Source organism: Roseateles sp. NT4, from assembly GCF_051857475.1.
GTDB lineage: Bacteria > Pseudomonadota > Gammaproteobacteria > Burkholderiales > Burkholderiaceae_C > Pelomonas.
Window position 1 is genome coordinate 448,287 of record NZ_JBPZGZ010000001.1, and the last position, 115,343, is coordinate 563,629.

Below are 115,343 nucleotides of genomic sequence, written 5' to 3' on the forward strand. Positions count from 1 at the left end.
AGACAGCGACATCGGGAACCCGTACCGGCAGGAAGTGGAGCATGTCGAGCCTCTCGCACGAGGAACGCTGACGCCGTTCAGGCCATTATTTGCGTCGCACGGGCACGCTCATCGGGGTGAGCCCTGGCGAGCCATCGCATTCGTCCTCAATTGCACTGACGAAATTGCCGTGCTGGACCGGACAGCGTGTGCAAGCCAGCGGCCAGAGGTGCCGAAGTGGATTCCGAAGGTCGCTGCTAAGCTCGCCCGCCAAAAGAGGGAGGCGGGTTTGGAAGACAGCTCAATGCCGGGCGCGCGCAAGGCCTGGTCGCAGCATTTGCTGGCATGGATGTGGCCCCTGGTGGCCCTGGCATCGGTGGGGTTCTCGCTGGTGCTGCTGGAAGGAAAACTGCGGGCGGAGGCGTCGGCCGACCCCATCGTCAGGGCCATGCTGGACGACGGCCCGTTTGCCAGCGACGTGCAGGTCATCACCCAGGTCATCTGCGAAAAGCTGGCCCTGATCGCCTGGCAGGACTATCTGCTGGCCGCGTTGTCTGCACTGGGCGCCTATGCGGCCCTGGGCTGGTATGACCGTATCGCGCTGCGGCATCTGGGCAAGCAGTCCAAGGTGTCGGTGCCGTTCAGCTTCCTGTGCTCCTTCGTGTCCTATGCGCTGGGGCACAACATCGGCGCCTCGGTGGTGTCAGGCGGCGCCGTGCGGCTGCGGGCCTATGCCTCGCAGGGTCTCAGTAAGCTTGAGGTGGCGGCGCTGATCTCGTTCTGCTCCTTCACCTTCGGCCTGGGGGCTTTGCTGCTGCTGGGCGGCGCTCTGGCCTGGGATCCCCAGCTGGCCGCACCGCTGCTGGCGCGGCTGCCGCAGCAGTGGCTGACGGACGCGGGCGTGCGCGGCATCGGCTTCGTGATGCTGGTTCTATGCGCGGCCTACGTGGGTGCAGCCTTCCTGGGCCTGAAGCCGCTGCAGATCGGCCGCTTCCAGTTGCGCTATCCCAAACCCGGCGTCGTGCTGCAGCAGATCGTCGCTGGGCCGCTCGAGCTGGTGGCGGCCGCCGGCATCATCTACTTCGTGCTGCCCAGCGAGGGCAACCCCGGCTACACCACGGTGCTGGGCGCCTTCCTGATCGCCTTCTGCGTGAGCCTGCTGTCCCAGGTGCCCGGCGGCATGGGCGTCATGGAGGCGGTCTTCATCGCGCTGATGCCCGATGTGCCTGCCGTGGCCGTGATGGCGGCCTTGCTGGTGTGGCGTCTGTTCTATCTGCTGGTGCCGCTGCTGGCCTCGGGCCCCATCATCCTGGCCTTCGAGCTGAAGCAATGGCTGCGGCCCGGCGGGGCCACCGGCTAGCAGCTGAACTGGATCAGGCCCGTGAGCAGGGCGACGAAGAGCCCGACGATGGCGCCGACGAACAGCCCTGCGCTGACGATGAAGAGGCGGACGATCCACGTCCCCAGGGTCTGCCACAGGGTGCGTGCGACAGCCCGGGTGGGTGTCGACGGGGTGGGCTCGATAGCGTCGATCATGAGGCGCTGACGCTGCTGGCGCGGCGGGCCAGATTGGCTTCGAGGCGTTCGCGCAGGTCCGTGGCGTCCTGGCCTGCGGCCTTCACCGCCTCCAGGATCTGCGGCACGGACAGGCCACCGGGCCTGCCGGACTCCACGAGGGCCCAGGTGCGGGCGGCGCGTCGGCCGCTGCGGCAATACAGCAGCACCTGTTCGCCCTCGGTTTGCGCCAAGGCCTGGCGCAGCTGGTCGACGGCGGCTTCGGGGATGTCGCCATGAGGCACCGGCACGTAGTGGAACTTGATCCCCGATGCCTTGGCGCGCGCGGCCATGTCCGTCGACGCGGGTTCCTCGGCGTCTTCGCCGTCCGGGCGCAAGTCGATGACGGTCGTATAGCCGCGACCCCGCATGCCGCCGATGGACTTCAACGGCAGCTGGGGCGCCAGGTCGATGCGCGCCGCCAGATGCTGGACCTCCACCGACGCAACGCTCTGGCGAACCTCCCGCTGCCGGCTTTGGTGGCTGCTGTAGGCGCTGGCGCCCAGAACCAGGCCAAAGCCGGCCAACACGGCATAGCCCAGCAGCGCCCAGTGGGATGTCCAGCGTGATGACTTGCTCATGCGGTCATTGTGCAAGGTTGGCAGCGTCCAGTGCGGCGCGGTAGACCGCCAGATCCCGCTCGGAAAAACAGCAGAAGCTCACCTCCGACGGAAGCTCGTTGTCGCGCAGCCATTGCTGGACGCATTGCACGGCGACCTGGGCGGCGCTTTGAATGGGATAACCGTAGGCGCCCGTGCTGATGCTGGGGAAGGCCACCGACTTCAGGCCTTGATCCCTCGCGATGCTCAGACAGGCGGTGTAGCAACTGCGCAGCAGGGCCTCCTCACCTCGGCCGCCACCATGCCAGACGGGCCCCACGGTATGGATGATGTGCGCGGCGGGCAGGCGAAAGCCCGGCGTGATCCTGGCCTGCCCGGTCTTGCAGCCGTTCAGCTTGCGGCAGGCATCGAGCAGCTCGGGGCCGGCAGCGCGGTGGATGGCGCCGTCGACACCGCCGCCGCCCAGCAGCGATGAGTTGGCGGCGTTGACGATGGCGTCGACGGCCAGCGTCGTGATGTCGGCGTGGAGGGCGCGGATCTGCTTCATGGCGGTCAGCCTTTCTGGCGCGGGCTGAAGGTGCGCGGGAAGAGCACGGGGCTCGTGCGGTCCTTCAGGCGGTAGCCCATGGGCGGCCGGTTGGAGTCGCTCTCGACGAAGCCCACCTCTTCCAGGAAATCGGCCGCCATCATGCGCGTGCGAAAGCCGCTCTTGTCGACGGGCCGGCCGAGCACGACTTCATAGGTGCGCTGCAGCTGGGGCAGGGTGAAGCGTTCGGGCAGCAGGAACGCCGGCAGCGAGGTGTATTCGACCTTGCTGCGCAGGCGCTCGACGGCCGTCTGCAGGATGTCCGAGTGGTCGAAGGCCAGGCCGGGCGCGGGCAGCAGTTCGTCGACGTCGAACCAGGCCACGTCGGCCGCATTGGCACCCTTGGCCAGTTCGAGGTCGCGCGCGGGAATGAGGGCGAAATAGGCATGCGTAGCCGACCAGCCTCGCGGGTCGCGCCTGGCGCTGCCCCAGCTGCCCAGCTGCTCCAGATAGGGTGAGTCGACGCCGGTCTTCTGCAGCAGCTTGCGCCGTGCGCAGGCCAGCAGGTCCTCGTCCAGGTCGACGTTGACGAAGCCGCCGGGCAGGGCCCACAGGCCGGGATGGGGCTCGGCCGTGTCGGAGGGGCGCTGCACCAGCAGCACCTTCAGCGCGTCCTTCAGCACCGTGAAGATGACGACGTCCACCGTCGTGTAGGGGCGGGGAAAGTCGTTGCCGGGCACCGCGGCCTTGCTGCTTGCCTTGCTCGCCATGGATCGCTGGCCTCTTGACGTTCTCGGATGTTGGTTGTACTGTACACCTTATAAAGATGTATTGAACAACTTATCAACGAGAGGAAAGGCCATGTTCGGCATTCGCTTCATCAAGTCCCAGCCCACCACGCATCTGATGCAGTTCCGGGGCGGCAAGCTCGCGCGCCAGGGCGCGGGGCTGTCCTTCTACTACTACGCGCCGACGACAACCCTGGTCGCCGTGCCCGTGGCCAGCCACGACCGGCCCTTCATGCTGGACCTGGTGACCTCGGACTTCCAGAGCGTCACCGTGCAGGGCCAGGTGACCTATCGCATCAGCGAGCCGCAGCGCACGGCAGCCCTGATGGACTTCTCGCTGCGCGCCGACGGCAAGACCTATGCGTCCGAGGATCCGGCCCGCCTGGCCGACCGCGTTGCCCAGCAGGCCGAGGTCATCGTGCAGCAGGCCGTGCAGGCCCTGGACCTCAAGCAGGCGCTGCGCTCCTCGGCCCTCATCGCACGCACGGCCCAGCGCGAACTGGGCGTGCAGCCGGAGATCCAGGCGCTGGGCCTGGAGATCCTCGGCGTGTCCATCCTCAGCGTGAAGCCGACGCCGGATATCGCCCGGGCGCTGGAGGCCGAGGCGCGCGAGTCCAATCTGCGCGCAGCCGACGACGCGGTCTACTCGCGCCGCATGTCGGCCGTGGAGAAGGAACGCGCCATCCGCCAGAATGAGTTGGACACCGAGATCGCCGTCGAGCACAAGCGCCGCGAGATCAGCGAGACCAAGCTGGAGGCCAAGGCGGCCTTGATGCGCAAGGACAACGGCCTGCGCGCCGAGCAGATGGACGCCGACATCGAGCTGGAGGAAAGCCGCAAGGCCTTCGTTACCGGCCAGGCGGCCAACAGCCGCACCCTGGCCGAGGCCGAGGCTCACCGCGTCGCCAGCGTCATGACGGCGCTCAGCCAGGCGGACACGCGCGTGGTGCAGGCGCTGGCGGCGGTGGGCATGCAGCCGGCCCAGCTGATCGCCCAGGCCTTTGGCGGCATCGCCGAGAACGCCGAGCGCATCGGCCAGTTCAATATGGCGCCGGAGCTGCTGCAGGCGCTGCTGGGGGCGGAGGGAGGCGCGCGTGGCCGCAGCCAATGAACGCAAGGTCGTGCTGGTGACGCGCAAGACCCGGCTGGAAGAGCTGGTCGCGAAGTACCACACCCTGGGCCAGGCGCGCTTCTACATCGAGCACCTGGGTGCCGACTTCACGGACTATGTGCAGGAGAACCTGGCCTATGGCGAGAGCCTGCATCAGCTCTGCGCCACGTTGCGGGACTGGGGGCGGCACCAGGTGCTGGACCGGGCCCTGCTGCCGAACTTCGTGTTCGCGCCGGACGACATCGTGATAGCTCTGGGCCAGGATGGCCTGGTGGCCAACACGATGAAGTACCTGGAAGGCCAACCGCTGATCGGCGTGAATCCCGAGCCCCGGCGCTGGGACGGCTCGCTGCTGCCCTTCGAGCCCTCGCATCTCGACGCCTTGCTCAGGGATGTGGCGCGAGGGCGGCGGCCCACCAGGGCGGTGACCATGGCCCAGGCGCGCCTGTCCGACGGCCAGACCCTGCGCGCGGTCAATGACCTCTTCATCGGGCCTCGCAGCCACACCTCGGCGCTGTACGACATCGCCCTGGGCGACCGGCAGGAGCAGCAGTCGTCGTCGGGCGTCATCGTCTCGACCGGCCTCGGTTCCACGGCCTGGTTGAAGAGCGTGATGACGGGATCGATGGCGCTGGCAGGTGCGTGCGGCGCCAGCAATGCCGGCGAGTACCGGCCCATGGACTGGGACACCGACCACCTGACCTTCGCCGTGCGCGAGCCTTTCCTGACCCAGCGTACCCAGGCCGGCCTGGTCCATGGCCAGGTGACGAAGGCGGCTGCGCTGCGGCTGCGCTCCAGAATGCCCGAGAACGGCGTCATCTTCTCGGACGGCATGGAGTCCGATTTCCTGCGCTTCACGGCCGGCATCGAGGTGACGGTGAGCGTGGCTCAGACGCAAGGGGTGCTGGTGCACTGACCTCGAAGACCTACCGTCAGTCCAATCGCGACTGGCCGATGGGTGAAAACGAAAAGATCAACGAAATGAATTCCAAGTCCCAGCTGACCAGCGTCAGCAAATTCCTCAGCCTGGTGCTGAGACACGAACCGCATCGCATCGGCATCACCCTCGACGAGGCCGGTTGGACCTTGGTCGACGAACTGCTGCTGAAAGCCGCGGCTGTCGGTCGGCCGATCTCGCGCGACCTGCTGGATGAAATCGTCGCGGGCAGCGACAAGCAGCGCTTTGCCTTCAGCGAGGACGGCCTGTGCATTCGCTCCAACCAGGGGCACTCCATCGAGATCGACCTGGACCTGCCCACGGTCGAGCCACCAGACGTCCTGTTCCATGGCACCGCGTTGCGCTTCATCGAGTCCATCCTCAAGAGTGGACTGGAGCGACGCGAGCGACACCATGTGCATCTGACGCAGGATCGTCAGACGGCGGCGGCCGTCGGCCAGCGCTATGGCCAGCCGGTGATCCTGCGCATCGACGCTCGGGCGATGTCCGCCCGAGGACATCAGTTCCGCTGCTCCGCGAACAGCGTTTGGTTGACGGACGCCGTTCCGGTCGAGTTCATTCAGGTGGATCCATGAGCGACACCGTCACGCTGTACCGGCCCACCGGGCCGCAGGAGTTGGCGCTGGTGGCCAGCAGCGGCTATCGCCGTTGGCCGCCCCGCCTGCCCGACCAGCCCATCTTCTATCCCGTGACCAACGAGGCCTACGCCGTCGAGATCGCTCGCGACTGGAACATGCCCAGCAGCGGCGTCGGCCATGTGACCCGCTTCCAGGTGCGCAAGAGCTTCATGGATCGCTACCCGATCCATGTCGTCGGCGCTGCCCGTCATTCGGAGTGGTGGGTGCCCGCCGAGGACCTGGAGGCATTGAACGACGAGATCGTGGGTCTGATCGAGGTCATCCAATCGTTCGAGCCATCAAGACCCGAGTGAGGCCAGGCGCCGATCGGTGAATCTGCACCCCGGCGCTTGTCGCCCGCTGGTGCCCCTAGACTGCCGCCTCATTCCTACAGCACCAGGGAGAGCGGCCGATGAGCCAGCAGATTCCGACCGATTTCGAAGCGGCCAAGCCGCATCTGCGTCCACTGCTGCGCGGCCGATGGCATGTGGAGGTGCCGCGGCTGCGGGCCCAGATCGAAGGTGCGTCCTACGACGGCCATCTGGCCTCCATGCCCTTCAGCCAGGACGCCGTGGTCCTGCTGGGCTATGACCTGCCGGAGCGCACCGAGCACATTGCTCCCGAGCACCTGGCCGCCTGGGGCATTTCCTTCCAGCAGGGCTTGAAGGTCGCCATCGCCAACCTGCGAGCCCTCAGCGAACCCAAGTTCCACACCCTCAAGAGCGGTGCGCGGGTGAGCGATTGGCCCGACGGCTACGACGCCTCCCGAATCCTGCTGCCCGAGGTCATGCGCCAGTGCGGCATCGATGGCGATCTCATCATGATGGTGCCGTCGCGGCGCGCCGGCATCCTGGTTGCATCCGCCAGCTCGTTGGAGGCGCAGCTGTGGATGCTGGGCTGCTCACGTCAGTTGATCGAGGAGCAGGGCGGCCTGATTTCCGCGGCCATGTTCCGCTACCAGGACCGGCGTGTGACCAGCTACCAGCCGTCGGACCCGCATCTGGCGAGCAAGCTGGGGGAGCTGCAGAAGGTCGCCGCCCACGCCCTTTATGGCGAGCAGAAGGAAGCGCTGCAGGCCCTGCATGCCAAGCAGGGCAAGGACATCTTTGTCGCGAGCTACAAGGTCGTCGAGCGCCCCGGATCCTGGCTGTCGGCCTGTTCCTGGACCAAGGGCATCACTTCGCTGCTGCCCAAGACCGATCTGGTCAACATGGTGGTCGTCGACCCCACCGGCGGCGACCGGCACCAGGTCAAGATCCTCGAGTGGGAGACCGCGCGCCAACTGGCGGGCGAGCGCCTGCGCGAGGTCGATGCCTTTCCGCCGCGCTATCTGGTGTCCGAGTTCCCGCCGGACGAGGCCCTGGCCAGCGTGCCGGCAGCCAAACTGTGAGCGCGGCGGCCTAGAACCACTCCACCGGCAAGGCCAGGCCCACGCTGGTGAGCAGGCCGGCCCGGGCGGTCTTCAGCTCGGTCGTCGGAGCCGGCCAGCGGCGGTAGACATGCAGGAAGTCCAGCACCACCGTGGTGTTGTTGGACGCCTCCTGCTGGCCGCGGCGGGCACCGGGGTTCACATAGTCCTTGTGCATGACGGCGCCGCCGCCGGCGACATGGCGGGGCAGGGCGCGCGAGCAGACGCCGAGCAGCCAGTCCCAGTCCTCCTGCGAGGCCAGGTGGGCGTCGAAGGTGAGCCCCTGCAGCAGGCTGCGCCGGTACGCCAGGCAGTGCAGGGGAATGAAGTTCTTGACCCACAGCGTGTTGACGTCGGCCGCCGCCAGGGGCGTGGTCTGGCGGCCCAGTTCAGGGATGCCGGGCTGCTGGCGGTCCTCGGTGACGACCGTGATGTCGGTGAAGAGCAGTTGCGCGTCGGCGCGCTCGCAATGCGGCTTCAGCGTCGCGAGGTGATGGGGTTCGAAGGTGTCGTCATCGTCCAGGAAGATGACCCATTCGCCGCGCGCCATCGCCAGGCCGCGGTTGCGGCTCTCGGCCGGGCCTGATGCGCCGGTGCGCTTCAGGAAACTGTCGGTCGGGCCCAGGTCGCGGGCGACGACGGTGGCGGTCTCGGCGTCCAGCGCGTCGGCCACCAGCAGGATCTCGAAGTCCGCGCAGGTCTGGGCCCGCAGCGAGGCAATGGCCCGCGCCAGCGTGGCCGGCCGGTTGTGCGTGGCCATGACGATGGAGAAGAAGGGGGCGGTGGACGCGCTCATGACGGGCGATGCTAGCCCGGTGCTCGGGCTCGACGCAGCAATGTTGCGCTACAGATGCGGGTCAGTTCGACACATTGAGCCGGCGGCCGCGCTCGTAACATCCCGCCAACTTCCTGGAGAGAGGCTGTGGCTTCCATTGCCGTCATCATCCCCACGACCGGAGATGCCCTTGTGCGCGAGGCCATCGCCTCGGTGCTTGCGCAGACGGCGCCCGAGGTGGTGCCCTATATCGTCATCGACGGTCCCGGCTTCCTGCCCGCCTTCCAGGCCGCGACGGCCGGCATGGATCTGTCGCGCTGCCACGTCATCACCCTGCCGGTCAATGTGGGCGGTGGTGGCTTCTACGGCCACCGCGTCTATGCGGCCTTCTCACATCTGGTCAACACCGAGCTGATTGCCTATCTCGACCAGGACAACCGCTTCCACCCTGACCACCTGGCCCACCTGACCGCGGCGCTGACCGATGGCCGCTGGGACTGGGGCTTCGCGCTGCGCCGCGTTGTCGCGCCCACGGGCGAGCCGCTGATGGACGACGAGTCCCAGAGCGTCGGCCCCTGGGGTTCGGCCAAGCCCTATCCGCTGGTCGACACCAACTGCTATCTGCTCAAGACTGAGGTGGCCCACAAGGTCGCGAGTTATTTCCATGGCGGCTGGGGCCAGGACCGGGTCTTCTATGCGGCCCTGTCCCAGCTCTTTCCCAACTACGGCTGCTCGGGCGCCTTCACGGTGGACTACCGCACCCGCGAGGACCTGCAGCCCAAGGTCGTCGAGCTGCTGACGCGCGAGAACGCCGCCATCCGCCAGAAGTTCGGCGGGCGCCTGCCCTTTGTCGGCCAACCGACGAAGGCTGCCGCATGAGCGCCGCGCCGGGCCGCCCCAAGCAAGCTCGCGCCCGCTTGGCGGGACAGGCCGAAGGCCGAAGGGTGCACCCATGAGCAAGGTCGAGTTCAGCACCCTGTACTGGGACAACACGCCGCCCGATCAGATGCGCGTCCACCGCGCGGTGATGAGCAAGTTCGACATCGACGTCCGCTACTACGAAGAGAACACCGCCCACGGCAGCTGGCTGGACCGCGTCACCGCCGCCAGCACGGCCGACGTCATCGGCTTCTTCGATTCCGACTGCGTGCCCCTGTCCAAGGAAAGGGTGCAGGCCTGCATCGACTATGTGGTCAAGAACGACAGCTTCTGCGGCATCGCCCAGGTGGCCAACCACCTGCTGCCGCGCACCCATGTCTACGCGGCGCCGGCCTTCTTCCTGATCACGCGCAATTGCTGGGAACGCCTGGGCCGGCCCAGCTTTGTGCACAACCCGCGCTCGGACGTCGGCGAGGAGATCACCCGCGCCGCGGAGATCCTCGGCCAGCGCTTTCGCTGCCTCTACCCCGACAGCTTTGAGCGCGAGCCGCGCGAGGGCCTCTGGCCGCTGGGCAACTACGGCTACTACGGCATAGGTACGGTCTTCGACCAGACCGTCTACCACCTCTACCAGGGCCGCTTCGCCGGCAATCTGCAGCTCTTCATCCAGCGCTGCGAAGAGATCGTGGCCGGCACTTTCAGCAGCGCCGGCCACACTTCAGCCCGCCTCTTCGACTACGCCGGGCGCATTGCCGGTGTCTGACATGCGCGAATACCGCCACCGCCTTGTGACCGCGGGCCAGTCCTCGCCGCTCTACCTGTCCGACGTGCCCATCCTGTGGCTGCGCAAGCTGGCCGAGGCCAATGGACGGCCGCTGTCGGTGCTGGACGTGGGCTGCGGCCTGGGCGACCAGATGCGCCGCATCCGCCAGCAACTGCCGCAAGCGCTGGCACGCGTCGGCGGCGTGGATTGGTCGCCGGCCACCGTGCGCTTCCATGCGACTTCGGGCATCTATGACGAGATGCTGCCGGCCGACTCCGCGGCACTGCCCGCGGCCGACCAGTCCTGGGACGTGGCGCTGTCGATGGAGAACCTAGAACACCTCTACGGCGAGCAGTCGGTGGCGGCCATCGGCGAGCTGGCCCGCGTGGGGCGCTTCGTCATCATCACGACGCCGGTGCCCCGCGACGTCGTCAACCGCGCCTGGCTGCACGGCGAGATCGCCGAGGCCGAGGGTGATCCGCTGCCGCTGCCGGCGCAGGAATACACCTGCCTGGAGAGTGCGGTGCACAAGTCCGCCCTCGATCCGCAGTCCATGGCTGCCGCTGGTTTCACCCTGGTGCAGACGTCGCCCGAGCATGGCCATTACTTCGCCCCGGCGCAGCAGGTGCGCGTCGAGCAGATCCGCTGCCTGGGCATCGCTGAAGTGCCGGCGCCCGAAGGCGACGACCACCGTGCTCGCTATGTGGCGCTGCTGCGCGCCTCGCTGGCGCTGGGCGATCGCCTGGCCCAGGCCTGGCCGGGGCGCTGAACATGCGGCGCTTCGCCGTCATCGGCAGCTCCCACCTCTTCGGGCTGATCCAGCACTACGTCGGCCCGGTCGACTCGGGCGCCTACCAGTTCGTCTGGGACACCGGCCGCCCCGCGGTGGCCGAACTGCCGCTGGGTGTCGAGGGCTGGCGGGGCGACTTCGTCCTCTACAACACGCCGGCGGGCGGCCCGCCGCCGCTGCTGAAGGACAACGTCCTCTACATCCCGCCCCAGCTGACCGAGATCCTCGGCGCCATACCCGCCGAGGCCGAGGTCGTCTTCTCGCTGATGCGCGGCCAGGAGTTCGCCATCTCCCAGCTTGTCGACGACCCTTCGCATGCCGACTTCCTCGACGAGGATGGTGGCTTCGAGCCGGGCCGGCGCTGGATGTCGCGCGCCGATGCGCTGGCCTGGGCCGCTGACGTGGCCCGGCCACTGCTGACGACGCATCTGGCGCTGCGCCAGCAGTTCCCGCGCGCCCGCCTCGTGCATCTGCCGGCACCGCCGCCCATCGAAGACGAAGCCCACATCCGCGTCAATGCCGAGGGCTTCGGGCCGCTGTTTGCCCAGCATGGCGTCAAGCCCTTCGCGATGCGGCTGCGCTTCTACGGGTTGATGTATCAGGAACTGAACCGGCAGCTCGCGGCCCACGGCATCCTGAGCCTGCTTCCTCCGCCTGCTTCGCTGACGCCGGCCGGTGGTTTGAAGGCCGAGCACGCACGCGGCTGCCTGCATGGCAACGAGTGGTATGCCCAGGGCCTGGCCGAACAGATCCGCGAGGTGCTTGCGCATGCCCCATCCGTATGAACACCTGCCACCGCAGGCCTTCTGGCGCAAGACCGTCAGCGCCCAGGCCTGGGGCCAGCTCGACTTCAAGCCGAGCACCAAGTTCAAGCTGACGCCGTCGTTGAAGATCGCCACGGCCGGCTCCTGCTTCGCCCAGCACATGGCCAAGCGGCTGGAGAGCTTCGGCCTCAGCCATTGGGTGGTGGAGCAGGCACCCGCGGGGATGACACCAGAACGGGCGCGTGAGCTGCAGTACGGCGTGTTCTCGGCCCGCTATGCCAATGTCTACACGGTGCGCCAGCTGCGCCAGCTCGTCGAGTTCGCCTTCGGCTTGCGTGAGGGCGACCCGCCGGTGCTGACCGAGAAGGGCCGCTTCTTCGACGGCCTGCGCCCGCGTGTGCAGGCGGGTGGCTACGATTCGCTGGCCGACCTGCGCGCCGACCGCGCCTGGCATCTGACCCAGGTGCGCCGCCTCTTCACCGAGTGCGATGTCTTCGTCTTCACCCTGGGCCTCACCGAGGCCTGGGTGCAGCAGGGCAGCGGTGTCGTCTTCCCAGTCTGCCCTGGCACGGCGGCCGGCGAGTTCGATGCCGACCAGCACGGCTTTGTCAACTTCGAGTACCCGGAGATCCTGGCCGACCTGGAATGGGTGCGCGAGTTCGTGGCCGGCGTGAACCCGGGCCTGCGCTGGATCGTCACCGTGTCGCCGGTGCCGCTGGTGGCCACGGCCACCCACCATCCGGTCATCGTCGCATCCAGCTATTCCAAGGCCGTGCTGCGCGCGGTGGCCGGGCGGTTTGCCGACACGCATGCCGACGTCGAGTACTTTCCCTCCTTCGAGATCATCTCGTCGGCCCAGAGCTTCGGGCAGTACCTCGAGGGTGACCTGCGCGAGGTCTCGCCGCGCGGTGTGGACCATGTGATGCGCCAATTCTCCGCCGCCTTTGTCGAGGCGGGTGAGCGCGTGGCCGCGGCGGCGTCGAGCATCTCTGCCCAGGCCGCCGCGGCGGCCCAGGTCGAGTGCGAAGAGCTGCTGAACGACCGGCCCTAGACCAGCCTCGGCAGCCACATTCCCATCGTCGCGCCGAAGATGCCGCCGGCCGTCGCCAGGCTGAGCAGCACCAGCGTCAGCGCCAGCACCATGGCCCGGCCGCGGGCGCGCAGATAGAGCTCCAGCACCAGCAGGGGCAGCAGGAACTGCGCAAAGCTCAGCGCATAGACAAAGGGGCCGGTGAAGGTCTTGGGATCGAAGCCCACGGGCGCGCGCCAGACCATCAACCACAGCATCAGGCCGACGCGGAAGAACCAGACGCCGTTGACGGCCATGAAAAGGCGCAGCGCCCAGCGCCGGTGTTCTGTGAACCGCCGCGCCCGCGCCTCGCGCCAGGCCAGCCAGGCAAACGCCAGGATGAAGAGGCCATTCAGGCTGATGGCGGCATGCATGACAAAGCCGCCGACCGTGCCCTTGACCCAGACGAGGTAGAAGCCGCTGAGGGTGCCCAGCACGGCGCCCACCATGAAGACGCGGCCCAGGTTGCGGTGCAGGGCCGGCAGGCGGCGGCGCAGCGGCGGGATGAGCTGCAGCACGCCGATGGCTGTCATCAACAGCGCGAAAACGAGATGCACGCTGAGCAGGGCATTGCCCAGCAGGTCGCCGGCCACCCAGCGCGATTCGCCCGGCGGCCCACCGAGGGCGGCGCGACCATAGCTGATGCCGATATAGCTGGCGAAGATGGCCAGGCCGGTGGCGGCGACAAGAAACCAGAGGCCGGCCGCGGTGGTGACCGGGCGGCCGGCTGAGCTGACGCTGTTCATGAACGCTCCCTGAGGCTGGAACGGCGCGCATTCTTCTCAGCGCCTCAGGCGGGGTCGTGCTGCGGCCGACAGGCTGCACGGCGGCTTTGACGAAATGCCGCCATTCGCGACAGGCCGCAATGAGAGCGGGCCCTGGAGATCGCTCCCCAGGGCCCGCGGGGCCGGCTTCCCAAGCCGGCGTCAGGAGATCAGTGCGGTCAGATCCAGTTGCCGCCGTTGTTGCGACGGTGCTCGTCTTCCTCGGCCAGCTTGCGGTCGATGGCCGCCAGGTGGGAGTCGGCCGACGGATGCGGCACGGCGGCCTTGGCCAGGTCGACATGCTCGGCGCCGAGCAGCGGAGCGGTCGGCGCCGCCAGCACGTCGTGCAGGCTGAGCGTGGCGTCCTTGCCGTCGTCGGCCTTCTGCGGCTGCACGTCCTTGCTGAACCAGACGTCGGCCACTTCGTGCTTGCCGCCGTCGGTGCTGGTGTAGCTGGACACCAGGCCGATGAGGTTGCCGTGGTCGCTGCCCGAACCCTTGGCGGCGTTCAGGTCGATGGAGGCCACACCCGCTTCGTCCAGCGTCTTCAGCTCGCCGGCGTCGGTCTTGCCGTCGTGGTTGGCGTCGACCCAGACCTTGAGTTCCTTCCAGTTGGCATCGAGCTTGTCCAGCTTGCCGTCGTGGTTGCTGTCCTGCTCGGCCATGGCGGCATAGCCGTCCTTGGCGTGCTTGCCATTGGCCAGGATGGTGCCCATGCCGAACAGCTCGCTGCCGTTGTTGATGATGCCGTCATGGTTGCGGTCCATGACGAGCAGGCCGTCGCCACCGGCCACCCAGCCCACCTTGTCGGTGTGGCCGGTGCCGATCAGGTCGAAGTTGACGCCCTGGGCGGCAGCCAGCGTGTTGATGCCATGGCCGTCCAGGTCCAGCACGATCGGGGTCTTGGAGAAGTAGGCGTCGAGCTGGGCGCCGTTCATCTCGCCGACGGCCGCATTGGTCAGCGCGTCGAGCTGGCTCATGCTCATCGCGGCGATGTCGCGGGTCTCCAGGCCATGGACCTGGTCGGTCGTGAGGGCATGGACCTGGTCGGTCGTCAGCGCGGCGGCCTGGTCGGTCGTCAGCGCGGTGATCTGGGTCACCTTCAGGGTCGCAAACGCAGCCGTCGTGATGGCGTCGATCTGCGCATTGCTCAAGGCCGCGAAGTTGGCCGTGGTCAGGGCGCGCAGGTCGTCGGTCTCCAGACCCTTCATCTGGTCGGTGCTGAAGGCCTGGACCTGGCTCGAGTTCATCACCGAGAACTGCGAGGCGGTGAAGGAGTTCAGGTCGTCGGTGGCCAGGTGGTTGATCTGGCTGGTCGTCAGCACGTTGACGCGGCCGCCCAGGCCGGTCAGCTGGTCGGTCGTCAGCGCGGCCAGCTGGGTGTCGGTGATGGCACGCAGCGAGGCCGTGGACAGTTTGGCCAGGTCGGTGGCGTCGATGGCGACGATCTGGTCGGTGGACAGCGAAGCCACATGGGCCGTCGACAGCATGGAGATCTGCGCCGAGTCCATGGCCTTCATGTCGGCGGCCGAGAAGCCGTCGAGCTGGCTGGTGGACAGCGAGAACACCTGGGCCGTCGTCAGGGCCGCGATGTGGTCGGTCGACATGGCCGCGAACTGGTCGGAGTCCAGGCCGGCCAGGGCCGACGTCGTGATGGCGCGCAGGTCGGCCGTCTCGAGCTTGCCGACCTGGGCGGTGGTCAGCGAGCCGATCTGGTCGGAGTTCAGCGCGGCGAACTGGCCGGTGCCCAGGGCGTTCAGGCTGTCGGTGGCGAGGTGGCTGAGCTGGCTGGTGTTCAGCGCCTGCGCCTGGGTGGTCGACAGATTGGCGAACTGGCTGGTGCTCAGGCTGTTCAGGTCGGCCGTGCCCAGGGTGTGGATCTGGTCCGTCGTCAGGTTGTTGATCTGCGTGCTGCTCAGGGCGCGCAGCTGGTCGCTGGTGAAGGCGTCGAGCTGGTCGGAACTGAGGGTGCGCAGGGCCGCCGTGGACAGCGACTTGATGTCGGCGGTCTCGATGGCGGCGATCTGGGCCGTGGACAGCACATCCGCCTGGACCGAGTTGATGGCCGCGATCTGGGTCGAGGTCAAGGCGATCATGTCGCCCGTGCTCAGGCCCTGGATCTGCGTCGTGCCCAGAGCGCCGATCTGCGTCGCCGTCATGGAACCGACGGCGTCGCTGGCCAGGGCCGCGACCTGGTCGGAACTCAGCGCGTTCAGCGCGGCGGTGGACACCGCGCGCAGGTCAGCCGTTTCGAGCTTGCCGAGCTGGGCGGTGGTCAGTGCACCGAACTGGCTGGAGTTCAGCGCCGCGAACTGCGCCGTGCCCAGGGCATTCAGGTTGTCGGTTGCCAGGTTGGCGAGCTGGCTGTTGGTCAGCGCCTGGACCTGGGTGGACGACAGATTGCCGAACTGGCCGCTGGTGAGGCTGTTCAGGTCGGCCGTGCCCAGGGTGTTGATCTGGCTCGTCGTCAGGCCGTTGATCTGGTTGCTGGACAGGGCGCGCAGCTGGTCGCTGGTGAAGGCGTCGAGCTGGTCGGACGACAGGTTGCGCAGGGCCGCCGTGGACAGCGACTTGATGTCGGCCGTTTCGATGGCGGCGATCTGGGCCGTGGACAGCGTGCCGGCCTGGGCCGAGTTCAGCGCGGCGACCTGCGAGGAGGTCAGGGCCACCATGTCGCCGGTGCTGAGGCCCTTGATCTGGGCGGTGCCCAGGGACCCGATCTGTGCCGTCGTCAGTGTGCCGACGGCATCGCTGGCCAGGGCGCCGATCTGGTCGGAGCTCAGCGCATTCAGGGCCGCCGTCGTCACGCCGCGCAGGTCGGCGGTCTCGAGGTGGCTGAGCTGGCCGGTGGTCAGTGCGCCGAACTGGCTCGACTGCAAGGCGCCGAACTGCGTCGAGTTCATCGCGTTGAGGCTGTCGGTCGTCAGGTTGCTGATCTGCGTGCTGGTCAGCGCCTGGACCTGGGCCGTGGACAGGTTGGCGACCTGGCTGGTCGTCAGCGAGTTCAGGCTGGTCGTCGACAGGTTGACCACCTGCGGCGCCGTGGTCAGCGCATTGAGCTGGGCCGACGACAGCGCGCGCAGCTGGTCGCTGGTCAGCGCGGCGAGCTGGTCGGTGGACAGGTTGCGCAGCGCCGCCGTGGACAGCGATTTCATGTCGGCCGTCTCGATGGCCGCCAGCTGGGCGGTGGACAGGCTGGCCGCCTGCGTCGAGTTGATGGCGGCGATCTGGCCCGAGGTCAGGGCCACCATGTCGCCCGTGGTCAGGCCCTGGATCTGGGCCGTGCCGAGACCGGCGATCTGGGCCGTGGTCATGGCGCCGACGGCGTCGCTGGCCAGGGCATGGATCTGGTCGGATGACAGGCCGTTCAGGGCGGCCGTGGTCACGGCACGCAGGTCCGCGGTCTCGAGCTTGCCGAGCTGGGCGGTGGTCAGCGCACCGAACTGGCTGGAGTTCAGCGCAGCAAACTGGCTGCTGCCCAGGGCGTTCAGGTTGTCGGACGCCAGGTTGGCGAGCTGGGTGTTGTTCAGCGCCTGGACCTGGGCCGTCGACAGGTTGGCGAACTGGCCGCTGCTCAGGCTGTTGAGGTCGGCCGTGCCCAGGGTGTTGACCTGAGCCGTCGTCAGCGAGTTGATCTGGCCGCTGGACAGGGCGCGCAGCTGGTCGCTGGTGAAGGCGTCGAGCTGGTCGGACGACAGGTTGCGCAGGGCACCGGTCGTCAGCGACTTGATGTCACCGGTCTCGATGGCCGCGAGCTGGGCCGTCGACAGGCTGCCGGCTTGGGCTGAGTTGATGGCGGCGACCTGGGCCGAGGTCAGGGCCACCATGTCGCCCGTCGTCAGGCCCTTGATGGCATTGGCACCCAGGGAGGCGATCTGGGCCGTCGACATCGAGCCGACGGCATCGCTGGCCAGCGCACCGACCTGGTCGGAGTTCAGGCCGTTCAGCGCGGCAGTGGTGACGGCGCGCAGGTCGGCCGTCTCCATCTTGGCGAGCTGGTTGGTCGTCAGCGCACCGAACTGGCTGGAGTTCAGCGTCGCGAACTGCGCCGAGCCCATCGCGTTCAGGTTGTCCGTCGTCAGGCTGCTGAGCTGGGTGTTGGTCAGGGCCTGGACCTGGGCGGTGGACAGGCCGGCGATCTGGCCGGTCGTCAGCACGTTGAGGTCGGCGGTGCCCAGGTTGACCACCTGCGGCGCCGTCGTCAGCGCATTCAGCTGGGCGGAAGACAGGGCGCGCAGCTGGTCACTGGTCAGGGCGTCGAGCTGGTCGGTCGAGAAGTTGCGCAGGGCAGCGGTCGACAGGGCCTTGATGTCGGCCGTCTCGATGGCCGCGATCTGGGCCGTCGACAGGCTGGCCACCTGGCTGGAGTTCAGCGCGGCAACCTGGCCCGAGGTCAGGGCCACCATGTCGCCGGTCGTCAGGCCCTTGATGGCGTTGGCGCTCAGCGAGGCGATCTGGGCGGTCGTCATGGAGCCGACGGCGTCGCTGGCCAGGGCACCGATCTGGTCGGACGACAGGCCGCTGAGGGCCGCGGTCGTGACGGCGCGCAGGTCGGCGGTCTCGAGCTTGGCCAGCTGGGCCGTGCTGAGGCCGCTGAACTGGCCGGAGTTCAGCGTCGCGAACTGCGAGGTGCCCAGGGCATTGAGGTTGTCGGTCGCCAGATTGGCGAGCTGGGTGCTGGTCAGCGCCTGGACCTGGGCCGTGGACAGGTTGGCGAACTGGCTGCTGGTCAGGCTGTTGAGGTCGGCCGTGCCCAGGGTGTTGACCTGGCTGGTCGTCAGCGAATTGATCTGGCCGCTGGACAGCGAGCGCAGCTGGTCGCTGGTGAAGGCGTCGAGCTGGTCGGAGGACAGATTGCGCAGGGCGCCCGTCGCGATCGACTTGATGTCGGCCGTCTCGATGGCAGCGATCTGGGCGGTGGACAGGGCGGCGGCCTGGGTCGAGTTGATGGCGGCGACCTGCGAAGAGGTCAGGGCCACCATGTCGCCCGTGGTCAGGCCCTTGATCTGGGCCGTGCCCAGCGCAGCCACCTGGGCGGTAGCGAGCGAGCCGACGGCATCGCTGGCCAGGGCGCCGACCTGGTCGGAGCTCAGGCCGTTCAGCGCCGCGGTGTTCACCGCACGCAGGTCGGCCGTCTCCAGCTTGCTCAGCTGGGCCGTGGTCAGCGCACCGAACTGGCTGGACGACAGGGTCGCGAACTGGGCCGAGCCCATGGCGTTCAGGTTGTCGGTCGTCAGGCCATGCAGCTGGTCGGTCGTCAGGGCGCGGATCTGTGCAGTCGACAGATTGGCGATCTGGCCGGTCGTCAGCACGTTCAGGTCGGACGTCGACAGGTTGTTGACCTGCGGGCTGGTCGTCAGCGCATTGAGCTGGGTCGAGCTCAGGGCGCGCAGCTGGTCGCTGGTCAGCGCGTCGAGCTGGTCGGTGGAGAGGTTGCGCAGGGCGCCGGTGGAGATGGCCTTGACGTCGGCGGTCTCGATGGCGGCGATCTGGGCGGTGGACAGCACACCGGCCTGGTTGGAGTTGATGGCGGCGATCTGGCCCGAGGTCAGGGCGACCATGTCACCGGTGGTCAGACCCTTGACCTGGTCGGTACCGAGCGAGGCGACCTGGTTGGTCGTCAGCGAGCCGACGGCGTCGCTGGCGAGGGCGCCGATCTGGGTGGAGTTCAGGCCATTCAGGGCGGCGGTTGTGACGGCACGCAGGTCGGCCGTCTCGAGCTTGCCCAACTGGCCGGTGGTCAGCGAACCGAACTGGCTGGAGTTCAGGGCCGCGAACTGGGCGGTGCCCAGGGCATTCAGGTTGTCCGTCGTCAGGTTGCTGAGCTGGGCGGTGTTCAGCGCCTGGACCTGGCCCGAGGACAGGTTGGAGAACTGGCTGCTGGTGAGGCTGTTCAGATCCGCCGTGCCCAGGGTGTTGACTTGGGCTGTCGTCAGCGAATTGATCTGGCCGCTGCTCAGCGAGCGCAGTTGGTCGCTGGTGAAGGCATCCAGCTGATCGGACGACAGATTGCGCAGGGCACCGGTCGCGATCGACTTGATGTCGGCCGTCTCGATGGCGGCGACCTGGGCCGTCGACAGGGCGGCGGCCTGGGTCGAGTTGATGGCGGCGACCTGCGAGGAGGTCAGCGCAATCATGTCGCCGGTCGTCAGGCCCTTGATCTGGGCCGTGCCCAGGGAGCCGATCTGGGCCGTCGTCATGGAGCCGACGGCGTCGCTGGCGAGGGCGCCGATCTGGTCGGAGGACAGGCCGTTCAGCGCTGCCGTGGTCACGGCGCGCAGATCGGCAGTTTCCATGTGGCTGAGCTGGGCCGTGGTCAGGGCTCCGAACTGGCTGGACGACAGCACGGCGAACTGGGCCGAGCCCATGGCGTTCAGGTTGTCGGTCGACAGGTTGCCGAGCTGGTCGGTCGTCAGCGCGCGGATCTGCGCCGTCGACAGATTGGCGATCTGGCCGGTCGTCAGCACGTTCAGATCGGCCGTGCCCAGGCTGGTCACCTGCGGGCTGGTCGTCAGCGCGTTGAGCTGAGTGGACGTCAGCGAACGCAGTTGGTCGCTGGTCAGCGCGTCGAGCTGGTCGGTGGAGAGGTTGCGCAGGGCGCCGGTGGAGATGGCCTTGACGTCGGCGGTCTCGATGGCGGCGATCTGGGCGGTGGACAGCACACCGGCCTGGGCGGAGTTGATGGCGGCGATCTGGCCCGAGGTCAGGGCGACCATGTCGCCGGTCGTCAGACCCTTGACCTGGTCCGTGCCCAGGGACGCGACTTGCGTCGTCGTCAGCGAGCCAACAGCGTCGCTGGCGAGGGCGCCGATCTGGGTCGAGTTCAGGCCGTTCAGGGCGGTGGTCGTGACGGCGCGCAGGTCGGCCGTTTCCAGGTGGCCGAGCTGGCCGGTCGTCAGCGAACCGAACTGGCTGGAGTTCAGGGCTGCGAACTGGGCGGTGCCCAGGGCGTTGAGGTTGTCCGTCGTCAGGTTGCTGAGCTGGGCGGTGTTCAGCGCCTGGACCTGGCCCGAGGACAGGTTGGAGAACTGGCTGCTGGTGAGGCTGTTCAGGTCGGCCGTGCCCAGGGTGTTGATCTGGGCGGTGGTCAGCGAGTTGATCTGGCTGCTGGACAGCGAGCGCAGCTGGTCGCTGGTGAAGGCGTCGAGCTGGTCGGACGACAGATTGCGCAGGGCCGCGGTGGACAGCGACTTGATGTCGGCCGTCTCGATGGCCGCGATCTGGCCGGTGGAGAGGGCAGCAGCCTGGGTCGAGTTGATGGCGGCGACCTGCGAGGAGGTCAGGGCGACCATGTCACCCGTGGTCAGGCCCTTGATCTGGGCCGAGCCGAGGGCCGCGACCTGTGCCGTCGTCATCGAGCCGACCGCGTCGCTGGCCAGCGAGCCGATCTGGTCGGAAGACAGGCCGTTCAGAGCCGTCGTCGTGACGGCGCGCAGGTCGGCGGTCTCGAGGTGGCCGAGCTGGCCAGTGGTCAGCGCGCCGAACTGGCTGGAGTTCAGTGCGGCGAACTGGGCTGTGCCCAGCGCGTTCAGGTTGTCGGTCGCCAGATTGGCCAACTGGGTGTTGGTCAGGGCCTGGACCTGGCCGGAAGACAAGTTGGCGAACTGGCTGCTGGTCAGGCTGTTGAGGTCGGCCGTGCCCAGGGTGTTGATCTGGGCGGTCGTCAGCGAGTTGATCTGGCTGCTGCTCAGGGCGCGCAGCTGGTCGCTGGTGAAGGCATCGAGCTGGTCTGACGACAGATTGCGCAGGGCCGCGGTCGAGATGGACTTGATGTCGGCCGTCTCGATGGCGGCGATCTGGGCCGTGGACAGCGTGCCGGCCTGGGTCGAGTTGATGGCGGCCACCTGGGCCGAGGTCATGGCGACCATGTCACCCGTCGTCAGGCCCTTGATCTGGGCCGAGCCCAGCGAGGCCACTTGAGAGGTCGTCAGCGAGCCGACGGCGTCACTGGCGAGAGCGCCGATCTGGTCGGAGTTCAGGCCGTTCAGGGCCGCTGTGGTCACGGCGCGCAGGTCGGCCGTCTCCAGATGGCCGAGCTGGCCGGTCGTCAGCGCGCCGAACTGGCTGGAGTTCAGCGCCGCGAATTGCGACGTGCCGAGGGCGTTCAGGTTGTCGGTCGCCAGATTGGCCAACTGGGTGTTGGTCAGGGCCTGCACCTGGCCCGAGGACAGGTTGGCAAACTGGCTGCTGGTCAGGCTGTTGAGGTCGGCCGTGCCCAGGGTGTTGACCTGGGCCGTCGTCAGCGAATTGATCTGGCCGCTGGACAAGGAGCGCAACTGGTCGCTGGTGAAGGCGTCGAGCTGGTCGGAGGACAGATTGCGCAGGGCACCGGTCGTGATGGACTTGATGTCGGCCGTTTCGATGGCGGCGATCTGGGCCGTCGACAGCGTGCCAGCTTGCACGGAGTTCAGCGCGGCGATCTGGCCGGAAGTCAGGGCGATCATGTCGCCGGTCGTCAGGCCCTTGACCTGGTCGGTGCCCAGCGAAGCCACCTGGGCCGTCGTCAGCGAGCCGACGGCATCGCTGGCCAGGGCGCCGATCTGGGTCGAGGTCAGGCCGTTCAGGGCGGCCGTGGTGACGGCGCGCAGGTCGGCCGTCTCGAGCTTGCCGAGCTGGCTGGTGGTCAGCGAACCGAACTGGCCGGAGCCCAGCGCCGCGAACTGGGCGGTGCCCATGGCGTTGAGGTTGTCCGTCGTCAGGTTGCTGAGCTGATCGGTGGTCAGCGCACGGACCTGTCCCGTCGACAGATTGGCGATCTGGCCGGTGGTCAGTGCATTCAGGTCGGCCGTGCCCAGGTTGACGAGCTGCGGGCTGGTAGTCAGCGCATTCAGCTGGGTCGATGTCAGGGCGCGCAGCTGGTCGCTGGTCAGGGCGTCGATCTGGTCGGTGGACAGGTTGCGCAGGGCGGCCGTCGACAGGGCCTTGATGTCGGCCGTCTCGATGGCGGCGATCTGGGCCGTCGACAGGGCCGCGGCCTGGGTCGACGTGATGGCGGCGACCTGGGCCGAGGTCAGAGCGACCATGTCGCCCGTCGTCAGGCCCTTGATTTGGGCCGTGCCCAGGGCCGCGACTTGCGCCGTCGTCATGGAGCCGACGGCGTCGCTGGCGAGGGCGCCGATCTGGTCGGAGTTCAGGCCGTTCAGCGCCGCGGTGGTGACGGCACGCAGATCGGCCGTCTCGAGCTTGCCGAGCTGGCCGGTCGTCAGCGCACCGAACTGGCTGGAGTTCAGCGTGGCGAACTGGGCGGTGCCCAGGGCATTCAGGTTGTCGCTCGCCAGGTTGGCGAGCTGGGTGTTGTTCAGGGCCTGGACCTGGCCGGTGGACAGGTTGGCGAACTGGCCGGTCGTCAGGCTGTTCAGGTCAGCCGTGCCCAGGGTGTTGACCTGGCTGCTCGTCAGCGAGTTGATCTGGCTGCTGGAGAGCGAGCGCAGCTGGTCGCTGGTGAAGGCGTCGAGCTGATCGGAAGACAGATTGCGCAGGGCGCCGGTCGTGACGGACTTGATGTCGCCGGTTTCGATGGCGGCGATCTGGGCGGTGGACAGGGTGCCGGCTTGTGCCGAGTTGATGGCCGCGACCTGCGAGGAGGTCAGGGCGATCATGTCACCCGTGGTCAGGCCCTTGATCTGGGCCGTGCCCAGCGAGCCGACCTGTGCGGTCGTCATCGAGCCGACGGCGTCGCTGGCGAGGGCGCCGATCTGGTCGGAGTTCAGGCCGTTCAGCGCCGCCGTCGTGACGGCGCGCAGATCAGCGGTTTCGAGATGGCCAAGCTGGCCCGTCGTCAGGGCGCCGAGCTGGCTGGAATTCAGGGCCGCGAACTGGGCCGTGCCCAAGGCGTTCAGGTTGTCGGTCGCCAGGTTGGCCAACTGCGTGTTGGTCAGGGCCTGGACCTGACCGGAGGACAGGTTGGAGAACTGGCTGCTGGTCAGGCTGTTGAGGTCAGCCGTACCCAGGGTGTTGACCTGGCCTGTGGTCAGCGAATTGATCTGGCTGCTGGAGAGCGAGCGCAGCTGGTCGCTGGTGAAGGCGTCCAGTTGGTCGGACGACAGATTGCGCAGGGCGCCGGTTGTCAGCGACTTGATGTCGCCGGTCTCGATGGCGGCGATCTGGGCGGTGGACAGCGTGCCCGCCTGGGCCGAGTTGATGGCGGCGACCTGGGCCGAGGTCAGGGCGACCATGTCACCCGTGGTCAGGCCCTTGATCTGGGCCGTGCCCAGGGAGCCGATCTGCGCGGTGGACATCGAGCCCACGGCATCGCTGGCGAGGGCGCCGACCTGGTCGGAATTCAGTCCGTTCAGCGCCGCCGTCGTGACGGCACGCAGGTCGGCCGTCTCGAGCTTGCCGAGCTGGCCGGTCGTCAGGGCGCCGAACTGCGAAGACGACAGGGACGCGAACTGGGCCGAGCCCATGGCGTTCAGGTTGTCCGTCGTCAGGTTGGCGAGCTGGGTGTTGGTCAGGGCCTGGACCTGTGCGGTCGACAGGTTGGCGATCTGGCCCGTCGTCAGCACGTTGAGGTCGGCGGTGCCGAGATTGACGAACTGCGGGCTGGTGCTCAGCGCATTGAGCTGGGCCGAGGACAGGGCGCGCAGCTGGTCGCTGGTCAGGGCATCGAGCTGGTCGGTCGAGAAGTTGCGCAGGGCGGCTGTCGACAGGGCCTTGATGTCGGCCGTCTCGATGGCAGCGATCTGGGCGGTGGACAGGCTGCCGACCTGGGCCGAGGTCAGCGCGGCGACCTGGGCCGAGGTCAGGGCGATCATGTCGCCCGTGGTCAGGCCCTTGATCTGCGCCGAGCCGAGAGAGGCGATCTGCGCGGTCGTCATCGAGCCCACGGCATCGCTGGCGAGAGCACCGATCTGGTCGGAGTTCAGGCCATTCAGCGCGGCGGTCGTGACAGAGCGGAGGTCGGCGGTTTCCAGATGGCCCAGCTGGCCGGTGGTCAGCGCGCCGAACTGGCTGGAGTTCAGCGCCGCAAACTGGGCCGTGCCCAGCGCATTGAGGTTGTCCGTCGCCAGATTGGCAAGCTGGGTGTTGGTCAGGGCCTGAACCTGGCCCGAGGACAGGTTGGCGAACTGGCCGCTGCTGAGGCTGTTCAGGTCGGCCGTACCGAGGGTGTTGACCTGGGCGGTCGTCAGCGAGTTGATCTGGCTGCTGGAGAGCGAGCGCAACTGGTCGCTGGTGAAGGCGTCGAGCTGGTCGGACGACAGATTGCGCAGGGCACCGGTCGTGATGGACTTGATGTCGGCCGTTTCGATGGCGGCGATCTGAGCAGTGGACAGCGTGCCGGCCTGTGCCGAGTTGATGGCCGCGACCTGCGAGGAGGTCAGGGCGACCATGTCACCCGTGGTCAGGCCCTTGATCTGGGCCGTGCCCAGAGCCGCCACTTGGGCGGTCATCAGCGAGCCGACGGCGTCGCTGGCGAGGGCGCCGATCTGATCGGAAGACAGGCCGTTCAGGGCCGTCGTCGTAACGGCGCGCAGGTCGGCCGTCTCGAGATGGCCGAGCTGGCCGGTCGTCAGCGCGCCGAACTGGCTGGAATTCAGGGCCGCGAACTGGGCCGTGCCCAGCGCGTTCAGGTTGTCCGTCGCCAGGTTGGCGAGCTGGGTGTTGGTCAGGGCCTGGACCTGGCCGGAAGACAGGTTGGCGAACTGGCTGCTGGTCAGGCTGTTCAGGTCGGCCGTGCCCAGGGTGTTGATCTGGGCAGTCGTCAGCGAGTTGACCTGGCTGCTGGACAGGGCGCGCAGCTGGTCGCTGGTGAAGGCGTCCAGTTGGTCAGACGACAGGTTGCGCAGGGCGCCCGTCGTGATCGACTTGATGTCGCCGGTCTCGATGGCGGCGATCTGGGCGGTGGACAGGGTGCCCGCCTGGGCCGAGTTGATGGCCGCGACCTGGGCCGAAGTCAGGGCGACCATGTCACCCGTCGTCAGGCCCTTGATCTGGGCCGAGCCCAGCGAAGCGACCTGGGCCGTGGTCATCGAACCGACGGCGTCGCTGGCGAGAGCGCCGATCTGGTCCGAGGACAGGCCATTGATGGCCGCGGTCGTCACCGCACGCAGGTCGGCGGTTTCCAGTTGGCCGAGCTGACCGGTGGTCAGGGCGCCGAACTGGCCGGAGTTCAGGGCGGCGAACTGGGCCGTGCCCAGGGCGTTGAGGTTGTCCGTCGCCAGGTTGGCGAGCTGGCTGTTGGTCAGGGCCTGAACCTGGCCCGAGGACAGGTTGGCGAACTGGCCGCTGCTGAGGCTGTTCAGGTCGGCCGTGCCGAGCGTGTTGATCTGGCTGGTGGTCAGCGAATTGATCTGGCTGCTGCTCAGGGCGCGCAGCTGGTCGCTGGTGAAGGCATCCAGTTGGCCGGACGACAGATTGCGCAGGGCGCCGGTCGTCAGCGACTTGATGTCAGCGGTCTCGATGGCGGCGACCTGGGCGGTCGACAGGGTGCCGGCCTGGGTCGAGTTGATCGCGGCCACCTGGGCCGAGGTCAGGGCGGTCATGTCGCCCGCGGTCAGGCCCTTGATCTGGGCCGTACCGAGCGAAGCGATCTGGGCCGTCGTCATCGAACCGACGGTGTCGCTGGCGAGAGCGCCGATCTGGTCGGAAGACAGGCCGTTCAGAGCCGCCGTCGTGACGGCGCGCAGGTCGGCGGTTTCCAGATGGCCGAGCTGGCCGGTCGTCAGGGCGCCGAACTGGCCGGAGTTCAGGGCCGCGAACTGGGCCGTGCCCAGGGCGTTGAGGTTGTCGGTCGCCAGATTGGCGAGCTGGCTGTTGGTCAGGGCCTGGACCTGGCCCGAGGACAGGTTGGCGAACTGGCCGCTGCTCAGGCTGTTGAGGTCGGCCGTGCCCAGGGTGTTGATCTGGGCCGTGGTCAGGCTGTTGACCTGGCCGCTGGACAGGGCGCGCAGCTGGTCGCTGGTGAAGGCGTCGAGCTGGTCGGACGACAGATTGCGCAGGGCGCCGGTCGTCAACGACTTGATGTCACCGGTCTCGATGGCCGCGAGTTGCGCGGTCGACAGATTGCCGGCCTGGGTCGAGGTCAGCGAGGCGACCTGGGCCGAGGTCAGGGCGACCATGTCGCCCGTCGTCAGGCCCTTGATCTGGGTCGCGCCCAGCGACGCCACCTGGGCCGTGGTCATCGAACCGACGGCGTCGCTCGCAAGTGCACCGATCTGGTCGGAGGACAGGCCATTCAACGCCGCCGTCGTGACGGCACGCAGATCGGCAGTCTCGAGCTTGCCGAGCTGGCCGGTCGTCAGCGCGCCGAACTGGCCGGAGTTCAGGGCCGCGAACTGGGCCGTGCCCAGCGCGTTCAGGTTGTCCGTCGCCAGGTTGGCGAGCTGGGTGTTGGTCAGGGCCTGGGCCTGGGCCGTGGACAGATTGGCGAACTGGCTGCTGGTCAGGCTGTTGAGGTCGGCCGTGCCCAGGGTGTTGACCTGGGCTGTCGTCAGCGAATTGATCTGGCCGCTGGACAGCGAGCGCAGTTGGTCGCTGGTGAAGGCGTCGAGCTGGTCGGACGACAGATTGCGCAGCGCGCCAGTCGTCAGCGACTTGATGTCGCCGGTCTCGATGGCGGCGATCTGGGCCGTGGAGAGGGCGCCGGCCTGGGCCGAGTTGATCGAAGCGATCTGGGCCGAGGTGAGGGCGACCATGTCGCCCGTCGTCAGGCCCTTGATCTGGGCCGTGCCGAGCGCGGCGATCTGGGCCGTGCCCATCGAGCCGACGGCGTCGCTGGCCAGGGCGCCGACCTGGTCGGAGGACAGGCCGTTCAGCGCCGCGGTGGTGACCGCGCGCAGGTCGGCGGTCTCCAGCTTCGCGAGCTGACCCGTGGTCAGGGCGCCGAACTGGCTGGACGACAGCACCGAGAACTGGGCCGTGCCCAGGGCGTTGAGGTTGTCGGTCGACAGATTGCCCAGCTGGGTGGCCGTCAGGGCCTGGGCCTGGGCCGTCGACAGGTTGGCGAACTGGCTGGTGGTCAGGCTGTTCAGGTCAGCCGTGCCCAGGGTGTTGACCTGGGCCGTGGTCAGCGAGTTGATCTGGCTGCTGGACAGCGAGCGCAGTTGGTCGCTGGTGAAGGCGTCCAGCTGGGTGGACGTCAGATTGCGCAGCGCGGCGGTGGTGATGGACTTGATGTCCCCCGTCTCGATGGCCGCAACCTGGGCCGTGGACAGGTTGCCGAGCTGGTTGGACGTCAGGGCGGCGATCTGGGTGGACGTCAGCGCCACCATGTCTGCACTGGTCAGGCCCTGGATCTGGACGGTGGACAGCGTGGCGATCTGCGCGGTGCTGAGGGCCTGGACCTGGTCGGTCTTGAGGGCCTGGATCTGGTCTGAGCTGAAGCCGACGATGGCGCTGGTGGCCAGGGCGCGCAGGTCTTCGGTCTGGAAGGCGCGGATCTGGTCGCTCTTCAGCACCGCCAGGCTGCTGGAGAGGATGACCGACGCTTGCAGTGTGGTGAGCGCAATCAGCTGGTCGCTGCTGAGAGCGGCGTAGTCCTCAGTCGTCCAGCCTCGGATCGTCGTCGTGGACAACGACGGGATGACTGAGGGCGAAATGCCAGGGATGACGGTTGACATGTTTTCTCACCTGTACTGATGGCCGCCATGTCTTGCGACAGGGCGGCCCTGGGCCATTGCTGACCCGCCTCCGGAACTGAAGGCGTTGTTCTGATCCGAGCCTGCGCCCGGGCGCGTCGAGCGACTCACCCGACGTGTCCGGGACACGAAAAATCCGAAATCCGGGGCCGCTCCGACCCGGCTGAGCTCGGGAAAACCCGAGTTCAATGCCGTGGCGGAGGACTCCCGTGCAGTCATGCTAGGGACGAGTCCATGAACTCAAGCGGCAAAAAGGCCGGCTTTCCCGACCCAGGGCCGACCGTTCGGCGGGAGCGCCGAACGGAGTGGAACGATTTCACGAACCTCATAGCCAGCTGCCGCCGTTGTTGCGCCGGTGTTCGTCTTCCTCGGCCAGCTTGCGGTCGATGGCTGCGACGTGGGCGTCGGCCGACGGCTGCTGTGCGGCCGCCTTGGCCAGGTCGACATGCTCCGAGCCGAGCAGCGGGGCCGTCGGCGGTGCCAGCACGTCGTGCAGGCTGACCGTGGCGTCCTTGCCGTCGTCGGCCTTCTGCGGCTGCACGTCCTTGGCGAACCAGACGTCGGCCACCTCATGCTTGCCGCCGTCGGTCGTCGTGTAGCTGGAGACCAGGCCGATGAGGTTGCCGTTGTCGCTGCCCGAACCCTTGGTGGCGTTCAGGTCGAGCGAGGTGATGCCCAGCTCGTCCAGGGTCTTCAGCTCGCCCGCGTCGGTCTTGCCGTCGTGGTTGGCGTCGACCCAGACCTTGAGTTCCTTCCAGTTGGCGTCGTGGCTGTCCAGCTTGCCGTCGTGGTTGCTGTCCTGCTCGGCCATGGCGGCATAGCCGTCCTTGGCGTGCTTGCCATTGGCCAGGACGGTGCCCATGCCGAACAGCTCGTTGCCGTTGTTGATGACGCCGTCGTGGTTGCGATCCATGACCAGCAGGCCATCGTTGCCGGCCACCCAGCCGACCTTGTGGCTCTGGCCGGTACCCAGCAGGTCGAAGTTGACGCCCTGGGCGGCGGCCAGCGTGTTGACGCCGTGGCCGTCCAGGTCGAGCACGATGGGCGTCACGTTGAAGTAGGCGTTCATCTGCGCCGCGCTCATCTCGCTGAAGGTCGTGCCTTGCAGCGCGTCGAGCTGGGCCATGCTCATGGCGGCAATGTCGCGGGTCTCCAGGCCGCCGATCTGGTCGGTCGTCAGGCTGTGGACCTGGTCGGTCGTCAGGGCCGCCGCGTGGGCCGTGGTCAGCGCGGTGATCTGCGTCGCCTTCAGCACGCTGAACTCGTCGGTCGTCAGCGCCTGGATCTGCGCGTTGCTCATCGCCGCGATATGCGAGGTGCTGAGGGCGCGCACATCGTCGGTCTCCAGCGCCGCGACCTGGGCGTTGGTGAAGGACTTGACCTGGTTGGTCGTCAGGGCCGCGAACTGCGCGGTCGTGAAGGTGTTCAGGTCGTCCGTTGCCAGGTTGCTGATCTGGCTGGTCGTCAGCACCGAGACCCGCGTGCCCAGGCCGGTCAGCTGATCGGTGGTCAGCGCGCCCAGCTGGTTGTTCGTGATCGCCTGCAGCGAGGCCGAGCTCAGCTTGGCCAGGTCGTCGGAGTCGATGGCGACGATCTGGTCGGTGGACAGCGAGTTCACCTGGGCCGTCGTCAGCACCGCGACCTGGGCCGAGCTCATGGCCGTCATGTCGGCGGCATTCAGGCCGTGGATCTGGGCCGTGGACAGCGACATGATCTGGGCCGTGCTCAGGGCCGCGATGTGCTCGGTCTGGAACGAGGCCATCTGGTCGGAACTGAGGCTGGACAGGGCCACCGTCGTCACGGCGCGCAGGTCGGCCGTCTGCAGGTTGGACAGCTGGTCGGTCGTCAGCGCACCGAACTGGCTGGAACTCATGACCGCGAAGTGCTGGGTGCCGAAGGCATTCAGGTCGTCCGTCGTCATGTGCGAGACCTGGCCAGCCGTCAGCGACTGCACCTGGCCCGTCGTCATGCGGGCGAACTGGTCGGTCGTGAAGGCGTTCAGGTCGTCGCTGTTCATCGTCGACAGCTGGACCGTCGTCAGCGAATTTACCTGGGCCGTCGTCAGCGACTGCAGCTGGTCGGAGGTCAGGCCGTCGATCTGGCTGCTGGACAGGGCACGCAGGGCCGCCGTCGTCAGGAAGCGCATGTCGCCGGTCTCGATGGCGGACAGCTGGTCGGTGCTCAGCGTCTGCAGCTGGGCCGAGGTCAGCACCGCCACCTGGCCGGTGCCCATGGCGGTCATGTCGCCAGCGGTCAGGCCCTGGACCTGGGTCGTCGTCAGCGTGGTGATCTGGGCCGTCGACATCGAGCCGACTTCATCCGAGGTCAGCGCATGGATCTGATCGGAGCTCAGGCCGCGCAGGGCGTTGGTGGTGACGGCACGCAGGTCGGCCGTCTCCATCCTGGACAGCTGGTCGGTCGTCAGCGCGCCGAACTGGCTGGACGAGAGTGTGGCGAACTGGGCCGAGCCCATGGCGTTCAGGCTGTCGGTGGCCAGGTTGCTCAGCTGCGTCGTCGTCAGCGCCTGCACCTGGCCCGTCGACAGGCGGGCGACCTGGTCGGTCGTCAGCACATTGAGGGCGTCGGTGTTCAGGCTGACGATCTGCGGGCTGGTGGTCAGCGCATTCAGCTGGGTGCTGGTCAGGGCGCGCAGCTGGTCGGTGGTCAGGCCGTCGATCTGGGCGCTGCTCAGGGCGCGCAGGGTCGCCGTCGTCAGCGCCTTCATGTCGGCGGCATCGATGGCCGACAGCTGGTCGGTCGACAGGTTCTGGGCCTGGGCCGAGCTCAGGGCGGCGACCTGGGCAGTGCCCAGGGCCGTCATGTCGCCGGCCGTCAGGCCCTTGACCTGGGCGGTTGTCAGCGCGGCGATCTGGCCGGTGGACAGGCTCGCCACCTCGTCGGTGGTCAGCGAGTTGATCTGGTCGGAGCTGAGGCCACGCAGGGCGTTGGTGGTGACGGCACGCAGGTCGGCCGTCTCCATCTTCGAGAGCTGGTCGGTCATCAGCGCGGCGAACTGGCTGGACGACAGCGTGGCGAACTGGGCCGAGCCCATGGCGTTCAGGCTGTCGGTCGCCAGGTTGCCGAGCTGGGTCGTCGTCAGCGCCTGGATCTGCGAGGTCGACAGGCGGGCGATCTGGTCCGTCGTCAGGACATTCAGGTCGTCGGTGTTGAGGCTGATGACCTGCGGGTTGGTCGTCAGCGCATTCAGCTGGGCGCTGGTGAGGCCACGCAGCTGGTCAGACGTCAGGCCGTCGAGCTGGGTGCTGGACAGGGCGCGCAGAGCGACCGTCGTCATGGCCCGCATGTCGGAGGCGTCGATGGCCGCCAGCTGGTCGGTCGACAGGGCCTGGACCTGGGCCGAGTTCAACACTGCGACCTGCGCCGTGGACAGGGCGGTCATGTCGGCCGCCGTCAGGCCTTGGACCTGGCCAGCCGTCAGTGCGGCGATCTGGCCGGTGCTGAGGCTGGACACCTCGTCCGAGGTCAGCGAGTTGATCTGGTCGGAGGACAGGCCACGCAGGGCGGTGCTCGTCACCGAGCGCAGGTCGGCCGTCTCCATCTTCGAGAGCTGGTCGGTCGTCAGCGCGGCGAACTGGCTGGACGACAGCGTCGCGAACTGGGCCGAGCCCATGGCGTTCAGGCTGTCGGTGCCCAGATGGCTGAGCTGGCTGGTCGTCAGCGCCTGGACCTGAACCGTCGACAGCTTGTTGAACTGGTCGGTCGTCAGGACGTTGAGGTCGTCGGTGTTCAGCGTGCGGATCTGGTCCGTCGTCAGCGAGTTGATCTGGCCGGAGCTCAGGGCGCGCAGCTGGTCGCTGGTCAGGCCGTCGAGCTGGGTGCTGGACAGTGCGCGCAGGGCGGCTGTCGTCAGCGAGCGCATGTCGCCGGCATCGATGGCGGACAGCTGGTCGGTGCTCAGCGACTGGGCCTGGGTCGAGCTCAGCACGGCGACCTGGGCTGTGCTCAGGGCCGTCATGTCGGCGGCCGTTAGGCCTTGCACCTGGCTGGTGGTCAGCGAGCCGATCTGGCCGGTGCTGAGGCTGGACACCTCATCGGACGTCAACGAGTTGACCTGGTCGGACGACAGGCCACGCAGGGCGGAGGTCGTGACGGCGCGCAGGTCGCCCGTCTCCATCTTGGACAGCTGGTCGGTCGTCAGCGCGCCGAACTGGCTGGACGACAGCGTGGCGAACTGGGCCGTGCCCAGGGCGTTCAGGCTGTCGGTGGTCAGGTGGCTGAGCTGGCTGGTGGTCAGTGACTGGACCTGGGCCGTTGTCAGCTTGTTGAACTGGTCGGAGGCCAGGCTGTTCAGGTCGTCGGTGTTCAGCGTGCTGACCTGGGCCGTCGTCAGCGACGCGATCTGGCCGGAGGACAGGCCGCGCAGCTGGTCGGAGGTCAGGCCGTCCAACTGGGTGCTGGACAGGGCGCGCAGGGCGGCCGTCGTCAGCGAGCGCATGTCGGAGGCGTCGATGGCCGACAGCTGGTCGGTGCTCAGCGACTGGGCCTGGGCCGAGGTCAGGGCGGCGACCTGGGCGGTGCCCAGGGCCGTCATGTCGCCGGCGGTGAGGCCCTGGACCTGGGTCGTCGTCAGCGTCGTGATCTGGGCCGTCGACATCGAGCCGACTTCATCCGAGGTCAGCGAGTTGATCTGGTCGGAGCTCAGGCCGCGCAGGGCATTGGTCGTGACGGCACGCAGGTCGGCCGTTTCCATCTTCGAGAGCTGGTCGGTCGTCAGGGCGCCGAACTGGCCGGACGACAGCGTGGCGAACTGCGCCGAGCCCATGGCGTTCAGGCTGTCGGTGGCCAGGTTGCTCAGCTGGGTCGTCGTCAGGGCTTGGATCTGGCCGGTGGACAGGCGGGCGACCTGGTCGGTCGTCAGCACATTCAGGTCGTCGGTGTTGAGGCCGATGACCTGCGGGTTGGTCGTCAGCGCATTCAGCTGGGTGCTGGTCAGGGCGCGCAGCTGGTCGCTGGTGAGGCCGTCGATCTGGGTGCTGGACAGGGCGCGCAGGGCGGCCGTCGTCAGTGCCTTCATGTCGGAGGCATCGATGGCCGACAGCTGGTCGGTCGACAGGTTCTGGGCCTGGGCCGAGCTCAGGGCGGCGACCTGGGCCGTGCCCAGGGCCGTCATGTCGCCAGCCGTCAGGCCCTTGACCTGGGCCGTCGTCAGCGCGGCGATCTGGCCAGTCGACAGGCTCGCCACTTCATCGGTGGTCAGCGAGTTGATCTGGTCGGAGCTGAGGCCGCGCAGCGCATTGGTGGTGACCGAGCGCAGGTCGGCCGTTTCCATCTTGGACAGCTGATCCGTCGTCAGCGAGCCGAACTGGCTGGAGTTCAGCGTGGCGAACTGGGCCGAGCCCATGGCATTCAGGCTATCGGTGGCCAGGTTGCTGAGCTGCGTCGTCGTCAGCGCCTGGACCTGCGAGGTCGACAGGCGGGCGATCTGGTCCGTCGTCAGGACATTCAGGTCGTCGGTGTTCAGCGTGATGACCTGAGGATTGGTCGTCAGCGCATTCAGCTGGGTGCTGGTGAGGGCGCGCAGCTGATCTGAGGTCAAGCCGTCCAGCTGGGTGCTGGACAGGGCGCGCAGGGCGGCCGTGGTCAGCGCCTTCATGTCGGCGGCGTCGATGGCCGACAGCTGGTCGGTGCTCAGCGCCTGGGCCTGGGCCGAGTTCAGCACGCCGACCTGGGCGCTCGACAGGGCCGTCATGTCACCGGCCGTCAGGCCCTTGACCTGGGTGGCCGACAGGGCGGCGATCTGGCCGGTGGACAGGCCGGCCACCTCGTCGGTGGTCAGCGTCAGGATCTGGTCGGAGGACAGGCCGGCCAGGGCCGTCGTCGTGACGGCGCGCAGGTCGGCCGTCTCCATCTTGGGCAGTTGGTCGGAGGTCAGCGAGCCGATCTGGCTGGACGACAGCGTGGCGAACTGGGCCGAGCCCAGAGCGTTGAGGCTGTCGGTGCCCAGATGGCTGAGCTGGTTGGTCGTCAGCGACTGGATCTGGCCGGTCGTCAGCTTGTTGAACTGGTCGGAGGCCAGCGTGTTCAGGTCATCCGTGTTCAGCGTGCTGACCTGGGCCGTGGTCAGGGACACGATCTGGCTGGACGACAGGGCGCGCAGCTGGTCGGAGGTCAGGCTGTCCAGCTGGGTGCTGGACAAGGCGCGCAGGGCGGCCGTCGTCAGGAAGCGGACGTCGGCGGCTTCGATGGCGGACAGCTGGTCGGTGGACAAGGCCTGGGCCTGGGCCGAGTTCAGCACGCCGACCTGGGCCGAGGTCAGGGCCACCATGTCGCCGGCCGTCAGGCCCTTGACCTGGGTGGCCGACAGCGCGGCGATCTGGCCGGTGGACAGGCTGCCCACCTCGTCGGAGGTCAGCGTCAGGATCTGGTCGGAGGACAGGCCGGCCAGGGCCGTCGTCGTGACGGCGCGCAGGTCGGCCGTCTCCATCTTGGGCAACTGGTCGCTGGTCAGCGAGCCGAGCTGGCTGGACGACAGCGTCGCGAACTGGGCCGAGCCCATTGCGTTGAGGTTGTCCGTCGTCAGGTTGCTGAGCTGGGTCGTCGTCAGCACCTGCACCTGGGCCGTGGACAGCTTGTTGAACTGGTCGGTCGTCAGGACGTTGAGGTCGTCGGTGTTCAGCGTGCGGACCTGGTCGGTCGTCAGCGAATTGATCTGGCTGGACGACAGGGCGCGCAGCTGGTCGGAGGTGAGGCCGTCGAGCTGGGTGCTGGACAAGGCGCGCAGGGCCGAGGTGGTGAGCGCGCGCATGTCGGAAGCGTCGATGGCCGACAGCTGGTCGGTCGACAGGTTCTGGGCCTGGGCCGAGCTCAGGGCCGCGACCTGGGCGGTGCCCAGGGCCGTCATGTCGCCGGCGGTCAGGCCCTTGACCTGGGCCGTCGTCAGCGCGGCGATCTGGCCGGTCGACAGCGAGCCGACTTCATCGGAGGTCAGCGACTGCACCTGGTCGGAGCTGAGGCCGCGCAGGGCATTGGTGGTGACCGAGCGCAGGTCGGCCGTCTCCATCTTGGAGAGCTGGTCGGTGGTCAGCGCGCGGAACTGGTCGGAGGACAGCGTGGCGAACTGGGCCGAGCCCATGGCGTTCAGGCTGTCGGTGAGCAGGTTGCTCAGCTGGGTGGTCGTCAGCGCCTGGACCTGGGCCGTGGACAGGCGGGCGATCTGGTCCGTCGTCAGCACGTTGAGGTCGTCGGTATTCAGGCCGACGATCTGCGGGCTGGTGGTCAGCGCATTGAGCTGGGCGCTGGTCAGGGCGCGCAGCTGGTCGCTGGTCAGGCCGTCGATCTGGGTGCTCGACAGGGCGCGCAGGGCCGCCGTCGTCATCGACTTCATGTCGGCGGCATCGATGGCGGCCAACTGGTCGGTGGACAGGGCCTGGGCCTGGGCCGAGCTGAGCACGGCGACCTGACTGCTGGACAGGGCCGTCATGTCGGCCGCCGTCAGGCCCTTGACCTGGGTGGCCGACAGCGCAGCGATCTGGGCCGTGGACAGGCCGGCGACCTCATCGGAGGTCAGCGTCAGGATCTGGTCGGAGGTGAGGCCGGCCAGGGCTGCCGTCGTGACGGCGCGCAGGTCGGCCGTCTCCAGCTTGGGCAGCTGGTCGGAGGTCAGCGAGCCGAGCTGGCTGGAGGTCAGCGTCGCGAACTGCGACGAGCCCATGGCGTTGAGGCTGTCGGTGGCCAGGTGGCTGAGCTGGTTGTTCGTCAGCGCCTGGACCTGGGCCGTGGACAGCTTGTTGAACTGGTCGGACGTCAGGCTGTTGAGGTCGTCCGTGTTCAGGGTGCTGACCTGGGCCGTCGTCAGCGAATTGATCTGGCCGGACGACAGCGCGCGCAGCTGGTCGGACGTCAGGCCGTCGAGCTGGGTGCTGGTCAGGGCGCGCAGGGCGGCCGTGGACAGGAAGCGGACGTCGCCGGTCTCGATGGCGGCGAGCTGGTCGGTGTTCAGCGCCTGGGCCTGGGCGGAGCTCAGCACGCCGATCTGGGCCGTGGACAGGGCCGTCATGTCGCCGGCCGTCAGGCCCAGGACCTGGCCGGTCGTCAGCGCGCCGATCTGGGCGGTGGACAGGCTGGACACCTCGTCGGAGGTCAGCGTGTTGATCTGGTCGGAGCTGAGGCCGCGCAGCGCATTGGTGGTGACGGCGCGCAGGTCGGCCGTCTCCATCTTGGGCAGCTGGTCGCTCGTCAGCGCGCCAAACTGGGTCGAGCTCAGCGTGGCGAACTGGGCCGAGCCCATGGCGTTCAGGCTGTCCGTCGTCAGATTGGCCAGCTGGGCCGTCGTCAGTGCCTGGACCTGGGCCGTGGAAAGCTTGTTGAACTGGTCAGACGTCAGGACGTTGAGGTCGTCGGTGTTCAGCGTGCGGATCTGATCCGTCGTCAGCGCATTGATCTGGCTGGACGACAGGGCGCGCAGCTGGTCCGAGGTCAGGCCGTCGAGCTGGGTGCTGGTCAGGCCGCGCAGGGCCGCCGTGCTCAGCGAGCGCATGTCGGCGGCGTCGATGGCCGACAGCTGGTCGGTGCTCAGCGAGGTGATCTGGGCCGATCCCATGGCCGCGATCTGGGCGGTGCCCAGGGCCGTCATGTCGGCGGCGCTCAGGCCCTTGACCTGGGCCGTCGTCAGCGCGGCCACCTGGGCCGTCGTCAGGCTGGACACCTCGTCGGTGCTCAGGGTCAGGATCTGGTCGGAGGACAGGCCGGCCAGGGCCGCCGTCGTGATGGCGCGCAGGTCGGCGGTCTCCAACTTGGGCAGCTGGTCGGTCGTCAGCGCGCCGACCTGGGCTGAGGTCAGCGTGGCGAACTGCGACGAGCCCATGGCGTTGAGGCTGTCGGTGGCCAGATGGCTCAGCTGGGCCGTCGTCAGCGCCTGCACCTGGGCGGTGGAGAGCTTGTTGAACTGGTCGGACGACAGGCTGTTCAGGTCGTCGGTGTTCAGGGTGCGGATCTGGTCCGTCGTCAGCGCATTGATCTGGCCCGAGGTCAGGGCGCGCAGCTGGTCGGAGGTCAGGCCGTCGAGCTGGGTGCTGGTCAGGCCGCGCAGGGCGGCCGTGCTCAGCGACTTCATGTCGGCCGCATCGATGGCCGACAGCTGGTCGGTATCCAGGGCGGACACCTGGGCCGAGTTCAGCGAGGCGATCTGGGCCGTGCCCAGGGCCGTCAGGTCGCCGGCGGTCAGGCCCTTGATCTGGGTCGTCGTCAGTGCGGCGATCTGGCCGGTCGTCAGCGAGCCGACCTCGTCGGAGGTCAGGACCTTGATCTGGTCGGAGGACAGGCCGCGCAGCGCGTTGGTGGTGACGGCGCGCAGGTCGGCCGTCTCCATGGTCGGCAGCTGGTCGGTCGTCAGCGCGCTGAACTGGGCGGAGCTCAACGCGGCGAACTGGGCCGAGCCCATGCCGTTCAGGCCGTCCGTCGTCAGATGGCTGAGCTGGGCCGCCGTCAGCACGGCGACCTGGGCCGTCGAGAGCTTGCTGAACTGGTCGGACGTCAGGCTGTTCAGGTCGTCCGTGTTCAGGGTACGGACCTGGTCGGTCGTCAGCGAAATGATCTGGCTGGACGACAGGGCGCGCAGCTGGTCGCTGGTCAGGCCGTCGAGCTGGGTGCTGGTCAGGGCACGCAGGGCACCCGTCGTCAGCGACTTCATGTCGGCCGCATCGATGGCCGACAGCTGGTCGGTGCTCAGCTGGGACACCTGGGCCGAGCTCAGCACGGCGACCTGGGCGGTGTCCAGGGCCGTCATGTCGGCGGCCGTCAGGCCCTTGACCTGGGCCGAGTTCAGCGCGGCGATCTGGCCGGTGGACAGCGAGGCGACCTCATCGCTGGTCAGCGTCAGGATCTGGTCGGAGGACAGGCCGGCCAGCGCCGTCGTGGTGATGGCGCGCAGGTCGGCCGTCTCCATCTTGGGCAACTGGTCGGAGGTCAGCGAGCCGACCTGGTTGGCCGACAGGGCCGCGAACTGGGACGAGCCCATCGCGTTGAGGCTGTCCGTCGTCAGGTGGCTGAGCTGACCCGTCGTCAGCGACTGCACCTGGCCGGTGGTGAACTTGTTGAACTGATCCGACGCCAGCACATTGAGGTCGTCGGTGTTCAGGGTGCTGACCTGGGCTGTGGTCAGGGCGGTGATCTGGCTGGACGACAGGGCGCGCAGCTGGTCGCTGGTGAAGCCGTCCAGCTGGGTGCTGCTGAGGGCGCGCAGGGCGCTGGTGGTCAGGAAGCGGATGTCCGTCGCTTCCAGGGCGGACAGCTGGTCGGTCGACAGGCCCTTGACCTGGCTGGAGGTCAGGGCACCGACTTGGGCCGTCGTCAGGGCCACCATGTCGGCGGCGTTGAAGCCGCGCATCTGGGTGGTGGTGAGTTGCAGGATCTGGCCGGTGCTCAGGGCCTGCAGCTGCTCGGTGGCCAGGTAGCCGATCTGGTCGGAATTGAAGCCGCCGATGGACGCCGTCGAGATGGCGCGCAGGTCTTCGGTCTGGAAGGAGCGCAGCTGGTCGCTGCTCAAGACAGAAAGGCCGCTGGAGGTGATCACAGCGGCCTGTACGGTGGTCAGCGCAATCAGCTGGTCGGTGCTGAAGGCAGCCCAGTCCTCGGTCGTGAAATCCCGGATCGTGGTCGTGGTCAGACCAGGGATCTTGGAGACCGGAATGAAGGGGACGATGCTTGCCATGTTTTTTACCTGCTGTGCTGACGGGCGTCGCCTCGGGAAGGTGACGGCCTGCGACCCAGGGCAACCCGGCCGTTGCCCGCGGCCAAGTCGTATCCCTAGATTTCAAGTGCTTCGATCGGTTATCGGGCCGCCCTGGCATGACTTGAGGAACAAAGTCTCAAATCGGCCGGAATGGCCCGAAAACGGGCCTGCCGCCGCCGCTCCGGACACCCGGACCGGGGGTGGTTTACCCAGTAATTGCCATGCTAGTAAGGACTTAGCGAAGTCACGCGCCGATAAGCGCAGGCTTTCGGTGGCAGTTCACGCACCACCCATCTGCCTTCACGGAGCTGTCTGCGTCGCGCTCAGTCCGTTACAAAAATGGGCTGAAACCAGCCCCCGGCAGGCCGTCGCATCCCGCGACAGCAGCGCCTTGACGATGGCGCGGTGTTCGTCCAGCGATTCCGCCAGCCGTCCCTCCCGGAACAGCGAATGGTGGCGGTTGAGCTTCATCAGCCGGCGCAGGTCGCCGACGATCTGCAGCCGCCAGCGGTTGCCGTCGATTTCCAGCACGCGCAGGTGGAAGCGCTCGTTGGCGGCAAAGAAGGCGTCCCGGTCGGGCAGGGCGGCTTCGAGCGCCTCGTGCAGTTCGCCCAGCTCGTCCAGCTCGGCGTCGGTCGCCCGGACGGCCACTTCGGCGGCGGCGTCACTTTCGAGAAGGGAGAGCAGTTGATAGGCTTCCCGAACGTCCCGCTCGCTCATCTCCGTCACATAGGCGCCGCGACGCAGCTTCATCGTCACCAGGCCTTCAGAGGCCAGCACCTTCAGCGCCTCGCGCATGGGTGTGCGGCTGATGCCCAGCTCGGCGCAGAGCTTGAGTTCGTCGATCCAGGAGCCCGGCTCCAGCTCCCGCGTCAGGATGCGCTGGCGCAGCCGGTCGGCGACCTGCTCATACAGAGCGAGGCTGGCGAGGGGGGCAGCGGAGGTGTCGGACATGGGCCGAGTGTAGCGATTTTGAATTCATAATTATGAATAATCGTTCGGCTAAGATGCCGCCCCAGTTACAGGAGAGTTTCGATGTCGGACGCCAGCCAGACCACCGGGGGCCAGGGGGACGCCCCGGAGTTCAAGACCGCCACGCTGGAGCAGTGGAACAAGGCCGCCGCCAAGTCGGCTCCGGGCGGCGACGTGAGCGCGCTGAACTGGGTCACGCCTGAAGGCCTCACGGTCAAGCCGCTCTACACCGCCGCCGACGTGGCCGACCTGCCGCATGCCGACACGCTGCCCGGCTTCGAGCCCTTCCTGCGCGGCCCGCAGGCCACCATGTATGCCGCAAGGCCCTGGACCATCCGCCAGTACGCCGGCTTCTCCACCGCCGAGGAGAGCAATGCCTTCTACCGCAAGGCGCTGGCCGCAGGTGGCCAGGGCGTGTCGGTGGCCTTCGACCTGGCCACCCACCGCGGCTATGACAGTGACCACCCGCGCGTGACCGGCGACGTCGGCAAGGCCGGTGTGGCCATCGACTCGGTGGAGGACATGAAGATCCTGTTCGACGGCATCCCGCTGGACAAGGTATCGGTCTCCATGACCATGAACGGCGCCGTGCTGCCGGTGCTGGCCGGCTATGTGGTGGCGGCGGAAGAGCAGGGCGTGAGCCAGGACAAGCTGGCCGGGACCATCCAGAACGACATCCTCAAGGAGTTCATGGTCCGCAACACCTATATCTACCCGCCGGAGCCGTCGATGCGCATCGTCGGCGACATCATCGAATACACGGCGCGGGAGATGCCCAAGTTCAACTCCATCTCCATCTCCGGCTATCACATGCAGGAGGCGGGCGCCAACCAGGCGCTGGAGCTGGCCTTCACGCTGGCCGACGGCCAGGAGTATGTGAAGACGGCCATGGCCAAGGGCTTGAGCGTGGACGACTTCGCCCCGCGCCTGAGCTTCTTCTGGGCCATCGGGATGAACTTCTATCTCGAGATCGCCAAGATGCGCGCGGCCCGCCTCTTGTGGACGCGCATCATGAAGGGCTTCGGCGCGACCAGTCCCAAGAGCCTGATGCTGCGCACCCACTGCCAGACCTCGGGATGGAGCCTGACCGCCCAGGACCCGTACAACAACGTGGTGCGCACCACCATCGAAGCCATGGCCGCCGTCTTCGGCGGCACGCAGAGCCTGCACACCAACTCGCTGGACGAGGCCATCGCCCTGCCCACCGAGTTCAGCAGCCGCATCGCGCGCAACACCCAGCTCATCATCCAGGAAGAGACCCACATCACCAGCGTCGTCGACCCCTGGGCCGGCAGCTACATGATGGAAAAGCTCACCCAGGACATGGCCGACAAGGCCTGGGAAATCATCGAGGAAGTGAATGCCCAGGGCGGCATGATCAAGTCGGTGGACTCGGGCTGGGCCAAGCTGAAGATCGAGGCGAGTGCCGCCGAAAAGCAGGCGCGCATCGACTCGGGCCAGGACGTCATCGTCGGCGTCAACAAATACAAGCTGGCCAAGGAAGACCCCATCGACATCCTTGACGTAGACAACGTCAAGGTTCGCGACGGCCAGATCGAGCGCCTCAAGCGCATCAAGGCCACGCGTGACACCGCTGCTGTAAAGGCTGCGCTGGCCGCGCTGACGCAAGCCGCCGAGACCGGCGAAGGCAATCTGCTGGACCTGGCCATCAAGGCCGTGCGCCTGCGCGCGACGGTGGGCGAGGTGTCCGATGCACTGGAAGCCGTCTTCGGCCGCCACCGCGCCGACACTCACAAGGTCAGCGGCGTCTACGCGGCCGCCTATGACTCGGCCGAGGGCTGGGCCAAGTTGCAGGGCGAGATTGCCGCCTTTGGCGACGAACAGGGCCGCCGCCCGCGCGTGATGATCGCCAAGCTCGGTCAGGACGGCCACGACCGCGGCGCCAAGGTGGTGGCCACCGCGTTTGCCGACCTCGGCTTCGACGTCGACATCGGCCCGCTGTTCCAGACCCCCGAGGAATGCGCTCGCCAGGCCATCGAGAACGATGTGCACGCGGTCGGCGTGTCGACGCTCGCCGCCGGTCACAAGACCCTGGTGCCGGCCATCATCGAGGAGCTGAAGAAGCAGGGCGCCGACGACATCATCGTCTTCGTCGGTGGTGTCATCCCGGCCCAGGACTACGACTTCCTCTACCAGGCCGGCGTCAAGGGCGTCTATGGCCCGGGCACACCGATTCCGGCCAGCGCCAAGGACGTGCTGGAGCAGATCCGCATCAAGGTGGCGGCCTGATGACGCCAACGCTGGCGCCCGTCGCCGACGCCGACTTCGAGGCCATGCTCAGCATCCGCATCGAGGCGCTGCGCGAGAGCCTGGAGCGGCTGGGCCGCTTCAGCCCCGAAGTCGCGCGGGAGCGGCTGAAGAGCCAGTTCCGGCCGGAGTGGATGCAGCATCTAGTCGTGGACGGCGAACGCTTCGGCTACTTCACCGTCGAGCCGCGTGAGGCTGAGCTGCGCCTGCACCACCTGTATCTGCGTCCTGAAGCGCAAGGGCAGGGCGTCGGCGCGTGGGTGATCGACCAGATCAAGTCGCGCGGCCTGCCCATCACGCTGGCCGCGCTGCGCGAAAGCCGCGCCAACGACTTCTACCTTCGCCATGGCTTCAAAGTGGTGGAGGAGCAGGACTTCGACATCGAATACCGCTGGGAGGCCGCTTGAGCCTGGCCGCGCCGCTGCAAGCCGGTGACCGCCGCGCGCTGGCCAAGGCCATCACGCTGATCGAGTCGACGCGGGCCGACCACCGCGAGCAGGCCGATGCGCTGCTGACCGAGCTGATGCCGGCCACCGGCGGCGCGCTGCGTCTGGGCATCTCCGGCGTGCCGGGCGTGGGCAAGAGCACCTTCATCGAGGCCTTCGGCATGTTCCTGCTGGAGCGGGGCCACCGCGTGGCGGTGCTGACGGTGGACCCCTCCAGCACCCTGTCCGGCGGCGCCATCCTGGGCGACAAGACGCGCATGGAAAAGCTGTCCATGGACCTGCGCGCCTTCATCCGTCCCAGCCCCAGCAGCGGCACGCTGGGCGGCGTGGCCGAGAAGACGCGCGAAGCCATGCTGCTGTGCGAGGCGGCGGGCTATGACGTCGTCATCGTCGAGACCGTCGGCGTCGGCCAGAGCGAGACGGCCGTGGCCGGCATGACCGACCTCTATCTGCTGCTGCAGCTGCCCAATGCCGGCGACGACCTGCAGGCCATCAAGAAAGGCGTCATGGAGCTGGCCGATCTGGTCGTCATCAACAAGGCCGACCTGGACGACGTGGCTGCCACGCGCGCCCAGGCCCAGATCACATCGGCGCTGCGGCTGCTGCCCACGCATGCCCATGCGTCGCAGCGCGTCATGAAGGTCAGCGCGCTCAAGGCCGATGGCATCGCGCCCGTGTGGGACGCGCTGACGGCACTGCGCACGGCGAGTGAAGCGAGCGGCGCCTGGGCTGCCAAGCGCCGCGAGCAGTCGCTGGCGTGGATGTGGTCCCGCATCCAGTCCGGCCTGAAGCAGGCCTTTGTCGCCCATCCCGGCGTACAAGCCCAACTCGAAGCCGCCACCGTGGCCGTGCGCGAAGGCCGCACGCCGGCATCCGCCGCGGCCCGCCAGTTGCTGGCCATTTTCAGGAACGCTTCTTCATGATCACCGGCCTGCATCACATCAATTTGCGCGCCCCGGCCGAGCTGCTGGCCACGCTGCGCGACTTCTACCGCGACGTGCTCGGCCTGGAGCAGGGCGAGCGGCCGAACTTCGGCAGCCCGGGCTACTGGCTCTATGCCGGCGGCCACCCCATCGTCCACCTGTCCACGCAGCGCGCCGACGAGCCTTTGCGCGGCCCGGTCGACCCGGCGGCGCCGACGACCTACGACCACACGGCCTTCCACGGCACCGATCCCGTGGCGACGGCGGCGCATCTGCGCGCCCGCGGTGTGGCCTTCCACGAGTCCCGCTCGCCGGTGACCGGCCAGCACCAGTTCTTCTTCCAAGACCCCGCCGGCAACGGCGTGGAGATCAATTTCCCGTTTTGAAAGCCATCCACCATGCATGACATCCTGCAAGCCCTCGAAGCCAAGCGCGCCCGCGCGCGGCTCGGCGGTGGCGAGAAGCGCATCGCCGCCCAGCACGCCAAGGGCAAGCTGACGGCCCGCGAGCGGCTGGAGCTGCTGTTCGACGAAGGCAGCTTCGAGGAATGGGACATGTTCGTCGAGCACCGCTGCGTCGACTTCGGCATGGCCGACAACAAGATCCCTGGCGACGGTGTCGTGACCGGCTACGGCATGATCAACGGCCGCCTGGCCTTCGCCTTCAGCCAGGACTTCACCGTCTTCGGCGGCGCCCTCTCCGAGTCCCATGCCGAGAAGATCTGCAAGGTGATGGACCAGGCCATGAAGGTCGGCGCCCCGGTCATCGGCCTCAACGACTCGGGCGGCGCGCGCATCCAGGAAGGTGTCGCCAGCTTGGGCGGTTATGCCGACGTCTTCCAGAAGAACGTGCTGGCCTCGGGCGTCATCCCGCAGATCAGCATGATCATGGGCCCCTGCGCTGGTGGCGCGGTCTACTCGCCGGCGATGACGGACTTCATCTTCATGGTGAAGGACAGCTCGTACATGTTCGTCACCGGCCCCGAGGTCGTGAAGACCGTGACCCACGAGGAAGTGACGGCCGAGGAGTTGGGCGGCGCGACCACTCACAACAGCCGCAGCGGCGTGGCCGACCTGGCCTTCGAGAACGACGTCGAGGCGCTGTTGATGCTGCGCCGCTTCTTCAACTACCTGCCGCTGTCCAACCGCGAGAAGGCGCCTTGCCGCCCCAGTGGCGACCCGGTTAACCGCCTGGACTACTCGCTGGACACCCTGGTGCCCGAGAACCCCAACAAGCCTTACGACATCAAGGAACTGATCCTCAAGGTCGTCGACGACGGCGATTTCTTCGAGCTGCAGCCCGACTACGCCAAGAACATCGTCACCGGCTTTGCGCGCATGGAAGGCCAGACGGTGGGCATCGTCGCCAACCAGCCCCTGGTGCTGGCCGGCTGCCTGGACATCAAGAGCAGCATCAAGGCCGCGCGCTTCGTGCGCTTCTGCGACGCCTTCCACATCCCCGTCGTCACCTTCGTCGACGTGCCCGGCTTCATGCCCGGCACCTCGCAGGAGTACGGCGGCATCATCAAGCACGGCGCCAAGCTGCTCTACGCCTACGCCGAGGCCACGGTGCCCAAGATCACCGTCATCACGCGCAAGGCCTACGGCGGCGCCTATGACGTGATGGCCTCCAAGCATCTGCGCGGCGACGTCAACTTCGCCTGGCCGAACGCCGAGATCGCGGTGATGGGCGCCAAGGGCGCGGTGGAGATCATCTTCCGCGAGGACAAGAAGGACCCGGCCAAGCTGGCCGAGCGCGAGGCCGAATACAAGGCCCGCTTCGCCAACCCCTTCGTGGCTGGCGCCCGCGGCTTCATCGACGACGTCATCCAGCCGCATGAGACGCGCAAGCGCATCTGCCGCAGCCTGGCGATGCTGAAGGACAAGAAGCTGGAGAACCCGTGGCGCAAGCACGGGAATATTCCGCTGTGAGGCGCCTGCTCTGCACCTTCGCGCTGGCCGCCTTGGCCACCGGCGCACAGGCCGCGGAACATCGCGATGCCACCAGCAACTGTGCCGTGATCGCACCGAGATACCTCGGCAGCAACGACTATGTCTTCAGCTACCAGGGCGGCTGCCGCGACGGTCTGGCCGAGGGCAAGGGCCGCGCCAGCTGGGCGCTGCGCCTGTCGCCTCAGAACGCCGAAACATGGGCCGGCCGCTTCAGCGCCGGCGTCTACCTCCCCGAGCCCTCGGAGGGACTCAAGGCGCGCCTGCTGCATGGGGAAGACGTGCTGTTCGACCTCGGTCCGCTGCCCAAGCTGCAAGGCATGAGCCCGCGCCTGGCCGTGGAGGCGACCGGCGATCTGAAGCAATACGCCGACCCCTGCAAGCCCGCGACCTTGTTCGTGCTGCAGGCCGATGGTCCCGCGATTGCATCGGACGAGGTGGCGCAGCAATTGCTGCGCTCGGCCCTGGACAAGCTCAAGGCCCGCTGCGGCGACGACCGCTTGCGCGAACGCGGGCGCCCCGGCGGCGAGCGCATGAATCTGCGCGTGCGTGCCGTACCGCAGCCCGAACTGGAGACCGACAAATACGGCAACGTAACGGGCGTGGTCACCGAAGGTTCGCTGTCCCTGGACCCCAGCAAGGGCTTCATGCAGTACAGCAACACGGCGGCCAGCCAGCAACGCCAGCGCCAGGCACGCGAGGAGAGAGAGGCGCTGAAGCAGGCCAATGCACAGCGCCTGAAGGAGTTCGCCAAGCCGGCCGGCGCCGCGATCTGGGTGAGCATGCAGGCCCTGGCCCAGAACCCGTTCCGCTACCAGGACCAGGTGGTGCTGACCGCCGCGCGGCTGGATGAGGTGGTGTCGCCCACGCGTGCCCGCGTGTTGGGCACCGGCGGCGGCTACCAGAGCAGCTATGGCCTGATCGAAGGCGAGGGCCTGGCCAAGTGGGAGCCCGGTGCCCGCGTGCTGGCGGTGCGGGTGGTGGGGCGCTTGCCCAATACCGACGCCGATCTTCCCGCCGGCTTGCAGCTGCGGCTGGTTGGCCAACTGGCGTGCGCGCAGGGCGACTGCGGTGACCGGCTGGTCCTGCCCGCTCCGCTGCGCGACGGCGAGGCGCTGCCATGAGCAAGGCCGGCTGCGCCGCCGAGGCGTTCAAGCTCACCGACATCCCCAACATCGGCAAGGCCATGGCCGCCGACCTCGTGCAACTGGGCCTGCCCACGCCCGCGCATGTGAAGGCCATGGACCCGTACAAGACCTACGACCGCCTGCGCGACGCCCAGGGGCGCCTGCACGACCCTTGCGTGCTGGACACCTTCATGGCCGCGCATGACTTCATGAACGGCGGGCCCGCCCAGCCGTGGTGGAACTTCACCGAGCAGCGCAAGAAGCTGCTCGGCAAGACGAAATAAAGAGGTACTGCATGTTCACCAAGATCCTGATTGCCAATCGTGGCGAGATCGCTTGCCGGGTGATTGCCACGGCAAGGAAGATGGGCATCGCGACCGTCGCCGTCTACTCTGAGGCCGACAAGGACGCTCGCCATGTCGAGCTGGCCGACGAGGCCGTGCTGCTGGGCCCGGCGCCGTCGCGCGAGAGCTATCTGGTCGCCGACAAGATCATTGCCGCGGCCAAGCAGACCGGCGCCCAGGCCATTCACCCCGGCTATGGCTTCCTGTCCGAGAACGAGGACTTCGCGCGCCGCGTGGAAGCCGAGGGCATGGCCTTCATCGGCCCCAAGCACTACAGCATCGCGGCCATGGGCGACAAGATCGCGTCCAAGAAGCTGGCCAATGAAGCCAAGGTCAGCACCATCCCCGGCCACAACGAACCCATCTTGTCGGCCGAGGAGGCCGTCGGGATCGCCCAGCGCATCGGCTACCCCGTCATGATCAAGGCCAGCGCCGGCGGTGGCGGCAAGGGCCTGCGCGTGGCCTTCAACGACAAGGAATGCTTCGAGGGCTTCACGTCCTGCCGCAACGAGGCCCGCAACAGCTTCGGCGACGACCGCGTCTTCATGGAGAAGTTCGTCGAGCAGCCGCGCCACATCGAGATCCAGGTGCTGGGCGACAGCCAGGGCAACGTCGTCTACCTGCACGAGCGCGAATGCTCCATCCAGCGCCGCCACCAGAAGGTCATCGAGGAGGCGCCGTCGCCCTTCATCAGCGAGGCCACGCGCAAGGCCATGGGCGAGCAGGCCGTGGCCCTGGCCAAGGCGGTCAAGTACCAGAGCGCCGGCACGGTGGAGTTCGTCGTCGGCAAGGACCAGGACTTCTATTTCCTGGAGATGAACACGCGGCTGCAGGTCGAACACCCGGTCACCGAGTGCATCACCGGCCTGGATCTGGTCGAGCAGATGATCCGTGTCGCCGCGGGTGAGGCGCTGACGTTCAAGCAGGCCGACATCCAACGCGACGGCTGGGCCATTGAATGCCGCATCAACGCGGAAGACCCCTTCCGCAACTTCCTGCCGTCCACCGGCCGCCTGGTGCGCTACCAGCCGCCCGAGACCAGCATGGCCCAGGGCGAGCCCGAGCGTTTTGGCGTGCGTGTGGACACCGGCGTCTACGAGGGCGGTGAGATCCCGATGTTCTACGACTCGATGATCGCCAAGCTCATCGTGCACGGGAAGGATCGCAACGAGGCGATTGCCAAGATGCGCGAGGCGCTGAACGGTTTCGTCATCCGCGGCGTGTCCAGCAACATCCCTTTCCAGGCGGCGCTGCTGGCCCATCCGGACTTCGCGACGGGCAACTTCAACACCGGCTTCATCGCCCAGCATTACGCCAGCGGTTTCAAGGCCGAGGACGTGCCGCATGACGATCCGCTCTTCCTCGTTGCGTTGGGCGGCTTCATCCGCCGCAAGGCACGCGAGCGCGAGGCCGGCATCAGCGGCCAGATGCGCGGCCACGAGGTGCAGATCGAGCATGACTATGTCGCCGTCGTGAACCTCGGCGGTGGCAAGAGCGAGCAGCATCCCCTGCACGTCAGCGAGTTCGCCGGCGCCTTGGGCGAGGCGCGTGTGCAGGTCGGTGGCCGGGACTACCGCATCGTCTCCAACTCGCGTCTCAACGATGTGCGCATCACCGGTACCGTCAACGGCCGGGCCTTCACGGCCCAGGCCGAGCGCGGCACGGCCAGGAACCCGCTGGCCTACCGCATCCAGCATGGTGGCCGCTCCGTCGAGCTGACCGTGCTGAACCCGCGCGCCGCCGAACTGCAGGCCCTGATGCCCTACAAGGCGCCGCCGGACACCTCCAAGCTGCTGCTATCTCCGATGCCCGGCCTGCTGGTGCATCTGGCGGCCGAGGTTGGCCAGACGGTGCAGGCCGGCGAGCGACTGGCGGTCATCGAGGCGATGAAGATGGAGAACATCCTCAACGCCCAGCAAGACGTCAAGATCGCCGAGATCCTGGCCAAGCCGGGCGAGAGCCTGTCGGTGGACCAGCCCATCCTGCGCTTTCAATGACCCACCCCCTACCGGCTGCGCCGGCCCCCTCAAGGGGGCGCCGCTGGCGGCCCGGAAAGCCCGGTTCCGCGGCGGCCGCTTGGTAAGGCACCACGCTGGATGGGCGCTTTGAGCATCGCGATTGTCGGCGCCGGTGTTGCTGGCGCGGCGGCGGCCATCCGCCTGGCCGAGCGCGGCGTGCAGGTGGACCTGTACGAGGCCGTCGCCGAGCCTCAGCCCATTGGCGCCGGCCTGCTGCTGCAACCCACCGGCCAGCGCGTGCTGGCTGCCATGGGTTTGCTGGACGGCGCCCTGGCCCTGGGCATGCGCGTGGACCGCCTGTTCGGCGATACGCCGACGGGCCGGGCCGTGCTGGACATGAGCTATCGGCGTTTCCATCCAGAGGCCTATGGCCTGGGCATCCAGCGCGGCGCGCTGATGGGGCTGCTGTGGGGCCGGCTGCGCGAACTCGGCATCCACTGGCATTGCGGCGTGGCGGTCGAGGGCTTCGATCAGGACGGGCAGGGCGTGACGCTGCGCCTGGCCGGACGCGAGCCGGCCCGGCATGCCGCACTGATCCTTGCCAACGGCAGCTTCTCGCGGTTGCGAGAGGGCATGAAGCTGGCACAGCATGCGCGGCCCTTTCCCTGGGGTGCCATCTGGACCGTGCTGCCCGCGCCCCCCGACTTCCCGCAGATCGAGTTGCGCCAGCGCTTTCGTTCGGCTTCTCAGATGATCGGCCTGATGCCCATCGGCAAGGCCCATGCCGATGACGGCGAGCGCGGCATCAACCTCTACTGGAGCCTGCCGGTGGCCGAGCTCGATGGCTGGCAGCAGCGCATTGGGCTGGACGCGCTCAAGCAGCAGATGGCTGGCCTTTTCCCCGACGTGGCGCCGCTGCTCGCCGGCCTGCGCGATGCAGCCCAGCTACGCGAAGCGCGCTACGCCGACGTCTGGATGTCACGCTGGCATGACGGCCGGGTGCTGGCCATCGGCGATTGCGCCCACGGCATGAGCCCGCAGCTGGGGCAGGGCGCCAACATGGCGCTGATCGATGCGCATGAGCTGTCAGCCGAGGTCGGCGACGACTGGCCGCGCGTCTTCGAGCGCTACAGCCGCCGCCGCCGCGCCCATCTGCGCTTCTATGGCCAGGCCAGCCGCGGCCTGACGCCGACGTTCCAGTCCCATGCCGTCGTTGCGCCCTGGCTGCGCGATCGCTGCTTTGGCTGGGGTGGGCGGCTGCCCTATATCCACGAGCAGTCCATCGCCACCCTGGCCGGCGTCAAGACGGGCTGGCTGTGGGGGCGGCTCGAAATCTGAGCCTCATGATCCGATTGTCATCGTAGGGATGACGGGTGGAAAACATACTTCCTGCAGGGCAAGATGCGGCATATGCCCAACTGCTTGCCCAGCCTGGCGCCAGTCGGCCGATCGATCGGCCGACGCTGAGGTTTGCCGGTCAGCCAAAGAGGGAGTCGACATGGGTGCATCCGTCTACTACACACAATCACGATCGGAGGTCCTGCCCTTCGTCCCCACGGACTGCTGGCGCGTGCTGGAGATCGGCTGCTCGGAAGGTCGTTTCATGGCGGGGCTCAAGGCTGAGCGTGCCGGCATCTACGCCGTGGGCATCGAGCCCTTTCCCGATGCGGCTGGCCTGGCTGCCGGAATCTTTGACCGGCTGGTGCAGGCGCCTGTCGAGGCCGCACTGGATGAGCTGGAGGGCGAGGAGCCCTTTGATTGCGTGGTGGCCAACGATGTGCTCGAGCATCTGGTCGACCCCTGGAACGTGCTGCAGCGCATCCGCCGGCACCTGGCGCCCAACGGCTGCGTGGTGGCATCGTTGCCCAATATCCGCCACTGGCCGACACTGAACGCCTTGTTCCTTGGCGGCCGCTGGGATTACACCGAATCCGGCGTCCTCGACCGCACCCATCTGCGCTTCTTCACCGAGAAAAGCCTGCCCGAACTTTTCGAGCGGGCGGGTTTGCGGGTGACGACCTGCGCGGGCATCAATGCCGGCGAGCTGCCGTGGAAGATCGCCCTGCTCAATCGCCTGCTGGCGGGTCGGTTCGACGATGCCCGCTATCGACAATTTGTCTGCGTCGCCCATCAGGCCACGCCAACGCTCCCGATCCACTCTGCATGAACTCACGTCCCTATCGAATTCTTGGCCTGCAACAGATTGCCATTGGCGGACCCAGCAAGGCCGCGCTGCGCACCCTGTGGGTGGATGTGCTCGGCCTGCGCGTCACCGGCAACTTCGTCTCCGAACGCGAAAACGTGGATGAGGACATCTGCGCCATCGGCGCTGGTGCGCACACTGTCGAGGTTGACCTGATGCAGCCCCTGGACCCCGACAAGAAGCCCGCGGTCCACACCACGCCGCTGAACCACGTGGGCCTGTGGGTCGATGACCTGCCGGCCGCCGTGGCGGCCATGACGGCTCAGGGCGTGCGGTTCGCGCCGGGCGGCATCCGCAAGGGCGCTGCCGGCCACGACATCTGCTTCATCCACCCCAAGGCGAACGAGGAGTTCCCGATCGGCGGCGAAGGCGTGCTGATCGAACTCGTGCAGGCGCCGCCCGAGGTGATCGCGGCCTTGGGCTGAAGCGCGGCCGCGCTCAGCCGGGTTGGCGCGGTGTGCTGGCGAGCTTGTTGAGGTCGACGCTGCCCAAAACGCCGCGCAGCTGGTCGATGCCGACCTGATCGCCCTTGGCCTCGACGATGACGCCGTTGGGCAGCAGCACCGTCAGCTCGGCATGCGTGCCGTCCTTGCGGTACTCCTCGCGCACCGTGCGGTCGCCCTGCTTGAACACGCGCTCGACGCGGCCATCGGCCTCCTTGTCGAGCGTCATCTGGGCCCAGCCGGCCAGGCCGGCCATGCCTGCGAGGCTGCCCATGTCGGTGATGTCCAGGCTGATGGACTTGTCGCCATTGCCGTAGCGGGCCTTGGCGGAGGATGAGTTGATGCCGATGGCACCGCCGCTCTGGGCCTCGATGCTGTTGCGCTTGAAGTCGCCGAGGTTCTCGGGCAGCAGGGCCTTGAGGTCGGCGGCCGGCATGGGTTTGCCACCGCCGGTCGCACCGCTCATCGCGCCCATCATCTCGCCCAAGGCCTTGCCCGCGGCAGCGCCGTCACCCTTGGCCTGGGCCTCTTCCATCTGCTTGCCCAGGGCCTCCATGCGCTTGGCGGCCGCTTCCATCTTGCTGGTGTCCAGGGTGACGTCGCCCCCCGGCCCCTTGATCGTCACCGCGCCGCCGCCGCCGCCCGCATGTCCGCTGCCCCAGGTGCCGATGCCGAGCACGGCACTGGTCACCGCGCCCACCACCAGGCCGGCCACGATGCCCGCCACGATCACTACGGCGGTGTAGCCCGCGGATTTCTCGGGCGGGTTGTGCATCAGCACCGGCAGCCCGAGGTAGATGAGGTAGATCGAATAGAGCCCGCACAGCAGGCCCAGCACGCTCAGCGAGGGCAGCAGCTGGAACACGCCCCCCACGAAACCGGCGGTGCAACCATAGGCCACCAGCTTGAGCGCGGCCAAGGGGTTGGGCGTGCCGCCGAAGGTGGGCGCCAGCGCATTCACCAGCAGCGACAGCAGATAGACCATGCCCAGGGACATCACATAGCTCAGCACCATATGCACCAGTCCGCTGACAAAAGGCACGCGGTAGCTGAAGCCGAAGCCCCCCATGCCGATGACCGACAAGCCGATGAACCCTGCCACCGCCGGGATGGCCGCCAGGATGAGCAGCCATTCCTTGTACAGGGACTGCACCGTGGCCGGCTCTGCCGCGATCTGCGGCCAGGTGTCCTTGGGCTTGAGCAGGATGTCTTGGATGCGTTGAACCAGATTCATGAGGGCCTCCCGGAAGATGGCGAATCCTAGAAGTGACGTACCGGCGCGGTACATGGGGCTTTCATGAAGCAGCCCGTGGCACGGTCTTGAGCTTGTCTTCCAGGCCATAGCGGCGCTGCAGGGCGGCCAGCGCGGGCTGCTCGTCGCGCAGAAAGCGGTTGAACTGCGCCACCAGCCCGGCATGCCGAAGGCTTGAGAGCCGGTAGTGATAGGCGTAGTCCGTCGGGGGCAGCGCCGTGGAGGGCAGCAGGGCACCGGGTTGGCCCAACTGCTCCAACTGGTAGAGGGCTACCGGCAGGGCGAGCTGCACGCCGTCGACGCGGCCGGCCAGCGCCATGCGGATCAGCCGGGAGGGATCTCCGGCTTCGGTCAGCACCAGGCTGCCGGCCTGGATGAGGGGCAGAAATCGTTTGGGCGTGTAGCCGCGCACGATGCCCAGGTTGCGCACGGGCTGATCGCGTCGGGCCGCGGGCACCATGACCACGTCCTGGAAAGGCACGGCCGGCTCCGAATAGTTCAAGGTGAGCCCGCGCTTGGCCTCGGCTTCCCAGCTCGGGTTGTCGGGAAAGACGCCATCCAGGTGGCCCATCACATGCTCTGCGGTCAGCCGCTTGGTGGGCAAGGCGACATAGCTGAAGCTGTGACCGTGGCGGCGTGCAAACAGGTCGAGCAGTTCGCGCGCATAGCCGCGGAACTCGCCACGGGCGCCCGTGCTCATGATGGGCGCGTAATCGACGTCCTCGACGCCGATGACGAAATGATCGGCTCGCGCTGGATGCATGGCCGCCAGAAGCAGCAGTACCGCGAGGAGGTGGGCGAGCCAGGCCGGCAGTCGTTGCATGGGTGCAGTGAGGCCGCGGAGATGCGGCATCGTCGCACAGGCATCAAGCCGCGCTTGCCCAGCCGCGAAGCGGTTCGCAGCCGGCGAAGCAGAGATTCCAGATTCGCCGCTTCTGCGAATCGGTACCCGCCCGTAACCTGCTGAGCAGCAAAACTTGCGCGTGCCGCGCTGGGCTCACCGGCCCGTGGCACACCGGAAGGCGAAGGAGGCCACAAGCCGCTTCGTGGATTCGGTCGCAAGGCTTTGCGCCGCGCTCGGGGCCAGAATCGGCGCCTTCACCCGACACCTCGCCCGATGCGCCCCGTCTTCCTTCTGCTGGCCCTGCTGCCGACGCTCGCCCAGGCCTGGGGCAACCACAGCCCTATGTGCTATCGCGCCTTCGAGCGCATGCCCGAGGTGGCGAACGCCGCGGCCGTGAAGGCCGAGCCCCTTGTCGATTTCCTGCGCGACCAGGAGCGCTCCATCGCGATGACCCTGGATGCCCAGGAAGCCTGGGCCCGCGCTCACCTGGCCGGGCATGCGCCGCGCCCCGAGGCCCTGCGTTTCGTCGCCGATGCCAAACGCAGCGATGCAGAACGGCGCGCCGCCTTCCTGCGTGCGGTGCGCCTGTCGCCGCAGAGCAAGCTGGCCCTCTATCTGCAGCCCGACCCGCGCGAAACCGAGGTGACGCGCCCGCTCATCGATGCGGCCTTGGTTTCCGCCACCCGGCCCGGCGCTGGCAGCACCCAGCGTTTCGTCGCCCTGCAGCCGGGCGAGTCCGTTGCGCCGCTGGCTGTGCTGGCCTCGGCCTGCGACGAGCCCGACTACGGCCATGACCTGAACCTCTTCGACGACAACACGGGCCACCCCGACTACGGTTTCGGCAACCAGCCCTTCGGCAACCCCGCCGTCTCCATCGGTTCGCAGGCGCCTTTCCACATGGGCTTCTTCCACCAGGGGCCGGTCTTCAACACGCTGGCGCCGAGCTTTGCCCGCACCTTCACCGAACTGCGCGTGCAGCAGTACGCGACGCTGGCCGTGCTGGCCTGGCAGACCGGCCATGCCTACTGGGGCTGGCGCTTTGCCGGCATGGCCCTCCATCATGTCGAAGACCTGACCCAGCCCTATCACTCGAGCGCTGCACCCGGCGCGACGCTGGGCCACATGATGTGGGTCAACCTCAAGGCACAGCTTGGCGCGCCCGCTGATCGTCAGGGCCTGGTCGTGCTGCAGGGCAACCGCCACTTCGTGCTGGAGAACTTCCAGACGCGCTGGATCATCGAGGCTGCACGCAAGCAGCAGGACGGCCCGTTGGAGCTGGCCCTGCGCGATTCGGCGCGCGACGCGCGTTACCCGGCCTGGAGCGTGGGCTATGTGCGCGACGTCGTCGCGGCCGAGGCGTTTGCTGCCGGACCGGCGACCGATGCAGCCGTGGTCGTCGGTGCGCCCGCGAAATTCGTCACTGACCCTAATTTTGACTTTGCCGCCAACGAGGCCCAGCTCGGCCCCGAGCTCGCCCGTGACATGCAGGGCCGGCGTGACGCATTGCAGAGGCAGATCGCCGAATTGCTCGGCCACTTCGGCGCCCACAGTCGCAACGCGCTGCGCGGGCTGCTGAAGCAGGCAGCAGCTCCTCTTTGAGCTTCGTAAACGGCGAAACGGAAGTCGATTATTGGCGCAGAATCGCGTTCTTCGCGAAGGCTATGCTGGAGTTACACGATCACCATGCGCCACGACCTCACCACCCTCAATCTCGTGCTGGCCATCGAGCAGACCCGCTCGATCACGCGCGGCGCCGCCCAGGAACACCTGGCGCTGGCGGCTGCCAGCAAGCGCCTGTCTGACCTGGAAAGCCGCCTCGGCGTGCAGCTCTTCGAGCGGCGTGCCCGGGGCGTCGAACCCACCGAGGCCGGCCGTGCGCTGGTGCGTCACATCCGTTCGCTGCACGCGTCGCTCTATGCCCTCGAGACCGAGGTCATGGAGTTCTCGCGCGGCATCAAGGGCCATCTGCGCATTGCCGCCAACAGCAGTGCCATCACCGAGGCCCTGCCGCCTCACCTGGTGGGCTTCTCGCAGGCGCACGCGCAGATCCGCATCAGCCTGGAAGACCTGACCAGCGCCGAAGTGCAGGCCGCGGTGGCCGAGGGCAGGGCCGACGTGGGCGTCTTCACGCCGCCACTGGTGGACAACCGCCTGCAGACCTGGGTGGTCGGCCACGGCCGCCTGGCGGCCCTGGTGCCGCTGAAGCACCCCTTGAGCGCCCGCGAGGAGGTCACCTTCGACGACCTGCTGGCCTATGACCTCATCGGCCTGCATGCCGGTGCCAGCGCCCAGGAGCTGATGCGCGAGCAGGCGGCCGCCCGCGGCAAGACGCTGAACGCGCGCTGGCAGGTGCGGGGCTTCGACGCCATCGCCCAGCTCGTCGAGGCGGGTCTGGGCGTGGCTGTGCTGCCCGAGCAGCCGGCCGAGCGCTTCACCCGCGTCTTCGGCGTGCGCAGCATCCGCCTTGAAGAGCCCTGGGCCGAGCGCGAATATGTATTGGGTGTGCTGCGCCAGCAGCGTTTGCCCACGGTGGTGCAACGCTTCGTGGACACCTTGATTCCTCGAGACAAGCAATGACCTCACGTACCCTCTACGACAAGCTCTGGGATGAGCATGTCGTGCACACCGAGCCCGATGGCACGGCGCTGCTCTATATCGACCGCCACCTCGTCCACGAGGTGACCAGTCCCCAGGCCTTCGAAGGTCTGGACCTGGCCGGCCGCAAGGTCTGGCGCCTGTCGGCCAACCTGGCCGTCAGCGACCACAACGTGCCGACGACGGACCGCAGTCACGGTATCGCCGACCCGGTCTCCAAGCTGCAGGTCGACACCCTGGACGCCAACTGCGACCGCGTCGGCATCACGCAGTTCAAGATGAACGACAAGCGCCAGGGCATCGTGCATGTCATCGGCCCGGAGCAGGGCGCCACGCTGCCCGGCATGACCGTCGTCTGCGGTGACAGCCACACGTCGACGCATGGCGCCTTCGGTGCCCTGGCCCATGGCATCGGCACCAGCGAGGTTGAGCATGTGCTGGCCACGCAGACGCTGTCGGCCAAGAAGGCCAAGAACCTGCTCGTCAAGGTCGAAGGCAGCTTGCCCAAGGGCTGCGGCGCCAAGGACATCGTGCTGGCCATCATCGGCAAGATCGGCACCGCCGGCGGCACGGGCTACACCATCGAGTTCGCGGGCTCTGCCATCCGCTCGCTGTCGATGGAAGGCCGCATGACCGTCTGCAACATGGCCATCGAGGCCGGCGCGCGTGCCGGCCTCATCGGCGTGGACGACACGACCATCGCCTACGTCAAGGGCCGACCCTTCTCGCCGCAGGGCGTGGAATGGGACCAGGCCGTTGCCTACTGGCGCAACCTGCATTCCGATCCCGGCGCCCACTTCGACAAGATCGTCGAGATCGACGCCGCCCAGATCCGCCCCCAAGTCACCTGGGGCACCTCGCCCGAGATGGTGCTGGCCATCGACGACCGCGTGCCTGATCCCGACAAGGAGAAGGATGCCGTCAAGCGCGGCGCCATCGAGCGCGCGCTGACCTATATGGCCCTGGAGCCCAACAAGGCCATCAGCGACATCCATGTCGACAAGGTCTTCATCGGTTCCTGCACCAACAGCCGCATCGAGGACATGCGCGAGGCCGCGGCCGTCGTGCGTCGCGTCGGTGGCCGTCTGGCCAAGAACATCAAGCTGGCCCTGGTCGTGCCGGGCTCCGGCCTCGTCAAGGCCCAGGCCGAAGCCGAAGGCTTGGACCAGGTCTTCAAGGCCGCGGGCTTTGAATGGCGTGAGCCGGGCTGCTCCATGTGCCTGGCCATGAACGCCGACCGGCTGGAGCCGGGCGAGCGCTGCGCCTCCACCAGCAACCGCAACTTCGAAGGCCGACAGGGCGCGGGTGGTCGCACCCACCTCGTCAGCCCGGCCATGGCTGCTGCCGCCGCGATGACCGGCCATTTCGTAGACGTTCGCACGCTGAGCTGACATGGACAAGTTCACCCTCCACAAAGGGCTGGTCGCGCCCATGGACCGCGACAACGTCGACACCGACGCCATCATCCCCAAGCAGTTCCTGAAGTCGATCAAGCGCTCGGGCTTCGGCCCCAACCTGTTCGACGAATGGCGCTATCTGGACCATGGCGAGCCTGGCCAGGATCCGGCCAGCCGCAAGCCCAATCCCGACTTCGTGCTGAACCAGCCGCGCTATGCCGGCGCCAGCGTGCTGATCGCGCGCAGCAACTTCGGTTGCGGCTCCAGCCGCGAGCACGCGCCCTGGGCCCTGCAGCAGTACGGTTTCCGCGCCATCCTGGCGCCGAGCTTCGCCGACATCTTCTTCAACAACTGCTTCAAGAACGGCCTGCTGCCCATCGTGCTGCCGGAAAGCGCCATCGCCCGCTTGTTCGACGAGTGCTACGCCTTCCCCGGCTATCAACTCGTCGTGGACCTGCCGCGCCAGGTGGTGGTCAAGCCCGATGGCGCGGAGCTGCCCTTCGACATCGAGCCCTTCCGCAAGGAATGCCTGATCGGCGGCCTCGACGAGATCGGGCTGACGCTGCAGCACACCGACAAGATCCGCGCTTACGAAGCCGCGCGCATCGCCAGCAAGCCCTGGCTGAACAACCGAGTGATTTGAGATGAAGAAGATTGCAGTACTGCCGGGCGACGGTATCGGCCCGGAGATCATGGCCGAAGCGGTCAAGGTGCTGAAGGCCCTGGATCTGCCTTTGCAGCTCGACTGGGCCGACGTCGGCGGCAAGGCCTACGAGACCAGCGGCCACCCGCTGCCGCCGGCCACGCTGAAGCTGGCCCAGGAGGCCGACGCCGTGCTGTTCGGCGCGGTGGGCGACTGGAAGTACGACAAGCTCGAGCGCTCGCTGCGCCCCGAGCAGGCCATCCTCGGCCTGCGCAAGGCCCTGGGCCTGTTCGCCAATTTCCGCCCGGCCATCTGCTACGAGCAGCTCACGCATGCCTCGTCGCTGAAGCCCGAACTGGTGGCCGGCCTTGACATCCTGCTGATCCGCGAACTGACCGGCGACATCTACTTCGGCCAGCCGCGCGGCCGCCGCACGGCCGTGGACGGTCACTTCCCGGGCGCCGATGAAGCCTTCGACACCATGCGCTACTCGCGCCCCGAGATCGAGCGCATCGCCCATGTCGCCTTCCAGGCTGCGCGCAAGCGAAACAAGCGCCTGACCAGCGTCGACAAGGCCAATGTGCTGGAGACCTCGCAGTTCTGGAAGGACATCGTCATCGAGGTCCACGCCCAGTACCCCGACGTCGAGCTCGACCACATGTATGTGGACAACGCGGCCATGCAGCTCGTCAAGGCGCCGAAGAAGTTCGACGTCGTCGTGACCGGCAACATGTTCGGCGACATCCTGTCCGACGAAGCCGCCATGCTGACCGGCTCCATCGGCATGCTGCCGTCCGCCTCGCTGGACGCCAACAACAAGGGCTTGTACGAGCCCAGCCACGGCAGCGCGCCCGACATCGCCGGCAAGGGGATTGCCAATCCTCTGGCTACAATCCTGTCCGCTGCCATGATGCTCAAGTTCTCCCTCAACCAGCCCGAAGCCGCCGCTCGTATCGAAGCCGCGGTTCAGTCGGTGTTGGCCCAGGGCTTGCGCACCGCCGACATCTGGTCCGAAGGCACCTCGAAGGTCACGACCCTCGAGATGGGCGACGCTGTCGTCAAAGCCATTACGACCACCAAAACCATCAAGAGCTGAAGCTCCGTCTCGTCTCGCCCCCTCCAAACCCGGCGAACGAGCCGGGGCCCAAAGTGGAAGGGGTTTGGTGAACGACAGACAAAGGATTTGATGATGACGACTCTGGTAGGCCTCGTAGGCTGGCGTGGCATGGTGGGCTCTGTGCTCATGGAGCGCATGACTACTGAGCGCGATTTCGACCTGATCGAGCCGCTGTTCTTCTCGACCTCCAACGCCGGCGGCGCTGCCCCGGCCCAGGCCAAGAACGAGAAGGCGCTGCAGAACGCCTTCGACATCGAACAGCTCAAGCGCTGCGACATCATCATCACCGCCCAGGGCGGCGACTACACGACCGAGGTCTATCCCAAGCTGCGCGCGGCGGGCTGGAACGGCCATTGGATCGACGCGGCCTCGACGCTGCGCATGGCGGACGACGCCGTCATCATCCTGGACCCCGTCAACCGCCCGGTCATCGACCAGGCGCTGAGCAACGGCGGCAAGAACTGGATCGGCGGCAACTGCACCGTCAGCTGCATGCTGATGGGCGTGGGCGCCCTGTACAAGGCCGGCCTGGTCGAGTGGATGTCCACCCAGACCTACCAGGCTGCTTCCGGCGGCGGTGCTCAGCACATGCGCGAACTGCTGACGCAGTACGGCACGCTGAACGCCTCGGTCAAGCCGCTGCTGGACGACCCCAAGAGCGCCATCCTCGAGATCGACCGCCAGGTCATCGCCAAGCAGCGTTCGCTGTCGGCTGAAGAAACCGCCAACTTCGGCGTGCCTCTGGGCGGCTCCTTGATCCCCTGGATCGACAAGGACCTCGGCAATGGCCAATCCAAGGAAGAGTGGAAGGGCATGGCCGAGACCAACAAGATCCTGGGTGCCGCCGGCATCCCGGTCGACGGTTTCTGCGTGCGCGTCGGCGCCATGCGTTGCCACAGCCAGGCCCTGACCTTCAAGCTGAAGAAGGACGTGCCCCTGGCCGACATCGAGGCCATGATCGCCGCCGACAACGCCTGGGTGAAGGTCGTGCCCAACACGCGCGAGGCCACCATCCGTGACCTGACGCCCGTGGCCGTCACCGGCACCATGACCATCCCGGTCGGCCGCCTGCGCAAGCTGGCCATGGGCCCCGAGTACCTCGGCGCCTTCACCATCGGCGACCAGCTGCTGTGGGGCGCGGCCGAGCCGCTGCGCCGCATGCTGCGCATCCTGCTGGAACGCTGAGCCCCGGACCGAGAACAGCCCCTGCGGCTGTTCGACGCCTGGCGAAGGCCTTGCGCCATGCAAGGCGCAAGGCATGTGCGTCTACATGAACGGGCCTTCGGGCCCGTTTCACTTGGGTTTCACTTACGGTCTTTTACGACTTGACTAAGGGTTCACCCGGGCATCGATATTGAATCGAAACGACACATCAGGTATCGCGTGAGCATTTCAGCGTATATGCTTGATACCGTTGTGTTTTTGATTCGAAACTCGACGCAGGCCATATCGTGCAAACCCGCGTGCAGACCAGGTTCGTGCAGCGCTTGCTGAAGATCGAGACAGGCGGGGCCCATTGCCCCGCCTTGTTGCTTTGGGGAATGCCTTGAAAGACCACATTCGCGACGCATTCGAGGGAGTTCGACCCATGGGCTTTGCTCGCCACCATCTCGCGCTCGCCGCTGCACTGCTTGTTGCCGGCAGCGGCGCTCAGGCATTGGGCCTGGGCAGGTTGAGTGTGCAGTCGGCCTTGGGCGAGACCATGCGAGCCGAGATCGACGTCAGCAGCCTGACGTCCGAGGAAGCTGCCACCCTCAAGGTGCGTGTCGCTCCACCCGAGTCCTACCGTGCCACCGGCGTTGAATACAACCCGGTGCTGACCTCGACCCAGGTCCAGATCGTGCGCAACAACGGCCGCACCCTGCTCCGCGTCAGCAGCGACCGCTCGGTCCAGGAGCCCTTCGTCGACGTCATCCTCGAGCTGACCTGGTCCGGCGGCCGCCTGGTGCGCGAATACACGCTGCTGTTCGACCCGCCAAGCCTGCCCAAGCCCGCTCCCGTCATCACCGCGCCGCCTGCGGTTGCCGCAGCACCTGCGCCGACCACGGCCGCATCCAGCGAGGCTGTGCCTGCACCCGCGCCTGCCGCGGCGACAGCCCTGCCGCGCAACGGTTCTGCGCCGGCCGCGGCCCCTGTCGCAGCGGCCCGCCCGCCCGCACAGGCCTCGGCGCCCATCCGGCCTCCCGTCACGGCAGCCTCCGAGTACGCCGTGCGCCCGGGCGACTCGCTGTCCAAGGTGGCGGCCAAGACCCAGGTCAGCGGCATCTCGCTGGACCAGATGCTGGTCGGCCTGTTCCGCAACAACCCCGATGCCTTCATCGACGGCAACATGAACCTGCTGAAATCGGGTTCCGTGTTGCAGGTCCCGTCCAGCGATTCGCTGGCCTCGGTGCCCGCGCCTGAAGCGCGCCGCATCATCATGGCCCAGAGCGCCGATTTCTCGGCCTATCGCCAGCGCCTCGCTTCCGCCGCGCCGACGTTGCAGAGCAACGAGAGCGAGCGCCAGTCCAAGGGCCAGGTGCAGGCTGCCGTCGAGGATCGCAAGCCTGCGGCCGCGGCGACGCCCGACAAGCTCACCCTCAGCAAGGCCGGCAGCGCCGCCAGTGCGTCCGAAGCCAAGCTTTCCAAGGAAACCGAGAAGAAGGATGCGGCGGCCCGCGTGGCCGAGCTGACTCGCAATGTCGAGGAGCTGAAGAAGCTGTCCAGCGCTGCCAAGCCGGCCACACCTGTGGCATCCGCTGCCGCACCTGCACCGACACCCGCGGCGGCGCCGACACCCTTGCCCGCGCCGGTGGTGGCGACCGCCGAGCCCGCATCGGCACCTGCGCCGGCCGTCGCAGCAAGCGTTGCGGCTTCGCGCCCCGCGGCTCGCGCCAGCGCACCGCTCGCACCGCCGCCGGTCGCCGAGCCGCCCGGCTTCATCGAGCAGTTGCTCGACAGCCCCATCGTGCTGCCTTTGGCCGGCGTCCTCGTCGCCGTGCTCGGCGGCCTGGGCCTGTACCGCCTGCGCTCGCGCCGCTCGGTCAACGCGGCCGAGACCGGTTTCCACGAAAGCCGTTTGCAGCCGGACTCGTTCTTCGGCGGCACGGGTGGCCAGCGCGTCGACACGCGTGATGCGCAGAACAGCGGCCAGTCGTCGATGAGCTACTCGCTCAGCCAGCTGGACGCCATCGGTGACGTGGACCCGGTCGCTGAGGCCGACGTCTACCTGGCTTATGGCCGCGACCTGCAGGCCGAGGAAATCCTGAAGGAAGCTCTGCGCGCCAACCCGACGCGCCTGGCCATCCGCCTGAAGCTGCTCGAGGTCTACGCCAAGCGCCGCGACACCAAAGGCTTTGAGCAACTGGCCGTGCAGCTCTACGCCGAGACCAAGGGCGCGGGCGAAGACTGGGCCAAGGCCCAGGAACTGGGCCGTGGCATCGATCCGGACAATCCGCTCTACCAGCCCGGTGGTGCGCCTGCGCATGTCGAGGACGGCCCCGAGCTGCGCCCCGAGCCCATGAACGCCAGCACGCTGCCGCAGACGGCTCTGCCCAGTGGCGCGAGTGCTGCTGCCGCGGCCGCAGCTCATCTGGCCACCGATGCGATGCGCGGCGGTCCTGATACAGGCCCGGTCAGCGGTTTCGACCTGGCTCTGGACCTCGATCTCGACGCCCCCGAACCGGTGTCGCCGCACGCCATGGCGGCGACCCAGGCCATGCCGGCTTCGGTCGAGCAGGCGCCGATGACGATGGACTTCGACATCTCCAGCCGTGGCACCCGCACCGCGCCGCCGGCGCCGGACCTGAGCTTCGACATCAGCAGCATGGGGGCCTTGTCGCCCGCCGCACCGGCGTCGGCCTCTCCGGACCTGGACTTCGACCTGGGCGACTCCACCCTGCCCGGAGAGACCACGCCGGAGGGCTTGAGCCACAACCTGGATCTGCCCGATGACGAAGGCGATCCGCTGCTGCGTCAGCTGGAGCTGGCCGACGAGTTCCGCCAGATCGGCGACACCGAAGGTGCCCGCGAAGTGCTGCAGGAGCTGATCCAGCGCGCCAGCGGCCCGCTGCGCGACAAGGCGCAGGCGATGCTGAACGAGCTTCGCTGAGGCGCGCAACCGCGATACTTCGACGCCCGGCCTGTGCCGGGCGTTTTTACTTTTGAGCCCATGAGAGTCGCACTAGGAGTCAGCTACCGCGGCGGCGGCTACAACGGCTGGCAGAGCCAGCCCGACGGCCGCACCGTGCAGGACGCCCTCGAGAAGGGCCTGTCCACCTTCGCGGCCCAGCCCATCCGCACCCTCTGCGCCGGCCGTACCGACACCGGCGTGCACGGCATCAACCAGGTCATCCACTTCGACACCGAAGTCGAGCGCGAACCCTTCTCCTGGGTGCGTGGCAGCAATCGCTACCTGCCGCCCGACATCGCCATTCAGTGGTGCCGTTTCCCGGGTGATGCCTTCCATGCGCGCAACTCCGCGCGAGGACGGCGTTATGCCTACCTGCTGCTGGAGTCGGCCGTCAGGCCTGCCATCGAGAGCGGCCAGTGCGGCTGGATCTTCCGCCCGCTGGAGCAGGCGGCGCTGGAAGCTGCCGCCGAGCGCCTGATCGGCGAGCACGACTTCTCGTCCTTCCGTTCCTCCGAATGCCAGGCCGCCTCGCCCATCAAGACGCTGCGCGAGATCACCGTGCAGCGCCGCGGCGCCTACTGGCGCTTCGAGTTCGAGGCCAGCGCGTTTCTGCATCACATGGTGCGCAATCTGATGGGCTGCATCCTCGCCGTCGGCAGTGGCACGCGTTCGCCGGACTGGGTCAGCGAGGTGCTGGCCGCGCGCGACCGCAAGGTGGCCGCGCCGACCTTTTCCCCTGACGGCCTCTATTTCCTCGGCCCGACCTACGATGCCGAACTCGACATTCCGCGCGAAGTCGCGGCCCTGAGCTGGTTGCCATGACACGAATCAAGATCTGCGGTCTCACACGCGAGCAGGACGTCGAGGCCGCCGTCGAGGCCGGTGCCGATGCTATCGGTTTCGTCTTCTATGCCAAGAGCAAGCGCTTCGTGACGCCGGAGCGGGCGAGGGCGCTGGCGCGGCTGCTGCCGCCCTTCGTCACGCCGGTCGGCCTCTTCGTCAACGCCACCGATACCGAGCTGCAGGCGGGCTTGGACGCCCTGCCCAACATGCTCGTGCAGTTCCATGGCGACGAGACGCCTGCCGACTGCGATCGCGTCAAGTGCCCCTATCTGCGCGCCGCCGCGATGTCGCCAGGCTTTGACTTGGTAGACTTCAGTTCTCGTTTTTCCAACGCCCAGGCCATCCTGCTCGACGCTCCCGTCGAAGGGTATGGCGGCGGCGGCAAGGTCTTCGATTGGTCACTCATTCCACCAAACGCAGCCTCTCACCTCGTTTTGTCTGGTGGGTTGAATGCAGCAAACGTCGGCGATGGCATCGCCCGGGTGCGGCCTTGGGCCGTTGATGTGAGTTCCGGCGTCGAGGTGTCCAAGGGCATCAAGAGCGCCGACCTGATCCACGAGTTCTGCAGCGCCGTGAAGCGCGCTGACGCAGAACTGTCCCGATAGGGGAAGACCATGTTCCAGTACGACCAGCCCGACGCGACCGGGCATTTCCGCGCGCCCGCCAAACCGACCTATGGCGGCAGCTTCGTTTCCGAGACCCTCGTCCATGCCCTGGACCAGTTGAAGGATGCCTACGCGCACTACCAGAACGATCCCGAGTTCCTGGCCGAGTTCAAGAAGGAGCTCAAGCACTTCGTCGGCCGCCCGAGCCCGATCTATCACGCCGACCGTCTGAGCCGTGAACTGGGGGGAGCCCAGATCTATCTGAAGCGCGAGGACCTGAACCACACCGGCGCGCACAAGATCAACAACGTCATCGGCCAGGCGCTCTTGGCCAAGCGCATGGGCAAGCCGCGCGTCATCGCCGAGACCGGCGCCGGCCAGCATGGCGTGGCCACGGCCACCATCTGTGCCCGCTACGGCCTGGAATGCGTGGTCTACATGGGCAGCGAGGACGTCAAGCGTCAGAGCCCCAACGTCTACCGCATGAAGCTGCTGGGCGCGACCGTCGTGCCGGTGGAGAGCGGCAGCAAGACGTTGAAGGACGCACTCAACGAGGCCATGCGCGACTGGGTCACGAATGTGGAGAACACCTTCTACATCATCGGCACCGTGGCCGGACCGCATCCCTATCCGATGATGGTGCGCGACTTCCAGCGCATCATTGGCCTGGAATGCCTGGAGCAGATGCCCGAGCTGGCCGGCCGCCAGCCGGATGCCGTCATCGCCTGCGTGGGCGGTGGGTCCAACGCCATCGGCATCTTCCACCCCTACATCCCGCATGAGAGCGTGCGCCTCATCGGCGTCGAGGCCGAAGGGCAGGGCATTGCCAGCGGCAAGCATGCGGCCACGCTGACAGCCGGCAGCCCCGGCGTGCTGCATGGCAACCGCACCTATCTGCTGCAGGACGACGACGGCCAGATCATCGAGACCCACTCGATCTCGGCCGGCCTGGACTACCCCGGCGTCGGCCCCGAGCATGCCCACCTGAAGGACATCGGCCGCGCCGAATACGTCGGTTGCACCGATGTCGACGCCCTGTCGGCATTCCATCGCCTGTGCCGCACGGAGGGCATCATCCCTGCGCTGGAATCCAGCCATGCCGTGGCGCACGCGATCAAGCTGGCGCCGACGCTGGGAAAGGACAAGGTGCTGCTGGTCAACCTCAGTGGCCGCGGCGACAAGGACATCGGCACCGTCGCCGACCTGTCCGGCGCTGCCTATTTCGACCGCCCGTCGCAAGCCGGTGAAAAGGTGAAGCAATGAGCCGCATCACCACCACTTTCGACCAGCTCAAGGCCGGCGGCCGCAAGGCGCTGATCCCCTTCGTCACCGCGGGCGATCCGCACCCAACCGCGACGGTCGACCTCCTGCTGGCCATGGCCGAGGCCGGCGCCGACGTCATCGAACTGGGCGTGCCCTTCTCCGACCCCATGGCCGACGGCCCAGTCATCCAGCGCGCCGGCGAGCGGGCGCTGAAGAACGGCATCGGCTTGCGCCAGGTGCTGGCCTATGTCCGCGAGTTCCGCGCCCGCAACGACAAGACGCCCCTGGTACTGATGGGGTACGCCAACCCGGTCGAGCGCTATGGCCTGGATGCCTTCGTGGCGCACGCGTCGGCGGCCGGTGTCGACGGGGTGCTCATCGTCGATTACCCGCCCGAGGAGTGTGAGGAGTTCGCCGCCAGGCTGCGCGCCGCCAACATGGACGCCATCTTCCTGCTGGCGCCCACGTCCACCGAGGCGCGCATGGCCCAGGTCGGCAAGCTGGCCAGCGGCTACGTCTACTACGTGTCGCTGAAGGGCGTGACCGGGGCCGGCCACCTGAACACTGCCGCCGTCGCCGATGCCGTGCCGCGCATCAAGCAGCACGTCAGCACGCCGGTGGGCGTCGGTTTCGGCATCCGCGACGGGGCCACGGCGCGAGCGGTTGCCGATGTTTCGGACGCCGTCGTCATCGGTTCCAAGCTGGTCGAATTGCTGGAGCGCCAGCCAGCCGATAATGTCGCCTTGACTGGCGCGGCCTTCATCCGTGAAATCCGTGCCGCACTCGACAAGGACTGAGACATGAGTTGGCTCGACAAACTCCTCCCGCCCAAGATCCAGCAAGGCGATCCCGCCGACCGCCGCACGGTTCCGGAAGGCCTGTGGATCAAGTGCCCGAGCTGCGAGACGGTGCTCTACAAGACCGACCTGGAGCAGAACATCAATGTCTGCCCCAAGTGCAGCTTCCACCACCGCATCGGCGCGCGCGCCCGCCTGGACGCCTTCCTGGACGGTGAAGGCCGTTACGAGATCGGCCAGGAGGTGCTGCCGGTCGACGCGCTGAAGTTCAAGGACAGCAAGAAGTACCCCGACCGTCTGAAGGAAGCGCTGGAGAACACCGGCGAGACCGACGCGCTGGTGGTCATGGGCGGTGCCGTGATGAGCGTGCCCGTCGTGACGGCCTGCTTCGAGTTCGACTTCATGGGGGGCTCCATGGGCTCGGTCGTCGGCGAGCGTTTCGTGCGCGGCGTCGAGACGGCCATCGAACAGAAGACGCCCTTCATCTGCTTCACCGCCACCGGTGGCGCGCGCATGCAGGAAGGCCTGCTGAGCCTGATGCAGATGGCCAAGACCAACGCGTCGCTGACGCGCCTGGCCAAGGCCAAGTTGCCCTATATCAGCGTGCTGACCGACCCGACCATGGGCGGTGTGTCCGCGTCGTTCGCCTTCGTCGGCGACATCGTGCTGGCCGAGCCCAAGGCCCTGATCGGCTTTGCCGGCCCGCGCGTCATCGAGAACACCGTGCGCGAAAAGCTGCCCGCCGGCTTCCAGCGCGCCGAGTTCCTGATGGAGAAGGGCGCCATCGACATGATCGTGGACCGCCGCCAGCTGCGCGAGACGATTGCCCGCCAGCTCGCCATGCTGCAGCGCCAGAGCGCGGACGCCGTCGCCTGAACGCCGCCCGCAGACTTCCGAGCCAGGCCCCGAGCCTGGCTTTTGTTTTTCTCAGCCATGACGCTTGCCCATGACGCTCGATGAATGGCTCGCCCACTGCGAGCGACTGCATCCCAAGACCATCGACATGACGCTGGACCGCGTCAAGGCGGTGAAGGAGAGGCTGGGCATCGCCTTCGACTGCCCGACCGTCGTCGTCGCCGGCACCAACGGCAAGGGCTCGACCTGCGCCATGCTGGAGTCCATCGCCCTGCATGCCGGCTACCGCGTCGGCCTCTACATCAAGCCCCACCTGGTGCATTTCCAGGAGCGCTGCCGCGTTGGCGGCGCGCCGGTGGCGGCTGAGTCCCTGGAGGCCCATTTCGAGGCCGTCGAGGCCGCGCGCGGCGACATCACGCTGACCTATTTCGAGTTCACGACCCTGGCCATCATGCGGCGGCTTCAGCATGAGCCCCTGGACCTCGTCATCCTCGAGGTGGGCCTGGGGGGGCGCCTGGACGCCGTCAACGTCATCGACGCCGACTGCGCCGTCATCACCAGCATCGACCTCGACCACACCGAATTCCTCGGCACCGACCGCGAGAGCGTCGGCCGCGAGAAGGCCGGCATCATGCGCGCCGGCCGTCCGGTCGTCGTCAGCGACCCGGTGCCGCCGGCTTCGCTGGCCGCGCGTGCCGGCGAGCTAGGCGCCGACCTGCGCCAGCTGGGCCGCGACTTCACCTTCAGCGGCGACCGCACCCAATGGCAATGGGCCGGTCGCAACAAGCGCTACTCGGGCATGTCCTATCCGGCCCTGCGTGGCGTCAACCAGTTGCTGAACGCCTCCGGCGTGCTGGCCGCCTTCGAGGCCCTGGCCGACCGCCTGCCCATCAGCGCCCAGGCGGTTCGCACCGGCTTGGCCCTGGTCGAGCTGCCGGGCCGCTTCCAGGTGCTGGCGGGCCAGCCGGCCGTCGTGCTGGACGTGGCCCACAACCCGCACGCGGTCGCCGCCCTGGCCCAGAACCTCGACCAGATGGGCTTTTTCCCGCGCACCCATGCCGTCTTCGGCGCCATGGCGGACAAGGACCTGGCGGGCATCCTGGGCAGGATCGCGCCGCTGGTGGACGTCTGGCATTTCACCGATCTGCCCATCCCGCGCGCGGCGACGGCCGGGCAGCTGGAAACCGCCTTCCTGGCCGCCGGGCTGAAGACACCGGCCGACGTCACGACCCACACCCATGCCAACCCCCTGGATGCCCTGCAAGCCGCGGCGGCCGGGGCGACCACGGCCGATAGAATCCTGGTCTTCGGATCCTTCTTCACCGTGGGCGGGGTGCTCCAACAGGGCCTGCCCCGCGTGACGGCCGGTGCCACGGCGCCGCAGCCTCCTACCCTCCACTGAGCCAGACGCCGCCGATGGGCCTGTTTTCCTTCCTCAAGCGCGATGACGCCGCCCCTGCGGCGGCGCCCAAGAAGTCGGCCAAGTCCGGCGCCAAGGCCAGCGCGGCCGAAGACGTGCAGGTGCTGCGCATCCGCGCCCGCCGCCGCCTCATCGGTGCCGCCGTGTTGGTCGCGGCCGGCGTCGTCGGCTTCCCGTTGATCTTTGAAACCCAGCCGCGGCCGATTCCGGTCGATCTGCCCATCGACATCCCGCGCAAGGAGACCGTGCCGCCGCTGACCGTGCCGACGCGCGAGCCGCTGGCCCAGGCCGAACCGGCTTCCACGCCGACGCCCACCGTTGCCGTGGCGAGTGCGCCGGCCGAGGTTGTGATCGAGAAGCCGGCCGCCGAGAAGCCGCAGGACAAGCCGCCCGTCAGGGTCGCCGAGAAGCCGGTTGAAAAGCCTGCCGAGAAGCCCGCTGAGAAGCCGGCCGACAAGCCCGTCAAACCTCACGCCAACGATGGCGCCCGCGCCCAGGCCCTGCTGGAAGGCAAGGAGCCCACGCCGGCCGCCACGAGCGCGGCAGCGCGATTCATCGTCCAGGTCGGTGCCTATGGTGAAAACAAGACTGCACAGGAAGTCCGCGGCAAGGTCGAAAAGCTGGGATTGAAGACCTATGCCCAGGCCGTGGACACCGCCGACGGCCGCCGCATCCGCGTGCGCCTGGGGCCCTTCGCCAGCCGCGACGAGGCCGAGCGCGCTTCCGCCAAGCTCAAGGGCGCGGGCCTGCCCGGCGCCATCCTGACGCTGTAAGCCGCCATGGACGTCGCGCTCAGCTGGGTCGATCTCGCGTTGGCAGCCATGCTGCTGATTTCGATCGGCCTGGGCCTCTGGCGTGGCCTCATCTTCGAGGTGATGTCCCTGGCCGGCTGGGTGGTGGCTTATTTCGCGGCGCCACCGCTGGCGCCGGTCGTCGAAGACCTGCTGCCGGCCTCCTTCACCGGCCAGTTCGGCCCCGCGGCCCTGCATGTGATCGCCCTGGTCATCGCCTTCTTCTTCGTGCTCATCGTCTGGAGCCTGGCCTCGCGACTCGTGAAGATGCTGATCCACGCCACGCCGCTGTCCGTCGTGGACCGTCTGGGTGGCGCCGGCTTTGGCGCGCTGCGCGGCGTCTTCATTGCCTTGCTGCTGGTGCTCGTCATCGGCGCCTCGCCGCTGGCCGAGACCTCCACCTGGCGGGCCTCGCATGCCGCGCCGGTGCTGGCCGGCGTGCTGCAGGACGCCGCGCCGCTGCTGCCCGAACCCCTTGCCCGATTTATTTCCCGCTCGATGACCCCATCTGAAGCGGAAGCCACTGACTAAGGACCTTCGCCATGTGCGGCATCGTCGGCACCCTCGCGGCCACCCCCGTCAACCAGCTCCTCTATGACGCGCTGCTGCTCTTGCAGCACCGCGGCCAGGACGCGGCCGGCATCGTCACCATGCAGGGCCAGAAGTGCTTCATGCACAAGGCCCGCGGCATGGTGCGCGACGTCTTCCGCACCCGCAACATGCGGGCCCTGCCGGGCAATATCGGCCTGGGCCAGGTGCGCTACCCAACCGCCGGCAACGCCTACAGCGAGGAAGAGGCCCAGCCCTTCTACGTCAACGCGCCCTTCGGCATCGTGCTGGTGCACAACGGCAACCTGACCAACGCGCTGGCGTTGAAGGACGAGCTCTTCGACATCGACCGCCGACACATCAACACCGAGAGCGACACCGAGGTGCTGATCAATGTGCTGGCGCACGAGCTGGAGCTGGCCGCGCGCGACCTGCCGCTGACGCCCAAGGAGATCTTCTCCGCCGTGCGCGCCGTGCAGAAGCGCATCAAAGGCAGCTATGCCGTCATCGCGCTGATCGCTGGCCAGGGCCTGCTGGCCTTCCGCGACCCCTTCGGCATCCGCCCGCTGTGCTTCGGCAAGTCGGCGAATGGCGAATTCATGGTGGCCAGCGAAAGCGTGGCGCTGGAAGGCACGGGCCATCAACTGGAGCGCGACCTGGCGCCCGGCGAGGCTCTGTTCGTCGACATGACCGGCAAGGTGCACACCGAGCAGTGCAACGACAACCCGTCGCTGAACCCCTGCATGTTCGAGTTCGTCTACCTGGCCCGCCCGGACTCGGTGATGGACGGCATCTCGGTCTACCAGGCCCGCCTCAACATGGGCGAGACCCTGGCCCAGCGCGTCATCTCCACGATGCCGCCCAACGAGATCGACGTCGTCATTCCCATCCCGGAAAGCAGCCGGCCGTCGGCCATGCAGCTGGCGCATCGCATCGGCAAGCCCTATCGCGAGGGCTTCGTGAAGAACCGCTATGTCGGCCGCACCTTCATCATGCCGGGGCAGGGCGCGCGCAAGAAGAGCGTGCGCCAGAAGCTCAATGCCATCGGCCTGGAATTCAAGGGCCGCAATGTGCTGCTGGTGGACGACTCCATCGTGCGCGGCACGACCTCCAAGGAGATCGTGCAGATGGCCCGTGAGGCCGGCGCGCGCAAGGTCTACCTGGCGTCCGCAGCGCCGCCGGTGCGCTTCCCCAACGTTTACGGCATCGACATGCCGACGGCCGAGGAGCTGATCGCCCACAACCGCTCCATCGAGGAGATCCGCGAGTACATCGGCGCCGACGCGCTGATCTACCAGGACGTGGATGCGATGAAGCGCGTTGTGGCCGCGCTGCGTCCGGGTCTCGCCGGCTTCGAGGCGAGTTGCTTTGACGGCAATTACGTGACGGGCGACGTCAGCCTGGCCGACTTCGCGGCCATGCGCGAGCAGCGCACCAGCCAATCCACCGAGGAAGAGGCCGACGCGCGCGGCCGCCTCGCCCTGCAGGGCGGCGGCGAAGGCTGAGTACATGAGCGGCGAGCGACGCCTGCCCAACGGCCTGCGCCCCGAGACGCTGGCCGTGCGGACGGCGCTCGCCCCCAGTCAACATGGCGAGAACTCCGAGGCCCTGTTCCTGACGACGGCCTACGTCCAGCCCGACGCCGAGACCTCGGCGCGCAAGTTCTCCAACTCCGAGGACTTCACCTACTCGCGCACCAGCAACCCGACGGTGCGCAGCCTGGAGGCGCGCCTGGCAGCCCTGGAAGGCACTGAAGGCGCCATCGCGACTTCCACTGGCATGAGCGCCATCCTGCTGCTCGGCATGGGCGTGCTGAAGGCCGGCGACCACGTCGTCTGCTCGCGCTCGGTGTTCGGCTCGACGATCAACCTGTTTGCCAAGGAGTTCGCCAAGTTCGGCGTCGAGACGACGTTCGTCTCGCAGACCGATCTGGCGGAGTGGCGTGCGGCCATCAAGCCCACGACCAAGCTGCTGTTTGCCGAGACGCCGACCAACCCGCTGACCGAGGTCTGCGACATCCGCGCCCTGGCCGACATCGCCCATGGTGCTGGCGCCATCCTCGCCGTCGACAACACCTATTCGACGCCGGCCCTGCAGCGCCCGACGGAACTGGGCGCCGACATCGTCATGCACTCCGCCACCAAATATATGGATGGCCAGGGGCGCGTGATGGCTGGCGCGCTGTGCGGGCCCAACAAGCTGATCCGCGACGTCTTCGGCCCCATCCTGCGCACCGTCGGCATGACGCTGGCACCCTTCAACGCCTGGGTTGTGCTGAAAGGCTTGGAGACCCTGGCTCTGCGCATGAAGGCTCAGAGCGAACAGGCCCTGGCTGTGGCGCGCTGGTTGGAGGCTCAGCCGGAGGTCGACCACGTCTACTACCCGTCGCTGGCCTCGCATCCCCAGCACGACCTGGCCATGCGTCAGCAAAGCGGGCAGGGCGGTGCGGTGCTGTCCTTCGACCTGCGCGCCGACACACCCGAGGCCGCGCGCGTCGCCGCCTTCCACGTCATCGACAGCACCCGCGTGCTGTCCATCGCCACCAATCTCGGCGATACCAAGTCCATCATCACCCACCCTGCGACGACCTCGCACGGCCGCCTGACCGAGGGCCAGCGTCTAGCGGCTGGCATCGGGCAGGGCCTGATCCGCCTGGCCGTCGGCCTCGAGCATGTCGACGACATCACCGACGACCTGCTGCGCGGCCTTTCCACACTGACCACACGATGAGTTCCTTCGACAAGATCCGCACGCGCATCGCGCCGTCGCCGACCGGCTTCCTGCACCTGGGCACCGCCCGCACGGCCCTCTACTCCTGGGCCTACGCCCGCCACCATGGCGGCGAGTTCGTGCTGCGCATCGAGGACACCGATGTCGCCCGCTCCTCCCAGGACTCGGTCGACCAGATCATTGCGGCCATGAACTGGCTGGGCCTGTCCTACGACGAGGGTCCGATCTACCAGATGCAGCGCCTGGACCGCTATCAAGCCGTCATCGACCAGATGATTGCCGACGGCAAGGCCTATCGCTGCTATGCAACGCCAGAGGAACTGACCGAGATGCGCGAGGCCCAGAAGGCCCGTGGCGAGAAGACCCTCTACGACCGCCGCTGGCGGCCCGAGCCCGGCAAGGTGCTGCCGACGCCCCCCGAGGGCGTGAAGCCAGTCGTCCGCTTTGCCAACCCCGTCGAAGGCGATGTGACGTGGAACGACCTGGTCAAGGGTCCGATCACCATCAACAACCGCGAGATCGATGACCTGATCATTGCCCGTACCGATGGTGTGCCGACCTACAACTTCGCCGTCGTCGTCGACGACTGGGACATGCGCATCAGCCATGTCTTCCGCGGTGACGAACACGTCAACAACACGCCCTGGCAGATCAACATCTTCAACGCCCTGGGCGCGCCACTGCCATCCTTCGGCCACCTGCCCATCATCCTGGGCGACGATGGCCTGAAGCTGTCCAAGCGCCGTGGAGCCGTCAGCGTGATGGACTACGCCGCCAATGGCTACCTGCCCGAAGGCATGCTGAACTACTTGGCCCGCCTGGGCTGGAGCCATGGCGACGACGAGCTGTTCTCGGCCGAGCAGATGGTGAGCTGGTTCGATGGCTCCCACCTGTCCAAGAGCCCGGCGCAGTGGGATCCGGCCAAGCTGGACTGGGTCAACGGCCACTATGTGAAGCAGATCGACGAAGGCCGCCTGGCCGGCCTCGTCGTCGAGCAGCTCAAGGCCAAGGGCATCGAGGCGACGCTGGAGCAGGTCCAGCCCAAGGTCGGCCTGTTCAAGGACCGCTGCGCGACGGTCGCTGTGCTGGCTGACTGGCTGGCCATGTATTTCGCCCCCGTCGCACCGTCGGCCGAGGACCTGGCGGCCCACATCACCGATGCGGTGCGCCCGGCGTTGGTGGCGCTGGCCGAACGCCTGTCGGCGTTGACCGAATGGAGCAAGGCTGCCATCCAGCAGGCTCTCAAGGAAACATTGACGGCGACTGGGCTGAAGATGCCCCAACTGGCCGTACCGGTGCGTGTGTTGGTGTGCGGTCGTGCACAAACGCCCAGCGTGGATGCGGTGCTGGAGCAGTTCGACAAGAAAAAAGTTCTCGAACGCTTGCAAGCAGTCTGATTTTCGTCATATACTCTTGGTCTCGCTTGAACAGCGCTGTTAACGAAGAAGTCGGCAACGAAAGTTGATTGATGGAATCGAAAACAACGGGGGTATAGCTCAGCTGGGAGAGCGCTTGCATGGCATGCAAGAGGTCAGCGGTTCGATCCCGCTTACCTCCACCAAATATCCTTCGGGAGTTTTGAGTGGCGCGCAGTTCAAGTCGTGAAGGATTAGTCCCCTTCGTCTAGAGGCCTAGGACACCACCCTTTCACGGTGATTACAGGGGTTCGAATCCCCTAGGGGACGCCAAAATTGCTTTGGCAATCTCGTTGTCAGACGAGAATGCCTTTGGCAATCCCGTCGTAAGACGGAATCCTGTCGCAAGGCAGGCGAGTTTGATGAACTCGGATGTTGTCGAAAGACGGTATCGAATTCATCCCACGCGGAGTGGTAGTTCAGTTGGTTAGAATACCGGCCTGTCACGCCGGGGGTCGCGGGTTCGAGCCCCGTCCACTCCGCCAAGGATTCCATCGGGTTCGCCCGATAAAATGAACGGCCTTTTGGCCGTTTATTTTTTGCGACCGGTTATCCGGGGGTATAGCTCAGCTGGGAGAGCGCTTGCATGGCATGCAAGAGGTCAGCGGTTCGATCCCGCTTACCTCCACCAAATCTCTAGGGATTGGGCGGTTCGCAAATTGAAATAGAATGTCCCCTTCGTCTAGAGGCCTAGGACACCACCCTTTCACGGTGATTACAGGGGTTCGAATCCCCTAGGGGACGCCAAACTCGTTTGGCAATCTCGTTGCAAGACGGGAATTTCTGTCGCAAGGCAGGCGAGTTTGATGAACTCGGATGTTGTCGAAAGACGGTATCGAATTCATCCCACGCGGAGTGGTAGTTCAGTTGGTTAGAATACCGGCCTGTCACGCCGGGGGTCGCGGGTTCGAGCCCCGTCCACTCCGCCACAAATAGCAATGCGCCGAAACCTCGCGGTTTCGGCGCATTTTTGTTTGTCCGTTCAGGAAACGAGTCCGCGTGCAGGTGCGGGCGCGGTGCCGGCGTCGTCATTGCCGCCGTTGCCGTGGGCTTGGGAGCCGCTTGGGGTAGGGCGCTGCTCGCTCGGGGTGGTTTTCGGCGCCTCCGTGGTGCCACGCTTGCCGCTGACGACAAGGCGCGCCAGTTTGACGACCTCACTGGCCTCGGCCGGCAGGCCGACCAGCAGCCCCAGCGTCAAGCTCAAGCACAACCATCCCTTTTTTACTCTTGGCATCTCCGGCTCCAGCCTTGCTGGTTGGCAAGGCATGGACTGAAGTGTTGAACAAGGTGGGGCAAGGAACCAGTGCGGCGCGACGAACTGCGCTTTCCGGGGGGTGAACTGCGACCGAGCGTCGATCAAAGTGCGGCGCCGAAAAGCAAAACGGGCCCTGACGGGCCCGATATGCTTGGCGGAGAGGGCGGGATTCGAACCCGCGGTGGGCTATTAACCCACACACGCTTTCCAGGCGTGCGACTTAAACCGCTCATCCACCTCTCCTGCAAGCCTGCCATCATAACCCATTGCGGCGCATTGCAGGAAATTGATCGGTCAGATTGCGGTTCGGCAGTGAAAGGTGACGCTGGCGGCCTCTCTAGACCAACTCCGACAGGCCGAAGGCCGCGAGGGTCGACAGGATCGACTCGGTGGCCTCTTCACCGAGGTCTTGCACCAGCTTGGCTGCCGGCACCAATCTCACATGTCGGATGTGGGTGTATCCCAGCGTCGCGGCGCGCTGGAGGAATACCTGAGGTATCGGCAGCGCGTAGAGCGGCGCAAGGTCGGCCGTCGACTGGAGCCGGATGTATGTCGACGCCGCGACGGTGACGGTTGGCTCGCCGAGCAGCGCGCCGCTACGTCCAGCGCCTAGTTCGATGGCGCCCATGTCATGCGGCCAGTGCGACGGAACGGCTTGCCGCATGCGCGCGCGACTTGCCGCGCCGGCGTTCAGTTTCGACGCTGCGCACTGCGGGCAGTCGCAAGCGCGCCAGATGGCCTATCACCTCTTGTTGCCACGGCAGCGCGCAGACGAGCATGTTGATGCCGATCAGTTGATCGTCGATGGTGACGATCCTGCCCGGCTCGGTGAACAGCAGATTCGATTTGATGGCCAGCGGATCGGCGAGCACGGGGATTCCTTCGTCGGTCATCACCCAGCTCCAGTACACCGAGGCGACCCGATTCGGTGTCGACCAGATCGTCAGCCCAGTGTGCCGATCAGCGCGGCTGTGGGCGCTCTCGCTGAGCATGGTGAGTTGGTGTCGGAGCTGCGCGGAGAAGGGCTCCAGTTCGGCGCTTGAGATATGGACGAGATCTTGGTTGCGCATGGTCGTCGATCTGGTGTGTAGTGTTGCGATAGAGTCTGGCTGCCGCTAACCGGACCGGCCAGCGTCAACCTCGCCGCTAGGCGCGATGGAACCTTTGTGATAAGCGCAGCCGACCCAGCATGAATCCCGGCGATTACGAAGCAGTCAGCCAGGCCACCACGCGCGAAGAATTTCGGGAGGCCTTGTCGAGCTTTGCTGCGCGGATGGATTTCCCGCTGGTCAATGCACTGCTCGTTGACGGCACCCTGGACTCACCGGACCTCAAGATCGGCGCGATCGGCAACACGCCGTCTTCGTTCCTCGTCACGCACGCCGATCTCAAGCGAATCCGTACCGACCCCGTCATGCATCGGCTGCAGGATGAGCCGACTCCCTTCATCTGGGACCAGGCTTTCTATGCGAAGCGGGACATGGGGCATCTCTGGGAAGACCAGGCCCCTTACGGCTATCGCGTCGGCATCGCTGCCTCGCTTCCGGTCGGCGCAAACCAGCGAGTTTTTGTCGGCGTCGACCGCCACGACAAGTTGCCGACGAGCGGTCTCCTGCTCACGCGTCTGCAGGCAGATCTGCAACTGCTGGCGGTGCACGCCCTGGTCGCAGCCAGACGAATACTTGTAAAGCCCATTCCGCCGACCGTCGAGGCAATGCAGTTGCCGCGCCTGTCGCCGCGCGAGATCGAAGTCCTGCGCTGGACCGATGAGGGCAAGACGGCTTACGAAATCGCCATCATCCTTCAGGTGAAGGAGCGAACCGTCACCAGCTACCTTGAGCTTGCCAAGGAAAAACTCGGCGTGGTGGGCAAGAAGGGGCAGGCCGTGAAGGTTGCCAAGGCCCTGGGATTCATTTAGGCGTATCGCCGGCTAGCACAAATTCGCCTTACGCACAAACGTAAGACTTGCCGCTGCCTCGTAAATCGTCGGGAGACGACAGTAGGACCCATCGCGAACAGACCGGTGCTTGAACCGAGTCGTTAGCGCCGAATGAGGGCGGTCCGGGCCTGCTGGACAGCCAAAGCGCCAATCCTCCACCTCTCCTTCGAGGCCTGCCATGTCCCTGATCATCGACGTCTTCTTAGAACTCCTCGGCCTTCCCTGCGGAGGATCTTGAAGTCTTGCCGATCCCTTCTGTGCGTGGCGCCCGGCTTGGTTGATTCCGTCACTTGAGCACCGCGCCGAACCATAGCGCACAGAGGGGACCCGGCAACTTCGACAGGCTTTCCTCACTCCTCCATGAGGAATTTCGTTCGGCGCCCCCCGGACGTATTTAGCCCGGCCTCAGTGCCGGGCTCTTTTTTTTGGCGGAAACAAGACCGGACGCCTCACCGGGAGCCTGGAGAACGCTCAGGTGCGCGCGCCGCTCTTGATGAGGGTCATGGCCGTGCCGATCAGCCCTCCGACTTCGCTCATATTGCCCGGCACGATCATCGTGTTGTTCTTCTGGGCCAGCTGGGCGTAAGCCTCGACAGCTTTCTCAGCCACCTTGAGCTGGACGGCCTGGTCGCCACCCGGCTGCTGGATGGCGGCAGCGATCTTGCGGATGGCATCCGACGTGGCGTCGGCCACCGCCGTGATGGCAGCCGCCTCCCCCTGGGCCTTGTTGATCTCGGCCTGTTTCTGGCCTTCCGACTTGGCGATCGCCGCTTCACGTTCGCCGGTCGCGATATTGATCTGCTCCTGACGGCGGCCTTCAGAGGCCGCGATCAGGGCGCGCTTCTCGCGTTCGGCCGTGATCTGGGCCTGCATGGAGTGCAGGATGGCCGGCGGCGGCGTCAGGTCCTTGATCTCGTAGCGCAGCACCTTGACGCCCCAGTTCAGGGCCGCCTCGTCCAGGGCTTCGACAACCGAGGTGTTGATGACAGCACGCTCCTCGAACGTGCGGTCCAGCTCCATGCGGCCGATGACGGAGCGCAGCGTCGTCTGCGCGAGCTGAGTGATGGCGACGACGTAGTTGCTGGCGCCATAGCTGGCCCGCATCGGGTCGGTGACCTGGAAATAGAGGATGCCGTCGACCGTCAGCTGGGTGTTGTCCTTGGTGATGCACACCTGGCTGGGTACATCCAGCGGGATTTCCTTCAGCGAATGCTTGTAGGCCAGGCGATCAACAAAGGGCACCAGAAAGTTGAGACCTGGCGTCAGCGTTGCGTGGTACTTGCCCAGCCGTTCCACGACCCAGGCATGCTGCTGCGGTACGACCTTGATCGAGCGCACCACGAAGATGGCGGCGATGACGAGGATGACGAGTGCGATTTCCATGAGGCCTCTCGGGCGGTTGCGAACGGAGCGGGGCGTTCAGCGGTCCAGCAGCAGGCAGCTGCCTTCCACCGCGCGAATGACATGCCGGCCGCTTTGGGCCGGCGCGTTGCCAATGAAGCGGGCCCGCCAGGCGGCGCCTCGGTATTGCACCTGGGTCAGGCCTTCGGCGGACCAGGTGTCGACCTGCACGCTCTGGCCGATGTCGAGGTTGACGTCAGGGTTGCTGGCGGCTGGTTCAGCCTTGGGGGCCTTGGCGCGGCGGCGGTGCAAAGCGATGACGGCAGCTCCGCCGATGACGGCTGACGCGATGACCTGCGCTGTCACGCCCACATTGAGATGAGCCGCCAGAGCGCCGGCGCCAGCGCCAACAGCCAGCATCAGCAGGTAGAAACTGCCTGTTGCCAATTCGGCGGCGACCAGGACGCCGGCCGCTATCCACCAGACGGTGGCCCAGTTCCAATCCATCTCGCCTCCCGGGGCTGTGGTGTCGATCCAGTTTAGACCCGCAGGACACGGTCAAGACACCTTGCGGCCCTACACTTCGCCGCTTCGTTTTTCTGATGCCCCGCTCCTGGAGGCCGCCATGATCCGTTTCCACTTTCCCATCGTCATCATTGACGAGGACTACCGTTCCGAGAACACCTCGGGTCTTGGCATTCGTGCGTTGGCCGAGGCCATCCAGAAAGAGGGCATGGAAGTCCTGGGTGTGACGAGCTATGGCGACCTGTCGCAGTTCGCCCAGCAGCAAAGCCGCGCCTCGGCCTTCATCCTGTCCATCGACGACGAGGAGTTCACGGCCGGCCCCGAGATGGACCCGGTGGTGCTGAACCTGCGCAAGTTCATCGAGGAGATCCGCAACCGCAACCCGGACATCCCGATCTACGTCTACGGTGAGACGCGCACCAGCCAGCATCTGCCCAACGACGTCTTGCGCGAGCTGCACGGCTTCATCCACATGTTCGAGGACACGCCGGAGTTCGTGGCCCGCCACATCATCCGCGAGGCCAAGAGCTACCTCGACGGCCTGGCGCCGCCGTTCTTCAAGGCGCTGATGGACTATGCCCAGGACGGCTCCTACTCCTGGCATTGCCCCGGCCACTCCGGCGGCGTCGCCTTCCTGAAGAGCCCGGTCGGCCAGATGTTCCACCAGTTCTTCGGCGAGAACATGCTGCGCGCCGACGTCTGCAATGCCGTCGAGGAACTCGGCCAGCTGCTGGACCACACCGGCCCCGTCGCTGCCAGCGAAAAGAACGCCGCGCGCATCTTCAATGCCGATCACTGCTTCTTCGTCACCAACGGCACCAGCACGTCCAACAAGATGGTCTGGCACCACACGGTGGCGCCCGGTGACGTGGTCGTCATCGACCGCAACTGCCACAAGAGCAATCTGCACGCCATCATCATGTGCGGCGCCATCCCCGTCTTCATGACGCCGACGCGCAACCACTACGGCATCATCGGGCCCATCCCCGAGAGCGAATTCAGCCCCGAGGCCATCCGCGCCAAGATCGCGGCCAATCCGCTGCTGGCGCACGTCGACCCCGACACGGTCAAGCCCTCCATCGTCACGTTGACGCAGAGCACCTACGACGGCGTGCTCTACAACACCGAGACCATCAAGAAGAAGCTCGACGGCTACATCCCGACGCTGCACTTCGACGAGGCCTGGCTGCCGCACGCCGCCTTCCACGATTTCTACGGCCAGTTCCATGCCATGGGCAAGAACCGCCCGCGCCCCAAGGAGGCCATGGTCTATGCGACGCAGTCCACGCACAAGCTGCTGGCTGGCATCTCGCAGGCCTCGCAGGTGCTGGTGCAGGACTCGCAGAGCGTCAAGCTCGACAAGCACCTCTTCAACGAGGCCTATCTGATGCACACCAGCACCAGCCCGCAGTACTCCATCATCGCGAGCTGCGACGTGGCTGCGGCCATGATGGAGCCCCCGGGTGGCACGGCGCTGGTGGAGGAGAGCATCAAGGAGTCGCTGGACTTCCGCCGCGCGATGCGCAAGGTCGAGGGCGACTATGGTGACGACTGGTGGTTCAAGGTCTGGGGCCCCGACTTCCTGCGTGCCCAGGACGACCAGGGCAGCCAGCCCGTGTCGGCGGACTGGATGCTGCATGCCGACGAGGACTGGCATGGCTTCGGCGCCCTGGCCGAAGGCTTCAACATGCTGGACCCGATCAAGTCCACCATCATCACGCCCGGGCTGGACATGGAAGGGCGCTTTGCCGCCACCGGCATCCCGGCCTCGGTCGTCACCAAGTTCCTCGTCGAGCACGGCGTGGTGGTTGAGAAGACGGGGCTGTACTCCTTCTTCATCATGTTCACCATCGGCATCACCAAGGGCCGCTGGAACACGCTGCTGACCGCGTTGCAGCAGTTCAAGGACGACTACGACAAGAACGCGCCGCTGTGGCGCATCCTGCCGGAGTTCGTCGCGCAGTTCCCGAAATACGAGCGCATGGGCTTGCGCGACCTCTGCCAGAGCATCCACCAGGCCTATGCCGAGGGCGACATCGCGCGCCTGACGACGGACATGTATCTGTCCAACCTGCAGCCGGCCATGACGCCGAGCGACGCCTACGCGCACATCGCGCAGCGACGCACCGAGCGCGTGGGCATCGACGAACTCGAAGGCCGCATCACGACCTCGCTGCTGACGCCTTACCCGCCTGGCATCCCGCTGCTGGTCCCGGGTGAGCGCTTCAACAAGAAGATCGTCGACTACCTGAAGTTCACGCGCAGCTTCAACGCCAAGTTCCCGGGTTTCGCGACCGATGTGCACGGCCTCGTGCACGAAGTGGACGAAGAAACCGGTCGCGGCCGCTACTACGTGGACTGCGTCAAGGCCTGATCGGTTCCTTGCGCGGTGCGAGGTTCAGGCGAGGGCGCTGCCCAGCCGCCAGGGCAGGCCTTCGTGGCGCGCCAGGTCGCGGCGCACACCCGCCGGGCTGAGCCCGGTGAGGGCGCGGAACTCGCGCACCATGTGGGCCGCATGGCTGAAGCCGCATTGCGCCGCCACGTCGGTCAGCGGCGCGCCGTCGGCAAGCCGACGCAAGCCCTCGTTGAGGCGCTCGACGCGCATCAGCGCCTTGGGCGGCAGGCCGAGCGCATCGCCGACGCGGCGTTGCAGCTGACGCGCGCTGGACGTGGCCACGTCGGCCCAGTCGCCCACGCTGAGGGCCGCGGTCGGCACGCGCGGTGGCGCCTGCCAGGCGCGGCGCGCCTGGGCTTTTTCCACCCAGCAGTGCAATTGCTGCTCGATGATCCAGACCTGGGCCGCCGTGCTGCTGGCGCGGCGCAACTGCGACAGCAGCACCTCGGCGATCTGCCAGCCGATGACTTCGGACGCCGGGCCGCGCCGGTTCACCCATTCCGCGGCCGGCAGGTCGAACAGCCAGCTCAGCACGCCGGGCCGCAGCAACACCGTCGTGATGGCTGGATCGTTGGCATAGGCGCGCCGCGCCGGTTTCAGGCGCGGGCCGGCCAGCTCCAGGTCGGCCAGCGACAGGCCTGAGTCGGCGTCCACCCAGTCGCCACGGTGCAGCACGGTGAGGGCGCCTTGCACATTGGCCGGAAAGCATTGCACCGAAGGCAAGGCCGGGCCTTCAGGACTCGGCCGCCGCACGGCAATGGCCTGGACATAGGGCGCCAGTGCGGAACTGGGAGGCAGGAGCTGGGTGCGGCTGGCGGGCGAGGTCATGCAGTCATGAAGCCGAGGTCTTGCGGTGAGAAGGCCGTGATGGCCGGGAAGGCCGTCGCCACGGCGGCGGCGTCCAACCCGAACCAGCGTCCGAGTGTCGCGCCGAACTGCTCCAGCGAGGTGCTGGGGATCAGCGCACCGCGGCTGCCGGAGTCATCGGCACCGCCCAGGGCCGGGTAGGGGAAGCGGCCATAGACCTGGCCACCCTTCACCGCACCGCCCAGGATGAGGTGGTGGTTGCCCCAGCCGTGATCGGTGCCCGAGCCACTGGGCTGCAGCGAACGGCCGAACTCGCTCTGCGTGAAGCTGGTGACCATCTGCGACACGCCGAGCTCGACGGTGGCGTTGTAGAAGGCGCCCATGGCGTCGCCCAACTGGCGCAGCAGGTCCCATTGCTGCCAGCTCTGGCCGCTGTGGGTGTCGAAGCCGCCCAACTGCACGAAGAAGACCTGTCGCTTGACGCCGACGGTCTGGCGCAACGCGATGACGCGCGCCACCTGCTGCAGCTGGCGGCCGAGGTCGGTGCCTGGGAAGACGGTGTTGACCGTGCCGGCGCCGCTGGTGCGCAGCAGGGCGCCCAGGCTCAGCGCGTCGCGCCGGACCTGATTGGCGCCCTGGATGAGCTTCACGCCGCCGTCCAGGGCCAGGATCTCGTTCAGCGCCTGGCTGCGTGCCGTGGTGGCCGAGGCCGGCCAGGTGCTCATGCCGCTGACGTCGAGGTTGAAGCCTGGGACCAGGCTGGCGGTCGGCACCTGATGGCCGGCCGTGAACAGCGCGCCGCCAGCCATGGACACGGCGGCGGGGAAACGCGACGTGCCGTTGCGAGACACCAGGGCATCGGCCGAACGGCCGCCCCAGCCCGTGCCGCCGCCGCTGCCGTTGCCGGCCTGGGCGAGCTGCATCTGGTCGGAGTGCGAGAACAGATTGGCAGGCAGCGTCGCTGTGCCGGCCGTGATCTGGGCACGCGTCGTCGGCGCGAGCAGCGGGCCGACGTTGGCGATGGCCGCCAGCTTGCCCTGGGCCCACAGCGGGTGGATGGTCTGAAGGCCGGAGTTCAGCGCATAGGGCACGCCATCCGTCGTCGTGATGGGCAGCAGGCTGGCCGACTGGTCGGGCAGGGCCAGGCCGCCGCGCAGGTTCTTGTAGGCGGCGTAGGCGGCCGTGGCTTGGGGCACCAGCACGTTGTGGCCGTCGCAGCCGCCGGCCAGGAAGACGCAGACCAGGGCGCGGTAGTCCTCGGTGGTCTGAGCGAAGCCCGGCAGAGCGGGCGCGGCGGTCAGGGCGCAGGCGGCGCGCAACAGGGCGCGGCGGGTGGTGTTGTGAGTCGTCATGGCTGCGCTCCTTCAGTGTTGGATGGCGTGCTGGCCGGACAGCAGCGTCAGGTAGAGCGCCGTCTGCATGCGCTGGGTCGCATCGGGCTGGGCATTGATGGCATTGGCCAGGCTCTGGCGCATGGCGGGCGACATGCGTCCCCACAGCAGGGCTTGGTCAACTGCATTGATCAGCGCCGTTGTGTCATTGGCCACGGCGGTGAAGGGCTGCAGGTTGATGCGCATATTGCTGCCCGGCTGGGTCAGCAGGGCCCACAGGAAGTTGCCGCGCAGCGTCGCCTCGGTGGGCGTGTAGATCTGGAACTCCGGCGCCGACAGCGTCGTCTGTGGCAGGCGGAAGAGCTGCGAGTAATGGCCGAAGACCGAGGGCGGCGTCAGCGGCGTCTGGCCGGTGCGGCCGATCTCCCAGCTCAGGTTGTTGCCGGCCTGGAAGCCGCCGTTCAGCGCCCGCAGCGTGGCCGCGATGTGCTGGACCGGGTCGCGCAGCCGGCCGTCGTTGGTGCCGGCGGCGTCGTTGCGGGCTTCGGCGTCGAGCAGGATGGCCCTCACGACGGCCTTCAAGTCGCCGCGCACGCCGCTGCCGTTGTTGGTGAACACGGTGGCGACACGTTGCACATAGGCCGGGCTGGGGTTGCTCTTCACCAGTTGGCGGATCAGCCGCAGCGACACGAAGGGCGGTGTGTTGGGATGCTGGAAGAGGCAGTCCAGTGTGGCCTTCAGGTCGGCGTCGGTGCCCTGGCTGGCGGCCAGGCTGCAGCCCAGGAAGCTCTTGGCGCGTTGGTCGTGGTTGACCTCGCGCAGCACCATGGGCCCGCTGAAGTTCTCCCAGTTGTTGGTGCCGGTGCCGACATAGGTCCAGCCCGTCAGTGCCAGGGCCACCTGCTGGATGGTCGACTGGTCATAGGTCGGGATGCTGCGGCCGGACAGATCGAGCTGTGGCGTGCCGTCGGCGTTCAGTTTGACCAGGCCGATGGTGAAGAGCTGCATCAGCTCGCGGGCGAAGTTCTCGTTGGCCGACGAACCGCCCAGGGGCTTGTTGCTGTTGGCCAGGTCGAGGTATTTGCCCATCTGCGGGCTGCGCGCGACCTCCTCCAGCAGCGTGCGGTAGTTGCCGAAGGCGTTCCTGCTCAGCGTGCGCAGATGTGGCGCGATCTCCTCGGCGTAGATGTTCTTGTTGGCCGAGATGACGATGACCTGGGCCAGCGCATAGGCGACGCGCTGGCGCAGCTGGTCGGGTGCGTCGGTCAGCCGGTTCAGCATCTGGGCTGCCACGGTCGACGTGCTGCCGTCGGATGGCGTCGCGACGGCCGTTTCGGCCAGGCCGAACTGCTCGTTCAGCCAGGCGTCCTGGCCCAGGCTCTGCACGCGGGCCACTGAAGTGGCGTTGGCGCCGAAAGTGGCTTGTTCCAGGAAACGGGCGGCGGCCAGGTTGGCGGTGCCTTGGCCGGGACCCGGTGCGGGCGCCGGCGCGGGGGCGGGGGCCGGGCTTGGCGAAGGGGCCGGTGTGGGAGCCGGGGAGGGCGCCGGCGCGGGGGCCGACGCCGAGATCGACAGGTTGACGACGTCGGAGCCGATGGTGCCCAGGCCCGTGGCCCAGACCTGCACGGGCTGCGTCTTGCCCAGCCAACTGCTCGGCGCCGTGGCCGAGGCCTGCAGCTGCGTGGCCGAGAGGCGCGTGACCGTCGCGTTCAAGTCGCCGATCTTCACCGCCACATTGGTCGGGAAGGCTGCGCCGTTGAGCTTGATCGTGAAGGCGCCCGCGGGCACGGCGGTCGGGCTGACGCCCCACAGCCGCGGCTGGACCTGGGTGATGCTCAGCGTGACGCTGCCCGACTTGGCCGGGTAGGCTGTGCTAGTCGCCGTGACCGTGACGTCGCTCTGCATCGGCACGGCCGCCGGCGCGGTGTAGAGGCCGCGGTCGCTGACGGTGCCGATGGTGGTGTTGCCGCCGGCGATGCCATTGACCGTCCAGGTCACGCCGTTCGGCGAAAGCGGCACATAGGCCGTCAGCTGTTTGGTGGCGGCGACGGGCAGATTGCCGCTGCTGTAGACCGTGATGGTCTGGGCCAACAGCGGGCTGGCACCCAGGCTGCCGGCGAAGGCCAGCGCAGCGATGCGGAAAAGGCGAGGTGGGGTCGGGGGCGGGCAGATCATGCGGCGGCTCCGTGTGGGGATAGCTCACCGGTGCAACGCCCATGCCATGGCCTAAAGGCGTCAAAACTGACGCCCAGCGTCGGTTCTGATGCCGGGCCGCTCAGACCGGCTGACGATTTCTGTTAACCGCTGACCAAGGATGTCAGTCTTGTAAGGACTTGCACGGCTGATTTGTGCAAATGTCACGAGTTGTACGGCCCAAAAAGAACCGCGGCGGGCCGGTTCGGCGCGCCGCGGTTGCGGGGAAGTAGCTGGGTCGATTCAGTCCATTGCCATGGCCGTGTGGCTGAAGCCGCCGTCCACGTAGGTGATCTCGGCGCTGATGCCGGCCGACAGGTCGGACAGCAGGAAGGCGGCGGTGTTGCCGACGTCATCGATGGTCACGTTGCGGCGGATCGGCGCCTGGGCGGCGAACTGGCCCAACAGCTTGCCGAAGTCCTTGATGCCGGAGGCGGCCAACGTCTTGATCGGGCCGGCCGAGATGCCGTTGACCCGCACGCCCTTGGGGCCGAGGGCCGAGGCCAGGTAGCGCACGCTGGCCTCCAGGCTGGCCTTGGCAAGGCCCATGGTGTTGTAGTTGGGCACGATGCGCAGGGCGCCGAGGTAGCTCAGCGTCAGCAGGGCCGAGCCGGGGCGCAGGCGCGGCGCGGCCAGCTTGGCCATGGCCGGGAAGCTGTAGGCCGAGATGTCATGGGCGATGCGGAAATTCTCGCGCGTCATGCCCTCGAGGAAATCGCCGGCAATCGCCTCGCGCGGCGCAAAACCGATGGAATGAACGAAGCCGTCGAATTCCGGCCAGACCTCGCCCAGTTGGTCGAACAGGGCCTGCATCTGCTCGTCGCTCGTGACGTCGCAGTCGTAGATGAGCTTGGAGCCAAATTCGGCGGCGAACTCGCTGATGCGCTCCTTGAAGCGCTCGCCCTGGTAGCTGAAAGCCAGCTCGGCGCCTTCGCGGTGGCAGGCGCGGGCAATGCCGTAGGCGATGGAGCGGTTGGACAGCACGCCCGTGATCAGCAGCCGCTTGCCGGCGAGAAAGCCCATTCTTGTCTCCTGTGAGGTCTCAAACAGCCGCAGATTCTGGCACGCGCCGGGCGTAGCGGCTTGCCGGCATGGGACTTGCACAGTACAATCCGAGCTTCACCAGAAATGAGAGAACTCCGCAAGGAGGCTTTCAACGAGCCCCGGACGACATCCCCCGGGGCGCGATATCAGGTGAACGAGTGGGCGGATTCATCCAGCCCATTTTTTTTGCTTTTTCGATTTTCTTCTCGCTAGACGCCCGCAACACCGAATGAGTTGGCAAACCACTGTGGAAACGACCGTGACCGGACTCGGTTACGAACTCGTGGACTGCGAACGCAGTGCCAGTGGTGGAACGCTGCGCGTGACGATCGACAAGCTGCAGGCCCAGGCGGATGCCGGCGAGTTGGTCGACGTGGATGACTGCGAAAAGGTCACCCGACAGCTGCAGTATGTGCTCGAGGTCGAGGGTTTGGAATATTCCCGGCTCGAAGTGTCGTCGCCGGGGTTGGACCGGCCGCTGAAAAAAGCCGCCCATTACGCGCGCTTCTCCGGCCAGGAAGTCGACATCACGTTGAAGGCGCCATTCCAGGGTCGCAAAAAGTACCGCGGCATCGTCAGCGCGCAGCCCGGTGCTGCCGACGACCAGGCCTGGCGCCTGGTGTTCGACGACGGCGAGGCCGAGCAGGCCCTGGATTTCACGCTCGACGAGGTGCGTGATGCGCGCCTCGTGCCGACGTTCAGTTTCAAGGGGCGCGGCGGTGAGCCGGCGCCCGATCGAAAGCCCGGCCAGCGGGGCGTCATCAAGCCGAAGAAAGTTCCGGCTAAGAAACAAGCGGGCGAGCCTGACCAGGCGGCGCCCGGCCAAGACAAGGTTGACGGAGGTCTCAAGCAATGAACCGCGAAATGTTGATGCTGGTGGACGCAATCTCGCGCGAGAAGAGCGTGGAGCGTGATGTCGTGTTCGGTGCGGTGGAAGCCGCGCTGGCCTCGGCCACCAAGAAGATTTACGGCGGTGAAGCCGACATCCGCGTGAGCGTGGATCGCGAGTCCGGCGAATATGAGACCTTCCGCCGCTGGCATGTCGTGCCCAATGAGGCCGGCCTGCAGAACGCCGACGCTGAAATCCTGCTGTTCGAAGCGCAGGAACAGATCGCCGACATCGAGGTGGACGACCACATCGAGGAACCCGTCGAGTCCGTGCCCATTGGCCGCATCGGCGCCCAGGCCGCCAAGCAGGTCATCCTGCAGAAGATCCGCGACGCCGAGCGTGAGCAGCTGCTGAACGACTTCATGTCGCGCGGCGAGAAGATCTTCGTTGGCACCGTCAAGCGCCTGGACAAGGGCGACATCATTGTCGAAAGCGGCCGCGTCGAAGGCCGCCTGAAGCGCAGCGAGATGATCTCGAAAGAGAACCTGCGCACCGGCGACCGCGTGCGTGCCGTCATCCTCGGCGTGGACCCGACCCAGCGCGGCCCGCAGATCATGCTGTCGCGTTCCTCGCCTGAGTTCATGAAGGAACTCTTCGCCCAGGAAGTCCCGGAAATCGAGCAAGGCCTGCTGGAGATCAAGAGCTGCGCCCGCGACAGCGGCAGCCGCGCCAAGATCGCCGTCATCAGCCATGACCGCCGTGTCGACCCCATCGGCACCTGCGTCGGCGTGCGCGGTTCGCGCGTCAACGGCGTGACGACCGAGCTGGCCGGCGAGCGCGTGGACATCGTGCTGTGGAGCGAAGACCCGGCCCAGTTCGTCATCGGCGCCCTGGCCCCGGCCAATGTGCAGTCCATCGTCGTGGATGAAGAGCGCCACGCCATGGACGTCGTCGTCGACGAGGAAAACCTCGCCATCGCCATCGGCCGCGGCGGTCAGAACGTGCGTCTCGCGTCCGAGCTGACCGGCTGGCGCATCAACATCATGTCGGCCGAGGAATCGGCCGCCAAGCATGAGCTGGAAGCCGAAAGCGTCCGCAAGCTCTTCGTCGAGAAGCTCGACGTCGACGCCGAAGTCGCCGACATCCTGATCGCTGAAGGCTTCACCAGCCTGGAAGAAGTCGCCTACGTGCCGATGCAGGAAATGCTCGAGATCGAGGCCTTCGACGAGGACACCGTCACCGAGCTGCGCACCCGTGCCAAGGACGCGCTGCTGACGATGGAAATCGCCAAGGAAGAGAAGGTCGAGGAGGTCTCGCAGGACCTGCGTGACCTGGAAGGCATGACGCCCGAGCTGGTAGCCAAGCTCGCCGAGGGCGGCATCAATACCCGTGACGACCTGGCCGATCTGGCCGTCGATGAATTGGTCGAGCTGACCGGCCAGGATGAGGCCGCCGCGCGCGCTCTGATCATGAAGGCCCGCGAACACTGGTTCAACGCCTGATCAATCACACGCCGCGCCGCACCGAAAGCAATTTGAAGGATCCCCACATGGCCGTGACTACCGTCGCCCAATTTGCCGCCGAGCTGAGCAAGCCGGCGGGCACGCTGCTGGAGCAGCTGCAAGCCGCGGGCGTCAAGAAGTCTTCCGTCGACGACTCGCTGAGCGAGACCGACAAGGAACGCCTGCTCGACCACCTGCGCACCTCCCACGGCACTGCCGGCGGCGAGCGCAAGAAGATCACCCTCGTCAAGAAGTCGACCACCGAGATCAAGCAGGCCGACGCTTCTGGCAAGGCCCGCACCATCCAGGTCGAAGTGCGCAAGAAGCGCACCTTCGTCAAGCGTGACGACGCCTCCGATGAGTCCTCCGCTGGCGCCGAAGAAGCCGATCTGGCCCGCCGCGAGGAAGAGGCCCAGGCCCAGGCCGCTGCATTGCGCGTCCAGGAAGAGGAGCTTGCCGCCAAGGTGAAGGCCCGCGAGGAGGCCGAGCGCGCCGCCCGTGAAGCCGCCGCCGCCAAGGCTGCCGCCGAAGCCGCTGCTGCCGAAGCCGCCGCCAAGGCTGCCGCCGAAGCCGCTGCGGCGGCTGCCGCTGCCAAGGTGGAAAAGGCTGAGAGCCAGGCCGACGACCAAGCCGAGGCCCGCGCCCGCAATGCCGCCGCCGCCGCTGCCGAAGCCGCCGCCATCAACAAGGCCGCTTCCAAGCGCGGTGCCAAGGCCGCCGCGCCTGCGCCCGAACCCGAAGTCGTCGCTCCGCCGCCGCCCGCGCCGGCGCCTGAAGTCGTCGCCCCGCCGCCGCCCGCACCCGAGGTTGCCAAGCCGGCGCTGCGCGTGGTCAAGGCCGTGGATGCCGCTGCCGAAGAGAAGCAGAAGCAGGACGACCTGGCTCGCCGCCGCAAGGCCGCCGAGGACGAGGCCGCCAAGATCCGCGCGATGATGAACGCACCCAAGAAGGTGCTGGTCGCGGCCAAGAAGGAAGAGCCCAAGCCGGCCGAAACCGCCGCGGGCATCAAGGGCACCATCCACAAGAAGGCCGGCGCTCCGGGCGCCGCACCTGCCACGGCGGGTGCCGGCGCAGGCGCCGGCAAGCCGGGCGACAAGAAGTCGGTCAAGTCCGAGAAGCTGTCGTCCAGCTGGGCCGATGACGCCGCCAAGAAGCGCGGCCTCAAGACCATCGGTGCCGGTCCTGCCGGCGCCGGTCGCCCGGGTGGCGGTGGCAACTGGCGCGCTCCGGCGCGTGGTGGTGCCGGCGGCCGTCGCGGCGACCGCGGTGGCAATGGCCAGTCCAATTTCCAGGCGCCTGCAGAAATGCAGATCCAGGAGGTCCACGTCCCCGAGACCATCTCGGTGGCCGATCTCGCCCACAAGATGTCGGTCAAGGCTGCCGAGGTCATCAAGCAGTTGATGAAGCTGGGCCAGATGGTCACCATCAACCAGCAGCTGGACCAGGAAACGGCCATGATCCTCGTCGAGGAAATGGGCCACAAGGCCTTTGCCGCCAAGCTGGACGATCCGGACGCCTTCCTCGAAGAAGAGGGCACCGCCGAGCAGCAGCACGAATCGCTGTCGCGCGCACCGGTGGTCACCGTCATGGGTCACGTCGACCACGGCAAGACCTCGCTGCTGGACTACATCCGCCGCTCCCGCGTGGCAGCTGGCGAAGCCGGCGGCATCACGCAGCACATCGGCGCGTATCACGTCGAGACGCCGCGCGGCACCATCACCTTCCTGGATACCCCGGGTCACGCGGCCTTCACGGCTATGCGGGCTCGCGGTGCCAAGGCGACGGACATCGTCATCCTGGTTTGCGCGGCTGACGACGGCGTCATGCCCCAGACCAAGGAAGCCATCCACCACGCGAAGGCCGCTGGCGTGCCCATCGTGGTCGCGATGACCAAGATCGACAAGCCCGATGCCAACGCCGAACGCGTCAAGAGCGAGCTGGTGGCCGAGCAGGTCGTGCCGGAAGAATTCGGCGGCGAGTCGCCTTTCATCGGCGTGTCTTCCAAGACCGGCCAGGGTATCGACGAACTGCTGGAGCAGGTGCTGCTGCAGGCCGAAGTGCTGGAACTGAAGGCGCCGGTCGAATCCATGGCCAAGGGCCTGGTCATCGAAGCCAAGCTGGACAAGGGCCGCGGCCCGGTCGCCACCGTCCTGGTGCAGAGTGGTACGCTCAAGCGCGGCGACGTCGTGCTGGCCGGCTCCACCTTCGGTCGTGTTCGCGCCATGCTGGACGAAGACGGCAAGGCCACCAACGAGGCGGGTCCGTCCATCCCGGTGGAAATCCAGGGCCTGACCGAAGTGCCGCAAGCCGGTGACGAATTCATGGTGCTGGGCGACGAACGCCGTGCCCGTGAAGTCGCGACCTTCCGCCAAGGCAAGTACCGCGACGTCAAGCTGGCCAAGCAGCAGGCCGCCAAGCTCGAGAACATGTTCAGCGAAATGGGCGCCGGCGACGTGCAGACCCTGCCGCTGATCATCAAGAGCGATGTGCAGGGCTCGCAGGAAGCCCTGGCCGCTTCGCTGCTCAAGCTCAGCAACGCCGAAGTCAAGGTGCAGATCGTCCACGCGGCGGTCGGCGGCATCAGCGAAAGCGACGTCAACCTGGCCATCGCTTCCAAGGCCGTCATCATCGGCTTCAACGTGCGTGCCGATGCCGGTGCGCGCAAGCTGGCCGAAGGCAACGCGGTCGATCTGCGTTACTACAGCATCATTTACGACGCTGTGGACGACGTGACCAAGGCGATGTCCGGCATGCTGGCGCCCGAGCAGCGCGAAGAAGCGCTGGGCACGGCCGAAATCCGCGTCGTGTTCGTCGCCTCCAAGATCGGCACGGTGGCCGGTTCCATGGTCACCAGCGGCCTGGTCCGCCGTGGCGCGCGCTTCCGCTTGCTGCGCGACAACACCGTGATCTACACGGGCGAAGTCGAGTCGGTGCGCCGCGAGAAGGACGACGTCCGCGAAGTCAAGGAAGGCTTCGAGTGCGGTATCAAGCTGAAGAACTACAGCGACATCAAGGAAGGTGATCAGCTCGAGTTCTTCGAAATCAAGGAAGTGGCCCGCACGCTCTGAACTTCAGTCCCGAGGGTTAACCCCGCCCCTCGGGGCGGGGTTTGTTCTTTCAGGAAACCGCCATGAGACACAAACGCGCCATCCCCAACCGCAGCTTCCGCGTCGCCGACCAGATCCAACGCGATCTGGCCGAGCTGATCCGCGAGCTGAAGGACCCGCGCATCGGCATGGCGACCATCAGTGCCGTGGACGTGACGCCCGACTACGCCCATGCCAAGGTGTTCTTCTCGGTACTGATTGGCGACCCTGCCGAAACGCAGATCGCCTTGAACGAGGCGGCGGGTTTCCTGCGCAACGGTCTGTTCAAGCGCCTGCAGATCCACACCGTGCCGACACTGCATTTCCAGTTCGACCGCACCACCGAGCGCGCCGCCGAGATGAGCGCGCTGATCCACAAGGCCAATGCCACGCGCGCGATCGAGGACGAGGAGCCCAATGACTGAGGCCGCCGTCGCCGTTGCCGCCGCGAAGCCGCCGCGTGTGCGCATCCAGCGCCGCGCTCTGCATGGCGTGTTGTTGCTCGACAAGCCGCTGGGCTTGTCGAGCAACGACGCATTGCAGAAGGCCAAGTGGCTGTTGCGTGCCGAGAAGGCCGGCCACACCGGAACTCTGGACCCGCTGGCCACCGGCCTGCTGCCGCTGTGCTTCGGCGCGGCCACCAAGTTCAGCCAAGTCAGCCTGGACGCCGACAAGCGTTATCTCGCGACGCTGGCCCTGGGCATCCGCACGACGACGGGCGACGCCGAGGGCGAGGTGCTGGAGCGCGTCGACGCGGCCCACATCACGATCGAGCAGATCGCCGCCGCCTGTGCCGCTTTCACCGGCGAGATCGACCAGATGCCGCCGATGTACTCGGCGCTCAAGCACGAAGGCAAAGCGCTGTACGAATACGCCCGCGCCGGCGTCGAGATCGAGCGCAAGAGCCGTCGCGTGACGATTCATGCCATCGACATCGTCGGCGTGCAGGCTGGCACCGTGACCCTCGACGTCCGTTGCACCAAAGGCACCTACATCCGCACGCTCGCCGAAGACATCGGCGCCAGGCTGGGCGTCGGCGCTTCGCTGGCGGCCCTGCGCCGCATCGGTTCCGGCGGCCTGACGCTGGACGGCGCCGTGACGCTGGCGCAGATCGAGGCCATGCCCGATGAAGCGCGCGCCGCGCTGCTCACATCCCCCGACCGCCTGCTGGCCGAAGCGCCGGAGCTGCGCCTGGACGCATCTGAAGCCGCACGCTTCCTGTCCGGCCTGCGCCGCCGTGTCAATGCGCCCGATGCCGAGCGCGTGCGTGTCTACGGCCCCGAGACGCGCGCCTTCCTTGGCAGCGCCCACATCACCTCTGGCGAATTGATCGCCGATCGCCTGTTGACCCCACCGGAGGTCCAGGCTCTGCTTTCCGCCTGATCCGGTTTTTTTCCAAGCATCACCATGACCACCCCGATCCGCAACATCGCCATCATTGCCCACGTTGACCACGGCAAGACCACCATGGTCGACCAGCTGCTGCGCCAGAGCGGCACCTTCGCCGACCACGAGAAGGTCGTCGACACCGTCATGGACAGCAACGCCATCGAGCGTGAACGCGGCATCACCATCCTGGCCAAGAACTGCGCGGTCAGCTGGGGCGGCACCCACATCAACATCGTCGACACGCCCGGACATGCGGACTTCGGCGGCGAAGTCGAGCGCGCCCTGTCCATGGTGGACGGCGTCGTGCTGCTGATCGACGCCCAGGAAGGCCCGATGCCGCAGACCCGCTTCGTCACGAAGAAGGCGCTGGCCCTGGGCCTCAAGCCCATCGTCGTCGTCAACAAGGTCGACAAGCCCGGTGCCAAGCCCGACGCCGTCATCAACGCCGCCTTCGACTTGTTCGACAAGCTCGGCGCCACCGACGAGCAGCTCGACTTCCCGGTCGTCTACGCCTCCGGCATCAACGGCTGGACGTCGCTGACCGAAGGCGCACCCGGCGAGCAGTGGGGCCCCGACATGTCGGCCCTGTTCGACACCGTGCTCAAGCACGTGCCGGCGCAGACGGGTGACCCGGCTGCCCCGCTGCAACTGCAGATCTCGGCCCTGGACTTCTCCACCTTCGTCGGCCGCATCGGCGTCGGCCGCATCAGCCAGGGCACCATCAAGCCCGGCATGCAGGTCGCCGTCATGGAAGGCCCGGACGGCAAGTCCGTCAACGGCCGCATCAACCAGGTGCTGACCTTCCACGGCCTGGACCGCGTGCAGGTGACTGAAGCCGGCCCCGGCAACATCGTGCTGGTCAACGGCATCGAGGAGATCGGCATCGGCGTGACCGTGACCGACCCGGCCAACCCCACCCCGCTGCCCATGCTCAAGGTGGACGAGCCGACGCTGACGATGAACTTCTGCGTCAACACCTCGCCCCTGGCCGGTCGTGAAGGCAAGTACGTCACCAGCCGCCAGATCTGGGACCGCCTGCAGAAGGAACTGCAGCACAACGTGGCCCTGCGGGTTTCCGAGACCGATGAAGACGGCATCTTCGAGGTCTGCGGCCGCGGCGAACTGCACCTGACCATCCTGCTGGAAAACATGCGTCGTGAAGGCTACGAGCTGGCCGTCTCCAAGCCGCGCGTGATGTTCAAGGACATCGATGGCGTCAAGAGCGAGCCGATGGAGCTGGTGACGGCCGACGTCGAAGAAACCCACCAGGGTGGCGTCATGCAGGCCCTGGGCCTGCGCAAGGGCGAAATGCTGAACATGGAGCCGGACGGCCATGGCCGCGTGCGCCTGGAGTACCGCATCCCCGCGCGCGGCCTGATCGGCTTCGCCAACGAGTTCATGAACCTGACCCGCGGTTCGGGCCTGATCTCGTCGATCTTCGACGGCTACGAAGCCCACAAGGGCGACATCGGCGGCCGCAAGAACGGCGTGCTGATCTCCATGGACGACGGCGAAATCTTCACCTACGCCCTGGGCAAGCTGGACGACCGCGGCCGCATGTTCGTCAAGCCCAACGACCCGGTCTACGAAGGCATGATCGTCGGCATCCACAGCCGCGACAACGACCTCGTCGTCAACGCCACGCGCACCAAGCAGCTGACCAACTTCCGCGTGTCCGGCAAGGAAGACGCGATCAAGATCACGCCGCCCATCGACCTGACGCTGGAATACGGCGTGGACTTCATCGATGACGACGAGCTGGTGGAAATCACGCCGAAGTCGGTCCGTCTGCGCAAGCGTCACCTCTCGGAAAACGACCGCAAGCGCGCCTCCCGCGCCTGATCTTTCGATCACCCGTCTTGCCAGCGCCCCGAAAGGGGCGCTTTGCTATGAGTCACCGAACGGCTGTGTTGCTGATGCTGCTGGTCACGCTGATGTGGAGTTCGGCGGGCGTGGTCACGCGGCATCTGGACGCGGCGCGAGGCTTCGAGATCACCTTCTGGCGCAGCAGCTTCAATGCGCTGGCGCTGTTCGTCATCCTCGGGGCCATGCGGGGCAGGGCGCTGCTTGCCGCCATGCGCGGAAAAGCGGTCTGGGCGTCCGGCGTCTGCTGGGCCGTGATGTTCACGGCCTTCATGGTCGCGCTGTCACTCACCACCGTGGCCAATGTGCTGGTGACGATGTCGCTGTCACCGCTGTTCACGGCGGTGTTCGCGCGGGTCTTCCTGCATCAGCCGGTGCCGACGCGCACCTGGTGGGCCATCGCGGTGGCCGGCGCCGGCATTGCCTGGATGTTCGGTGGCCAGCTCGGCGGGCCGTTGCTGGGCGTATTTGTCGCCCTGGGCGTGCCGCTGGCGGCGGCCTCCAACTGGTGCCTGCTGCAAAAAGTAGGGCAGGGCGGCGGCACCGACATGCTGCCCGCTGTTCTCATCGGGGCGCTGATCTCCCTAGCCGCCATGCTGCCGCTGGCCTGGCCGCTGCAGGCCGGCGCCCATGACCTGGGCCTGCTGGCCTTCCTCGGCGTCTTTCAGCTCGCCGTGCCCTGCCTGCTGGCTGTGCGCCTGGCGCGCGAACTGCCTGGCCATGAACTGGCCCTGCTCGGCCAGGCCGAAACCCTGCTTGGCGTCCTCTGGGCGTGGGCTTTTGCGGGCGAACACCCAGGCAGCGCGGCCCTGATCGGCGGTAGCCTTGTGCTCGTCGCCCTGATTGCCAACGAAGCCCTGGCTCCCCCTTCCGTCAAATCCGTCCTGAAGAACGCATGAACGACCTGATTCCGAACCTGGACTCCGATGGCCAGATCCTGGCCGAGGTCAATGGTTGTGTTGGCCTCATCACGCTGAACCGCCCGCAAGCCCTGAATGCGCTGTCGCTGGCCATGATCCGCGACATGACGACGCTGCTGCGCCATTGGGCGGCGCGCCCCGAGATCGAGGCCGTGGCCGTGCTGGGCGCTCCCCGCGAGGGCAAGGCGCCGGCCTTCTGCGCCGGCGGAGACATCCGCTTCTTCCACCAGGCCGCCCACGCCGGCAACCCGGCCCTGGGCGACTTCTTCACCGAGGAATACCGCCTCAACCACCTGATCCACCACTTCCCCAAGCCCTATATCGCGCTGATGGACGGCATCGTCATGGGCGGCGGCATGGGCATCAGCCAGGGCGCCAAGCTGCGCGTGCTGTGCGAGCGCTCCAAGCTCGCCATGCCCGAGACGGCCATCGGCCTGTTCCCCGACGTCGGTGGCGGCTTCTTCCTCGCCCAATGCCCCGGCCATGTCGGCGAATGGCTGGCCCTGACCGGCCAGACCATCGCGGCGGGCGATGCCATCGAATGGGGCCTGGGCGACGTCTATGTGCCGGCCGCGCAATGGGCCGACCTCGTCGAGGCCCTGCGCTCCAGCCCCCAGCCCAGCGCCGAGCATGTCGTCGCCACGGTCATGGAGAGGGCCGATCTGGCGCCCACCGCCGACCCCAAGGCCGCGGCTGAGCGCATCGACCGCCACTTCGGCGAACCGACGCTGGCCGGCATCCTCGCCTCCCTGGCCTCCGCCAGCGACGACTGGGCACACCAGACCCACGAAACCCTGCTGACGCGCTCGCCGCTGATGATGGCCGTGACCCTGGAGCTGGTGCGCCGCGGCCGCAAGCTCAGCCTCGCCGACGATCTGCGCCTGGAGCGCGATCTGGTGCACCACGCCTTCCATCTGCGCGGCGCCGCCCGCAGCGAGACCGTCGAAGGCATCCGCGCCCTGGCGGTCGACAAGGATCATGCGCCGCGCTGGAGCCCGGCCAGCGTTGCCGACGTCGATGCCGCCGAGGTTGCCGCCTTCTTTGCCAGCCCCTGGACGCCCGAGCAGCACCCGCTGAAGGACCTGGCATGAGCGCCTCGTCACTGGCGTTCGCCGCGGACTCGCGGCAGAAGGCAGTTGCCGGCACCACGCAGATCAACCCCGGCCTGCAGGGCATGCGTGGCATCGCCATCCTGCTGGTCCTGCTGAATCACGTGGGCATGCCGGGCTTCGGCGGCGGCTACGTCGGCGTCGACGTGTTCTTCGTCATCTCGGGTTATCTGATCGGCGGCCTGCTGCTGCGCGAGCTGACCCGGACCGGCCGTGTCGACCTGTGGAACTTCTACGCCCGACGGATTCGCCGGCTCTTTCCCGCCTTTGCCGCGGTGCTGATCGCTGTCGTGGCGGTGGTGCCCTGGCTGTACGCGCCTTTCGAGCACGGCGAGCTGATGTCGTCGGCGCGCGCTTCGGCGCTGTATGCCGCCAATCTCTGGTTCGCCAGCCGGTCGACCAACTATTTCGGCGGGCATACCGAGGCCAATCCGCTGCTGCACCTGTGGTCCCTCGCGGTCGAGGAGCAGTTCTACCTGTTCTGGCCGCTGCTGATGCTGCTGGCCTGGCGCCTCGCGAACCGCGACGCGAGGAAGGGCACGGCCCGTCTGCTGCTGATTGCCGGTGCGCTGAGTCTGGTCGCCTGTGTCGTGGTCTCGCGGTTCAAGCTGCAATACGCCTTCTTCCTGACGCCCATGCGCATCTGGGAGTTCGCCGCCGGCATGGTGCTGTTCGTTTGGGCCGATATCGGACGCAAGCTCAAGCCTGGCGCTGTCGCTGCCGTCGGCAGTGTCAGCCTGGTCGCCATCGCGGCATCCACCCTGTGCTTTGACGAGCATCTGGGCTTCCCGGGCGCCTGGGCCGTGCTGCCCGTCCTCGGCACCATGGGTCTGCTGGTCGTCGTGCAGAACAGCTCGGCCAACTGGGTCAACCGCCTGCTGAGCAGCGGACCACTGACCTGGGTCGGCGACTGCTCCTATTCGGTCTATCTCTGGCATTGGCCGTTGATCATCTTTGCGACGCTGCTGTTCCCGCATGCGGGTGCCTGGCAGACCGTGCTGCTGATTGCCCTGTCCCTGCTGCTGGGCTGGGTGTCCTATCGCTGGATCGAGCTGCCCTTCAAGCACGGCCTGTGGCAGGCCTGGTCGCCGCGGCGCATCGTGGCGGCAGGCCTGGCGGTGTGCGTCGCGACGGCGTTGACAGCCCATGGCATCGGCCGCATGGACCTGCGATCGGATCAGGCGCGCTATCTCAAGGCGACCGCCTGGCCCGCCGCTTCCGACACCGGCTGCCTGTCTCGCTACGATGCGCTGGACCAGCCGCCCTGTGAATTCGGCAGCACCACGCCGACGGCGACGCTGCTGCTGTTCGGCGACTCCCACGCCATGCAATGGTTCTCGCCGTTGCAGGCCCTGGCGACCGAGCGCGGCTGGCGGCTGATCACCCTCGCCAAGGTCCAGTGTCCGGCCCTCGACCTCGCCGTGAACTACCAGGGCAAGCACCTGGAGTACTGGCAATGCTCGCGCTGGCGCGAGCGCATGTTCGAACGTATCCAGGCCATCAAGCCCGACCTGGTGCTGGTGGCCAGTTCATCGGGCTATGGCGTGCCGCCGGCGCAGTGGCAGCAAGGCCTGGCAGGCACCATGCAGCGCCTGCAGGGCATGGGCCTGAAGGCCGCCTATCTGCGCGACACGCCCTTCCCGGGTTTCGATGTGCCGACCTGCCTGGCCCGTGCGTCCTGGCGCGGCCAGTCGCCGGACAGCTCATGCACCTATCTGCGCGCGGACGAGGAGGCTCGTTCGTCCGGCGTCGCCGGTGCCGAATCCCAGGCGCTGAAGGAGCGGGGCGTACCTTTCTTGGACCTGTCCGAAGCCATCTGCCCCGGTGCCGTCTGCGAGACCGAACGCGATGGCCTGATCCTTTTCCTGGACCGCAATCACATCAGTGTGGACTTCTCGATGCGCCTGAAGCCGGAGCTGGAAAAGCGACTCGCGCCGCTGATGCCGGGCGGCCGTTAGCCCCCCGGGATTGGGGATTGGCCCGGCGGGCACGGCTTCGGACACTCGCGAAAATTTCCAACCTGAGACGGAGACTCCTATGCGCAAAGCGCTCATGACCGCCCTCCTGGCCAGCGGCCTGGTCGGCCAGGCAGCCGTGGCGGCGCCGGTGCTGTGGGATACCGCCTCGGGCGGCAATGGCCACTACTACGAGTTCATCGACTCGAACGTCACCTGGAGCCAGGCCCTCGCCGCGGCTCAGGGCATGAGCTTCCTGGGCATGACGGGTTATCTGGCCACCGCCGTGAATGCGGCCGAGAACAGCTTCATCTCCGACAACGTGGCCAAGGGCGTGCTGTCCTGGCTCAGCGGTTCGGATGACGGCAACGAAGGCAACTGGACCTGGCGTGCCGGCCCCGAGACCGGCCAAGCGCTGACCTATTTCAACTGGAATCCGGGCGAGCCCAACAACTGCTGCGGTGGCGAGAACTTCCTGCAGACCAACTGGGCCGGCACCGGCCTGTGGAACGACCATGGCGCTCCCGGCAACGGCGGCCAGATCAACGGCTATGTGGTCGAGTTCAGCGGCACGCCGAACAACGTGCCCGAACCCGCCAGCCTGGCGCTGGTGATGGCCGCCGGCCTGGCCGGTGTGGGCGTGGCGCGTCGCCGCAGCCGCTAAGCCCTCGCGCGTCAGCATTTCTCAACGCCCGCGTCGGCCCGACGCGGGCGTTGGCTTTTGTGGCCCGGGATAATCACGCCCGTGACTGCTGCCCTTTCTTCCCGGTTTTCTCCCTGGCGCCTGTCCGTCGCCCCGATGATGGACTGGACCGACCGCCACTGCCGCTATTTCCACCGGCTCATCACCCGCCAGACCCTGCTCTACACCGAGATGGTGACGACGGGCGCCCTGCTGCACGGGGACCAGCCCCGCCACCTCGACTTCAATGCCGAGGAGCACCCCGTTGCGCTGCAACTGGGTGGCAGCGAGCCCGCCGACCTGGCCGCCAGCGCCAAGTTGGCCGAGCGCTGGGGCTATGACGAGGTCAACCTGAACTGCGGTTGCCCCAGCGAGCGCGTGCAGAAAGGGGCCTTTGGCGCCTGCCTGATGGCCGAGCCCCAGCTGGTGGCCGACTGCGTCAAGGCCATGCGCGATGCGACCTCGCTGCCGGTCACCGTCAAGCACCGCATCGGCATCGACAGGATCGAAAGCTATGACTTCGTGCGCGACTTCGTCGCCACCGTCGCCGAGGCTGGTTGCGAGGTCTTCATCGTGCATGCCCGCAACGCCTGGCTGCAGGGGCTGTCGCCGAAGGAAAACCGCGAGATCCCGCCGCTGCGCTATGAGCTGGTGGAGCAGCTCAAGCGCGAGTTCCCGCAGCTGACCATCGCCATCAACGGCGGGCTCAAGACGCCCGACCAGATCGCCGGGCAACTCGATGTGCTGGACGGCGTCATGATCGGCCGCGAGGCCTATCACGAGCCCTGGAGCATGGCGCAGTGGGACTCGCGCTTCTTCGGCCAGCCCGACCCGGCAGCTTCGCGTGAGCAGGTCGAGGAGGCCTGGCTGAGCTATCTCGAGCGCGTGCATGCCAGCGGCCGTTCGTGGGCCTACGCGATGCGCCATGCACTGGGCTTGTGGAACGGTACGCCCGGCGCGCGCCGCTGGCGCCAGGTCTGGAGCGATCACCGCCTGAAGACGCTGGCGCCGCGTGAGGTCGCGAAGCAGGCCACTGCGGCCCGCCTGTCGGGCGCTGCCGTCGCGGCATGACGACCGGCCGCGAGGCCGATCCCCGCGAGCATCTCGGCATGCGCCGCTTCGTTCTCGCCCTGTCGCTGTTTTGTGCCGCCGCCCAGGCCCAGCAGGCTCTGGCTCCCGATGTCCTGCTCGTGCCCGGCGGTTTCGAGGCGGGCCGCCAGCCCGATGGCAACAGCCTGCTGCTCAAGGGCAGCGAGGGCTGGCTGCTGATCGACAGCGGCCGCCACCGTGCCCATACCGAGGCAGCACTGAAGGCGGCCGGCGGTCAGGTGAGGGCGGTGCTGAACACGCATTGGCATCTCGACCATCTCGGCGGCAATGCCTGGCTGCGCGCGCAGCAGCCGGGGTTGGAGGTCTGGGCCTCGCCCGCGGTCGCCCAGGCCTTGGCGGCCGACGGCTGGCTGGACCGCTACCGCCGCCAACTCGCCGAGGCACTGCCGACCGCGCCACCCGAGCAGGCCGCCGTCATGCGCGTGGACCAGGATCTGCTGGGCCAGGCCGCGGCCTTGAAACCCGATCATGAGGTCAAGACGGCGGCGGCGCTGACCGTGGCCGGCCGGCCACTGCAAGTCGGCGTCGAGACGGCCGTCAGCGGCGGCGATCTGTGGGTGCTGGACAAGGCCTCGGGCACGCTGGCCGCCGGCGACCTCGTCACGCTGCCGGTGCCCTTCATGGACACGGCCTGCCCACCCGCCTGGCGCGAGGCGCTGGCGCGCCTGTCGGCCCAGCCCTTCCAGCGCCTCGTGCCCGGCCATGGCCCGGTCATGAGCCGCGCCGATTTCGAGCGGGCGTGGCGGCTATGAGGCGCTGCTGGATTGCGCCGACCAGGGCCTGCACCCGGCTGCCTGCGCCGCCGTCTGGCGCTCGCGTGTCGACGCCTGGCTGGACGATGCCGGCCGTGCCCGCGTGAACGGCATGATTGGCTACTATTTCAAGACCCTGCTGCAAGCCGCACCCGAGCAACGTGAGCGATTTTGTCGACGATCCTGAGATTGGCCCCGTGCTGCCGCCGGGCGAGCCGCTGTGGAGCCACAGCTTCGACACGGCCCTGGGCCGCTGCGGCATCGTCTGGAGCGAGCGCGGCATCGTCGCGTCGCTCTTGCCTGACGCCAGCCCGGCGCGGCTGAAGCATCGTCACCCGAGCGCGCAGCCGACAGATGAGCTGCCGCCCCAAGTCGCCAACGCCGTCGATGGCGTTCGCGCCCTGCTGGCGGGCGAGGCACGCGACCTCGGCGACATCGTCCTCGACGAGCGCGGCATCCCCGAGTTCCGCCGCCAGGTGCATGCGCTGACCCGCGCCATCCCGCCCGGCCAGACCCGCACCTATGGCGAGATTGCCAACGCCCTGGGTCAGCCCGGCGCTGCGCGCGCCGTGGGCCGGGCCGAGGGCGACAACCCCTTCCCGCCCATCGTGCCCTGCCATCGCGTCATGGGCGCGGGCGGTGAGCCCACCGGCTTCTCGGCGCCGGGCGGCGTCGAGACCAAGCGCCGCATGCTGCTGATCGAGGCGCGTGCGGTGGGCCAACTCGCGGGCGACCAGCAGAAGCTGTTCTGAGCCAGGCGCGACAATCGCGCATGTCCTTCGCTTCCCTGGGCCTCACGCCCGCCCTGCTGCGCGCCGTGCGCGAACAGGGCTATCACGCGCCGACCGCCATCCAGTCGGCAGCGCTCCCTCCCATCCTCGCCGGTGCCGATGTGCTGGCCCTGGCCCAGACCGGTTCGGGCAAGACCGCCGCCTTTGCGCTGCCGCTGCTGCAACGCCTGGTCGCCTCGCCGCCCCGGCCAGGCCCGCGCGCCCTGGTGCTGGCGCCCACGCGCGAGCTCGCGGCGCAGACCGCCGAGCTGCTGCGCAACGTGGCCTCCCTGCTGCTGCACCGCCCCAAGGTCGCCCTCGCCTTTGGCGGCGTGTCCATCAACCCGCAGCTGATGGCCCTGCGCGGCGGCTGCGACGTCATGGTGGCCACGCCCGGCCGCCTGCTGGACCTGATCGACCACAACGGCCTGACGCTGGCCGGCGTCGAGTGCCTGGTGCTGGACGAGGCCGACCGCCTGCTCAGCCAGGGCTTTGCCGAGGAGCTGCAGCGCCTGCTGGCCCTGTTGCCGAAGCGGCGCCAGTCGCTGCTGTTCTCGGCCACCTTCCCGGCCGCCGTCGAGGCCCTGGCCGGGCAGCTGCTGCGCGAGCCGGTGCGCATCCAGGTCGAGGAGGCACCGCCCCAGATCGCCCAGCGCGCCCTCCAGCTCGACCGCGCCCAGCGCCTGCCGGCTCTGCGCCAGCTGCTGAAGACCGAGGGCTGGAAGCGGGTGCTGGTCTTCGTCGCCAGCCGCTACACGGCCGATCTGGTGTCGGACAAGCTCTTCGCCCATGGCTTCAAGGCCGGCGTGCTGCATGGCGAGCTGAGCCAGGGCGCGCGGCGTGACGTGCTGGAGGCATTGAAGAGCGGCCAAGTCGAGGTGCTGGTGGCCACCGATGTCGCCGCGCGCGGCCTGCATGTCGAGGCCCTGGACGCCGTCGTCAACTACGAGCTGCCGCGCTCGGCCGCCGACTACACCCACCGCATCGGCCGCACCGGCCGCGCGGGGGCGCAGGGCACGTCCGTCAGCTTCATCTGCGCGGACAGTGCCGAGAACGCGGAGAGCCATTTCCGCCTCATCGAAAAGCGTCAGGGCCAGCGCGTGCCGCGCGAGCGCCTGGACGGCTTCGAGCCGCAGGCTGTGGCGACCGAGGCCCAGGCCAGCGGCGGCATCAAGAGCACGACACGCAAGAGCAAGAAGGACAAGCTGCGCGAGGCCGCGGCCCAGGCGGCCGAAGGCACCCCCGATGGGCATTGAGATCGAACGCAAATTCCTCGTCAGCGGTGACGGCTGGCGCCAGCCGGCTTCGGCGCAGACCCGCTTCAGCCAGGGCTATCTGAGCCGCGACCCGGCCCGCACGGTGCGCGTGCGCCTCGCCGGCGAGCAAGCTTTTCTGACCATCAAGGGCGCGACCCGCGGCGCGACGCGAGCCGAGTTCGAGTATGAGATACCGGTGACCGATGCCCAGGCCCTGCTGGCCCTGAGCGACGGGCCGGTGGTCGAGAAGATCCGCCATCTCTGCCGGTTCGAGGGCATGACCTGGGAGGTCGACGAGTTCCTGGGCGCCAATGCCGGCCTGGTGGTCGCCGAGATCGAACTGGCCGATGAGGGCCAGGTCTTTGCCAGGCCCGGCTGGCTGGGCGCCGAGGTGACGGGCGACGGCCGCTATGTCAATGCCAACCTGGCGGTGAAGCCCTTCACGACCTGGTGATCTAGGGGGACGCGAATCCGGGCGGCGGCCCTTCGCGTAGAACGGGGAGGCGAGTGTCATACGCGGGCCATGTTCGCGCTCGAAGATGCTCGGCTTGGCTTGCTTCCTGCACCATCCCGCCTGTGCCCAAACTGCTGTCATCGCTGCTGCACCGCTCACGCACCGCCGTCCTGGCGCTGCTGCTCGTCGTGCTGCCTTTGCAGGGCGTGGTGCAGCTGGTGGCGGGCCTGCAGGGCCATCGGCATGTGCACACCGGCGCCGCTCATGCCGTCCTGTCCGGCATGACCCAGCCGCTGCGCGCCTTGCTGGACCATCTGCACGCCGCCCAGGATCCGCGGTTGCAAGGGCACAAGCTGGGCTGGTTCGCCAGCAAGGGACAGTCTGCCGGCCTGCACGAGCATGGCGGCGTCTTCCACCAGCACGCGGCTGACACCACCGATGCCGTCGAAGTCGGCGATGCGACCGACGATTCCCTGCAAGGTGGTGTGACTGCCTTCCTGGCCTGGCTGCCTGCCAGCCTGGCATGGATGGCTCCGGCTGACGCGGGCGACCGCCCCGCCATGGCCGATCTCGATTGGCATGACCTCGTCATTGCGCCGCCGTTGACGCCGCCCCGCGGCTGAGCACGGCTGGCGCCACGCGCGCCGCTCCACATTCCCCATGCTTCCGCCCGTCGCGAGCCGGCGCGCGGTGGGGTTCCGCGCTTTCCGAGAACTTCATGCCCACCAAGTACCGTCTGACGCTGCTGGCTGCCGCCAGCCTGCTCGTCGCGTCCACCGCCCAGGCCCAGGCCGAAGCGCCTACCGTCGTTGCCGCTGCGGTGCTCGAGAAAGTCGAGATCACCGGCCGCCATTACGACAACGCCGTTGGCAGCACCGATGCCGCCTCGCAAGGCACCATCCGCGCCGAGCTGCTGAAGAGCCGCCCCGCGCTGCGCCCGGGCGAGGTGCTGGAATTCGTACCCGGGGTCATCGTCACTCAGCACTCGGGCGACGGCAAAGCCAACCAGTACTTCCTGCGCGGCTTCAACCTCGACCACGGCACCGACTTTGCGACCACGGTCAACGGCCTGCCGGTCAACATGCCGACGCATGGCCATGGCCAGGGCTATTCGGACCTGAATTTCCTCATCCCCGAGCTGGTCGACCGCATCGAGTACCGCAAGGGGCCTTACTTTGCGAAGAACGGCGACTTTGCCGCCGCCGGCTCGGCCGACATCGCCTACCGCAACACGCTGGACGAAGGCTTTGCCGCGCTGACGGTCGGCCAGCGCCAGTTCCAGCGCTTTGTCGGCGCGGGCTCGACGGCCCTGGGCGGTGGGCTCAACCTGCTGGGCGCCGTCGAGGTGCAGCACAACGACGGGCCCTGGAAGCTGCCCGAGCAGCTGCGCAAGAGCAATGGCGTGCTGACGTTGTCAGCCGGTACGGCCGCCGAAGGCTGGAGCGCCAGCCTGATGGGCTATGACGCGAAGTGGAACTCGACCGACCAAGTGCCCGAGCGCCTCATCGATGCGGGCATGTTCAACGGCCAGGCTTTCGGCCGCTTCGATGCGGTGGATGGCAGCGATGGCGGCGAGACGCGCCGCAGCAGCCTGTCCGGCGAATGGCATCGCAACACGGGCAGCGAGGCCACGCGGGTCGCGGCCTATGCGATGGACTACCGGTTGAAGCTCTTCTCCAACTTCACCTACGCATTGGAGCGCCCCGACGATGGCGACCAGTTCTCGCAGCAGGACAAGCGCAGCGTCTACGGCTTCAACGCCAGCCATGCGGTCGACCACAAGCTGGGCGAGCTGCCGGCCCGCAGCGAGGTCGGCCTGCAACTGCGTCACGACCGCATCCGCGTCGGCCTCTACGACACCGTCGAACGCCGCATCACCGCGACGACGCGCGACGACGATGTGCGCGAGACCCAGCTCGGCGTCTACGGCCAGACCTCCGTCGAGCTGATGCCCTGGCTGCGCAGCGTCGTCGGTGTGCGCGCCGACCAGGCCCGCTTCAAGGTCAACAGCCTCAGCAACGCCGCCAATTCCGGCAGCGCCACGGCCCATCTGTTATCGCCCAAGCTGTCACTGGTGGCAGGGCCCTGGGCCAAGACCGAGTTCTTCTTCAATGCCGGCCGCGGCTTCCACAGCAATGACGCGCGCGGCACGACGGCCACCGTCGACCCCAGGACCGGCGACGCGGTCGACAAGGTGCCGGGCCTGGTCGCTGCGCGCGGCATGGAGCTGGGCGCGCGGACAGAGTGGGTGCCGGGCCTGCAATCCTCACTGGCCGTCTGGAAGCTGGACTTCGATTCCGAGCTCGTCTACGTCGGCGACGCCGGCGCCACCGAGGCCAACCGGCCCAGCAAACGCCACGGCATCGAGTGGAACAACCGCTATGTCCCGGTGCCCTGGCTGCTCATCGACGCGGACCTGGCCTGGACGCATGCCCGCTTCGCCGACTTCGATCCGGCCGGTAACCGCATCCCCAATGCCGTCGACAAGGTCGGTTCCCTCGCCGTCACCGTGCGCGAGCTCGGCCCCTGGTCGGCCAGCCTGCAGTGGCGCTATCTCGGTTCGGGTTCTCTGATCGAGGACAACAGCGTGCGTTCGCGCTCGTCGCTGACGACCAATCTGCGCGTCAGCCGCAAGTTGTGGACAGGCGGCGAGCTGACCTTCGACGTCTTCAACCTGGGCAACCGCCGGGTCAACGACATCGAATACTTCTACGAGTCCCAGCTGCCCGGCGAGGCCGCGCCGGTCGCCGACCGGCACGTCCATCCCGCCGAGCCGCGCACGGTTCGCGTGACGCTCAAGCTGGGTTTTTAGCCCTTTACCAGGGCGCCGCTTCCTCAGCCAGTGGCTCCGTCGACAAGGCAGCCGGCGCCGGCGTGGTGCCGGCCGCGGCGAAGTCATGCTCGCCGCCCAGGCCTTCGATCAGCGCCGGGATCAGACGGCCCAGCTCGCCGGTGGCCAGGGCTGCGTCGGCGTCGAAGGCCTCGTCGCCGCTGGCTTCGGGCTTGCCTTCAAAGGCCAGGTCCAGGAAGCTGATCTTCTTGATCGCGAAGCCCTCGGTCAGCGTGAAGGCGACGCGCTCGTTCCAGCTCAGGGCCAGGCGGGTCGGCATCTTGCCGCTGGTCAGGTGGGCACGGACCTCGTCGATGTCCAGCGGGTGGCGGGCGTAGCGCACGACGGGCTTCTGCTCGTCGCTGCCCTTGAGCTCGCATTCGCGCTCGATCTGGAAGCCTTCGGGCGTCACGCCGTCCAGCAGCCAGGCGGCCATGCAGGCGGCGGGGCTTTCGGCCGTCTGCACCAGCTGCAGCGACAGGCCGTCGGCGGCCTGGATCAGCAGGGTGACGACCTCGTCGGCGCGGCTGGCGGAGCCTGCGTCGACGAAGAGCAGGCGCTGCTCGGGCGCGATCCACACGCGCGTGGCCGAAGTCTTGGTGAAGGCACGCGGCAGCAGCTCGTGCGTGGCCTGTTCCTTCAGGTCCTTCTTGGCCTTCTTGCCGGGCTTGCGGCCGGTCTGGGCTTCGATCTGCTCGGCCAGCTCGTCGATGCGCTCCTGCACGACGGAGGAGGGCAGCAGGCGCTGCTCGCGCTTGAGCTTGAGCAGCCAGTGGCCGTCGATGACTTCGACCAGTGGTGCGTGCTCGATGTCGCGTGGCGGGGCCCAGCCCACGGCCAGGGGCTGTGTCGGGGCGCAGGCCAGGAAGGGTTCCTTGGCCAGCTTGTCGGCCAGTTGGGTGGCGTCGGGCTGCCAGCCCTCGCCGATGCGGTAGACGATGAGGTTCTTGAACATGGGCTCTGGAGAAACAAGAAGCCCGCCAGCGGCGGGCTTCGGAACGCAGGCCCCATTGTCTCAGGTCCGCCGGCGGCGCCCGGCCAGCAGGGCGCCGAGACCGGCCAACCACAGGCCGTAAGTCGCAGGTTCCGGCACGGCGACGGTGATGGCCTGCATGGTGCCGGTGAAGCTGCCGTCGGCGACGAAACTCAGTCCGGTGACGAAGCCGGTCACGTCGAAGGCGTTGACCTGGGCCGAGGCCTCGATGCCGCGGATCTGGAAGCGGCTCACGCCGGCCGCGAAACCATGGGCCGTGAAGTCGAAGCTGGCGCCCGCGGCCAAGGCGCTGGCGCTTTGCTGCCAGACGCCGCCGTTCCAGGTCCAGACTTCGTACAGCCCATCGCCGACGTTGCTGGCCACCTGCACGCTCTTGAAGTTGGGGTCGCCGGCGCCGGTGGCGTAGCTGAAGCCGGTGGCGACGACGGGGTCGATGAAGGTGATGTCGTTGGGGCCGACATGGCCGATGTTGAAGCCATAGACCGGCCCGGCCAGCGCGCCGCTGGTGGTGGCCACCGGCGCCAGGGTCGGCAGGGCGATGTTGCTGACGCCGGCCGGCAGCGTGGACGGGTTGATGGGCGTGAAGTCGAAATAGGAGCTGGAGCGCGAGACCGGGCTGCCGTCGGCGCGGGTGTGGATCAGGTCGATGCTGATGGAGTAGCTGGTGCCGTAGTTCAGCAGGCCGGTGGGCAGGGTGTAGTCGGGGCTGGCGATCACCGGGCTCTGCCAGATCAGGTCGGACTGCTGGAAGCTGCGCTGCACGCTGCCGCGGGATTCGACGGTGACCGGGTGGCTGTTGTCCTGGACGCGGATGCGCATCTGGTCGATGCCATCCGGCGTGCTGGCCGGCAAGGTCCAGCTGACAGTGGGGGTCAGGCCCGAGCCGCTGACCGTCATCGACTGCACGAAAGGCATCATGCCCACGTTGCCCAGCGTGGGCGTCTGCACGATCAGCGTGTTGCCGGCGCTGTAGGTGGAGGCGGTGGACAGCAGCAGCCGCCAGCTGCCGGTCAGCGCCGGGTCATACGGCGTGGAGGCGAAGTACTGGTGCGGGTAGTAGGTCCAGTCGCGCTCGTACAGGCCCAGCTTGCGCCAGTCCGGGTCGGTGGCGAGAGACTCGCAGGTCAGGCCGGTCGGGCAGTTGGCGACAAAGCCGTAGACATAGCCGCCCGGGTTGCCCACCGGTGGCTGCACGTTGAGGATGCCCACGACGGCGATGTCGCCGGTCGCGAAATTGCCGCTGTTGGCGCTGTTGGCCTGGCGGATGTGGAAGCTGGTCTCGGCCGTGGGCGGCGCGGCCAGGGCGCAGGCGGCCGTGAGCAGGCCAAGGCTGGTGCAGGCAAAGGCTTTCATTGGATCTCCCTGAGACAGGGACGAGCCTAGGGTGCCCGCCATGCACTGAATACCCCCTCCGGAGGGGGCATCGGTGCCGCTCAGGCCAGGCGTGGTTCGGCCATCACCTGGCGCAGCAGCTTCTCGAACACTTCGACCGACTGGCCACCCTGGATCAGATGGCGCTGGTTGACGATGATGGCCGGCACGGCGTGGATGTTCTGGGCATGCACCTCGGCCTCGGCTGCGGCCACTTCGGCGTCATAGCGCTTGCTGTCCAGCACCTCCTTGGCGCCGGCTTCGGGCAGGCCGGCCGCGACGGCCAGCTCCAGCAGCACGGCGCGGTCGGACACGTCGCGGCCGTCGGTGAAATAGGCCTTCAGCAGCGCGACCTTGAGCTGGCGCTGCCGGACGGCGCCAAAGCCCTCGTCGACCCAGTGCAGCAGGCGGTGGGCGTCGCGGGTGTTGTAGATGCGGCTGCGCGCCTCCATGCGGAACTCGAAGCCCAGGGCCGCACCGCGCTCGCGGATGGCCTGGCGGGTGCCGGCCAGGGCCGTGGGGCTGGCGCCGTACTTCTGGGCGAGGTGCTCTTCGATGTCCTGACCTTCGGGCCCCATGCCGGGGTTGAGCTCGAAGGGGTGGAAGTGCAGGTCCAGTTCCAGCCCGGGGATGCGGGCGGCGGCAGCCTCCAGCGAATACAGGCCGATGGCACACCAGGGGCAGACGATGTCGGAGATGAAGTCGATACGCATGCGTGGCATTTTCACGGCTCCCAAATGCCCTCGGGTTTGCAAGCTTGACCCAAGCGTGATGGGGTTGCAATTGATTGCGGCGACAGGTGTTGCGCCCGGCGGCGCGAGGCTAATAATGGGTTGATAGTCGCCATCGCGCCATGCCTGCCCAGACCACGGACCCCCTCAGCCGCTGCCGCCAAGGCCTGCTTGCCGGCCTTGTCGCCCTTGCTGCGATGGGCGCTGCCCAGGCCCAGGAGACCGACAAGCCGTCCGGTGCGACCGGACTGCGGCTCAGCGGTTTTGGCAGCCTGGGCGTGAGCCATGTGGATGCGCCTTCCGGCTGGGGCTTTCGCCGCGAATTGAACCAGGGCGGCAGCGATGACGCCTGGCGTGCCGACGTCGACACCCGGCTGGGCGTGCAGCTGAACTACAGCCTGGGCAGCCAGTTCGAACTTGTGGGTCAGGTCATCGCCAAGAAGCGGGCCCACTATGCCGCTGACAGCGACGCCCTGGAATGGGCCTATGCCAGCTACCGGCCCACTGCCGACTGGACGCTGCGCGCGGGTCGCGTGAATCTGGATGTCTTCCTGATGGCCGACTATCGCAATGTCGGCTATGGCTTCATGACGGCGCGGCCGCCGGTGGAGTTCTACGCCATGCTGCCCACGGCGCTGGACGGCGCCGACGTGGCGCGCAGCTGGCAGCAGGGCGACGCCCAGTGGCGGGCCAAGCTGATGCTCGGCTCGGCGCGCATCGGCGACTTCGAAAGCACCAAGGCCAGCCGCGTGCGCTCGATCGTTGGCGGCATGCTGTCGCGCGAAGAGGGCGGGCTGCTGCTGCGTGTCAGCTATGCCCACACGCGCGTCGACATCGACAAGAGCAACATCCAGCCCGTCCTCGATGGCCTGGCCCAGCTGGGCAGCGTGCCCATCCCCACTGTGGCCGAGCAGGCCCTGGCGATGCGCCGCCGCCTGGGCGCCGAGAACGGCTCGGGCACGTTCTGGGAGCTGGGGCTGCGGCATGAGCTGGCCGACTGGCAGTGGAGTGCCGAGGTGGTGCGCATCTCGGCCGATCCCCTCATCGTGCTGACCTCCGCCTATGCAACGCTGGGACGCCGCGTCGGCGACTGGACGCCCTATGTCGCCTACGGCCATGTGCGCGACTCCCAGGGTGTGCTGCCCATGCCGGCATGGCAGGCCGCCTTGACGCCCGTGATCGGCCCCGTCGGTGCTGCCCAGGCCCAGGGGCTCGGCAGCGCGGTGACGGCCTCGCTGAACGCCTCGCGCTTCCAGCAGTCGAGCTGGTCTATCGGCACCCGCTGGGACTTTCATCCCCAGGCCGCGCTGAAGCTGCAATGGGATCGCGTGCGCATCAGCAACAGCGGTTCGGGCCTGTGGACCGGTGCCAACGGTGCACCTTCACACGCCACCATCGCGACCGCCGTCGTGGACTTCATCTTCTGAAGCCATGCCATTGCGCAGCCTCCTCAGCAAGCTCGGCGCCGTGGCGCTGCTGGCCGTCGCCTTGCCGGCGCGCGCCGACTTCTATGTCGTCGTGCATGCCAGCAACCCGCAGCGAAGCCTGACGCAGAAGGAAGCCGTCGACCTCTTCATGGGCCGCAGCCGCGCCTTTGCCAACGGCGACTTCGCGCTGATCTTTGACCTGCCGCGCGACAACCCGAACCGCGCCGCCTTCTACAAGGCCCTGACCGGCATGAGCGTGGCCCAGGTCAACAGCTATTGGTCGCGGCTGATGTTCTCCGGCCAGAGCGTGCCGCCCCAGGCCTTGGCAGACGAGGCGGCCATGGTGGGCATGCTGCGCCGCAATCCCGGCGCGCTGGGTTGGCTCAGCCGCGAGCCGACCGAGCCGGGCCTACGCTCCGTGCTGGTGATCAAGGAAGCCGCCAGCCCATGACGCCTACCGCAGCGCCTCGCGTCCGCGGCGCGAACAGCCTGCAGCTGCGTTTCATGCTGGTGGTGTTTGCCAGCGCCACGCTGCTGGCCCTCGTTGTGGCCACCGTCGCCTACCAGCTCAGCCAGGCGCGGGCCCTGGCCAGCGGCCGCAGCAGCGTGGAGTCGCTGGCGACGGCCGTCGAGAAGACGCTGGCCATCGGCGCCTATGCCCGCGACGCGGTGCTGCTGCAGGAAGTGGCGGGAGGCCTGGTGCGCAATGAGCTGGTGGACGTGGTGGCCGTCGTGGCGGCCGATGGCAGCGCCTTGGTCAAGGTGGTGCGTCCCGGCGCCGTCGAACGCCAGGGCGCCACCTTGCTGACGCGCCCGTTGATGTCGCCCTTCGACGACAAGGAGAGCTTGGGTCAGCTGCGCATCCATCTGAACGACGCGAAGGTGAGCGCCGATGCTGACCGCGAGGCCTATACGCTGGCGGCGGTCATGGCGGGGCAGGCGGCCTTGCTGGCTTTGGTCCTTTACCTGGTGGCGGCACGCATGGTGTCCAGCCCCATCGTGCGACTGGCCAGCGCCTTGCGCCGCATGACGCCCGGTTCGGGCGAGCGGCTGGAGATTCCCTCCAGCCACGGGCGCGACGAGATCGGCGTGCTGATCGCCGGCGCCAACGAGCTGCTGGACAGCAACGAGCGCCAGCTCAAGGTCGAACGCAAGCTGCGCTCCGAGGTCGAGTCCATGGAGGCCCAGTACCGGCAGATCTTCGACTCCAGCAGCGCCGGCATCTTCGTGCTCAACGAGGGCGGTCGCCTCATCAACGGCAACCCGACGGTGTCGCGCGTCGTCGGCCTCTCCATGGGTGAGCTGCGCGATCTGAGCGAGGACGATTTCATCAGCCGCGTCTTCAACCGGCCCGAGCAGGTGCGGCAGATGATCGACGACGCCACGCGGCGCGGCGAGACGATCTCGGCCGATCTGGAGCTGGTGCAGCAGGGCGACCAGAGGCGCTGGGTGCACTGCCTGATCTCGGTGCAGCAGGTGGACGGACAGACCGTCGAGGGCGTCATCTACGACATCACCGAACGCAAGAGCGACGAGAACGAGGTGCGCCATCGCGCCGAACATGACGCGCTGACCCAGCTGAAGAACCGCGCCGCTGGCCAGGAGACGCTGGAACGCTTCGTCGCCGAGGCGGCTTCGCGCGGTGCGGCGCTGAGCGTGCTGTGCATCGACCTGGACGGCTTCAAGCAGGTCAACGACACCCACGGCCACCAGAGTGGCGACGAGGTGCTGGTGGCCTGCGCCGAGCGCATGCGTGCCGCCGTGCGCCGCTCTTCCGACCTCGTTGCGCGCCTGGGCGGCGACGAGTTCCTCATCGCACTGCGCGACGTCGGCCCCGAGGACGCCGTGCTGAGCCAGGTCATGCGTGACCTGGTCGACGGCCTCTCCCTGCCCATCCGCCTGTCCACGGGCGAGGAGGTCAGGGTCGGCGTCAGCATCGGCGCGGCCTGCATGCCATCGCACGGCATGCAGGCACAGGAACTGGTGCGCGCGGCCGACGATGCCCTCTATCACGTCAAGCGCAATGGCAAGCAGGCCTTTGCGCTGGCTCTGACGGGCTGACTGCCTCAACCCGCAAGGCCGTACGGCCTGCGGGTGCATGCGCGGGTGGTTACCGTGGCGCCCTTGCCAACGCACGAGCTCGCACGCATGACCGATTCCTACACCCCACCCCAGGTCTGGACCTGGGACAAGGCCAGTGGCGGCCAGTTCGCCAGCATCAACCGGCCGGTCGCCGGTCCCACGCATGACCAGGCGCTGCCCGTCGGCCGCCACCCGCTGCAGCTCTATTCACTGGGCACGCCCAACGGCGTCAAGGTGACCGTGATGCTGGAAGAACTGCTGGCGCTCGGCCACACCGGCGCCGAGTACGACGCCTGGCTGATCCGCATCAACCAGGGCGACCAGTTCGGCAGCGGTTTCGTCGCGGCCAATCCCAACTCCAAGATTCCCGCGCTGTGGGACCGCAGCGGCCCCGAGCCGGTCCGGGTGTTCGAGTCGGCGGCCATCCTGGTCTATCTGTCGGAGAAGTTTGGCGGCGCTTTCCTGCCCAAGATTGGGGCGGCGCGCGCCGAGGCCCTGAGCTGGCTGTTCTGGCAGATGGGCAGCGCGCCCTTCCTGGGCGGCGGCTTCGGCCACTTCTATGCCTATGCGCCCACCAAGCAGGAATACCCCATCGACCGCTATGCGATGGAGGTCAAGCGTCAGCTCGACGTGCTGAACCGCCATCTGGCCGAGCGTCCCTACCTGGCCGGCGAGCAGTACAGCATTGCCGACATGGCCACCTGGCCCTGGTATGGCGCGCTGGTGAAGGGCCAGCTCTACGGCGCCGGCGAGTTCCTGTCGGTGCACGAGTACACCCATGTCATCCGCTGGGCCGACCAGATCGCCGCCCGTCCGGCCGTGCAGCGCGGCCGCAAGGTCAACCGCACTTGGGGCGAGGCTAACGACCAGTTGCATGAAAGGCATGAGGCCAGCGACTTCGAGACCAAGACCCAGGACAAACTCGCGGCCTGATCCTCATTCGCAAGGCAGGTCATGGGAGCGGATTCAT

At 67.4% G+C, this 115,343-nt stretch carries 87 protein-coding genes, 7 tRNA genes and 1 pseudogene (2 of these 95 cut by a window edge); 70 read left to right on the forward strand and 25 right to left on the reverse strand.

Annotation, left to right across the window (positions count from 1 at the left end; all coding sequences use genetic code 11):
- A protein-coding gene (locus ACS5PN_RS02100) for a protein kinase domain-containing protein (protein WP_439462291.1) crosses the window boundary here: on the reverse strand, positions 1 to 12 show its 5' end (the start). The gene continues 2,592 nt to the left of window position 1, outside the view; 12 of the gene's 2,604 nt are visible here — the first part of the coding sequence; its start codon is at positions 10 to 12; its stop codon lies off the left edge, out of view.
- Positions 13 to 268: 256 nt separating this feature from the next.
- Between ACS5PN_RS02100 and ACS5PN_RS02105 the strand changes: the two genes are divergently transcribed.
- A complete protein-coding gene (locus ACS5PN_RS02105; RefSeq protein WP_439462292.1) occupies positions 269 to 1,339 on the forward strand; it encodes a lysylphosphatidylglycerol synthase transmembrane domain-containing protein in 1,071 nt (356 codons plus the stop codon).
- On the opposite strand, the gene ACS5PN_RS02110 is transcribed toward ACS5PN_RS02105, so the two are convergent.
- Genes ACS5PN_RS02110 through ACS5PN_RS02125 form a run of 4 tightly spaced genes read right to left on the reverse strand, consistent with a single transcriptional unit; the run spans position 1,336 to position 3,389 of the window.
- A complete protein-coding gene (locus ACS5PN_RS02110) occupies positions 1,336 to 1,515 on the reverse strand; it encodes a hypothetical protein (RefSeq protein ID WP_439462293.1) in 180 nt (59 codons plus the stop codon). The two genes, ACS5PN_RS02105 and ACS5PN_RS02110, sit on opposite strands and share 4 nt — an antisense overlap.
- The gene (locus tag ACS5PN_RS02115) at positions 1,512 to 2,114 is read right to left on the reverse strand and encodes a TIGR01244 family sulfur transferase (protein ID WP_439462294.1); all 603 of its coding nucleotides are present in this window, start codon (positions 2,112 to 2,114) and stop codon (positions 1,512 to 1,514) included. The genes ACS5PN_RS02110 and ACS5PN_RS02115 overlap by 4 nt, the downstream gene beginning before the upstream one ends.
- Before the next feature lie 4 nt (positions 2,115 to 2,118).
- A complete protein-coding gene (locus ACS5PN_RS02120; protein ID WP_439462295.1) occupies positions 2,119 to 2,640 on the reverse strand; it encodes an O-acetyl-ADP-ribose deacetylase in 522 nt (173 codons plus the stop codon).
- 5 nt (positions 2,641 to 2,645) lie between these two features.
- Positions 2,646 to 3,389: an NUDIX hydrolase gene (locus ACS5PN_RS02125; protein WP_439462296.1), complete on the reverse strand. Its 744-nt coding sequence runs from the start codon at positions 3,387 to 3,389 to the stop codon at positions 2,646 to 2,648.
- 91 nt (positions 3,390 to 3,480) lie between these two features.
- Here ACS5PN_RS02125 and ACS5PN_RS02130 point away from each other — a divergent pair, with 91 nt between their 5' ends.
- From ACS5PN_RS02130 to ACS5PN_RS02150, 5 genes are all read left to right on the forward strand, one after another.
- Positions 3,481 to 4,518: an SPFH domain-containing protein gene (locus tag ACS5PN_RS02130; protein ID WP_439462297.1), complete on the forward strand. Its 1,038-nt coding sequence runs from the start codon at positions 3,481 to 3,483 to the stop codon at positions 4,516 to 4,518.
- Complete coding sequence (locus tag ACS5PN_RS02135) at positions 4,502 to 5,434, forward strand: sugar kinase (RefSeq protein ID WP_439462298.1); 933 nt, start codon at positions 4,502 to 4,504, stop codon at positions 5,432 to 5,434. The genes ACS5PN_RS02130 and ACS5PN_RS02135 overlap by 17 nt, the downstream gene beginning before the upstream one ends.
- 38 nt (positions 5,435 to 5,472) lie before the next feature.
- Entirely contained in the window at positions 5,473 to 6,051 is a 579-nt protein-coding gene (locus tag ACS5PN_RS02140) for an RNA 2'-phosphotransferase (protein WP_439462299.1), read from the forward strand.
- Complete coding sequence (locus ACS5PN_RS02145) at positions 6,048 to 6,407, forward strand: hypothetical protein (RefSeq protein ID WP_439462300.1); 360 nt, start codon at positions 6,048 to 6,050, stop codon at positions 6,405 to 6,407. The genes ACS5PN_RS02140 and ACS5PN_RS02145 overlap by 4 nt, the downstream gene beginning before the upstream one ends.
- A 98-nt stretch (positions 6,408 to 6,505) precedes the next feature.
- Complete coding sequence (locus ACS5PN_RS02150; RefSeq protein ID WP_439462301.1) at positions 6,506 to 7,483, forward strand: hypothetical protein; 978 nt, start codon at positions 6,506 to 6,508, stop codon at positions 7,481 to 7,483.
- 10 nt (positions 7,484 to 7,493) lie between these two features.
- Here the strand turns inward: ACS5PN_RS02150 and ACS5PN_RS02155 are convergent, their stop codons facing one another.
- Positions 7,494 to 8,297, reverse strand: a complete 804-nt coding sequence (locus ACS5PN_RS02155) for a glycosyltransferase family 2 protein (protein ID WP_439462302.1) — start codon at positions 8,295 to 8,297, stop codon at positions 7,494 to 7,496.
- 126 nt (positions 8,298 to 8,423) lie between these two features.
- Here ACS5PN_RS02155 and ACS5PN_RS02160 point away from each other — a divergent pair, with 126 nt between their 5' ends.
- From ACS5PN_RS02160 to ACS5PN_RS02180, 5 genes are all read left to right on the forward strand, one after another.
- On the forward strand, positions 8,424 to 9,155 hold the full coding sequence (locus ACS5PN_RS02160) for a glycosyltransferase family 2 protein (protein WP_439462303.1): 732 nt from the start codon (positions 8,424 to 8,426) through the stop codon (positions 9,153 to 9,155).
- A 73-nt stretch (positions 9,156 to 9,228) separates the two neighbouring features.
- Complete coding sequence (locus tag ACS5PN_RS02165) at positions 9,229 to 9,918, forward strand: glycosyltransferase family A protein (protein ID WP_439462304.1); 690 nt, start codon at positions 9,229 to 9,231, stop codon at positions 9,916 to 9,918.
- Between the two features lies 1 nt (position 9,919).
- Complete coding sequence (locus ACS5PN_RS02170) at positions 9,920 to 10,687, forward strand: class I SAM-dependent methyltransferase (protein ID WP_439462305.1); 768 nt, start codon at positions 9,920 to 9,922, stop codon at positions 10,685 to 10,687.
- Positions 10,688 to 10,689: 2 nt separating this feature from the next.
- The gene (locus ACS5PN_RS02175; RefSeq protein WP_439462306.1) at positions 10,690 to 11,493 is read left to right on the forward strand and encodes a hypothetical protein; all 804 of its coding nucleotides are present in this window, start codon (positions 10,690 to 10,692) and stop codon (positions 11,491 to 11,493) included.
- Complete coding sequence (locus tag ACS5PN_RS02180; RefSeq protein ID WP_439462307.1) at positions 11,477 to 12,523, forward strand: GSCFA domain-containing protein; 1,047 nt, start codon at positions 11,477 to 11,479, stop codon at positions 12,521 to 12,523. Before ACS5PN_RS02175 ends, ACS5PN_RS02180 begins: the two co-directional genes overlap by 17 nt.
- Here the strand turns inward: ACS5PN_RS02180 and ACS5PN_RS02185 are convergent.
- The 4 genes from ACS5PN_RS02185 to ACS5PN_RS02200 form a co-directional block, all read right to left on the reverse strand.
- Positions 12,520 to 13,287 carry a DUF2306 domain-containing protein gene (locus tag ACS5PN_RS02185; protein WP_439462308.1) on the reverse strand — a complete coding sequence of 256 codons (768 nt, stop codon included), beginning with the start codon at positions 13,285 to 13,287 and terminating at the stop codon, positions 12,520 to 12,522. The two genes, ACS5PN_RS02180 and ACS5PN_RS02185, sit on opposite strands and share 4 nt — an antisense overlap.
- Positions 13,288 to 13,484: 197 nt before the next feature.
- Entirely contained in the window at positions 13,485 to 27,863 is a 14,379-nt protein-coding gene (locus tag ACS5PN_RS02190) for a hypothetical protein (protein ID WP_439462309.1), read from the reverse strand.
- A gap of 343 nt (positions 27,864 to 28,206) precedes the next feature.
- Complete coding sequence (locus ACS5PN_RS02195) at positions 28,207 to 38,550, reverse strand: beta strand repeat-containing protein (RefSeq protein ID WP_439462310.1); 10,344 nt, start codon at positions 38,548 to 38,550, stop codon at positions 28,207 to 28,209.
- Positions 38,551 to 38,871: 321 nt separating this feature from the next.
- Entirely contained in the window at positions 38,872 to 39,525 is a 654-nt protein-coding gene (locus ACS5PN_RS02200; RefSeq protein WP_439462311.1) for a GntR family transcriptional regulator, read from the reverse strand.
- Positions 39,526 to 39,606: 81 nt separating this feature from the next.
- On the opposite strand from ACS5PN_RS02200, the gene scpA reads away from it, so the two are divergent.
- The 11 genes from scpA (at position 39,607) to ACS5PN_RS02255 (ending at position 51,186) form a co-directional block, all read left to right on the forward strand.
- Positions 39,607 to 41,793, forward strand: a complete 2,187-nt coding sequence (gene scpA / locus ACS5PN_RS02205) for a methylmalonyl-CoA mutase (protein ID WP_439462312.1) — start codon at positions 39,607 to 39,609, stop codon at positions 41,791 to 41,793.
- Positions 41,793 to 42,218: a GNAT family N-acetyltransferase gene (locus ACS5PN_RS02210; protein ID WP_439462313.1), complete on the forward strand. Its 426-nt coding sequence runs from the start codon at positions 41,793 to 41,795 to the stop codon at positions 42,216 to 42,218. Before scpA ends, ACS5PN_RS02210 begins: the two co-directional genes overlap by 1 nt.
- Positions 42,215 to 43,180 carry a methylmalonyl Co-A mutase-associated GTPase MeaB gene (gene meaB, locus ACS5PN_RS02215; RefSeq protein WP_439462314.1) on the forward strand — a complete coding sequence of 322 codons (966 nt, stop codon included), beginning with the start codon at positions 42,215 to 42,217 and terminating at the stop codon, positions 43,178 to 43,180. Before ACS5PN_RS02210 ends, meaB begins: the two co-directional genes overlap by 4 nt.
- Entirely contained in the window at positions 43,177 to 43,566 is a 390-nt protein-coding gene (locus ACS5PN_RS02220) for a VOC family protein (RefSeq protein WP_439462315.1), read from the forward strand. Before meaB ends, ACS5PN_RS02220 begins: the two co-directional genes overlap by 4 nt.
- 12 nt (positions 43,567 to 43,578) lie before the next feature.
- The gene (locus ACS5PN_RS02225; RefSeq protein ID WP_439462316.1) at positions 43,579 to 45,111 is read left to right on the forward strand and encodes an acyl-CoA carboxylase subunit beta; all 1,533 of its coding nucleotides are present in this window, start codon (positions 43,579 to 43,581) and stop codon (positions 45,109 to 45,111) included.
- On the forward strand, positions 45,108 to 46,253 hold the full coding sequence (locus ACS5PN_RS02230) for a hypothetical protein (RefSeq protein WP_439462317.1): 1,146 nt from the start codon (positions 45,108 to 45,110) through the stop codon (positions 46,251 to 46,253). The genes ACS5PN_RS02225 and ACS5PN_RS02230 overlap by 4 nt, the downstream gene beginning before the upstream one ends.
- Entirely contained in the window at positions 46,250 to 46,540 is a 291-nt protein-coding gene (locus tag ACS5PN_RS02235; RefSeq protein WP_439462318.1) for a helix-hairpin-helix domain-containing protein, read from the forward strand. The genes ACS5PN_RS02230 and ACS5PN_RS02235 overlap by 4 nt, the downstream gene beginning before the upstream one ends.
- 11 nt (positions 46,541 to 46,551) lie before the next feature.
- A complete protein-coding gene (gene accC, locus ACS5PN_RS02240) occupies positions 46,552 to 48,597 on the forward strand; it encodes an acetyl-CoA carboxylase biotin carboxylase subunit (protein WP_439462319.1) in 2,046 nt (681 codons plus the stop codon).
- 108 nt (positions 48,598 to 48,705) lie between these two features.
- A complete protein-coding gene (locus ACS5PN_RS02245) occupies positions 48,706 to 49,896 on the forward strand; it encodes an FAD-dependent oxidoreductase (RefSeq protein WP_439462320.1) in 1,191 nt (396 codons plus the stop codon).
- Positions 49,897 to 50,056: 160 nt separating this feature from the next.
- A complete protein-coding gene (locus ACS5PN_RS02250; protein ID WP_439462321.1) occupies positions 50,057 to 50,725 on the forward strand; it encodes a class I SAM-dependent methyltransferase in 669 nt (222 codons plus the stop codon).
- Positions 50,722 to 51,186 carry a VOC family protein gene (locus ACS5PN_RS02255; protein WP_439462322.1) on the forward strand — a complete coding sequence of 155 codons (465 nt, stop codon included), beginning with the start codon at positions 50,722 to 50,724 and terminating at the stop codon, positions 51,184 to 51,186. Before ACS5PN_RS02250 ends, ACS5PN_RS02255 begins: the two co-directional genes overlap by 4 nt.
- A 13-nt stretch (positions 51,187 to 51,199) precedes the next feature.
- Here ACS5PN_RS02255 and ACS5PN_RS02260 read toward each other — a convergent pair whose 3' ends face one another.
- Both ACS5PN_RS02260 and ACS5PN_RS02265 read right to left on the reverse strand, forming a co-directional pair.
- Positions 51,200 to 52,438 (reverse strand): YIP1 family protein, encoded by a 1,239-nt coding sequence (locus tag ACS5PN_RS02260; protein ID WP_439462323.1) that lies wholly within the window; start codon positions 52,436 to 52,438, stop codon positions 51,200 to 51,202.
- Between the two features lie 61 nt (positions 52,439 to 52,499).
- Positions 52,500 to 53,279, reverse strand: coding sequence for a substrate-binding periplasmic protein (locus ACS5PN_RS02265; RefSeq protein WP_439462324.1), 780 nt, complete (start codon positions 53,277 to 53,279; stop codon positions 52,500 to 52,502).
- Between the two features lie 294 nt (positions 53,280 to 53,573).
- Here ACS5PN_RS02265 and ACS5PN_RS02270 point away from each other — a divergent pair, with 294 nt between their 5' ends.
- The 24 genes from ACS5PN_RS02270 to ACS5PN_RS02385 all read left to right on the forward strand — a co-directional run bounded on the left by ACS5PN_RS02270 (position 53,574) and on the right by ACS5PN_RS02385 (position 75,360).
- A complete protein-coding gene (locus ACS5PN_RS02270) occupies positions 53,574 to 54,899 on the forward strand; it encodes a hypothetical protein (RefSeq protein ID WP_439462325.1) in 1,326 nt (441 codons plus the stop codon).
- An 84-nt stretch (positions 54,900 to 54,983) separates the two neighbouring features.
- Positions 54,984 to 55,877, forward strand: coding sequence for a LysR family transcriptional regulator (locus ACS5PN_RS02275; protein WP_310270742.1), 894 nt, complete (start codon positions 54,984 to 54,986; stop codon positions 55,875 to 55,877).
- Positions 55,874 to 57,286 carry a 3-isopropylmalate dehydratase large subunit gene (gene leuC, locus ACS5PN_RS02280; RefSeq protein WP_439462326.1) on the forward strand — a complete coding sequence of 471 codons (1,413 nt, stop codon included), beginning with the start codon at positions 55,874 to 55,876 and terminating at the stop codon, positions 57,284 to 57,286. Before ACS5PN_RS02275 ends, leuC begins: the two co-directional genes overlap by 4 nt.
- 1 nt (position 57,287) lies before the next feature.
- Entirely contained in the window at positions 57,288 to 57,935 is a 648-nt protein-coding gene (gene leuD, locus ACS5PN_RS02285) for a 3-isopropylmalate dehydratase small subunit (protein WP_439462327.1), read from the forward strand.
- Position 57,936: 1 nt separating this feature from the next.
- Positions 57,937 to 59,031, forward strand: a complete 1,095-nt coding sequence (leuB, locus tag ACS5PN_RS02290) for a 3-isopropylmalate dehydrogenase (RefSeq protein WP_439462328.1) — start codon at positions 57,937 to 57,939, stop codon at positions 59,029 to 59,031.
- 93 nt (positions 59,032 to 59,124) lie between these two features.
- On the forward strand, positions 59,125 to 60,237 hold the full coding sequence (gene asd / locus ACS5PN_RS02295; protein ID WP_439462329.1) for an aspartate-semialdehyde dehydrogenase: 1,113 nt from the start codon (positions 59,125 to 59,127) through the stop codon (positions 60,235 to 60,237).
- 403 nt (positions 60,238 to 60,640) lie between these two features.
- Positions 60,641 to 63,142, forward strand: coding sequence for a FimV/HubP family polar landmark protein (locus tag ACS5PN_RS02300; RefSeq protein WP_439462330.1), 2,502 nt, complete (start codon positions 60,641 to 60,643; stop codon positions 63,140 to 63,142).
- A 60-nt stretch (positions 63,143 to 63,202) separates the two neighbouring features.
- Positions 63,203 to 63,985, forward strand: coding sequence for a tRNA pseudouridine(38-40) synthase TruA (gene truA, locus ACS5PN_RS02305; RefSeq protein WP_439462331.1), 783 nt, complete (start codon positions 63,203 to 63,205; stop codon positions 63,983 to 63,985).
- Positions 63,982 to 64,611 (forward strand): phosphoribosylanthranilate isomerase, encoded by a 630-nt coding sequence (locus ACS5PN_RS02310; protein ID WP_439462332.1) that lies wholly within the window; start codon positions 63,982 to 63,984, stop codon positions 64,609 to 64,611. Before truA ends, ACS5PN_RS02310 begins: the two co-directional genes overlap by 4 nt.
- A 9-nt stretch (positions 64,612 to 64,620) precedes the next feature.
- On the forward strand, positions 64,621 to 65,874 hold the full coding sequence (gene trpB / locus ACS5PN_RS02315) for a tryptophan synthase subunit beta (RefSeq protein WP_439462333.1): 1,254 nt from the start codon (positions 64,621 to 64,623) through the stop codon (positions 65,872 to 65,874).
- Complete coding sequence (gene trpA / locus ACS5PN_RS02320) at positions 65,871 to 66,671, forward strand: tryptophan synthase subunit alpha (RefSeq protein ID WP_439462334.1); 801 nt, start codon at positions 65,871 to 65,873, stop codon at positions 66,669 to 66,671. Before trpB ends, trpA begins: the two co-directional genes overlap by 4 nt.
- A 3-nt stretch (positions 66,672 to 66,674) precedes the next feature.
- The gene (gene accD, locus ACS5PN_RS02325; RefSeq protein WP_439462335.1) at positions 66,675 to 67,547 is read left to right on the forward strand and encodes an acetyl-CoA carboxylase, carboxyltransferase subunit beta; all 873 of its coding nucleotides are present in this window, start codon (positions 66,675 to 66,677) and stop codon (positions 67,545 to 67,547) included.
- Between the two features lie 70 nt (positions 67,548 to 67,617).
- Positions 67,618 to 68,928 carry a bifunctional tetrahydrofolate synthase/dihydrofolate synthase gene (gene folC, locus ACS5PN_RS02330; protein ID WP_439462336.1) on the forward strand — a complete coding sequence of 437 codons (1,311 nt, stop codon included), beginning with the start codon at positions 67,618 to 67,620 and terminating at the stop codon, positions 68,926 to 68,928.
- A 14-nt stretch (positions 68,929 to 68,942) separates the two neighbouring features.
- The gene (locus ACS5PN_RS02335; protein ID WP_439462337.1) at positions 68,943 to 69,719 is read left to right on the forward strand and encodes an SPOR domain-containing protein; all 777 of its coding nucleotides are present in this window, start codon (positions 68,943 to 68,945) and stop codon (positions 69,717 to 69,719) included.
- 6 nt (positions 69,720 to 69,725) lie between these two features.
- Positions 69,726 to 70,268: a CvpA family protein gene (locus ACS5PN_RS02340; RefSeq protein ID WP_439462338.1), complete on the forward strand. Its 543-nt coding sequence runs from the start codon at positions 69,726 to 69,728 to the stop codon at positions 70,266 to 70,268.
- A gap of 11 nt (positions 70,269 to 70,279) precedes the next feature.
- Positions 70,280 to 71,791 (forward strand): amidophosphoribosyltransferase, encoded by a 1,512-nt coding sequence (purF, locus tag ACS5PN_RS02345; RefSeq protein WP_439462339.1) that lies wholly within the window; start codon positions 70,280 to 70,282, stop codon positions 71,789 to 71,791.
- Between the two features lie 4 nt (positions 71,792 to 71,795).
- Positions 71,796 to 73,016 carry an O-succinylhomoserine sulfhydrylase gene (locus ACS5PN_RS02350; RefSeq protein ID WP_439462340.1) on the forward strand — a complete coding sequence of 407 codons (1,221 nt, stop codon included), beginning with the start codon at positions 71,796 to 71,798 and terminating at the stop codon, positions 73,014 to 73,016.
- Positions 73,013 to 74,413 (forward strand): glutamate--tRNA ligase, encoded by a 1,401-nt coding sequence (gltX, locus tag ACS5PN_RS02355; protein WP_439462341.1) that lies wholly within the window; start codon positions 73,013 to 73,015, stop codon positions 74,411 to 74,413. The genes ACS5PN_RS02350 and gltX overlap by 4 nt, the downstream gene beginning before the upstream one ends.
- A gap of 88 nt (positions 74,414 to 74,501) precedes the next feature.
- Positions 74,502 to 74,577: transfer RNA gene (locus ACS5PN_RS02360), tRNA-Ala, on the forward strand.
- 51 nt (positions 74,578 to 74,628) lie between these two features.
- A tRNA-Glu gene (locus ACS5PN_RS02365) sits at positions 74,629 to 74,704 on the forward strand.
- Between the two features lie 135 nt (positions 74,705 to 74,839).
- A tRNA-Asp gene (locus tag ACS5PN_RS02370) sits at positions 74,840 to 74,916 on the forward strand.
- Positions 74,917 to 74,986: 70 nt separating this feature from the next.
- Positions 74,987 to 75,062: transfer RNA gene (locus ACS5PN_RS02375), tRNA-Ala, on the forward strand.
- 40 nt (positions 75,063 to 75,102) lie between these two features.
- A tRNA-Glu gene (locus ACS5PN_RS02380) sits at positions 75,103 to 75,178 on the forward strand.
- A 105-nt stretch (positions 75,179 to 75,283) separates the two neighbouring features.
- Positions 75,284 to 75,360 (forward strand) — tRNA-Asp (locus tag ACS5PN_RS02385).
- Positions 75,361 to 75,413: 53 nt separating this feature from the next.
- Here the strand turns inward: ACS5PN_RS02385 and ACS5PN_RS02390 are convergent.
- The 4 genes from ACS5PN_RS02390 to ACS5PN_RS02405 all read right to left on the reverse strand — a co-directional run bounded on the left by ACS5PN_RS02390 (position 75,414) and on the right by ACS5PN_RS02405 (position 76,756).
- Complete coding sequence (locus tag ACS5PN_RS02390) at positions 75,414 to 75,635, reverse strand: hypothetical protein (RefSeq protein ID WP_439462342.1); 222 nt, start codon at positions 75,633 to 75,635, stop codon at positions 75,414 to 75,416.
- 203 nt (positions 75,636 to 75,838) lie between these two features.
- Positions 75,839 to 75,929, reverse strand: a tRNA-Ser gene (locus ACS5PN_RS02395).
- 94 nt (positions 75,930 to 76,023) lie between these two features.
- Positions 76,024 to 76,314, reverse strand: a complete 291-nt coding sequence (locus ACS5PN_RS02400; protein ID WP_439462343.1) for a hypothetical protein — start codon at positions 76,312 to 76,314, stop codon at positions 76,024 to 76,026.
- A gap of 1 nt (position 76,315) precedes the next feature.
- Positions 76,316 to 76,756 (reverse strand): hypothetical protein, encoded by a 441-nt coding sequence (locus ACS5PN_RS02405; RefSeq protein ID WP_439462344.1) that lies wholly within the window; start codon positions 76,754 to 76,756, stop codon positions 76,316 to 76,318.
- A 119-nt stretch (positions 76,757 to 76,875) separates the two neighbouring features.
- Between ACS5PN_RS02405 and ACS5PN_RS02410 the strand changes: the two genes are divergently transcribed.
- Positions 76,876 to 77,604 carry an autoinducer binding domain-containing protein gene (locus ACS5PN_RS02410; protein WP_439462345.1) on the forward strand — a complete coding sequence of 243 codons (729 nt, stop codon included), beginning with the start codon at positions 76,876 to 76,878 and terminating at the stop codon, positions 77,602 to 77,604.
- A gap of 492 nt (positions 77,605 to 78,096) precedes the next feature.
- Here the strand turns inward: ACS5PN_RS02410 and ACS5PN_RS02415 are convergent, their stop codons facing one another.
- The gene (locus ACS5PN_RS02415) at positions 78,097 to 79,008 is read right to left on the reverse strand and encodes an SPFH domain-containing protein (protein WP_439462346.1); all 912 of its coding nucleotides are present in this window, start codon (positions 79,006 to 79,008) and stop codon (positions 78,097 to 78,099) included.
- A gap of 36 nt (positions 79,009 to 79,044) precedes the next feature.
- Positions 79,045 to 79,473 (reverse strand): NfeD family protein, encoded by a 429-nt coding sequence (locus ACS5PN_RS02420; RefSeq protein ID WP_439462347.1) that lies wholly within the window; start codon positions 79,471 to 79,473, stop codon positions 79,045 to 79,047.
- Between the two features lie 118 nt (positions 79,474 to 79,591).
- On the opposite strand from ACS5PN_RS02420, the gene ACS5PN_RS02425 reads away from it, so the two are divergent.
- Positions 79,592 to 81,865 (forward strand): Orn/Lys/Arg decarboxylase N-terminal domain-containing protein, encoded by a 2,274-nt coding sequence (locus ACS5PN_RS02425; protein WP_439462348.1) that lies wholly within the window; start codon positions 79,592 to 79,594, stop codon positions 81,863 to 81,865.
- Between the two features lie 24 nt (positions 81,866 to 81,889).
- Here the strand turns inward: ACS5PN_RS02425 and ACS5PN_RS02430 are convergent, their stop codons facing one another.
- The 4 genes from ACS5PN_RS02430 to fabI form a co-directional block, all read right to left on the reverse strand.
- Positions 81,890 to 82,714 (reverse strand): helix-turn-helix domain-containing protein, encoded by an 825-nt coding sequence (locus ACS5PN_RS02430; protein WP_439462349.1) that lies wholly within the window; start codon positions 82,712 to 82,714, stop codon positions 81,890 to 81,892.
- Positions 82,711 to 84,045, reverse strand: coding sequence for a DUF1501 domain-containing protein (locus ACS5PN_RS02435; RefSeq protein ID WP_439462350.1), 1,335 nt, complete (start codon positions 84,043 to 84,045; stop codon positions 82,711 to 82,713). The genes ACS5PN_RS02430 and ACS5PN_RS02435 overlap by 4 nt, the downstream gene beginning before the upstream one ends.
- A 12-nt stretch (positions 84,046 to 84,057) precedes the next feature.
- Positions 84,058 to 86,199: a DUF1800 domain-containing protein gene (locus tag ACS5PN_RS02440; RefSeq protein WP_439462351.1), complete on the reverse strand. Its 2,142-nt coding sequence runs from the start codon at positions 86,197 to 86,199 to the stop codon at positions 84,058 to 84,060.
- Between the two features lie 261 nt (positions 86,200 to 86,460).
- On the reverse strand, positions 86,461 to 87,240 hold the full coding sequence (gene fabI, locus ACS5PN_RS02445; protein WP_439462352.1) for an enoyl-ACP reductase FabI: 780 nt from the start codon (positions 87,238 to 87,240) through the stop codon (positions 86,461 to 86,463).
- Positions 87,241 to 87,490: 250 nt separating this feature from the next.
- On the opposite strand from fabI, the pseudogene rimP reads away from it, so the two are divergent.
- The 17 genes and pseudogenes from rimP to ACS5PN_RS02530 all read left to right on the forward strand — a co-directional run.
- A pseudogene (rimP, locus tag ACS5PN_RS02450) lies at positions 87,491 to 87,997 on the forward strand (ribosome maturation factor RimP); the annotation flags it as partial.
- Between the two features lie 116 nt (positions 87,998 to 88,113).
- Complete coding sequence (gene nusA, locus ACS5PN_RS02455) at positions 88,114 to 89,592, forward strand: transcription termination factor NusA (protein WP_439462353.1); 1,479 nt, start codon at positions 88,114 to 88,116, stop codon at positions 89,590 to 89,592.
- Positions 89,593 to 89,639: 47 nt separating this feature from the next.
- Positions 89,640 to 92,660: a translation initiation factor IF-2 gene (gene infB / locus ACS5PN_RS02460; protein WP_439462354.1), complete on the forward strand. Its 3,021-nt coding sequence runs from the start codon at positions 89,640 to 89,642 to the stop codon at positions 92,658 to 92,660.
- Between the two features lie 62 nt (positions 92,661 to 92,722).
- Complete coding sequence (rbfA, locus tag ACS5PN_RS02465; RefSeq protein WP_439462355.1) at positions 92,723 to 93,103, forward strand: 30S ribosome-binding factor RbfA; 381 nt, start codon at positions 92,723 to 92,725, stop codon at positions 93,101 to 93,103.
- Positions 93,096 to 94,061, forward strand: coding sequence for a tRNA pseudouridine(55) synthase TruB (gene truB / locus ACS5PN_RS02470; protein ID WP_439462356.1), 966 nt, complete (start codon positions 93,096 to 93,098; stop codon positions 94,059 to 94,061). Before rbfA ends, truB begins: the two co-directional genes overlap by 8 nt.
- A 24-nt stretch (positions 94,062 to 94,085) precedes the next feature.
- Entirely contained in the window at positions 94,086 to 95,909 is a 1,824-nt protein-coding gene (typA, locus tag ACS5PN_RS02475; RefSeq protein WP_439462357.1) for a translational GTPase TypA, read from the forward strand.
- A gap of 47 nt (positions 95,910 to 95,956) precedes the next feature.
- Entirely contained in the window at positions 95,957 to 96,829 is an 873-nt protein-coding gene (locus ACS5PN_RS02480; protein ID WP_439462358.1) for a DMT family transporter, read from the forward strand.
- Entirely contained in the window at positions 96,826 to 97,941 is a 1,116-nt protein-coding gene (locus ACS5PN_RS02485) for an enoyl-CoA hydratase/isomerase family protein (RefSeq protein WP_439462359.1), read from the forward strand. Before ACS5PN_RS02480 ends, ACS5PN_RS02485 begins: the two co-directional genes overlap by 4 nt.
- The gene (locus ACS5PN_RS02490; protein ID WP_439462360.1) at positions 97,938 to 99,917 is read left to right on the forward strand and encodes an acyltransferase family protein; all 1,980 of its coding nucleotides are present in this window, start codon (positions 97,938 to 97,940) and stop codon (positions 99,915 to 99,917) included. The genes ACS5PN_RS02485 and ACS5PN_RS02490 overlap by 4 nt, the downstream gene beginning before the upstream one ends.
- Positions 99,918 to 99,996: 79 nt before the next feature.
- Complete coding sequence (locus ACS5PN_RS02495) at positions 99,997 to 100,578, forward strand: lectin-like protein (protein ID WP_439462361.1); 582 nt, start codon at positions 99,997 to 99,999, stop codon at positions 100,576 to 100,578.
- A gap of 135 nt (positions 100,579 to 100,713) precedes the next feature.
- A complete protein-coding gene (dusA, locus tag ACS5PN_RS02500; RefSeq protein WP_439463682.1) occupies positions 100,714 to 101,667 on the forward strand; it encodes a tRNA dihydrouridine(20/20a) synthase DusA in 954 nt (317 codons plus the stop codon).
- Positions 101,664 to 102,458, forward strand: coding sequence for an MBL fold metallo-hydrolase (locus ACS5PN_RS02505; RefSeq protein ID WP_439462362.1), 795 nt, complete (start codon positions 101,664 to 101,666; stop codon positions 102,456 to 102,458). Before dusA ends, ACS5PN_RS02505 begins: the two co-directional genes overlap by 4 nt.
- A 161-nt stretch (positions 102,459 to 102,619) precedes the next feature.
- Complete coding sequence (locus ACS5PN_RS02510) at positions 102,620 to 103,210, forward strand: methylated-DNA--[protein]-cysteine S-methyltransferase (protein WP_439462363.1); 591 nt, start codon at positions 102,620 to 102,622, stop codon at positions 103,208 to 103,210.
- Between the two features lie 20 nt (positions 103,211 to 103,230).
- The gene (locus tag ACS5PN_RS02515) at positions 103,231 to 104,484 is read left to right on the forward strand and encodes a DEAD/DEAH box helicase (protein WP_439462364.1); all 1,254 of its coding nucleotides are present in this window, start codon (positions 103,231 to 103,233) and stop codon (positions 104,482 to 104,484) included.
- Complete coding sequence (locus ACS5PN_RS02520) at positions 104,474 to 104,938, forward strand: CYTH domain-containing protein (protein ID WP_439462365.1); 465 nt, start codon at positions 104,474 to 104,476, stop codon at positions 104,936 to 104,938. The genes ACS5PN_RS02515 and ACS5PN_RS02520 overlap by 11 nt, the downstream gene beginning before the upstream one ends.
- A gap of 122 nt (positions 104,939 to 105,060) precedes the next feature.
- Positions 105,061 to 105,561, forward strand: coding sequence for a hypothetical protein (locus ACS5PN_RS02525; protein ID WP_439462366.1), 501 nt, complete (start codon positions 105,061 to 105,063; stop codon positions 105,559 to 105,561).
- Positions 105,562 to 105,656: 95 nt separating this feature from the next.
- On the forward strand, positions 105,657 to 107,750 hold the full coding sequence (locus ACS5PN_RS02530) for a TonB-dependent receptor (RefSeq protein WP_439462367.1): 2,094 nt from the start codon (positions 105,657 to 105,659) through the stop codon (positions 107,748 to 107,750).
- Positions 107,751 to 107,754: 4 nt separating this feature from the next.
- On the opposite strand, the gene ACS5PN_RS02535 is transcribed toward ACS5PN_RS02530, so the two are convergent.
- The 3 genes from ACS5PN_RS02535 to ACS5PN_RS02545 all read right to left on the reverse strand — a co-directional run bounded on the left by ACS5PN_RS02535 (position 107,755) and on the right by ACS5PN_RS02545 (position 110,855).
- Positions 107,755 to 108,723, reverse strand: a complete 969-nt coding sequence (locus tag ACS5PN_RS02535) for a recombination-associated protein RdgC (protein ID WP_439462368.1) — start codon at positions 108,721 to 108,723, stop codon at positions 107,755 to 107,757.
- 60 nt (positions 108,724 to 108,783) lie between these two features.
- Entirely contained in the window at positions 108,784 to 110,115 is a 1,332-nt protein-coding gene (locus ACS5PN_RS02540) for a PEP-CTERM sorting domain-containing protein (protein WP_439462369.1), read from the reverse strand.
- A gap of 80 nt (positions 110,116 to 110,195) precedes the next feature.
- Complete coding sequence (locus ACS5PN_RS02545) at positions 110,196 to 110,855, reverse strand: DsbA family oxidoreductase (protein ID WP_439462370.1); 660 nt, start codon at positions 110,853 to 110,855, stop codon at positions 110,196 to 110,198.
- Between the two features lie 131 nt (positions 110,856 to 110,986).
- Between ACS5PN_RS02545 and ACS5PN_RS02550 the strand changes: the two genes are divergently transcribed.
- From ACS5PN_RS02550 to ACS5PN_RS02570, 5 genes are all read left to right on the forward strand, one after another.
- Positions 110,987 to 112,291 (forward strand): hypothetical protein, encoded by a 1,305-nt coding sequence (locus tag ACS5PN_RS02550; protein WP_439462371.1) that lies wholly within the window; start codon positions 110,987 to 110,989, stop codon positions 112,289 to 112,291.
- Positions 112,292 to 112,295: 4 nt separating this feature from the next.
- Positions 112,296 to 112,742, forward strand: a complete 447-nt coding sequence (locus tag ACS5PN_RS02555; RefSeq protein ID WP_439462372.1) for a hypothetical protein — start codon at positions 112,296 to 112,298, stop codon at positions 112,740 to 112,742.
- A complete protein-coding gene (locus tag ACS5PN_RS02560; protein WP_439462373.1) occupies positions 112,739 to 114,352 on the forward strand; it encodes a diguanylate cyclase domain-containing protein in 1,614 nt (537 codons plus the stop codon). The genes ACS5PN_RS02555 and ACS5PN_RS02560 overlap by 4 nt, the downstream gene beginning before the upstream one ends.
- 87 nt (positions 114,353 to 114,439) lie before the next feature.
- Positions 114,440 to 115,306 (forward strand): glutathione-dependent disulfide-bond oxidoreductase, encoded by an 867-nt coding sequence (gene yghU / locus ACS5PN_RS02565; RefSeq protein WP_439462374.1) that lies wholly within the window; start codon positions 114,440 to 114,442, stop codon positions 115,304 to 115,306.
- A gap of 21 nt (positions 115,307 to 115,327) precedes the next feature.
- A protein-coding gene (locus tag ACS5PN_RS02570) for a hypothetical protein (RefSeq protein ID WP_439462375.1) crosses the window boundary here: on the forward strand, positions 115,328 to 115,343 show its start. The gene runs 323 nt beyond the window's last position; only the first 16 of its 339 coding nucleotides appear in the window; the start codon lies at positions 115,328 to 115,330; its stop codon lies off the right edge, out of view.

Coding starts and splice junctions, on each gene's coding strand:
- ACS5PN_RS02220 (WP_439462315.1), top strand. CDS start 43,177: ATGATCACCGGCCTGCATCACATCAATTTGCGCGCCCCGGCCGAGCTG.
- ACS5PN_RS02110 (WP_439462293.1), bottom strand. CDS start 1,515: ATGATCGACGCTATCGAGCCCACCCCGTCGACACCCACCCGGGCTGTC.
- typA (WP_439462357.1), top strand. CDS start 94,086: ATGACCACCCCGATCCGCAACATCGCCATCATTGCCCACGTTGACCAC.
- ACS5PN_RS02415 (WP_439462346.1), bottom strand. CDS start 79,008: ATGGAAATCGCACTCGTCATCCTCGTCATCGCCGCCATCTTCGTGGTG.
- ACS5PN_RS02210 (WP_439462313.1), top strand. CDS start 41,793: ATGACGCCAACGCTGGCGCCCGTCGCCGACGCCGACTTCGAGGCCATG.
- ACS5PN_RS02310 (WP_439462332.1), top strand. CDS start 63,982: ATGACACGAATCAAGATCTGCGGTCTCACACGCGAGCAGGACGTCGAG.
- ACS5PN_RS02115 (WP_439462294.1), bottom strand. CDS start 2,114: ATGAGCAAGTCATCACGCTGGACATCCCACTGGGCGCTGCTGGGCTAT.
- ACS5PN_RS02155 (WP_439462302.1), bottom strand. CDS start 8,297: ATGAGCGCGTCCACCGCCCCCTTCTTCTCCATCGTCATGGCCACGCAC.
- ACS5PN_RS02340 (WP_439462338.1), top strand. CDS start 69,726: ATGGACGTCGCGCTCAGCTGGGTCGATCTCGCGTTGGCAGCCATGCTG.
- ACS5PN_RS02125 (WP_439462296.1), bottom strand. CDS start 3,389: ATGGCGAGCAAGGCAAGCAGCAAGGCCGCGGTGCCCGGCAACGACTTT.
- ACS5PN_RS02140 (WP_439462299.1), top strand. CDS start 5,473: ATGGGTGAAAACGAAAAGATCAACGAAATGAATTCCAAGTCCCAGCTG.
- ACS5PN_RS02170 (WP_439462305.1), top strand. CDS start 9,920: ATGCGCGAATACCGCCACCGCCTTGTGACCGCGGGCCAGTCCTCGCCG.
- ACS5PN_RS02255 (WP_439462322.1), top strand. CDS start 50,722: ATGAACTCACGTCCCTATCGAATTCTTGGCCTGCAACAGATTGCCATT.
- rbfA (WP_439462355.1), top strand. CDS start 92,723: ATGAGACACAAACGCGCCATCCCCAACCGCAGCTTCCGCGTCGCCGAC.
- fabI (WP_439462352.1), bottom strand. CDS start 87,240: ATGGGCTTTCTCGCCGGCAAGCGGCTGCTGATCACGGGCGTGCTGTCC.
- ACS5PN_RS02440 (WP_439462351.1), bottom strand. CDS start 86,199: ATGATCTGCCCGCCCCCGACCCCACCTCGCCTTTTCCGCATCGCTGCG.
- ACS5PN_RS02225 (WP_439462316.1), top strand. CDS start 43,579: ATGCATGACATCCTGCAAGCCCTCGAAGCCAAGCGCGCCCGCGCGCGG.
- ACS5PN_RS02145 (WP_439462300.1), top strand. CDS start 6,048: ATGAGCGACACCGTCACGCTGTACCGGCCCACCGGGCCGCAGGAGTTG.
- ACS5PN_RS02235 (WP_439462318.1), top strand. CDS start 46,250: ATGAGCAAGGCCGGCTGCGCCGCCGAGGCGTTCAAGCTCACCGACATC.
- ACS5PN_RS02540 (WP_439462369.1), bottom strand. CDS start 110,115: ATGAAAGCCTTTGCCTGCACCAGCCTTGGCCTGCTCACGGCCGCCTGC.
- scpA (WP_439462312.1), top strand. CDS start 39,607: ATGTCGGACGCCAGCCAGACCACCGGGGGCCAGGGGGACGCCCCGGAG.
- trpB (WP_439462333.1), top strand. CDS start 64,621: ATGTTCCAGTACGACCAGCCCGACGCGACCGGGCATTTCCGCGCGCCC.
- ACS5PN_RS02480 (WP_439462358.1), top strand. CDS start 95,957: ATGAGTCACCGAACGGCTGTGTTGCTGATGCTGCTGGTCACGCTGATG.
- leuB (WP_439462328.1), top strand. CDS start 57,937: ATGAAGAAGATTGCAGTACTGCCGGGCGACGGTATCGGCCCGGAGATC.
- ACS5PN_RS02120 (WP_439462295.1), bottom strand. CDS start 2,640: ATGAAGCAGATCCGCGCCCTCCACGCCGACATCACGACGCTGGCCGTC.
- ACS5PN_RS02180 (WP_439462307.1), top strand. CDS start 11,477: ATGCCCCATCCGTATGAACACCTGCCACCGCAGGCCTTCTGGCGCAAG.
- ACS5PN_RS02495 (WP_439462361.1), top strand. CDS start 99,997: ATGCGCAAAGCGCTCATGACCGCCCTCCTGGCCAGCGGCCTGGTCGGC.
- ACS5PN_RS02515 (WP_439462364.1), top strand. CDS start 103,231: ATGTCCTTCGCTTCCCTGGGCCTCACGCCCGCCCTGCTGCGCGCCGTG.
- leuD (WP_439462327.1), top strand. CDS start 57,288: ATGGACAAGTTCACCCTCCACAAAGGGCTGGTCGCGCCCATGGACCGC.
- ACS5PN_RS02250 (WP_439462321.1), top strand. CDS start 50,057: ATGGGTGCATCCGTCTACTACACACAATCACGATCGGAGGTCCTGCCC.
- ACS5PN_RS02165 (WP_439462304.1), top strand. CDS start 9,229: ATGAGCAAGGTCGAGTTCAGCACCCTGTACTGGGACAACACGCCGCCC.
- ACS5PN_RS02350 (WP_439462340.1), top strand. CDS start 71,796: ATGAGCGGCGAGCGACGCCTGCCCAACGGCCTGCGCCCCGAGACGCTG.
- ACS5PN_RS02150 (WP_439462301.1), top strand. CDS start 6,506: ATGAGCCAGCAGATTCCGACCGATTTCGAAGCGGCCAAGCCGCATCTG.
- ACS5PN_RS02195 (WP_439462310.1), bottom strand. CDS start 38,550: ATGGCAAGCATCGTCCCCTTCATTCCGGTCTCCAAGATCCCTGGTCTG.
- ACS5PN_RS02555 (WP_439462372.1), top strand. CDS start 112,296: ATGCCATTGCGCAGCCTCCTCAGCAAGCTCGGCGCCGTGGCGCTGCTG.
- ACS5PN_RS02190 (WP_439462309.1), bottom strand. CDS start 27,863: ATGTCAACCGTCATCCCTGGCATTTCGCCCTCAGTCATCCCGTCGTTG.
- truA (WP_439462331.1), top strand. CDS start 63,203: ATGAGAGTCGCACTAGGAGTCAGCTACCGCGGCGGCGGCTACAACGGC.
- accD (WP_439462335.1), top strand. CDS start 66,675: ATGAGTTGGCTCGACAAACTCCTCCCGCCCAAGATCCAGCAAGGCGAT.
- ACS5PN_RS02560 (WP_439462373.1), top strand. CDS start 112,739: ATGACGCCTACCGCAGCGCCTCGCGTCCGCGGCGCGAACAGCCTGCAG.
- ACS5PN_RS02410 (WP_439462345.1), top strand. CDS start 76,876: ATGAATCCCGGCGATTACGAAGCAGTCAGCCAGGCCACCACGCGCGAA.
- ACS5PN_RS02400 (WP_439462343.1), bottom strand. CDS start 76,314: ATGGGCGCCATCGAACTAGGCGCTGGACGTAGCGGCGCGCTGCTCGGC.
- ACS5PN_RS02420 (WP_439462347.1), bottom strand. CDS start 79,473: ATGGATTGGAACTGGGCCACCGTCTGGTGGATAGCGGCCGGCGTCCTG.
- ACS5PN_RS02430 (WP_439462349.1), bottom strand. CDS start 82,714: ATGACCTCGCCCGCCAGCCGCACCCAGCTCCTGCCTCCCAGTTCCGCA.
- folC (WP_439462336.1), top strand. CDS start 67,618: ATGACGCTCGATGAATGGCTCGCCCACTGCGAGCGACTGCATCCCAAG.
- ACS5PN_RS02535 (WP_439462368.1), bottom strand. CDS start 108,723: ATGTTCAAGAACCTCATCGTCTACCGCATCGGCGAGGGCTGGCAGCCC.
- ACS5PN_RS02260 (WP_439462323.1), bottom strand. CDS start 52,438: ATGAATCTGGTTCAACGCATCCAAGACATCCTGCTCAAGCCCAAGGAC.
- ACS5PN_RS02405 (WP_439462344.1), bottom strand. CDS start 76,756: ATGCGCAACCAAGATCTCGTCCATATCTCAAGCGCCGAACTGGAGCCC.
- yghU (WP_439462374.1), top strand. CDS start 114,440: ATGACCGATTCCTACACCCCACCCCAGGTCTGGACCTGGGACAAGGCC.
- ACS5PN_RS02130 (WP_439462297.1), top strand. CDS start 3,481: ATGTTCGGCATTCGCTTCATCAAGTCCCAGCCCACCACGCATCTGATG.
- infB (WP_439462354.1), top strand. CDS start 89,640: ATGGCCGTGACTACCGTCGCCCAATTTGCCGCCGAGCTGAGCAAGCCG.
- ACS5PN_RS02530 (WP_439462367.1), top strand. CDS start 105,657: ATGCCCACCAAGTACCGTCTGACGCTGCTGGCTGCCGCCAGCCTGCTC.
- purF (WP_439462339.1), top strand. CDS start 70,280: ATGTGCGGCATCGTCGGCACCCTCGCGGCCACCCCCGTCAACCAGCTC.
- ACS5PN_RS02300 (WP_439462330.1), top strand. CDS start 60,641: ATGGGCTTTGCTCGCCACCATCTCGCGCTCGCCGCTGCACTGCTTGTT.
- ACS5PN_RS02485 (WP_439462359.1), top strand. CDS start 96,826: ATGAACGACCTGATTCCGAACCTGGACTCCGATGGCCAGATCCTGGCC.
- ACS5PN_RS02175 (WP_439462306.1), top strand. CDS start 10,690: ATGCGGCGCTTCGCCGTCATCGGCAGCTCCCACCTCTTCGGGCTGATC.
- ACS5PN_RS02550 (WP_439462371.1), top strand. CDS start 110,987: ATGCCTGCCCAGACCACGGACCCCCTCAGCCGCTGCCGCCAAGGCCTG.
- dusA (WP_439463682.1), top strand. CDS start 100,714: ATGATGGACTGGACCGACCGCCACTGCCGCTATTTCCACCGGCTCATC.
- accC (WP_439462319.1), top strand. CDS start 46,552: ATGTTCACCAAGATCCTGATTGCCAATCGTGGCGAGATCGCTTGCCGG.
- truB (WP_439462356.1), top strand. CDS start 93,096: ATGACTGAGGCCGCCGTCGCCGTTGCCGCCGCGAAGCCGCCGCGTGTG.
- asd (WP_439462329.1), top strand. CDS start 59,125: ATGACGACTCTGGTAGGCCTCGTAGGCTGGCGTGGCATGGTGGGCTCT.
- ACS5PN_RS02520 (WP_439462365.1), top strand. CDS start 104,474: ATGGGCATTGAGATCGAACGCAAATTCCTCGTCAGCGGTGACGGCTGG.
- ACS5PN_RS02435 (WP_439462350.1), bottom strand. CDS start 84,045: ATGACGACTCACAACACCACCCGCCGCGCCCTGTTGCGCGCCGCCTGC.
- ACS5PN_RS02335 (WP_439462337.1), top strand. CDS start 68,943: ATGGGCCTGTTTTCCTTCCTCAAGCGCGATGACGCCGCCCCTGCGGCG.
- trpA (WP_439462334.1), top strand. CDS start 65,871: ATGAGCCGCATCACCACCACTTTCGACCAGCTCAAGGCCGGCGGCCGC.
- ACS5PN_RS02490 (WP_439462360.1), top strand. CDS start 97,938: ATGAGCGCCTCGTCACTGGCGTTCGCCGCGGACTCGCGGCAGAAGGCA.
- nusA (WP_439462353.1), top strand. CDS start 88,114: ATGAACCGCGAAATGTTGATGCTGGTGGACGCAATCTCGCGCGAGAAG.
- ACS5PN_RS02265 (WP_439462324.1), bottom strand. CDS start 53,279: ATGCAACGACTGCCGGCCTGGCTCGCCCACCTCCTCGCGGTACTGCTG.
- ACS5PN_RS02545 (WP_439462370.1), bottom strand. CDS start 110,855: ATGCCACGCATGCGTATCGACTTCATCTCCGACATCGTCTGCCCCTGG.
- ACS5PN_RS02270 (WP_439462325.1), top strand. CDS start 53,574: ATGCGCCCCGTCTTCCTTCTGCTGGCCCTGCTGCCGACGCTCGCCCAG.
- ACS5PN_RS02200 (WP_439462311.1), bottom strand. CDS start 39,525: ATGTCCGACACCTCCGCTGCCCCCCTCGCCAGCCTCGCTCTGTATGAG.
- ACS5PN_RS02275 (WP_310270742.1), top strand. CDS start 54,984: ATGCGCCACGACCTCACCACCCTCAATCTCGTGCTGGCCATCGAGCAG.
- gltX (WP_439462341.1), top strand. CDS start 73,013: ATGAGTTCCTTCGACAAGATCCGCACGCGCATCGCGCCGTCGCCGACC.
- leuC (WP_439462326.1), top strand. CDS start 55,874: ATGACCTCACGTACCCTCTACGACAAGCTCTGGGATGAGCATGTCGTG.
- ACS5PN_RS02425 (WP_439462348.1), top strand. CDS start 79,592: ATGATCCGTTTCCACTTTCCCATCGTCATCATTGACGAGGACTACCGT.
- ACS5PN_RS02185 (WP_439462308.1), bottom strand. CDS start 13,287: ATGAACAGCGTCAGCTCAGCCGGCCGCCCGGTCACCACCGCGGCCGGC.
- ACS5PN_RS02505 (WP_439462362.1), top strand. CDS start 101,664: ATGACGACCGGCCGCGAGGCCGATCCCCGCGAGCATCTCGGCATGCGC.